Raw genomic sequence first — 112,567 nt, 5'->3', positions numbered from 1 at the left:
GCCACCTGCGCCTGCAGTTCCGCAGCCCCGGCAGCCCGCCGCTGGAGGCCGTGGCCTGGGGCGCGATGGACGGCCCGCTTGGCCCCGGCCTGATCGGCGCCAAGGGTCGCCGCTTTCATCTGGCCGGCAAGCTGGAGCTGTCGACTTGGGGCGGGCGCGAACGCCTGCGCCTGCGCCTGGACGATGCGGCGCCCGCAACCGGCAACCTTTGACGCCGCACGGGGTTCTGGTCACGACCGGACGCGGCCGCTAACCTTGCCGCGACAGCGAAGGAGACGCGCATGAAACTGACCTGGCTTGGCCATTCCGGCTTTCGTCTGGAGATCGAACAGGCGGTGATCCTGATCGACCCGTGGTTCACCGGGAACCCGGTCTTTCCGCAGGACGCGCGCGATAAGGCGACCCAAGGCGCGACCCATATCCTGATCACCCACGGCCACGGCGACCATACCGGCGACACGCTGGCCCTGGCCAAGGCGCTCAAGGTACCGGTCGTGGGCATCTATGACCTGATCAGCCATTGGGAAAAGACCGACCAGATCGAGGGCATCGGCTTCAACAAGGGCGGCACCGTCGATCTGGGCGGGGCGCGCGTGACGATGGTGAATGCCAGCCATTCGAGTTCGATCGCCGGGCCGGACGGGCCGATCTATGCGGGCCACGAATCGGGCTACATGATCGCCGGAGAGGGCCACGTGATCTATGTCTCGGGCGACACGGACATCATGGCCGACATGGAGTGGATGGGCGATCTGCACAAGCCCGACGTCGGCATCCTGTGCGCGGGCGGGCATTTCACCATGGACATGGAGCGGGCGGGCTATGCGGCGAAACGCTATTTCGACTTCAAGACCGTGATCCCCTGCCATTACAGGACCTTTCCCGCGCTGGAGCAGTCCGCCCAGGTGCTGATCGACGCGCTGCCCGATGTCCGGGTCATCGAACCCGAGGTCATGAAGGCGATCACGCTGTGAGTTTCCAGAGCTTTGACGACCCGGCGGGCGGCGGCGATCATGCCGCGCGCCTGTCCGACCTGCGCGGCCTTATGCGGGACCGCGATCTGACCGCCGTGATCGTGCCCCGCGCCGACGTCCATCAGGGCGAATACGTGGCCGACGCCGATGCGCGCCTGGCCTGGCTGACGGGGTTCACCGGCAGCGCGGGCTTTGCCATCGCGACTCTGGATCAGGCGGGCGTCTTTGTCGACGGGCGCTATCGGGTGCAGGTCCGCGACCAGCTGGACTTGGCGCATTTCACCCCGGTGAACTGGCCCGAGACGCGGCCGTCGGACTGGCTGCGCCAGGCCCTGCCGCAGGGCGGGCGTGTGGGCTTTGACCCATGGCTGCACACCCGCCGCGAGATCGAGGGCATGGAGGCCGCCCTGCAGGGCAGCGACATCGCCCTGATCGCACTGGACGCGAACCCCGTCGATGCCGTCTGGCCCGACCGACCCGCCGCACCCGTGGGCCGCGTGCGCATCCACCCCGACGCCCTGGCCGGAGAGACCGCGCCCCAGAAACGCCTGCGCCTGGCCGCCGAACTGCGCACCCAGGGTCAGGCGGCAGCCCTGCTGACCCTGCCCGATTCGATTTCGTGGCTGCTGAACATCCGGGGCAGCGACCTGCCCAAGAACCCGGTGGTTCAGGCCTTTGCCGTGCTGTCCGACAGCGGCGATCTGGCACTGTTCGCGGATGCCGCCAAGTTCGATGACGCGGTCCGGGCGCATCTGGGCGATCAGGTGACGATCCTGCCGCATGACGCGCTGTCCTCGGCGCTGACCGATCTGGAAGGCCCCGTCCGCATCGACCCCGCCACCGCCCCCGAGGCCGCGTTCCGTATCCTGGAGGGGGCCGGCACCGACATCGCCCGCGACCCCGACCCCGCGATCCTGCCCAAGGCCCGAAAGACCGCGGCGGAACTGGCCGGCATGCGCGCCGCCCATCACCGCGACGGGGTGGCGATGGTCCGGCTCCTGTCCTGGCTGGACCGGCAGCAGCCCGCGACCCTGACCGAGATCGACGTGGTCCGCCGCCTGGAGGATCTGCGCCGCGAGGCGGGCATCCTGGACATCAGCTTCGACACGATCATGGGGGCGGGTCCGAACGGCGCCATTGTCCATTACCGCGTGACCGAGGCGACCAACCGCCGCCTGGCGGCTGGCGACGTGCTGCTGATCGATTCGGGCGGCCAGTACGCCGATGGCACCACCGACATCACCCGGACCATCGCCCTGGGCGATCCGCTGGAGGAGGCCGTGGCCCCCTTCACCGCCGTGCTGCGCGGCATGATCGCGCTCAGCCGCGCGCGCTTTCCCAAGGGGGTATCGGGCGGGCATCTGGACGCGCTGGCGCGCCAGTTCCTGTGGTCACAGGGGCTGGACTATGACCACGGCACCGGCCACGGCGTGGGCGCCGCGCTCTGCGTGCACGAAGGGCCCGCGCGGATCAGCCGCGTCAGCGACATCGCGCTGGAACCCGGCATGATCCTCTCGAACGAACCGGGCTATTACCGCGAGGGCCGCTTCGGCATCCGGATCGAGAACCTGATCGCCGTCCACGAGGCCGAGGCCGAACCGGGCCGCACCATGCTGGGCTTCGACACTCTGACCCTGTGCCCCATCGACCGTCGGCTGATCGACCGCGGGGCGCTGTCCGGCGACGATGTCGGATGGCTGGACGCCTATCACGCCCGCGTCCGCGACGCGCTTTCGCCCGATCTGCAGGGCGACGATCTGGACTGGCTGCGGCGGGCCACCGAACCGCTCGGCCAGGGGTGACGCCCGGGGGGTGCGGGGGGCAGGCAGCCCCCCGTCCTGCCGCGGGACGCAATCGTTACAACAGCGCCAGGATGCGCGCCGCCTCGTCCTTGCAGGGCGTCAGGGCGGCCCGATCCTCGCCCGGATAGAACCGCGCGCGCACGGCGGTCGGCATGGGCGCGGGCGCGTCGATCAGCACGCGGGGGCCGGTCTGCACCGTCTCGGCCTGCCAGCTCTGCGCCAGCGCGATCTGCGCGGCCTTGGTCGCGCCATAGGCGCCAAAGAACTTCTGCCCGCCCCGCGCATCGTCAAGGAACAGCGCCGTTCCCTGGCGCTGGCGCAGCAGCGGCTCCAGCAGGGCGATCAGCCCGCGCGTCACCTCGAGATTGGTCAGCACGGACTTGGTCCAGTCGCGGCCCTCGATATGGGGCGCGGGCGCCATGGGTGCCGCATGGATCGCGCAATGCGCCCACAGGTCCAGCCCCCCCCAACGGCCCGTGATGGCCTGCACCATCTGCTTCATCGCCTCGGGCTCGGTCACGTCCATCGGCGCCAGCGTCGCCTGGCCGCCGGCCGCGCGGATGCGGTCGTCCAGCTCCTCCAGCGCGCCCACGGTCCGGGCGACCGCAAGCACGTGATATCCCCGCGCCGCCAGCCCCTCGGCCAGCGCCGCACCCAGGCCCCGAGAGGCCCCCGTCACCAGCGCCAGCCGGGCTGCGCCTGTCTGTTCGATCTCGCTCATGTCCGGTCCCTTGCCACTGCGCGTCCCCCCGCGCAACCATGAAAAAGGGGCCCCCGAAGGGACCCCGATGCCTGACCTGTCAGGACGCTCAGCGCGCCTTCAGGTCCACGTAATCGCGGCGGTCGCTGCCGACATACAGCTGGCGCGGACGGCCGATCTTGTTCTGCGGATCGCCGATCATCTCTTTCCACTGCGCGATCCAGCCCACCGTGCGCGACAGCGCAAAGATCGGCGTGAACATCGACGTGGGGAAACCCATCGCCTCCAGGATGATGCCCGAATAGAAATCGACGTTGGGATACAGCTTCTTCTCGATGAAGTACTCATCCTCCAGCGCGATCTTCTCCAGCTCCTTGGCGACCTGCAGGACCGGGTTGTCGCCGATGCCCAGCAGCTCCAGAACCTCGTCGGCCGATTCCTTCATGACCGTCGCGCGCGGGTCGAAATTCTTGTAGACCCGGTGGCCGAACCCCATCAGCTTGAACGGGTCGGACTTGTCCTTGGCCCGCGCGATGAATTCAGGAATGCGGTCCACGGTGCCGATCTCGCGCAGCATCTCCAGACAGGCCTGGTTCGCACCGCCATGGGCAGGGCCCCACAGGCAGGCGATGCCCGCCGCGATGCAGGCGAAGGGGTTCGCGCCCGACGATCCCGCCAGACGCACAGTCGACGTGGACGCGTTCTGCTCATGGTCGGCATGCAGGGTGAAGATGCGGTCCATGGCGCGCGCCAGGGCCGGGTTCACCTCATATTTCTCGGCCGGGACCGAGAAGCACATGTTCAGGAAGTTCGACGCGTAATCCAGGTCGTTCTGCGGATAGACGAAGGGCTGGCCGATCGAATATTTATAGGCCATCGCCGCGATCGTCGGCAGCTTGGCGATCAGGCGGATCGCCGCGACCTCGCGCTGCCACTCGTCGTTCACATCGGTCGAATCGTGGTAGAAGGCCGACATGGCCCCCACCACGCCGACCATCGTCGCCATCGGATGCGCATCGCGGCGGAACCCGCGGAAGAAGTTGTGCATCTGCTCATGCACCATCGTGTGGCGCGTGACGCGGGCACTGAAATCTTCCATCTGCGCGGGCGACGGCAACTCGCCGTAGAGCAGCAGATAGCAGACCTCCAGATAGCAGGATTTCTCGGCCAGCTGCTCGATCGGGTAACCGCGATACCACAGCTCTCCCTTGTCGCCGTCGATGAAGGTGATCGTCGAATCACAGCTGGCGGTCGAGGTAAAGCCCGGGTCATAGGTGAACACATCCGCCTGGCCATACAGCTTGCGAATGTCCAGGACATCCGGCCCCTTGGTCGGCGACAGGATCGGCAGGTCGTAATCCTGCCCGTTCAGATGCAGTTTAGCGGTCTTGTCGGCCATGCAAAGGCGTCCTTCCGGCTAAGGCCGGGCGGTCCGCCGCGTAAACCCGTCAGACAGCCCTGGCATGTGAGGGCAGGCTTCAGCCTGCCAAATCGGTCTGGTCCTGCAGCCGGGCCAGCGTTTCCTCGCGGCCAAGCGCAGTCATCATATCGAACACACTGGGGGTTGCGCTGGTCCCGGCCAGGGCGGCGCGCAACGGCCCCGCGATCTTACCCAGTCCGACGCCGTTCTGCTCTGCGACCGCCTTGGCCGCCCCCTCCAGATCGTCTCGGTTCCAGCTAGCATTCTGCACTGCGGCAGTCAATGATTTCAGCATACCACGGGATACCGTATCCAGCGCCTTGGCCGCCTTCTCCTCGATGGCGACGGGCCGCTCGATCATCGCGAACCGCGCCTGATCCAGCAACGCCGGCAGCGTTTTTGCCTTTTCCTTCAACGCCCCCATCGCGCCCAGGATGCGCTGACGTTGCGTCGCGGTCAGCGGGGGCGCACCGGTTTCGCGCAGATAATCCTCCAGCGCGGCCAGCACCTGATCGTCGGGCATTTGACCGATATGGTGCCCGCTGACATGTTCCAGCTTCTTGAAGTCCAGCCGCGCGGGCGCGCGCCCGATGCCGTCCAGCCCGAACCACGCGCGGGCCTGGGCATCGTCGAACAGCTCGTCGTCGCCATGGCTCCAGCCAAGCCGCGTCAGATAGTTGCGCATCGCCGCCGGCGGATAGCCAAGCGCCGCGAATTCGTGCAGGCCCACCGCGCCGTGACGCTTGGACAGCTTCTTGCCATCCTCGCCGTGGATCAGCGGGATATGGGCATAGGTCGGGCGGGGCCAGCCCATCGCGTCGATGATCTGGATCTGGCGCGCAGTGTTGGTCAGGTGGTCGTCGCCCCGGATCACATGGGTCACGCCCATGTCGTGATCGTCCACCACCACGGCCAGCATATAGGTGGGCGTGCCGTCGCTGCGCAGCAGCACCATGTCGTCCAGCTGGTCGTTGGCCACGCGCACCGCGCCCTGTACCTGATCGTCGATGACCGTCTCGCCCGTCCGCGGGGCCTTCAGGCGGATCGCATAGGGCGAGTCGGGCAGCTCGGTCGCATCGCGCCACGGGCTGAGGAAGGGCTGGCGGGGGTTTTCCTCGCGCCAGGCCGCGATCTCATCGGTGGTCGAGAAACACTTGTAGGCCGTGCCGCCCTCCAGCATCTGGCGGGCGACCTCGGCATGACGGTCCTTGCGGGCGAACTGGCTGACCGGTTCGCCGTCCCAATCCAGCCCCAGCCAGGTCAGCCCCTTGAGGATCGCCTCGGTCGCCTCGGGTGTGGACCGGGCGCGGTCGGTATCCTCGATCCTGAGCAGGAACTTGCCGCCCCGACCCCGCGCGAACAACCAGTTGAACAGCGCCGTCCGCGCGCCCCCGACATGCAGATAGCCGGTGGGCGACGGGGCAAAGCGGGTAACGATCTGGGTCATGGCGGCCTTTGGCAGGTTCGGGATGCGGCCCGGCGTTAACGCTTTGGTAAGCATCCCCGTGCCATCTTGCGGCCAAGTGATAGTCACCGGGTCGCGGAAGGACAAGGATGTTGCCCCAATCGGGCGCGGTCGCGGCCAGCCTGCCCCGCGCCGCCCCCCGCGTCCATGTGGCACCGCGCCCACCCGCAGCCCTGCGCGCGGGCCTGTTCCTGTGGGTGCCCGTCTGCCTGTCCGCGGGGATCGGGCTGTGGTTCCTGCGCCCCAGCCTGTTCTCGCCGGTCGAATGGGCGGCGCTGGCCTGCCTGCTGGTCTGCGCGGGGACGGTGGCACGTTTGGCCCCGCATTGGGCCGAACGGGGCCGCCTGACTTGGCCCCAGGCCGATGCGCTGCATCTGGGGGCGATGGCGCTGTGCTTCGTGGCCTTGGGCACCGGGCTGGTGGCGTTCCGAGCGGCCCATGTGGCGGCCCCGGTGCTAGAATGGCGCTATTACGGCCCGGTCGAGGGGCGGGTGATTCAGATCGACCGTTCCGGGCGCGACCGGATGCGGCTGACGCTGGACCAGGTGGTGCTGCACGACCTGTCGCCCGAACGCACCCCTGCCAAGGTCCGCGTGTCGCTGGTGGACGACCATGCCTTGCCGCCCCTGGGCCAGCGGGTGATGCTGACCGGGCATCTGGGTCCGCCATCGGCGCCGTCATCGCCGGGCAGCTTTGATTTCCGCATGTTCGCCTGGTTCGACAGCCTGGGCGCGGTCGGCTATACGCGCACGCCCATCCTGGCTGTCACCCAGCCCGAAGGTGGGCTGTGGTGGGCGCACCGGGCGCGCATGGCGATCAGCGCCGCGATCCAGGATCGCATCGGCGGGCAGGCAGGCGCGGTGGCCGCCGCGCTGATGACCGGCGACCGCTCGGGCATCGCCGAGGAGACGAACGAGGTGATGCGCGCCTCGAACCTCTACCACATCATCTCAATCTCGGGGCTGCATATGGGGATGCTGGCAGCCTTCGTCTATGGCGCCGCGCGGCTGGTGCTGGTGGGTGTGCAGGCGGCGGGCATCGGGCTGGCGCGACCCATGCACAAATGGGCCGCGGGCATCGCCCTGGCGGCGGCGGCGGCCTATCTGTGGCTGTCCGGCGGCGGCGTTGCGACCGAGCGGTCGTTCATCATGGTGGCCGTCATGCTGGGCGCGATCATCGCCGACCGGCGCGCCATCTCCCTGCGGACCGTGGCGCTGGCCGCGACCATCGTGCTGATCTATTCCCCCGAGGCGCTGGTCAGCGCTGGCTTCCAGATGAGCTTTGCCGCCACCATTGCGCTGATCCTGGTCTATGGCCCATGGGCCCGCATCGCGCCGCGCGTCCCCTGGTGGCTGCGCCCGGTGGCGATGCTGGTCGTCTCATCGATGGTGGCGGCGCTGGCGACATCGCCCATCGCGGCGGCGCATTTCAACCGGATGGCGCAATACGGGCTGCTGGCGAACCTGCTGGCGGTGCCAGTCATGGGCACGCTGGTGATGCCTGCGGGCGTGATCGGCGCCGTGCTGGCCCTGGTCGGGCTCGAGGCGCCGGCCCTCTGGGTCATGGGCATCGGCACCGAATGGATGCTGTGGGTCGCGCGCTTTGTCTCCAGCCTGGGCGGCGCCGTCACCGGTGTGGCCAAACCGCCCGCGCCGGTGGTTCCGCTGATGGGCTTCGGCGCGGTCCTGTGCATCCTGTGCTGGCGGCCACCGTCCCGACGCGGATGGCTGACACGGGCCGGGGTGGGCTTGGGCGCCTTGCTGCTGGCGGCCTCGGCGGTGCTGTGGATGACCGCGCGCCGTCCACTGCTGCTAATCGCGCCCGAGGGCGAGGCCGCAGGCCTGATGACCCCCGCGGGACGCGCGATCTCAAAACCCTCCGGCGGGGCCTTCGTCGTCTCGACCTGGCTGCAGGAGGATGGCGACATGGGCGACCAGGAACAGGCCGCCGCGCGCCCGGCTTGGACCGGCGATGCCCGCGACCGGCAGGCCCCCCTGCCCCATGGTTGGCAGGTCTGGCACCTGACCGGCAAGGGGTCGGGCGCCCGCGCCGCCACGGCCTGCCGCCCCGACCGGATCGTGGTGGCCTCCGAACCCGTCGACATCGACGGCGCCCCGCCCTGCCTGCTCCTGGACCCGAAACGCCTGCGACGCAGCGGCGCCGTCGCCATCCACATGACCGCCGACGGCCCCCGGATCACCCCTGGCGCGACGATGCGGTTGTCGCGATAGCACCGCCCCCGGCCCGAACCGGCCCCGCGGCACACGGTCCGCCGGACGGGTTTTTACGACCCGGCACCCCGACCGCCCCGCACGCGACCTGGGCCGGGGTCGTCGTCACCCCCGCGTCAGCCGCGCGACCAGACGCCGGGCCAGCGGCGCCACGACCAGCACCGCCGGAAAGGCCACTGCCCAGCTGGACAGCCAATTCCCCAGCCACAGCCCCGCCACCCCGTCAGCCATGCCGACCGCCCGCACCGTGGCGATCCCCGACACCAACGCGGACATCAGCCCCGACAGAAAGAACCCGAACAGGATCGGGGCATAGCGGGCGGGAATCATCGGCCATCCTTTTCGACAGGCAGCCCCCGGCACCATGCCGGAGGCCGCAAGCTACCCTCACGCAAGCTCGGCAAAGACCTTGCCCAGGGCCTTGTCCAGCTTTTCGAACATCTCGTCCATCTGCGCGGGCGTCATGATGAAGGGCGGGCACAGCACGATCGACTGCCCCAAGGGCCGACAGATCAGGCCCATGTCGGTGCAGGTGTTGGCGATGCGCTCGCTGACCGACAGATGCCCCTCGAAGGGCGTCTTGGTCGCCTTGTCGCGCACCGCCTCCAGCGCCCACATGAACCCCACGCCGCGATATTCGCCAATATTCGGGTTCTGCGCCAATTGCCGCAGCCCGTCCTCGAACCGGGGCGCCAGGTCGATGACGTTCTGCGCCAGCCCCTCGTTCATCACCACATCGATGGCCTTCAGCGCGATGGCGCAGCCGACCGGATGCCCCGACGCGGTGAAGCCGTGCGGAAACTCCTCGATCTTGTCGATGGCGGCCTGCAGGCGGTCGGTCAGCTCCGGCCCCAGGATCACCGCGCCCATCGGGAACAGCCCCGCCGTCAGGTTCTTGGAGCTGATGATCGCGTCCGGCACGAAATCATAGGTGACCGATCCCCAGGTGTTGCCCGTCCGCCCGAAGCCGGTGATGACCTCATCCGCGATCATCGGGATGCCGTGCTTTTTCAGCACCGGCAGGATCGCCTGGAAATACCCCTCGGACGGCGGAATGACCCCGCCCGCCCCCTGCACGGGCTCGGCAAAGAACCCCGCGATGGTGTCGGCCCCCTCGCGCTGGATCGTCTCGTCCAGCTCACGCGCCAGGCGGGCGGTGAACTGCTGCTCGGTCTCGCCCTCATGACCAAAGCGCCAGTAATGCGGGCAGGTCAGGTGGATAAAGCCCGGCAGCGGCAGGCCGAACACCTCGTTATAGGGCTTGCCCGTCATGCTGGCCGAGACCGCCGTCACCCCGTGATAGGCGTTCCAGCGCGTCAGGATCTTGCGCTTCTGCGGGTTCCCCTCGCTGGCGTGCATGAACCACAGCATCTTGACCATGGTGTCGTTCGCCTCGGAGCCCGAGTTGGTATAGAACACCTTGCCGCGCGAAAACGGCGACACCTCGACCAGCTTTTCCGACAGCATCACCGTCTGGTCGGACATCCGCCCGAAGAAGGCGTGATAGCCCGGAAACCGGTCGTACTGATCCTTGGCCGCTTGGGCCAGGCCCTTGTGGTCGAACCCCGCGACCATGTTCCACAGGCCCGAATTGGCATCCAGATAGCGGTTGCCGTTCACGTCGACGACATAGGGCCCCTCGCCATGGGTCAGGACGACGGCGCCGCGCTTGTGCACGCTTGGCAGGTCGGTAAAGCCATAAAGCGAATATTCGTCGGCGCGCGATTCCCAGCTTTGCGGGATGGTCATGGTCAGGCTCCTTACCGATTTGGGATCAGGCTATCCGCGCGGCGGGGCGCGTTCAATGGGGCGGCTTGTGCAGATCGTGCAACCGGGGCACAGTTCGCGCGAACCGCCGGAGGAGCCTTGATGAGACACCTGCTGTTGGCCGCCGCCACCACCCTGGCCTGCGCCGCGCCCGCCCTGTCCGAAAACCGCATCGACCTGATCCGCCCCGACGCGCCCGCGCTGGCCACGCGCGGCACGCACCCGGTCGGGGTGCGCGCGCAGGATTTCACCGATGCCGACCGCATCGACGTGATCGCGGCCGCCCAAGGCGGCACGCCCACCGCCGACCGCACCCTGCGGACCGAGATCTGGTATCCCGCCGCCGAAGGGACCGAGCCCGGCACCACCTATGACACCATCCTGCGCGACGGGGTGACGCCCACCACCCTGACCGGCAGCGCCGCCCGCGACGCGGCCCCCGCGCAGGGGTCGTTCCCGCTGGTGATCCTGTCGCACGGCTATCCCGGCAACCGCTATCTGATGAGCCACCTGGCCGAAAACCTGGCCTCCAAGGGCTATGTGGTGGTCGCCGCCGACCACCCCGAAAGCACCTATGACGACCAGCAGGCCTTTCCCTCGACGCTGGTGAACCGGGCGGTGGACCAGCGCTTCCTGCTGGACAGCATGGCCGCGCTGGAGGGCGACCTGGGCGCCGCGACCGATGCCGATCATGCGGCGGTCGTGGGTTATTCGATGGGCGGCTATGGCGCGCTGATCTTTGGCGGTGCGGGCCTGTCGCGCACTGCGCTGGAGCGGACCGAGCCTGCAGGTTTTGCCCCGCCCGCGGGCCTGCTGGACCGCCTGGCCGCGGGCGGCGAGGAACACACGGCCCTGGTCGATCCGCGCGTCAAGGCCGTCGTGGCCATCGCGCCCTGGGGGCGACAGCATGAATTCTGGGACGCGGGCGGGCTGAACGACCTGACCAAGCCGCTGCTGCTGGTCTCGGGCAGCGATGACGACGTGTCGGTCTATGACGCGATCCGGCAGATCTATGACCAGACGACGGCCACGACGCGGCATCTGCTGACCTTCGATCACGCCAACCACAATGCCGCAGCCCCCATCCCCGCGCCCGCCGAGGCCTGGGCCATGTCGGAATCCCTGGGCCGCGCGCCCTTTGACCATTATGCCGATCCGGTCTGGGACAGCGTGCGGATGAACAACATCCTGCAGCATTTCACGACCGCCTTTCTGGACATCCACCTGAAGGGCGACAGCGGCAAGGCGGACTATCTGAACCTGATCCCCGATGCGGGCGACGGGGTCTGGTCGCTGGACGATGACGGCACGCCGGACGCGGCCCACACCTATTGGCTGGGCTTTCCCGACCGCAGCGCCAAGGGCCTGATGTTCGAGACGAAGCCCTCCGGCCAATGACTTAGGGGCGGCGCAGGCCGATCTGGTCCAGCGCCGCCTCCAACGCGGTCAGCGGGCGGCGTGCGCCCACCAGTGCGTCGAACCGCGCCCGCAGCGCGGTCTTTTCCGCGCCCTTGCAATCGTTCCAAGGCCGCCCCTGCAGCGCCATGTGCAGAACGTAATAGCCGATGAAATGCGGCCGTTCCCCGGCATCCATCAGCGCGGCATAGGCCGCATCCGCCCCCATCGCGCGCAGGGCCGCCGCATCGGGCACGCCCGCCGCGATCAGCGCCCGCGCGGTGGCGGGGCCGATGTTGCGGATGGTGGTCAGGTCGCTCTCCATCCCGTGCCTTTCCAAAAGCCTGCATTTCCTGTATCGCTGCGCGACCTTCAGGAACAGGCATGACATGACCGCCCATAACCCGGCCGCGAAGAAACTGTTCATCAAGACCTATGGTTGCCAGATGAACGTCTATGACAGCCAGCGCATGGCCGAGGCGATGGGCGCCGAGGGCTATGTCCTGACCGAGGATCAGGCGGATGCCGACATGGTCCTGCTGAACACCTGCCACATCCGCGAGAAGGCGGCCGAAAAGCTGTATTCCGACCTGGGCCGCCTGAAGCCGCTGAAGGCCGCGCGCCCCGATCTGAAGATCGGCGTCGCGGGCTGCGTGGCCCAGGCCGAAGGGGCCGAGATCATCCGCCGGATGCCGCTGGTCGATCTGGTCGTGGGGCCGCAGACCTATCACCGTCTGCCCGCCATGGTGCGCGGCGAGGCGCCCGCCATCGACACCGATTTCCCCGAGGAAGACAAGTTCGACCACCTGCCCGCCCCCCGCGCCACCCGGCGCGCGCCCGCGGCCTTCCTGACCGTGCAGGAGGGCTGCGACAAGTTCTGCGCCTTTTGCGTGGTGCCCTATACCCGGGGCGCCGAGGTCAGCCGCCCCGCGGACCGTATCCTGGCCGAGGCCCGCGATCTGGTGGAGCGCGGCGTGCGCGAGATCACGCTCCTGGGCCAGAACGTCAACGGCTGGCACGGGGGCGAGGGCGGCTTTGGCGCCCTGATCCGGTCCTTGGGCGAGATCGCGGGGCTGGAGCGGATCCGCTACACGACCAGCCATCCCAACGACATGGCCGACGACCTGATCGAGGCGCATCGCGACGTGCCGCAGCTGATGCCCTATCTGCACCTGCCGGTGCAGTCGGGCAGCGACCGCATCCTCAAGGCGATGAACCGCAAGCACACGTCGGACCAGTATCTGCGCCTGATCGACCGCATCCGCGCGGCGCGTCCCGACATCCTGCTGACCAGCGATTTCATCGTGGGCTTTCCCGGAGAGACGGATGAGGATCACGCCGACACCCTGCGCCTGATCGAGCGGGTGGGATACGGCATGGCCTACAGTTTCAAGTATTCGCCGCGCCCCGGCACCCCGGCCTTTGACCGCCCCGAGGTGGACGCCGCCGTGGCCGATGCCCGCCTGCAGGAGCTGCAGGCCCTGCTGACCCGTCAGCAGCACGCCGTCCAGGAGGGCATGATCGGCCGCACCGTCACCGTGCTGTTCGAAAAGGCCGGGCGCGAGGCCGGGCAGATGATCGGCAAGTCCGACTACCTGCATTCGGTCTTTGTCGATACGGATCAGGTGCAGGTGGGCGATCTGCGCGCCGTGCGCATCATCGGCAGCCAGCGCAACTCGCTGCATGGCGAGCTGATCGCGGGATAAAAACCCGGCCCCCGACCGGAACGCACATTCTGTCGGGGGCCGGTCCTCCGTGCGGTCGCGCCGCCCTGGAAGATCGTGTCGCAGCCAGGCTGCGAATCAGCTGCCGGCCCCCCAGAAACGCGCGAACAGGACGGGGAGCCGGGCTTTTCCGCAGCGGGTAGGGCCGCTGCGGAAACCGGTCGGGCAGAGGCTATTCGCCGCCGCCCAGATTGTGGACATAGACGGCCAGGGACCGGATCTCGGCCTCGGACAGGCGGTCGGACCAGGCGGGCATGACGCCATAGGGCCCCTGGGCGATGATACGGGTCAGCGTCTCGGGCGAACTGCCGTACAGCCAGACCTGATCGTTCAGCGCGGGCGCGCCCTGGCCGCGGTCGCCGCTGCCGTCATCCATGTGGCAGGCCGCGCAATTGTCGGCATAGACCGCCGCCCCCAAGGCCGCGCGCCCCGCATCATGGGGCCGGCCCGACAGCGACAGGACATGGTCGGTGACCTCGACGATCTGCTCCTGCTCCAGCAGCCCGTCGGTGCCGAAACGCGGCATCTCGGAATAGCGGGTGTCGCCGTCCTTGGGGTCGCGGATGCCGTGGCGCAGGGTCAGGTGGATATCCTCCAGCGTGCCGCCCCACAGCCAGTCGTCGTCCAGCAGGTTGGGATAGCCCGGCCCCCCCGCCGCCCCAGCGCCGTGGCATTGCGCGCACCAGGTCCGGTACAGCGCGGCCCCCGCGTTCGTGGCATAGCCCACCAGCTGCGGATCGGCGGGAATGGCCTCGAGATCGGCCGCGACCAGGGCCTGCTGGACCGGCGCGTTCGCGGCGGCAAAGCGGTCGATCTCGGTCGCGACGGCGGTGCGGGTGTTGTACCCCAACAGCCCCTGCGTCGCCTGCGACACCAGCGGGATCGCCGGATAGGCGACCATATAGCCGAAGGCCCACACGATCGTCGCATAGAACGTCCACAGCCACCAGCGGGGCATGGGGTTGTCGTATTCGGTGATGCCGTCCCATTCATGCCCGGTCGACGGCGGCTCCTGCACCGCGGCACCGGGGCGGGTCCGACGGCGATAGGCGGGCGCGGCCGGGGCGTCGGGTTCAGCGCGCGGCGGGATGTCGCCCGCGATCTTGGCGGCATGTTCGGCATCGGCGGACTGGCGTTCCAGGGCGATGCGGTTGTCGGCCTCGTCCGCCGGCCGGTCGGTCTTGTCGGACATCAGCGGGTCTCCTTGTCGTCAGGGGCCTGGTCGGGGGCGTGGTCCGGGTCCGGATCGGCGGGCCGGGTCTCGTGGCGAAAGATGCTCTCGGCGGCGTCGCGATGGATGCGCCTGCCGCCGGGGCGAAAGACGAAGACGACCATCCCCACAAAGACCAGCGTCAGCGCCAGAAGGGCCCAGCTGTCGGCCAGCGTGCGAAGAAAGCTGTAGGTTTCCATGCCATGCCCCTCAGCGGTTCGGGTCGGGTTCGAAGGTCGAGAAATCGACCATCGTGCCCAGCACCTGCAGATAGGCGATCAGGGCGTCCATCTCGGTCAGCTGGGGCTGGCGGTCGAAATTGCGCATCTGCGCGCCGGGATAGCGGTCCTGCAGGGCGGCGTCGCCGAACGGGTCGGCCTGGGCGCGCAGATCGGCGGCGGCGTTCTGCACCATCGCGTCGTCATAGGGCACCCCCACGCGGCGGTCGGCCGCCAAGCGGTCGCGCACATGATCGGCGCGGATCACCCGGTCCAGCAGAAAGCCGTATTTCGGCATGATCGATTCGGGCACCACCGATTGCGGGTCGCGCAGGTGGTCGATGTGCCATTCGTCGGAATAGCGCCCGCCCACGCGCGCCAGATCCGGCCCGGTGCGCTTCGACCCCCATTGGAACGGGTGGTCGTACATCGATTCGGCCGCCAGGCTGTAATGGCCGTAGCGCTCGACCTCGTCGCGCATCGGGCGGATCATCTGGCTGTGGCAGACATAGCAGCCCTCGCGGACATAGACGTCGCGGCCCATCAGCTCCAGCGGCGTGTAGGGACGCACGCCCTCGACCTTTTCGATGGTGTTCTCCAGGTAGAACAGCGGCGTGATCTGCACGATGCCGCCGATGGTGACGACCAGAAAGGACAGGACCAGCAGCAGGGTCGCGTTCCGCTCGATGATCTTGTGACGGTCAAGAATGCCCATGATCTGAACCCCTTACTCGGCCGGAACGGCGATGGTGGAGGAAACGGCGCGGGGCTGGCGGGCGACGGTCGCCCACAGGTTCCAAGCCATGATGATCGCGCCGGCCAGATACAGCACGCCGCCCAGGCCGCGCACCACATACATCGGGAACTTGGCCGCGACGGTGTCGGCGAAGGCGTTGACCAGATAGCCGTTCTGGTCGACCTCGCGCCACATCAGGCCCTCCATGATGCCGGTGACCCACATCGCGCTGGCGTAGAGCACGATCCCGATCGTCGCCAACCAGAAGTGCCAGCTGACCAGCCCCAGGCTGTACAGGCGTTCGCGCCCCCACAGCCGCGGCGTCAGGTAATAGATGGCGCCAAAGGTGATCATCCCGTTCCAGCCCAGGGCACCGGAATGCACGTGGCCGATGGTCCAGTCGGTGTAATGCGACAGGCTGTTCACGGACTTGATCGACATCATCGGGCCCTCGAACGTGGCCATGCCGTAAAAGCCCACCGCGACGACCATCATCCGCAGGATCGGATCGGTGCGCAGCTTGTCCCAGGCCCCCGACAGGGTCATCAGCCCGTTGATCATGCCGCCCCAGCTGGGCATCCACAGCATGATCGAGAACACCATCCCCAGGGTCGCGGCCCATTCCGGCAGCGCGGTGTAGTGCAGGTGGTGCGGACCCGCCCAGATATAGAGGAAGATCAGCGCCCAGAAGTGGATGATCGACAGCTTGTAGCTGTAGACCGGACGCTCGGCCTGCTTGGGGATGAAATAGTACATCATCCCCAGGAACCCCGCCGTCAGGAAGAACCCGACCGCGTTATGGCCGTACCACCATTGCACCATCGCATCCTGCACGCCGCTGAACACCTGGACCGATTTCGACCCCCAGATGCTGACCGGCATCGACAGGTTGTTGACCACATGCAGCATCGCGATGGTCACGATGAAGGCCAGATAGAACCAGTTGGCGACATAGATATGCGGCTCGCGGCGCTTGATGATCGTGCCCAGGAACACCGCCAGATAGGTCAGCCAGACCACGGTCAGCCACAGATCGACATACCATTCCGGCTCGGCATATTCCTTGGACTGGGTGGCGCCCAGGATATAGCCGGTGGCCGCCAGGACGATGAACAGGTTGTATCCCCAGAACACGAACCAGGCCGCGTTCCCGCCCCACAGCCGCGCGGCCGATGTCCGCTGCACCACATAGAAACTGGTCGCGATCAGCGCGTTGCCGCCAAAGGCAAAGATCACCGCGCTGGTATGCAGCGGGCGCAGCTTGCCGAAATTCAGATAGCCCTGCGTCAGGTCGCTGAAGTTCAGCGCCGGAAAGGCCAGCTGAAAGGCGATGACCACGCCCACCAGGAACCCCACGATGCCCCACAGCACCGTCGCCACCACGCCATAGCGGACCACGTCGTCCATGTATTCGCGCGGATTGACGACCGGCAGCGGCTCATCCACGCGGCGCAGGGTCCACAGGAACAGCCCGCCCGCGACCAGCATCACGATCAGCGCGTTAGCCATATAGGCGGGGTCGCGCGCCAGGTTCGCGCCGATGGCCGCGAACAGCGTCACCGCCCCAAGTCCGATCAGTTTCACCAAGCTCGACATGCTGTCCCCGCACCCATCCGCATTCCCCTTCGCGGGCGGCCCGGCGGTGCGAATCACGCAGGCCGGACGCCCTTCATGGGACAGGGCTTAGGCGGGTGCGGGGTGGCGGACCTTGATCTGCGTCAATCGCGCGACTTGACCCTGATCAAGGCGCGGCGCGCGGCGCGGGCGCAGACTGACCACAGCGACAACAGGAGGCGACAATGGCCTACAAGACGATCCTGACGGTTCTCAGCGACCCCGCCCAGCTTCCGCAGCTGGACAATGCCGTGGCTCTGGCCGCGGCGCAGGACGCGCATCTGGACATCCTCTGCCTGGGCATCGACCACAGCCAGGCGGGGTATTTCTTTCCCGGCGGCACCGCCTATGGCTGGCAGGAGGCGATCGACAGCGCCCTGTCGGATGCCGAGGCCCTGGACCGCAGGGTCACCGCCCACATGGCCGCCTGCCACGACACACGCTGGTCGTCCGAAGCCGTGGTATCGCAATCCCTGGGGATCGCAGGCCTGGTCGGGATGCGGGCGCGCTTCTCCGACCTGACGGTGCTGGCCAGCCCCTATGCGCAGGGCCAGCCCGGCGATGCGGAACTGGTGACCGAGGCCGCCCTGTTCGAGGGTGCCTGCCCGGTGCTGGTCCTGCCCACGGCCCAGAACCCGGTCATCCCGCCGCGCCGGGTTCTGGTCGCCTGGAACCAGTCGGCCGAGGCGCTGGCCGCGATCCGCCGCGCCCTGCCGCTGCTGCGCGCCGCCCAGATGGTCGAGATCACCTGCATCGATCCGCGGCAGGGCGGTCCCGAACGGTCGGACCCCGGCGGGGCGCTGGCGCAGATGCTGACCCGCCACGGCGTGCGCGCCCAGATCGCGGTCCTGGCCCGCACCGCGCCGCGCATCAGCGACGAGATCAACCGCCGCGCGATCGAGATCGGCGCAGATCTGGTGGTCATGGGCGCCTATGGCCATTCGCGCCTGCGCCAGGCGATCCTGGGCGGGGCCACGCGCAACATGCTGGAACAGGCCAAGGTGCCGGTGTTCCTGGCACGCTGACCGCCTGTCGCGCAACCTGTCGATCAGGCGCGGCAGGGGGGTGCGGGGGGACGGCCAGTCCCCCCGCCGTCGCGGGACGCAATTCAGACGCCGCGCTTGTTGCCCCACAGCAAGACATGCAGCTGCGGCAGCAGCCTTGGCCGGAACCAGCCCTCTGCCATGACCTTGTCCACCAGCCACAGCAGCCGGTCCGCGACATCCTGCGCAGCCACCGGCAGGTCGGGATCGACCTCGGGGTTCCCCGGCTGCAGGACCAGGTCCAGGCCCGGGTACCGGTCCGCGACCGCGCGCGCCCAAGCATAGTCTACGTCGTCAAAGACCACGATCTTCAGCACCACGGCACCCGCCCCCTGCCCCGCCGCAAGGCAGGCGTCGAACGCCGCCCAATCGGGCCGCTCGCCGCTGGAGGGCGGCTTGGGGCTCAGCACCAGGACCGACAGCTGCGCGAACCAGTCCCGCGCGATCGAGCCCTGCGTCTCCAGCGCGAAGGCGTATCCCTCGGCCCGGCCCATCGCGATCAGCGGGCCGAAATCCTGGATCGCGGGGTTGCCGCCCGAGATCGACACGGTCAGCGGCCGGCCCCCCGACAGCTCGCGCACCCGCGCCCAGACCTGCGCCGCATCCATCGCGGCCCAGCTGTCGCGATAGGCGCTGTCCACCGCATGCATCGAATCGCACCACGAACAGCGATAATCGCAGCCGCCTGCCCGGACAAAGACCGTCGGCTGGCCGATCAGCGCGCCCTCGCCCTGGATGGTGGGGCCAAAGATCTCGGCGATGCGCAAGGGTCTTTCGGGCGGTTTCATGGCCGGTATTCCGCCCAGGTCTTGGGCGTCTCGCTGACCTTGACGGCGCTGGTCTCGGGCCAGCGGGCGCGGCACCAGTCGAACAGGTGGCGCGCCAGATTCTCGGCGGTCGAGGGCACGTCCAGCACGTCGTTCAGGTGCCGGTGATCAAAACTTTCGTCCAGATAGGCCTTCAGCGGCGCCAGCTCGTGATAATCGCGCACGAAGCCGTCCCTGTTCAGATCCGCTGCGGCCAGCTCGACCACGACGATGTAATTGTGCCCATGCAGCCGCGCGCATTGATGGTCGGGGGCCAGATGGTCCAGCCGATGCGAGGCGCTGAAGTGGAACTCCTTGCTGATCCGGAACATCACGCCCCCCCTGCGGCATGGGCCGCGACCGCCGCCTGCCAGAAATCGGCGTCGTCGTAATCGGTGGGGTCCGCGACGCCCGCCAGGTGGAATGCTTCGCGCCGCTCGACGCAGGTGCCGCAGCGCCCGCAATGGCGCGCGCCGCCCTTGTAGCAGGACCAGGTCTGCGCGAAGGGCGTCCCGGCGCCCGCCCCGGCCGCCACGATATCGGCCTTGGTCGCATGGACGAAAGGCACCTCCAACGCGACATCGGCATAGCCGTCCAGCGCCGCCCGCTGCATGGCGGCAAAGGCGTCGGTAAAGGCCGGGCGGCAGTCGGGATAGATGAAGTGATCGCCGCCATGGACCGCCGCCGCGACCGCCGTGTCGCCATTGGCCGCGGCGATGCCAAAGGCCACGGTCAGCATGATGGCATTGCGGTTGGGGACGACCGTGACGCGCATGGTCTCTTCGGCGTAATGGCCATCGGGCACGGCCAGATCATCGGTCAGCGCCGACCCCGACAGCGCCGCCCCCAGGCCGGACAGATCGACCAGGTGAAAGGGCACCCCAAGGCGCGTCGCGCAGGTGCGCGCGAAATCCAGCTCCTTGCGGTGGCGCTGGCCGTAATCAAAGCTGACGATCCGCGACAGGCGACCCTGTGCGGCCAGGACATGGGCAAGCGAGACGGAGTCCAGCCCGCCCGAGCAGACGAGAGTGGTGTGCATTCTGTGACCCTTGTTTTTGTGACCCGGGTAGGCTGCGACCGGGAAGGCGCCTGTTAGCAGAGCGGTGCCGGGATGAAAAGCCGGGGCGCTCGGCCCTCAGGACAGCGTGCCGCCGTCGCTGTCATCGCCCGATTCCTCGACCAGGCGGTCGTAATCGGGCAGGGTCACCTCACGCTTGCCGGCCATCTCGATGATGCCGTCGCGGCGCAGGGCGGTGATCTGGCGGCTGACGGTCTCGATGGTCAGGCCCAGATAATCGGCCATCGCCTCGCGGGTCAGGGGCAGGTCCAGCTGCATCCGCCCGCCGGGGCGGCTCTTGTGCAACGCGGCCTGACGGCGCGCGATGATGGCGATGAACGAGGCGATCTTCTCGCGCGCGGTCTTGCGACCCAAAAGCAGCATCCATTCGCGCGCCGCATCCAGCTCGTCCAGGGTCATCTCCAGCAGGCGATGCGCGATATGCGGGGTCTGGCGCATCATCTGGTCGAACGGCTTGCGCCGGAAACAGCACAGCACGACATCGGTGGTGGCGGTGGCGTTATAGGCCGCATGGTCGCGCCCCGGCCGGCCCAGGAAATCGCTTGGCAGCAGCAGGCCCACCATCTGGGTGCGCCCGTCCTCCAGCGTGTGGGTCAGCGTGGCGACACCGGTCACGACCGAGGCCACGAAATCCATCCGGTCGCCTTCCCAGATGATCGGCTGCCCGGCCTGATAGCTGCGATAGAACTTCATTTGCTCCAGCAGGGCCAACTCGTCGCCCTCGCATTGGGCGCAGACGGCGCGATAGCGGATGGGGCAGTCCTCGCAGCGCATGTCACCATGCCCTGCATCCGTCGTGTTGATCTGGGTCAAGGCAGGTGTGCGCATCCTGTCCCAGTGATAGCCGCATGGAACATCTTTCGCAACTGAGACGAACGGGCCTGTTTGAATCGCGGGCCCCCCGCTACACCAGCTATCCGCCCGCGACCCAGTTCCGCCCCACCGTGGACGGCACCGTGGTCGCCGGCTGGATGGAGGCGCTGGACCCCGGCACGCCCGTGTCGCTGTATGTGCACGTGCCGTTCTGCAGGCGGCTGTGCTGGTTCTGTGCCTGCCGCACGCAGGGCACCCAGAGCCTCAAGCCGGTCGCGGACTATGTCCAGGCGCTGCTGACCGAACTGCGCCAGCTGCGCGCCCGGCTGCCGCAGGGCATCACGCTGTCGCGGCTGCATTGGGGCGGGGGCACGCCCACGCTGCTGACGCCCGCGCTGATCGCCCTGCTGGCCGATGCTATCCACGAGGCGTTCCCGTTCCGCGAGGGGGCCGAATTCTCGGTCGAGATCGACCCGTCCGAGATCGACGCCCCCCGGATGGCGGCCCTGGTGCGGGCGGGGATGACGCGGGCCTCGGTCGGGGTGCAGGATTTCGACCCGCAGATCCAGGACAGCATCGGCCGCCCGCAAAGCTTTGCGATGACCGCCCGCGCGGTCGACCTGATTCGCGATCACGGCATTGCCGGGCTGAATGCCGACATCCTCTATGGCCTGCCGCATCAGACCGGCGCGCGCATGGCCGACACGGTGCAAAAGCTGCTGGCGCTGTCGCCCGACCGGGTCGCGCTGTACGGCTATGCGCATGTGCCGTGGATGTCGCGGCGGCAGGTGATGATCCCCGAGGCCGCGCTGCCCGACGGAGAGGCGCGGTTGGCGCTGTTCGACACGGCGCGGGCGCTGTTCCTGGATGACGGGTTCCGCCAGATCGGCATCGACCATTTCGCGCGACCGGCTGACGGTCTGGCGCGGGCTGCCGATCAGGGGCGGCTCAGGCGCAATTTCCAAGGCTATACCGATGACGGAGCCGAGGTTCTGCTGGGCCTGGGGGCCTCGTCCATCTCGCGCTATCCGCAGGGCTATGCGCAGAACGCGCCGGCGACGGGGGCCTGGCTGGCGGCGGTACGCGCGGGTCACGTGCCGGTGACACGCGGCCATGCCTTCGGCCCCGAGGACGGCTGGCGCGGCCGCATGATCGAGGCGCTGATGTGCGATTTCCGCATCGACCCCGCCGATATCCAGGCGCGATTCGGCCTGACCCCGGACCAGCAGGCCCGCATTCTGGCGCCGCTGCTGGACCGGTTCGGCCCGGCGGTCGCGCTGCGCGACGGCGCGCTGGTCATCCCGCCCGAGGCACGCCCCCTGACGCGGCTGATCGCGCAGGCGCTGGACGCCTATGCCGCCCCCGAAGGGGGGCATTCGGCCGCCGTCTGAGCCTGGGTCAGTGCGCCTCGGCCCAGGTGGCGCCCTGGCCCGCATCGACGACCAGCGGCACGGACAGCCGCACCGACGGCTCGGCCGCACCCTCCATCACGGCGCGGGCGCGGGCGATCAGATCGTCCGCGGCATCCTCGCGGACCTCGAAGACCAGTTCGTCATGCACCTGCAGCAGCATCCGCGCAGGCAGATCGGCAATGGCATCCGGCATACGGATCATCGCGCGGCGGATGATGTCGGCCGCCGCCCCCTGGATCGGCGCGTTGATCGCCGCGCGCCGCGCGCCCCCTGCGGCGGGGCCGGACTGGTTGATGCCCGGGGTGTTGATGCGCCGCCCGAACAGGGTGGTCACATATCCGTCCTGTTTCGCATCGGCGACGGTCTTGTCCATATAGGCGCGGATTTCGGGGAAACGCTGGAAATAGGTGTCGATGAAGCTTTGCGCCTCGGCCCGCGGGATGCGCAGGTTGCGCGACAGCCCAAAGCCCGAAATGCCATAAATCACCCCGAAATTGATCGCCTTGGCCTGGCGCCGGATCATGGGGTCCATCCCCTCGACGGGGACGCCGAACATCTGGCTGGCGGTCATGGCGTGGATGTCGATGCCGTCGCGGAACGCCTGCTTGAGCGCCGGGATATCGGCCACATGCGCCAGGATGCGCAGCTCGATCTGGCTATAGTCCAGCGCGACCAGCTTGTAGCCGTCCGGCGCGATGAAGGCCTGGCGGATGCGGCGCCCCTCCTCGGTGCGGATCGGGATGTTCTGCAGGTTCGGCTCGGTCGAGGACAGCCGCCCCGTCTGCGCCCCGGTGATCGAATAGCTGGTGTGCACCCGCCCCGTTTCCGCATTCACATAGGTGGGCAGAGCATCGGTATAGGTCGATTTCAGCTTGCTGATCTGGCGCCAGTCCAGCACCCGCGCGGGCAGGTCATGCCCTTCGGCGGCCAGATCCTCCAGCACGTCGGCGCTGGTGGAGAACGCCCCGGTCTTGCCCTGCTTGCCGCCCGCCAGACCCATCTTGTCGAACAGGATCTCTCCCAGCTGCTTGGGGCTGCCGATGTTGAAGCTCTGGCCCGCCAGGCCGTGGATCTCATCTTCCAGCTGGGCCATCTTCTGCGCGAAGACGTTCGACATGCGTTTTAGCACATCCGTGTCGATGCGGATGCCCGCCATTTCCATTTCCGCCAGTACCGGGATCATCGGGCGCTCCAGCGTGTGATAGACGGTCGAGACCTTCTCCACCGGCAGCATCGGCGCGAAATGCTGATACAGGCGCAGGGTGACATCCGCATCCTCCGCCGCATAGGGCGCGGCCTTGTCGATAGCGACTTGGCCGAAGTGGATCTGGCTTTTGCCAGACCCGATCAACTCCTTGATGGGGATGCATTTGTGGCCCAGATAGCGTTCGGCCAGCTCGTCCATGCCGTGATTATGCGTGCCCGCATTCAGGGCATAGGACATCAGCATCGTGTCGGCGACCGGGGCCATCCGAACCCCATGGCGGGCCAGCATCTTCCAGTCGTATTTCAGGTTCTGCCCGATCTTGAGGACCGAGACATCCTCCAGCACCGGCTTCAGCGCAGCCAGGACGGTCGCTGGGTCCAGCTGCCCCTCGACCCGCGCGGATTGGCCGAACAGGTCGTCCCCTCCCGCCACATGGCCCAGAGGGATATAGCAGGCCCGCCCCGGCGCGACCGCCAGGCTGATGCCGACCAGATCGGCCTGCATCTCATCCAGACCCGTGGTCTCAGTGTCGATGGCCACCTGCCCCGCCTCGCGGATCGCGGCGATCCAGCCGTCCAAGGCCTCGGGCGTGGTCACGGTCTCATAGCTCGCGACGTCGATCGCAGGCTGGTCGGGGGCGGCGGGCGCATCGCTGACCGGCGCGGCCTGAATCGCCGGAGCCTCGGCCCCCAGGCTCTCAGCCACGCGGTTGGTCAGGGTGCGGAACTCCATCTCGGACAGGAAGGCCAGCAGGCGGTCCGCATCGGGCGCCTTCACCTCAAGGGCCTCCAGCGTCACGTCCAGAGGCGTGTCGCAATCCAGTTGCACCAACCGCTTGCTGATGCGGATCTGCTCGGCATGCTCGATCAGCGTCTGGCGGCGCTTGGGCTGTTTGATCTCCTCGGCGCGCGACAGCAGCGTCTCCAGATCGCCGTATTCCTGGATCAGCAGTGCCGCGGTCTTGATGCCGATGCCCGGCGCGCCCGGCACGTTATCGACCGCGTCACCGGCCAGCGCCTGCACGTCGACGACGCGGTCGGGACCGACGCCGAACTTCTCAAACACCTCGTCCGGGCCGATCAGCTTGTTCTTGATGGGGTCCAGCATGTCGACGCCATCGCCGATCAGCTGCATCAGGTCCTTGTCGCTGCTGATGATCGTGGCGGTGCCCCCGGCATTCCGCGCGGCGCAGGCCATGGCCGCGATGATGTCGTCGGCCTCATACCCCTGCGTCTCGATGCAGGCGATGTTGAAGGCGCGGGTCGCGTCGCGGGTCAGCGGGAATTGCGGGCGCAGATCCTCGGGCGGCTCGGGGCGCTGCGCCTTGTAGGCGGGATAGATCTCGTTGCGGAAGGTCTTGGAGGAATGGTCAAAGATCACCGCCGCATGGGTCGGCGCGGTGTGCCCGTCATCGGTCTGCACATAGCGCCACAGCATGTTGCAGAACCCCGCAACCGCACCCACCGGCAGCCCGTCCGATTTCCGCGTCAGCGGCGGCAGCGCGTGATAGGCGCGAAAGATGAAGGCCGATCCGTCGATCAGATGCAGATGACAGCCCTTGCCGAAACGCTCGCCCATGATCACCTATCCTTGCTGGTCAGGGCCGCCTTGTGCCACGACCGGGACCGATCTTCCAGCAGGATGCCCCAGAACCGCCATGCCAAAGATGCGCCGCAAATCCGACCTGCCCACGAAAATCTGCGCCGCATGCGGGCTGCCGTTCGCGTGGCGCAAGAAATGGGAACGCGATTGGGACAATGTCCGCTACTGCTCGGACCGCTGCAGGGGCAAGGGCAAGGCCCGCGGCGATGCGCCGGGCGGCCGCGCCGCCCCGGTTTGACGGCCCCCTCGATGGGGGGCGGCAAACCGACGCGGGTCGGGACGATCTCGTCGTCAGTGATCGTCGCCGGCGTGATCGCGGTCGATCACGAACCGCTTGTCGCAATAGCCGCAATCGACGAACCCCAGATCGGGGCTGATCGCCAGCCAGACGCGCGGATGGCCCAGTCCCGCGCCGTCATCGCCGTCGCAGCTGACGCGCCAGCGGGTCACGACCTCGGTCACCGGGGCCGGGCGGCTCAGCGCCTCGGGTCCGGTTTCGGTCGACAGCGGGGTCTCGGGCGTCACGTGCTGCGTCATGGCTGGCCTTCTTGTGGCGGCGTGCTTCATCTGGTCTAACCCCATTAGCGCAGCGCCGCCTGCCTTCGCAAGCTCTGCTAAGGAACGCCCCATGCCCGATGCCATCCAAATCCAGGGTCTCCGTAAGACCTATGCCGCCCAGGGCAACGCCCCCGCCAAGGAGGCGCTGAAGGGTGTCGACCTGACCATCCCCGCAGGCAGCATCTTTGGCCTGCTGGGCCCGAACGGCGCGGGCAAGTCCACCCTGATCAACATCCTTGCGGGCCTGGTGAACAAGACCGCAGGGCGGGTGTCCATCTGGGGGTTCGACCAGGACGTGAACCCGCGCCAGTCGCGCGCCGCTATCGGGGTCATGCCGCAGGAGCTGAACATGGACCCGTTCTTCTCGCCCCGCGCCAGCCTGGAGGTCCAGGCGGGCCTATACGGCGTGCCGAAATCCGAACGATGGACCGATGAGCTGCTGGCGCTGGTGGGCCTGACCGATCAGGCCAATGCCTATGCCCGTTCCCTGTCGGGCGGGATGAAGCGGCGGCTGCTCCTGGCCAAGGCGCTGGTGCATCGCCCGCATATCCTGGTGCTGGACGAACCCACCGCCGGCGTCGACATCACCCTGCGCGAAATGCTGTGGAAAAACGTCCGCCGCCTGAACGAACAGGGCATGACGATCATCCTGACCACCCACTACCTGGAGGAGGCCGAACAGATGTGCGATCAGATCGCCATCATCAACCACGGCCAGGTGGTGGTGCGCCAGACGACCCAGGACCTGCTGTCGCGCACCGATGGCAAGACGCTGGTGCTGGACACGGGCGGCGCCGTCCCCGTCCCGCCCCTGCCCCAGGGCTGCCGCTCCGAGATCCGCCCCGACGGGCGGCTGGCCGTCACCTATCCCCCGTCCCGCCTGCGCGCCGACCAGATTCTGGACGCGCTGCGCGCTGCGGGCGTGCCGATCTTGGACGTGGCGACCGAACAGCCCGACCTGGAGGATGTCTTTGTCGAGCTGACCCGGAACTGACTGCCGTCCGGCTTCAGTCGCGCGCGCCGATCATGGGCCCCATCACCGCACCGCCCAGGATGTGCAGGTGGAAATGCGGCACCTCCTGCACGCCATCGCGGCCCGCATTGGTGATGGCGCGGAACCCCTGCCCGCGGTCCAGAGAGACCCCCTCCATTGCGCAGACCTGCGCGCACAGCCGCATGAAGCCCGCGATCTCGGCCTCGGACGCATTGGCCGCGAAATCGTCAAAGGCCACATAGGGGCCTTTGGGAATCACCAGGACATGGCTGGGCGCCTTGGGCGCAATGTCGCGAAAGGCCAGCGCGTGATCGTTTTCCGCGACGGTGTCGTTCGGGATCTCTCCGCGCAGGATGCGGGCGAAGATGTTGGTGTCGTCATAGGCCATGGGGCGTCCTTTCAGTCGGCAAACAGATGCGGCGTCTCGGCCAGGTGGCGGGCCTGTTCCGGGCTCACCCCCAGAAACGCCGCCAGCGCCGCCGCGTTGCGGTCGGTCCCGGCGGTTTCCGAGATGGTGACCAGATGGCGGAACCCGGCCTCCTTGAGGCGGTCGGCCTCGTGCTCCAGGTCCGAACGCACGACGGGCAGCAGCCGGTCCACGATATCGGCCGGCGCGCCGGGGCTGATCAGCCCGACCCGGCCCATATGGCCGCGCACGTAATCGTCGTCAAATCGGGTGTCGACGAACAGGATGCGCGTCTCGGCGCGGTCGGCGTTGAAATCGGTGATCAGGCTCAGCGCCGAGGGGTCCACGCAGAACACCAGCCGGTCCGAGGAGAACTGCTCGAACATCAGCTTGACCAGCGCGCGGCGATGCCGCTCGCGCTTGCCGACCGATGTGGCGACGCCGCCCATGTCGGGCAGGTTGGCGTCCTGTTCGTTGAACACGTAATCGACGGCGGGCACCTCGGTCGCGGCCCGGATGGCGGCGGTCAGGCGCTTGGCGATGTGCCATTTCTTGGCCACCACGATCTGGACGACGCGCTCGGCGCCCAGGCTGCTGTCGGTCTCCCAGAACCGGGGCGCGAAGCGGCGGCCAATGCGCCCCCGCCCGGTCAGAAAGCTGAACAGCCGACGCCCCTCGGCCGCGATGCTGAAGGCGTGCCCCTCGGCCTGCCACAACGCCCCCAGACGGGCGCGCAGGTCCAGCGCCTCGGGGCTGATCTTGCGGGCGAACAGGTAGTCCTGGCGCAGCAGCAGATCATAGTGGTCGTTGTAGAACGTCACCGGCATCCCGTAATCGCTGAAGATCAGAAAGGTCAGCGTGCGGGTGCGGATCTGCTTTCTGGGCACCACATGGGACACCAGCGTCTGAAAGAAGGTCTCGTCCGGGATCCAGGTCGTCGCGAAAAAGCGCGGGATCTCGGGGCGCTGGCTGATCAGTTCCAGCACGGCCTCGACGGTCTGGCGGCGCAGGCACCACCATTGCGACCCGATCATCACCTGCAGATCGCGCGGCACGGGGCGCGCCAGGCCGAACTTCTGCTGCATTTCCAGGCTGGTATAGAACAGCCACTTGTGCGTGCGCTCGTTGAACCAGTGGCGATAGATCAGGCGCTCTTTCTTGATGCCGGTCTTGATCCAGTCGCTCTCGAAGAAATCGAAGCTTTCGATATAGTCGCAATCCTCGGCGTCCAGAAAACCATGGGCGAATTCCGCCGACTTGATGGGCATGCAATCGCCCGACAGCATGTAGAAATGCGTGGCCTGCGGAAAGGCCGCCTCGGCGGCGCGCAGCGCCTCCAGGGTGGCGGCCACCAGCGACCATTCCCCCCATCCGCATTTCACCCGCCGCGCCGCGAAGGTCACGCCCGGATGGTCGCCAAGCGCGTCCCGGATTTGCTGGAACAATGCCTTGGGCGCGCGCTTGTCGAAATGGATGGACACGAAATCGCCGGTCGCGGTCAGGCGGCGCGCCTGGTCGATGACCCCCTGCGGGTCCTTGTGCGTCAACAGGATGAAGGCGATGCGTGCCATGGTCTTCGTGGTCCCCGGTGACTGTTTACGCGCAATTGGTCGTAAGGCGTTGAAAATGTCTGTCGGTTTTGCTTTGTGTGTGTAACCAATTTTTGTGGTGGGACAAGCAGGTCTGCCAGCCGACGCTGCCTTTCAGTGCCGCTGCGCGCGAACGGAGTGAGTATCAGAATGGGGTTTCCCGGCGTTTGGATGACGGAAAGCGAAAGCATGATCTATCGGGTCGTGCCGAAATGCGCATGTTCCACGATCGGCCAGATCATGTTCTACTCCGACCACGGTCGGTTCTTCGACGGCGATATCCATGATTCGACCGACGGCATGCACAAATGGGCCCAGGACCACAGCCACGACCCGATCGAGCGTGCGGTGCGTGCCCATGCCGGGGTGACCTTCACCTGCGTCCGCAACCCCTATGCGCGCATCCTGTCGTCGTTCTTCGACAAGATCGCCGGCATCCAGCGCAACGGCCGCCGCTATCGCGGCAACCTGGTCCCGCAGCTGATCCAACGCTATGGCATCGATGTCGGCACGGCCGAGAACGGGTTCGATTTCGACCAGATCGCCAGCTTTCGCCGGTTCCTGCTGTTCGCGCGCGACACCGTCCGCTTTCGCAAGCCGATGGAGCCGGACATCCACTGGTCGGCCATGTCGGGCCATATCTCGACCTTCATCGTGAATGGCGGCCGATACGATCAGATCTTCTTCACCGAGGCGTTCAACGAGGGCATGGACAAGGTCCTGGCCCAGGCTGAGACACCCGTCCCGGTCGATCTGACGCAAGTCCCCCGCTTCAACGAATCCGAAGGGCACGGCCCCAAGCGCGCGCACAAGGTCAGCGACTATTTCGACGACCTGTCGCGCCACCTGATCTGGGAGATCTACAAGGACGACTTCCAGCTGTTCAAATACGATTTCGACAACCCGGACAACAAGATGCCCCTGGCCGAGGTCGACCTGAACGAGGTGCACGCCAAGCTGGGCCGCTAGGCGTCACCCGTTTCCGCCATCCTATTCCAGATGGCTCTCCAGGAACCACAGATCCTTGTCCGCCGTCCGCGAGGCGGCGGTAAAGATATCGGCCGTGTTGGCATCGCCCGCCTCGTCGGTGACATCGATGGCGGCGCGCAGCTTTTCGCCGTGATCGCGCATCCGGGCGCAGATTTCCCGGATGTGGTCGGCCGACTTCACCAGATCGGTGGGATATTCCTTCAGCGTGGACGCCTTGGCGACGGCCTCGGCGGTGCCGATCGCCACCCCGTCCAGCACCTGCACCCGCTCGGCAAAGACGTCCAGATGCGCCTCCAGATTGGCGTGGACGGTGTCGAACAGCTCGTGCACGGCGATGAAATTGATGCCCTTCACGTTCCAATGCGCCTGCTTGATGGCCATGGACAGGGCCAGTCCATCGGCCAGGCGGGCGTTCAGTTCGGAAACAGCGGTCTTGCGGGCGTTGTCGGTCAGCCCCTTCACGTTCACGGCCATCGTGCGATTCCCTTTCCTTTGGGTTCGCGCTGACAACACGGATCGCGGCGGCGGGGTTCCTGCGACATGAAAAACGGCGCCTCCCTTGCGGGGGCGCCGTCATGTCCACCACGCAGGCTGCGCGGTCGGTCGGGTCGGATCAGACCGCGCCCTTGATAAAGGTCACCGCGTCGCCGACGGTCTGGATGGTCTCGGCGGCGTCATCGGGGATCTCGATCCCGAACTCTTCCTCGAACGCCATGACCAGCTCGACGGTGTCGAGGCTGTCGGCACCCAGATCGTCGATGAACGAAGCGGTCTCGACCACCTTGTCCTCGTCGACACCCAGGTGCTCGACCACGATCTTCTTCACGCGATCAGCGATATCGCTCATGTCATATCCTCATTCTCGCGGGCATCCGCCCAGTTTTTCGCGGACACGACGGTCCGGTTCAGCCCAGGGCGGTTCCCCTGCTGCTAAAGGCGGGGATATAGCACCCATGAACCCTCATGCAACCGCTTTCGCATGGGTTAATGCCCCGCGTGGCGGCGCTGCACAGAGGTCAGACCATCGCCATGCCGCCATTCACATGCAGCGTGGCCCCGGTGACATAGCCCGCCTCGGGGCTGGCCAGATACAGGACCGCCGCGGCGATCTCCTCAGGACCGCCCATGCGCCCCGCCGGGATCTGGGTCAGGATCTTGCCCTTCTGATCCTCGGTCAGCTTGTCGGTCATCGCGGTGGCGATGAACCCGGGCGCCACGCAGTTCACGGTGATGCCGCGGCTGGCAACCTCATAGGCAAGCGACTTGGACATGCCGACCACACCGGCCTTGGCGGCGGCATAGTTGCCCTGCCCCGGATTGCCCGTGGCCCCCACGACCGAGGTGATGTTGACGATCCGCCCCCAGCGCGCCTTCATCATGCCGCGCAGGACCGCCCGCGACAGCTTGAAGGTGCTGGTCAGGTTCACGTCCAGAACCTGCGCCCATTCGTCATCCGACATGCGCATGAACAGGTTGTCGCGCGTGATCCCGGCATTGTTGACCAGGATGTCGACAGACCCCATCGCCTCGGCCGCAGCCTTGGGCAGGGCCAGGACCGATTCCGCATCGCCCAGGTTCGCGGTCACCACATGCGCCCGCGCGCCCAGCCTCTCGGCCAGATCGCGCAGTGGCTCCTCGCGCGTGCCCGACAGCGCCACCGTCGCGCCCGCGGCATGCAGCGCCTCGGCGATCGCGCCGCCGATCCCGCCCGAAGCGCCCGTCACCAGCGCGGTCTTTCCCGTCAGATCGAACATAGCCGCCCTTTCTTCTTCATGAAAATATCCCGGGGTCCGGGGCAGCGCCCCGGTCCGCCCTCACCCCTTCAGCACCGCCAGATCGCCCGGCGCACCGACATTGCGCACCGCCGCGTCCTTGGCGATCCGCTTGATCATCCCGGACAGCGCCTTGCCCGCGCCGATCTCCCAGAACTCTGTGACGCCGGCATCGGCCATGTTCGCGACCGACTCGCGCCAGCGTACGGTGCCGGTCACCTGCTCGACCAGCAGGCGGCGGATGGCGCCGGGCTCGGTCACGGCCTCGGCGCGCACATTGGCGATCAGCGGCACGGCGGGGGCCTGGATGTCCACGCCCGCCAGCGCATCGGCCATGACCGCGGCGGCGGGCTGCATCAGCACCGAATGGAACGGCGCCGACACCGGCAGCATCAGCGCCCGCTTGGCGCCCGCGGCCTTCATCGCCTCGGCCGCGGCCTCGACCGCCCCCTTGTGCCCCGAGATGACCACCTGCGCGGGGTCGTTGTCATTGGCGGCCTGCACGACCTCCTCGCCGCCGATCTCGCGGCAGATGCGGTCCACGGTCTCGAAATCCAGGCCCAGGATCGCGGCCATCGCGCCGATGCCGACCGGGACGGCCTCCTGCATGGCCTGTCCGCGCAGGCGCAGCAGATGCGCGGTATCCGACAGGGTCAGCGCCCCTGCCGCGCACAGCGCCGAATACTCGCCCAGGGAATGGCCCGCGACAAAGCTCGCATCAGTGATGCCGAACCCCTCGGCCTCCAGCGCGCGGAACGCCGCGATCGAGGTCGCCATCAGCGCGGGCTGGGCGTTCTGCGTCAGGGTCAGCGTGTCGGCATCCCCCTCCCAGATCAGCGCCGACAGACGCTCGCCAAGCGCCTCGTCGACCTCGTCAAACACCGCGCGCGCGGCCGGATAGGCCTGCGCCAGCTCGCGCCCCATGCCGATGGTCTGCGCGCCCTGCCCCGGAAACACGAATGCCCGCATGGCACCCCCCTGAAATCGTTGCGTTGCCGCCCGGCATAGCCCGTGCCGCCCCCTGCCGCAACCGACAGCCCATGCCGCATCCGCAAAGAAAAGGGGCCCGCAGGGGCCCCTTTGCAGACGATCAGTCGGACCGGATGGGCCTCAGCCGACCAGTTCCAGACCCGAAAAGAAGAACGCGATCTCTTCCTTGGCGGTGTCGGCGGCGTCCGAACCGTGGACCGAGTTCTCGCCCATGGACAGCGCGAATTCCTTGCGGATGGTGCCCTCATCGGCATTGGCCGGGTTGGTGGCGCCCATCACTTCGCGGTTCTTGGCGATGGCGTTCTCGCCCTCCAGGACCTGCACGACGACCGGCTCGGAGGCCATGAACTCGACCAGCTCGCCATAGAAGGGGCGGTCCTTGTGGACTTCATAGAACTTGCCGGCCTGGGCGGGCGACAGGTGGATGCGCTTGGACGCGACGATGCGCAGGCCGGCATCCTCGAACTTGGCGGCGATCTTGCCGGTCAGGTTGCGGCGGGTCGCGTCGGGCTTGATGATGGAAAGGGTGCGTTCGATCGCCATGATGGTCACCTTGTCTGTTGGCGGGAAAACCCGCGCTGAATATGATCGGGGTCCGGTTAGCAGGCTTGCCCGCCTGCGGCAAGCCACGCGGCATCGGCGGAACCCCGCCCGCCCCAAGGGCCTTGTTCCCCCGAACCCAGCAGGAGCGACCATGACAGACCTTCATCCGGCCCCGACGCCGGCCGCCCCGTCCCCCCATGCCGCGCTGCCGCCCCGCACCGCGATCACCCCCGGCACGATCGTGACGGCGGTCACGATCCTGGTGATCCTGGCGGCGGCCTGGCTCTGGTCGGACCTGCTGCTGATGGCCTTTGGCGCGATCCTGATCGCCATCGCGCTCAGGGCCGGGGCGCGCGGGCTGAACCGGCTGCTGGGCCTGAACGTCAAGCTGGGGGTGCTGGTCGTGCTTCTGGGCGTGGTGGGGGCGGTGGTGCTGCTGGTGCGGCTGGCCGGTCCCGCCGTGGCCGAACAGTTCCGCGAGCTGATCTCTGCCCTGCCCCAATCCTGGGACGCAGTGCAGGACTGGCTGCAGTCGCTGCCCATGGCCGACACCGTGATCGAGCAGATCCAGGACGGAGAGGAGGCCTCCACCATGGGCGAGAACGCCGCCCAGTTGGCCGAGCGTCTGCCGGGCGTGTTCTCGATGGTGCTGGGCGGGCTGAATTCGGTGCTGGGCAGCCTGTCATCGGTCTTCGTGCTGCTGATCCTGTCGCTCTATGTCGCGATGGAGGCGGACCTGTACCGCGCCGGGGCGATCCGGCTGGTCCCGCTGCGCCGCCGTGGCCGCGCCGCGCAGATCCTGGACGAGCTGGGGACCAATCTGGGCCGCTGGATGGCGGGACAGGCGGTCGACATGCTGGTCGTGGCACTGCTGGCCGGGATCGGGCTGTGGCTTCTGGACGTGCCGCTGGCCTTCATCCTGGCGGTGATCGCGGGCCTGACCAACATCGTGCCGATCATCGGGCCGTTCTTCTCAGGGGCGATCGCGGTCGTCGTCTCGGCCCCGCAGGGGCTGGACACGGCGATCTATGTGGCGATCCTGTTCACCATCATCCAGCTGTTCGAGGGCGAGGTGCTGATGCCCCTGATCCAGCGCTATGCCGTGCAGTTGCCGCCCGCGCTGACCATTCTGGCCATCGTCGGCATCGGGTCGCTGTTCGGTCTGATCGCGGTGATCCTGGCCACGCCGCTGCTGATCGTGGCGATGCTGCTGATCCGCCGCATCTATGTCGAGGACGTGCTGGGCGACCGCCTGGACTGAGCGCTCTGCCCGGCGGCGCAGCAGCCGGGCATCTTTCCCGGCCCGACCCGCAAGGCTGTTCGTGATTTCGACACATGAACGGATTATGGTGGCGCGACACAGACCGGGGGTCGCGCGATGCAACCGTACTGCAAGGGCCGATACCGCGCCCGCCTGGCCGATACGCCCGATGACCTGCGCGCCTCTCAGCGGCTGCGCTGGCTGGCCTTCGTCGCCCGCACCGGCACCCCCGACGACGGTCACGCGCTGGAGCTGGACGAGCTGGACGCCGATTGCAGCCACATGCTGATCGAGGATGTCCAGACCGGCCAGCTGGTCTGCAGCTTTCGGTTCCTGCCGCTGGCGGATGGCAGCCAGATCGCGCGCAGCTATTCGGCCCGCTATTATGATCTGGCGGCGCTTGGCCGGTTCGACGGCCCCATGGTCGAGATGGGGCGGTTCTGCCTGCATCCCGACTGTCACGACCCCGACGTGATCCGGCTGGCCTGGGGGGCGCTGACGCGCTTTATCGACGAATCGGGGGCGCAGATGCTGTTCGGCTGCTCCAGCTTCACCGGTTGTGAGCCGGAGGCCCATGCCGAGGCCTTTGCCATGCTCAAGGACCGCCACCTGGCGCCGCGCGCTTGGTGGCCGCGCGTCAAGGCGCCGGACGTGTTCCGCTTTGCCCGTGCGTTGCGGTTGCGACAGCCCGACCCCCGGCAGGCCATGGCCGCGATGCCGCCTTTGCTGCGCAGCTATCTGGCGATGGGGGGCTGGGTCAGCGACCATGCGGTGGTCGACCACGCGCTCAAGACCATGCACGTTTTTACCGGGGTCGAGATCCGCGCCATTCCCCCCGCCCGCCGCCGCCTGCTGCACGCGCTGGCGGAGTAGCGCCACGCAGGGACCGCCGCAGCGACGGGCATCCTGCCTAATCCGCAGGCAGAACGCCGCATCCTGCCTGTCCGCATGGCAGGAATCCCCCCCGCGGCGATTGACCTTGCCCCCGGCGCGGCGCCCCTTGCCTGCATGTTCGACACCGGTGCCACAGCGATCCGCATGCAGCGCAGCCAAGGGGCGGCGCATGTGGTCATGGGACCGCGCGGCCTGATCGACCTGGCACAGCGCGGCTCGGCCAAGGCGATGCTGCCCCGCATGACCGCGGGCCTGCCCGAGATCGTGTTCCTGAACACCTCCGGGGGGTTGGCATCGGGCGACCGGCTGTCCTTTGCCGTCGATCTGCGGGCGGGCACGCGGGCGCTGGCCACCAGCCAGACCGCCGAACGCGCCTATCGCGCGACGGGCGCACCCGCGCGGGCGTCGGTCGCGCTGAGCGTGGGGGCGGGGGGCTGGCTGGACTGGCTGCCGCAGGAGACGATCCTCTACGACAATGCCCGGCTGGAGCGGGACACCGCCGTGGACCTGGCCCCCGGCGCGGGCTGCCTGCTGCTGGAGATGCTGGTCCTGGGCCGCCTGGCGATGGGCGAACGCCCGACCCGCCTGCACCTGCGCGACCGCCGCGTGGTGCGCCGCGCGGGTCGCGTGATCCATCACGACGCGCTGGCGCTGGACGATGACGCGCTGGCCCGTCTTGCAGGCCCCGCCCTGACCGGCGCTGCCCCCGCGCTGGCCACGCTGGCGATGATCGCGGATGACGCGCCCGACCGGCTGGCCGCCGCCCGCGCCGTTCTGGACGAACCCGGCGTGACCGCCGCCGCCAGCGCGCCCCCCGGACGCCTGGTCATCCGCCTGCTGGCCGCCGATGGCTGGCCGCTGCGGAGGCAAATCAACCGTTTGCTGCGCGTGCTGCGCCCCGATCCCCTTCCCCGCATCTGGCAGGTCTGACGATGAACCTTTCCCCCCGCGAACGCGAGAAACTGCTGGTCTCGGTGGCCGCCATGGTCGCCCGAGGGCGCCTGTCCCGCGGCGTCAAGCTGAACCACCCCGAGGCGATCGCCCTGATCACCGATTACGTGGTCGAGGGCGCGCGCGACGGCCGCAGCGTCGCCGACCTGATGCAGGCGGGCGCGCATGTGATCACCGCAGATCAGTGCATGCCCGGCATCCCCGCCATGATCGAATCCGTCCAGGTCGAGGCGACCTTTCCCGACGGGACCAAGCTGGTCACCGTCCACCACCCCATCCGCGAGGCCGCAGAATGAACGCCCTGATGAAACCCCTGACGCTTGCCGCCATCCTGCTGCCCTCGGCCGCGCTGGCCCATCCCGGCCATGTCCACGATGAGGCACAGTTCATGCACGGGCTGGCCCACCCGGTCGGGGGCGCCGATCACCTGCTGGCGATGGTGGCGCTTGGCCTGCTGGCGGCGCAGCTGGGCGGGCGCGCGGTCTGGGCGCTGCCGGTGACCTTCGTGGGCGCGATGCTTGCGGGCGGGGCTGTGGGCGCGGGCGGCATGGGCTTTCCGGCGGTCGAGCCGATGATCCTGGCCTCGGTCGTGATCCTGGGCGTGCTGGTCGCGATGGCCGCGCGCCTGCCGATGGCGGCGCTGCTGCCGATGGTCGCGGTCTTTGGCGCGGCGCATGGCTGGGCGCATGGGGCCGAGGGTCCGGCGACCGGCCTGCCACTCTATGCGGCGGGCTTTGCGCTGGCGACGATGGCGCTGCATCTGGCGGGCATCGCCTTTGGCCGCCTGCTGTCGCGCGGGCTGGAGCTGCGCGTGTTGGGCGGCGGCACCGCGCTGGCGGGCGTCGCGCTGGCGGTGGCGTGACATGATTCCCGGTGAGATTTTCCCCGCCGATGGCGAGATCGCGCTGAACGACGGGCGCGCGACGATCACGCTGATGATCGCCAATACCGGCGACCGGCCCATCCAAGTCGGCAGCCATTACCATTTCGCCGAAACCAACGCCGCGCTGGAGTTCGACCGCAGCGCCGCGCGCGGCATGCGCCTGGCCATTCCCGCAGGCACCGCCGTGCGGTTCGAGCCCGGCCAGTCGCGCGAGGTCACGCTGGTGGGCTATGCGGGCGACCGCATCGTGCATGGCTTTCGCGGCCAGATCGGGGGTGCGCTGTGACGACGCTGTCCCGCGCCGATTACGCGGCGCTTTACGGTCCCACCACCGGCGACCGCATCCGCCTAGCTGATACCGAGATCATCATCGAGGTCGAACGCGACCTGACCATCCCCGGAGAGGAGGTCAAGTTCGGCGGCGGCAAGGTCGTCCGCGACGGCATGGGCCAATCTCAGGTCACGCGCGCGGGCGGCGCGATGGACACTGTCATCACCGGCGTCGTGGTCTTTGACCACCAGGGCATCATCAAGGCCGATGTGGGGCTCAAGGACGGGCGCATCGCGGGCATCGGCAAGGCGGGCAACCCCGACACCCAACCTGGCGTGACACTGATCATCGGCCCCGGCACCGAGATCATCGCGGGCGAAGGCCGCATCCTGACGCCCGGCGGCTTCGACTGCCACATCCACTACATCTGCCCGCAGCAGGTGGACCACGCACTGCATTCGGGCGTCACGACCCTGCTTGGCGGCGGCACCGGCCCCGCGCATGGCACTCTGGCCACGACCTGCACACCGGGGCCGTGGCACATCGCCCGCATGCTGGAGGCCTGCGCCGACCTGCCGGTCAATATCGGCATCGCGGGCAAGGGCAATGCCAGCATCAAGGCGCCGCTGGAGGAACAGGTCCGCGCCGGCGCCTGCGCGCTGAAGCTGCACGAGGATTGGGGCACCACGCCCAAGGCCATCGACACCTGCTTGGGCGTCGCCGACGCAATGGACGTGCAGGTGATGATCCACACCGACACGCTGAACGAATCGGGGTTCGTGGAGGACACGATGGCCGCGATCGGCGGGCGCACCATCCACGCCTATCACACCGAAGGCGCGGGCGGCGGGCATGCCCCCGACATCATCCGCATGGTCGGTATGGCGAACGTGCTGCCCTCGTCCACGAACCCCACGCGCCCCTATACCGCCAACACGGTCGAGGAGCATCTGGACATGCTGATGGTCTGCCACCACCTGGACCGTCGCGTCCCCGAAGACGTGGCCTTTGCCGAATCCCGCATCCGCAAGGAGACCATCGCGGCCGAGGACATCCTACATGATCTGGGCGCGTTCAGCGTGATCTCGTCCGACAGCCAGGCGATGGGCCGGATCGGAGAGGTCATCATCCGCACCTGGCAGACCGCGTCCAAGATGCGCCAGCAGCGCGGTCGTCTGCCGGACGAACAGGGCCAGAACGACAACATCCGCGCCCGCCGCTACATCGCGAAATACACGATAAACCCGGCCATCGCGCATGGGGTCAGCGCCCATATCGGGTCGATCAGCCCTGGCAAGCGCGCTGATCTGGTCCTGTGGTCGCCCGCCTTCTTTGCGGCCAAGCCGGAAATGGTGCTGGTCGGCGGGCAGATCAGCGTGGCGCAGATGGGCGATCCAAATGGCTCGATCCCGGTGCAGCCGATCTTTTCGCGGCCCATGTGGGGGCACAACCGCCGCGCCTCGGCGCTGTTCGTGTCCCGCGCGGGGCTGGAGGCCGGGGCCGCAAGCGGTCTGTCGAAAACCCTGATCGCTGTCGAACATACCCGCGACATCGGCAAGCGCGACATGGCGATGAACGACGCCATGCCCGCGATCGAGGTCGATCCCGAGACCTACGAGGTCCGCGCCGATGGACAATTGTTAACCTGCGAGCCCGCGACGGAACTGCCGCTGGCACAGCGCTATTTCCTCTTCTGAGAGGGAGGACCCACCATGATCGCCACTGCACATTCCATCATCCGCAACGCCCCGGCACCCTTCGACGCCGAGGTCAGCCTGGATTACGAAGGCCGCCTGCTGCGCCGCAAGCGCCTGTCCTGCGAGGGGGGCGACTTCATGGTCGACCTGCCCGAGGTCACCAGCCTGGACGACGGCGACGCGTTCGAGCTGTCGGACGGCCGCCAGATCGTCGTGCGCGCGGCGCCTGAACCGGTGCTGGTCATCCGCGGCAACCTGCCCCGGCTGGCCTGGCACATCGGCAACCGCCACACCCCCTGCCGGATCGAGGCCGACCGCTTGATCATCCGCCAGGATCACGTGCTGGAGGCGATGCTGAAACAACTGGGCGCGGACCTGTGCCGCAAGGACATGCCGTTCCGCCCCGAAGGCGGCGCCTATGGCCACGGTCGCACCTTTGGCCATGACCACGGCCCCGCCACGCACCACCCCCATGGCGCGGGCGAACACACGCATGCCCATGCGGAAAGCCACAGTCACGCGCATGCGGGACACCACAGCCACGCGCATGACCACGCCTGAGGCCGCCCGCCTGCAGCTGTCGCAACTGCTGTCGCCCGCCTTTCCGGTGGGCGGCTTTGCCTGGTCGCAGGGGCTGGAATACGCGATGGATTCGGGCTGGGTGACGCAGGCAACGCTGGCGCAGTGGCTGGCCGATTGGCTGGATCACGGCGCGGGCTGGTCCGATGCCGTGCTGCTGTCGCTGTCTCTGCGCCGCCGCGCCGATCACGCGGAACTGGACGATCTGGCCCGCGCCGCCTGCATGACCAGCCAGCGCCTGCAGGAGACCATCGAACAGGGCGCGGCCTTTGCCGCCAACATGGCCGCGCTGACCGGGCAGCCGCAGGCGCCCGTGGCCCTGCCCGTCGCCATGGGCCGTGCCTGTGCCGCGATGCCCCTGCCCGCGCCCGAGATCATCGCGGCCTTTCTGCAGGCGCAGGCGGCGGCGTTGATCAGTGCGGCGGTGCGGTTCCTGCCGCTTGGGCCGATGCAGGGGCAGCAGATGCTGGCCGCCCTGCAGCCCCGCATCCTGCTGCGCGCGATGCGGGCGGCCGACGCGACCGAGGCCGACCTTGCCAGCGCCGCATGGGGGGCAGACATTGCCGCCATGCGCCACGAAACCATGACCACAAGGATCTTTCGTTCATGAGCCAGCATGGCCCTCTCCGCGTCGGCATCGGCGGTCCCGTCGGCGCCGGCAAGACGACGCTGACCGAACAGATCGCCCGCGCCCTGGCCCCCCGCCTGTCGATGGCGGTCATCACCAACGACATCTATACCCGCGAGGACGCGGAGGCGCTGATGCGCGCCCAGGTCCTGCCCGTGGACCGTATCAGGGGCGTCGAGACAGGCGGCTGCCCCCACACCGCCATCCGCGAGGATGCCAGCATCAACCTGGCCGCCATCGCCGATCTGAACGCGGCCTTTCCGGATCTGGAGCTGATCCTGATCGAATCGGGCGGCGACAACCTGGCCGCGACCTTCAGCCCGGAACTGGCCGACCTGACCATCTATGTGATCGACACGGCCGCCGGGCAGGACATCCCGCGCAAGCGCGGCCCGGGTCTGGCGCGCTCCGACCTGCTGGTGGTGAACAAGACCGATCTGGCCCCGCATGTCGGCGTCGATGCGGTTCTGCTGGAAAAGGATGCACATGAGGCGCGGGGCACGCGCCCCGTGGTCATGGCCCAGCTGCGCCACGGCCACGGCGTGCAGGCCATCGTCGATTTCCTGATCGAACAGGGCGGGCTTGCGCCCCGCGCGGCCTGACACTGCCCGGCGGGCGGGCATCTGCCCCGCCCGCTGCCCAAGGCCGCGCCACCGGCTGCGCGGGGCGGCCACGGACTGCTGAAATCCTGTCCAACTGCCCGATTTTCCCCTCTTTCTGCACATGCGAAGGCCGCGCGCCTTCCCAAGGACAACAGGGACACCGGCCAACGTGCCGGGGGGAAAAGGGTAACGATGACCAAGCTGACCAAGATCCTGATGATGACCAGCGCCCTGACGCTGGCCCACACCGCCCATGCCCAAGAAGGCGAGCCGATCAAGATCGGCGTGCTGCACTCGCTGTCGGGCACGATGGCGATTTCCGAGACCACGCTGAAGGACACCGTCCTGATGCTGGTCGAACAGCAGAACGCCAAGGGCGGTGTGCTGGGCCGCCCGCTGGAGGCGGTGGTCGTCGATCCGGCCTCCGACTGGCCGCTGTTCGCCGAAAAGGCGCGCGAGCTGCTGACCGTCAGTGAGGTCGATGCGATCTTCGGCTGCTGGACCAGCGTCAGCCGCAAGTCGGTCCTGCCCGTGATCGAGGAGCTGAACGGCCTGCTGTTCTATCCCATCCAGTACGAGGGCGAGGAATCGTCGAAAAACGTCATCTATACCGGCGCCGCGCCCAACCAGCAGGCGATCCCGGCCGTCGATTACATGATGGAGGAGCTGGGCGTCGAATCCTGGGCGCTGTTGGGCACGGACTATGTCTATCCGCGCACCACAAACAACATCCTGGACGCCTATCTGAAGGATAACGGCGTCGCGGCCGAGGATATCTTTGTCAACTACACCCCCTTCGGCCATTCGGACTGGTCGCGGATCGTGTCCGACGTCGTGGCGCTTGGCGCGGGCGGCAAGAAGGTCGGCGTCGTGTCGACCATCAACGGTGACGCGAACGTGGGCTTCTACAAGGAGCTGGCGGCGGCGGGCGTGTCGGCGGACGACATCCCGGTCATGGCGTTTTCCGTGGGCGAGGAGGAGCTGTCGGGCCTGGATACCGCCAACCTGGTCGGCCACCTGGCGGCCTGGAACTACTTCCAGACCGCCGAATCGGACGTAAACACCGCCTTCATCGAGGAATGGAAGGCCTTCACCGGCGACGAGAACCGCGTGACCAACGACCCGATGGAGGCCACCGTCATCGGCTTCAACGCATGGGTCGCGGCGGTCGAGGCCGCGGGCACCACCGATGTGGACCCGGTCCTTGAGGCCATCGTCGGCGTCGAGGTTCCGAACCTGACCGGCGGCACCGCGACCGTCCTGCCCAACCACCACATCACCAAGCCCGTCCTGATCGGAGAGATCCGCGAGGATGGCCAGTTCGACATCGTCAGCCAGACCGAACCGGTCGCGGGCGACGCCTGGACCGACTTCCTGCCCGAATCGGCGGTGCTGGATGCCGACTGGCCGGGCAAGGGCTGCGGCATGTGGAACACCGAGACCGAAAGCTGCGTGCAGGTTCAGTCGAACTACTGATCCCGACAGCCGGGCGGTGCGTGCCGCCCGGCCTCTTTCGCAAAGGACACCCCCCGCGTGACCCGTCTTCGCCTGATCGCCTGCGCGCTTGCGCTGCTGCTGCCGTCATCCCTGCTGGCCAATCCCGCGCTGGACGCGGTGATCGCGGGCAGTATCGACCAGATCGAACAGCCCTCGCGGCGCACGGTCGAACCGCTGGTGGCCCAGATCGCGGCCACCGGCCCCGAGGGGCTGGCCCTGCTGCAGGCCTGGGCCGACCGCAATCTGGGGCTGGCCGATGGCCGCGCGGTGATCGTCGATGGCGACCGCGTGACCGATGCTGTGACCGGGACGCCCGTGACGGCGACCCCGCAGATGCTGCGCCCCAATTCCGGCGTGCGCGGCGTGATCGAACAGGCGCTGGTCGCGGGCGCGCTGACCGACCCCGACCCGCGCCGTCGCAGCGCCGCGCTGGATTCGCTGGCACGCGGCGGTGATGCGGAACAGCTGACAGCCCTGCGCGCAGCGCTGGACGACCCCGACCCCGCCCTGGCCGCGCGCAAGGCCCGGATGGAGCGGCTGCTGACCATCCAGTTCGACCCCGACAGCGCCGCCCGCGTCGCGGCGATCGAGCAGATGGCCGGCGATGTCGGCTTGGATTTCCGCGGCGTCCTGAACCCGCTGCTGGCGACCCAGCCCCTGGCCGCCCCCGAACCGCCCGCAGGCGCGAATGTCGCGCGCGAGCTGACCCCCGGCAGCGACGCCCTGCCCCGCGAGGCCGCGCTGGCCCAGCTGGTCCGCCAGAGCCTGCTGCAGCCGCCCCTGTCACGGGCCGATCAGCGCGCCGCCCTGGCCGCCAACATCACCGACGGTGCGGTGGGGGGTGTGCCCGTCGCGACCCTGTCCGACCCCGCCGCCCGCGACCGCGCCTATGAGGCGCTGGAGGCCGCAGGCGCCGTCCCCCCCGCCGCGACCGAGACCGAGGCCCAGGCCGCGCTGGAGGCCAACCGTTTCTACGACATCCATGTCGAACCCGACGCGGCGGTGACGGAGGCCGCCAAGGCCGCCCAGATCCGCGCGCAGGTGCGCCTTGGGGCGATGCGCGGCATCGATCTGGGACTGGACGCGCTGTCGCTGGCCTCGATCTATTTCCTGGCGGCGATCGGGCTAGCCGTGACCTTTGGCGTCATGCGCGTCATCAACATGGCGCATGGCGAATTCATCATGATGGGCGCCTATACCGCCTATACGGTCCAGACGGTCATCGCGGACCGCACCCTGTCGCTGGTCGTGGCGCTGCCGCTGGCCTTTGCGGTGACGGCGCTGGCGGGGGTGGTGCTGTACCGGCTGGTGATCCGGCATCTGGCGCATCGCCCGCTGGAGACGCTGCTGGCGACATTCGGCGTGTCCATCGCCCTGCAGCAGCTGGCCAAGAACATCTTTGGCACGCAGGCCCGCCCCCTGACCGCGCCCGCCTGGCTGGAGGGGTCGATCACCATCAACGACGTGATCGGCATCAGCTCGATCCGGGTGGCGATCTTTGTGCTGGCGCTGCTGTTCCTGGCGCTGTTCCTGTTCATCATGAAGCGCACGCGCTTGGGGCTTGAGGTCCGCGCGGTCACCCAGAATCCCGGCATGGCGGCCAGCATGGGCATCAACCCCGACCGCATCGCCATGATGACCTTTGGCCTGGGGTCGGGCATCGCGGGCATCGCGGGCGTGGCCATCGGTCTCTTCGCGCAGGTCACGTCGGAAATCGGCCAGCAATACATCGTGCAAAGCTTCATGACCGTGGTCGTAGGGGGCGTGGGCAACATCTGGGGCACGCTGGCGGGGGCCACGCTGATCGGCGGGCTGTCCAAGGTCATCGAAAGCTTCAACCCCGGCAACACGCTCGCGGCGCAGACCTTCATGATCCTGTTCATCATCATCTTCATCCAGTTCCGGCCCCGTGGGATCATCCCGCAAAAGGGCCGCGCGGCCGAGGTCTGACACCATGACGCGAACGCCTTTCATCCTGCGCAACCCTTCGGTCCTGGTCGTGCTGGCCGGGCTGGCGGTGTTCACCGTCGCGGTCACCCTGCTCAGCCAGGCTTACGGCACGGGCGCTGTGCCCACGTCGATGATCAAGGTGCTGGGCAAGACGCTGTGCCTGGCGCTGGCCGCCGTCGCCATGGACCTGGTGTGGGGCTATCTGGGCATTCTGTCCCTCGGGCAGATGGCGTTCTTTGCGCTTGGCGGCTACATGATCGGGCAATGGCTGATGTATGCCCGGACCGAGGGCATCGTGGCCGCCCAGCTGGCCCAATCGCCCATCCCCGCCACCGCGCAGGAATTGCAGGACGCGGTCACCAACCAGATCTTTGGCGTGGTGGGCGCATCCGAACTGCCGCTGGTCTGGAGTTTTGCGCATTCGCTGACGCTGCAGCTGATCCTGGTGTTGGCGGTGCCGGGGCTTCTGGCACTGGTCTTTGGCTGGCTGGCCTTCCGCAGCCACGTGAACGGAGTCTATCTGTCGATCCTGACCCAGGCCATGACGCTGGCCCTGGCGCTGTGGCTGTTTCAGAACGACAGCGGGTTCCGGGGCAATAACGGCCTGTCGGGCCTGCAGAACCTGCCGGGGCTGGACCATGTCGATCAGGCGACGCTGTCGGTGTGGTTCCTGTGGGCCTCGGCCGCGGCGCTGGCGCTGTTCTACGTGCTGGCCGCGTGGCTGGTCAGCGGCAAGTTCGGCAGCGTGGTCCGCGCCATCCGCGATGACGAGACCCGCGTGAGGTTCCTGGGATACCCGGTCGAGGGGTTCAAGCTGGTCGTCTTCACCCTGGCCGCGATGACCACCGCCGTGGCGGGGGCGCTGTATTACCCCCAGGCCGGGATCATCAACCCGGCCGAGATGATGCCCATCGCCTCGATCTATTTGGCGGTCTGGGTGGCCATCGGCGGTCGAGGGCGGCTGTATGGTGCGGTGATCGGTGCGGTGGTCGTGTCGCTGCTGTCCAGCTGGTTCACGGGCGGGCGGGCGCCGTCGATCCACCTGCCGGGCTATGTGGTCAACTGGGTCGACTGGTGGCAGGTGGCGCTTGGCCTGTCCTTCGTGCTGGTCACGCTGTACGCGCCCAAGGGCATCGCCGGGGTGTTCGACCTGTTGGGCCGCAGGGGAGACCGGGCATGAGCGCGCTTCTGGAGGTCAGCGGGATCAGCAAGTCCTTTGACGGGTTCAAGGCCATCAACAACCTGTCGTTTTCCATCAACGCGGTCGAATTGCGCGCGGTGATCGGGCCGAACGGCGCGGGCAAGACGACCTTCATGGACATCGTCACCGGCAAGACCCGCCCCGATGCGGGTGAGGTTCTGTGGGGCGAGGGGTCGAAATCGCTGCTGAAGATGAACGAGGCGCAGATCGCCCGCGAGGGGATCGGCCGCAAGTTCCAGCGCCCCACCGTCTTCGAGGACCAGTCGGTCGCCGACAACCTGACCATGGCGCTGAGGGCCGATCGCAGCCCCTTTGCCGTGCTGGGCTGGCGGCCCACGGCGGAATCGGGCGCCCGCGTGGCCGAGCTGGCGGCCGAGGTCGGGCTGGCCGATCAGCTGCCCCGCCTGGCCGGAGAGCTGAGCCACGGCCAGAAGCAGTGGCTGGAGATCGGCATGCTGCTGGCGCAGGAGCCACGCCTGCTGCTGGTGGACGAACCCGCCGCCGGCATGACCCTGGCCGAGCGCGAGCAGACCACGACGCTGCTGTGCCGTCTGGCCGAGACGCGGGCGGTGGTGGTGGTCGAACACGACATGGATTTCGTGCGCCGCCTGAACTGCCGCGTGACGGTGCTGCATCAGGGCTCGGTCCTGGCCGAGGGCAGCCTGGACCACGTGACCCGCAATCCTGACGTCATCGACGTCTATCTGGGGCGATGAGATGTTGGATGCAAAGAACCTGACCCTGCATTACGGCGGCAGCCAGATCCTGCACGGGATCGACCTGGTCGCGCGGCCCGGAGAGGTCACCTGCGTGATGGGCAACAACGGGGTGGGCAAGACCAGCCTGATGAACTTGCTGGCCGGGCGGCATCCCCGGTCGGGCGGCGATATTTCCTTTGACGGCAAGCCTTTGAGGCGATTGTCGGCGCAGAGGATGGCGCGGATGGGCGTGGGCTATGTCCCGCAGGGCCGGGCGATCTTTCCGATGCTGACGGTGCGCGAGAACATGGAGACCGGGTTCGCCTGCCTGCCCCGCGCGGAGCGGCGCATCCCCGACGAGATCTTCGAGAGCTTTCCGGTCCTGGCCGAGATGGCGCATAGGCGCGGCGGCGATCTGTCCGGCGGGCAGCAGCAGCAGCTGGCGATCGCGCGCGCGCTGATCACCAAGCCGCGGGTCCTGCTGCTGGACGAGCCGACCGAGGGCATCCAGCCCAACATCATCGCGCAGATCGGGCGGGTCATCGCGGCCCTGCGCGACCGGGGCGACATGGCCATCGTGCTGGTCGAGCAGTTCTTTGATTTCGCGTGGGATCTGGGCGATCAGTTCCTGGTGATGGAGCGGGGGCGCGCGGTCCTGCAGGGGCCCAAGGCCGGGCTGGCGCGCGCCGATCTGCATGCGCGGCTGGCGGGGCATGCAGACGCCTGAGGGCGTTGCCGCGGGCGGTGGCCCGGGGGCTGCCAGCCCCCCGGACCCCCCGGAAGGCCGGTGCCCGGTGGTGGGGGTGGAGCCTAGCGTTTCCGCTCCCACCGGCCTGATTCCTCGGACCAATATTCGGCCTCGATGGCGGCGGCGGTCAGCTGGCGCCACTGGTCGCGGGCGCGGGCCACGGCATTCGGGTCGCCGCCGTCGAAGAGGATGCAGGTGCGGTCCAGCGCCTGCGCCTGATCGGCGGTGACGGGCACGCCGTCCACCGCCATCAGGCAGGCGGGCGCATTGGCGGCGGGCTGGTCCGGCAGGGTCAGCAGCACCGGCTGGCGCGCGTCATGCGGGCCGCCCGCAAGGCCGTGGGGCAGGAAGCCGTCGCCCTGCCACAGCTGCTGGTCCAGCATGTCCAGCCGGGCCGCGTCGGGGGCGCGCAGTTCCACCCGCCAGCCGGCGGAGAGGGCCTTGGTCAGGAGGACCGGCAGAAGCGCCTCGGCCGGAGAGCGGGTGAGGTGATAGAACAGCGCCTTGCCCATGTCAGCGCAACACCCCTGCAACGGCAGCGTGCGTTGCGCGGTGACCCGGGCGCGACCAGGGGCCGGACATCCCCAGCAATTGCTGGGGATGGGGGCGCACAGGGCGGGCACGGGCGGTGCACAGGGCGTGCACAGCGCGTACACCGCTTGCGGGCGTTGCGCGGGTGGGCCTGCGGGTCACGGGGCCTCGTAGGTGTCGCGGACTAGGCGGTCGAGGGTCATGACCCCCCAGCCCGACGCGCCCTTGGGGGCCAGGTCGGTCCCGCCCGGCGGCAGGGCCACGCCCGCGATGTCGATATGCGCCCAAGCCTGACCCTCGCGCACGAAGCGCTGCAGGAACTGCGCCGCGGTGATCGAGCCTGCCGCGCGGCCGCCGGTGTTCTTCATGTCGGCCAGGCGGCAGTCGATCAGGCTGTCATAGGACTTGCCCAGAGGCAGGCGCCAGGCGCCCTCTCCCTCGGCCTGAGCGGCGGAGAGGATCTGGTCCGCCAGCGCGTCGTCGTTCGAGAACACGCCCGCATTGTCGTGACCAAGCGCGATGATCACCGCGCCGGTCAGGGTCGCCAAGTCGATGATGGCGCGCGGCTGATAGGTTTCCTGCGTGTACCAGAGCACATCGGCCAGAACCAGGCGACCCTCGGCATCGGTGTTCACGACCTCGATCGTGTCGCCTTTCATCGATTTCAGGATGTCGCCGGGGCGATAGGCGCGACCGTCGGGCATGTTTTCCACAAGGCCGACCAGACCGACGACATTGGCCTTGGCGCGGCGCAGGGCCAGGGCGCGCATGGTGCCCGCGACGACGCCCGCGCCGCCCATGTCCATCGTCATCTCCTCCATGCCCGCGCCGGGCTTGATCGAGATGCCGCCGGTGTCGAAGACGACGCCCTTGCCGACCAGCGCCAAAGGCTGTTCGTCGCCGCCGCCGTTCCAGCGCATCACCACCACCTTGGAGGGCGATTCGCTGCCCTGGCCCACGGCCAGCAGGGCGCGCATGCCCAGCTTGGCCAGCTGATCCTCGTCCAGGACCTCGACCTCCAGGCCGATCTCCTGCATGGCCAGCAGGCGGTCGGCGAAATCAGAGGTGGTCAGGACGTTGGCGGGCTCGTTCACCAGATCGCGGGTGAAGAACACGCCCTCGGCCACGGCGGCCGCGTCCTGGGCGAGTTTGGCCAGACCCTCGGGGTCCTTGACCATCACGGTGACGCGGGCCTTGTCGCCGATGGGGGCGTCGGTGCCCTCAGCGGCATCAGCGGCCTGGGCATCGTCCAGCAGGGCATCGGTGGCGGCGCCCTCCGATTCGGGCATCATGCCGTCGCCCGCGCCGGGCCGGGCCGGGCCGCTGGCCGGTTTCGTCTTGTAGACCGAGAAATCATAGCCGCGCAGCGCCAGGCCAAAGGCCAGATCAGCCGCCAGCTTATGATTGCCCGCATGGATCAGCGTGTGGCTGCGGCCCAGTTTCGCGCCCAGGGCGGCACCGGCGCGGCGCGCCTCGGCCTGGGTGCTGGCCTGGGGCAGCATCACCAGGACCAGCGCATCGGCGGCCATCCCGGCGGGAAAGGCCAGCTCCAGCACCTGGCCGGGCTTGAGCGCCTGACCGGCCTTGGAGGCCAGCGCGCGGGCCGCGGCCTCGCGCGCGGGGCGGGGCAGGCGACCGGGCAGGCGGTCGGCCGCGGTCAGCACCAGCGCCACGCGGCCCTGGTGTTCGGCCAGCTTTTCAAGCGCGACCTCGGTGAAACTGATTTCGACAGGCTGGGTCATGGTGGTCCTCACGTCTGGTTGCGGGTGACCCTAGACCCCCGTCCGGCCCTTTTCCAGAGCCGCCCTTGCCGCTAAGCAGGACGGAACGTCACGCATGAAGGCCCCCCATGCCCCGGATCGACCGCTATATCCTTGCGCAGCTGCTGACGCTGTTCGGCTTTTTCGCGCTGGTGCTGGTGTCGGTCTATTGGATCAACCGGGCGGTCAGCCTGTTCGACGACCTGCTGAACGACGGCCAGACCGCGCTGGTGGTGCTGGAATTCACGGCGCTGACGCTGCCCCTGGTGATCTCGGTCGTGCTGCCGGTGGCGGCCTTCGCGGCGACGGCCTATGGCACGAACCGCCTGTCGGGGGAATCCGAGCTGGTGGCGATGCATGCGGCGGGGCTGGGGCCCTGGCGGCTGGCGCGGCCGGTGCTGATCTTTGGCGTCTTCGTGGGGGTGATGGTGGCGGTCTTGGTCCACGGGCTGGTGCCGATGGCACGGGCGCGGCTGGCTGACCGGTCCGCCGAGATCGCCGAGAACGTGACCGCGCAGTTCCTGCGCCCCGGCAGTTTCCAGTATCCCGGCCAGGGGGTGACGCTGTTCATCCGCGACGTGGCGGGGGACGGGCGGCTGCTGGATCTGTTCATCGAGGACGGGCGCGACCCGGCGCAGACCGTCACCTATACCGCCCGCGAGGCGCTGGTGGTGCGCAACGACACCGGCCCGGTGCTGATCCTGCTGGAGGGCATGGCCCAGACCCTGCGCCCCGGCACCGATGGCCCGGCGCTGGCGGTGACGCGCTTTGCCGAGTTCAGCTATGACATCGGGGCGATGTTCGCGGGCGGCGGTGACCGGCGGCGCGATCTGCGCGATTTCGGCACGACCACGCTGCTGGCCGCGCCGCCTGCCCTGCTGGAGGCCACGGGCGCCAGCGCGGGCGACGCCCGGCGCGAGGCGCATGAGCGGCTGGCCCAGCCCCTGCTGTCGCCCATTGCCGCGATGTTGGGTTTCGCCACGCTGATGATCGGCGGGTTTTCGCGGTTCGGGGTGTGGCGGCAGGTGGGCTGGGCGATCCTGGGGCTGATCGCGGTGCAGTTCCTGTCGAATGCCGCCGCCAATCAGGTCGGGCGCGACGCGGGGCTGTGGCCGCTGTTGTATCTGCCAGCGGGGTTCGGGGCGGCGCTGTGCGCGGCGCTGCTGTGGCTAGCCGCGCGACCGCGTGGGCCGCGCGGGTCTGGCGGAGGGGCGCGGGCATGATCCTGGCCAGCTATGTCGCACGGCGGTTCCTGCGCGGGTTCGTGATGATCGCGGGGGTGTTCCTGCTGATCCTGTTCCTGATCGACATGATCGAGATGATCCGCCGCTTTTCGGGCCGCGGCCTGGGTCTGGGCGGGGCTGCGGAGCTGGCCGGGCTGAACATCGCGGGCAGTTTCTATTCGATCCTGCCGCTGATGACGGTGCTGGCGGGGATCGCGCTGTTCCTGGGCCTGGCCCGCAGCAGCGAGATGGTGGCGATCCGCGCGTCGGGGCGGTCGGGGTTGCGGGTGATCCGGGCACCGGCGGCGGCGGCGGCGCTGGTCGGGGTGCTGGCGGTGGGATTGCTGAACCCGCTGGTGGCGGTGACGGGGTCGCTTTACGACGATGCGGTCGCGGGGATCGACCGGGGCGGCAGCCAGACCGTCAGCCTGGGCGACAGCGCCGTCTGGCTGCGCCAGGGGATGCAGCAGGACGGGCGCGAATCGGGGCAGATCGTGATCCGCGCCCGCCGCGCCAGCCCGGATGCCGTGACGCTGTATGACGCCAGCTTTCTGGTCTTCGACGCCGAGGCCGGGCCCGTCCGCCGCATCGAGGCGCGCGAGGCCCGCCTGACGCCCGGTGCCTGGGACCTGCGCGAGGTCAGCGATTTCCCGCTGGACCGCCCGAACCCGATGGCCGCCGTCACCCGGCATGCGGCGATGACGCTGGCCTCGGACCTGACGGCGCAGCGCATCCGCGACGGCTTTGGCCGGCCCGATTCGGTGCCGGTCTGGCAGCTGCCCGCCTTCATCGCCGGGCTGGAACGCGCGGGCTTTTCCGCCGCGCGCCACAAGGTCTGGTTCCAGATGGAGCTGGCCCGCCCCTTCCTGATGGCCGCGATGGTGATGATCGCCGCCGCCTTCACCATGCAGCACATGCGCGGGCGCAACAGCGGCACCGCCGTGCTGCTGGCCTTTGGCGCGGGGATCGCGCTGTTCTTTCTGCGCAACCTGGCGCAGGTTCTGGGCGATAACGGGCAGATCCCCGCCGCGATGGCGGCCTGGACGCCGCCTCTGGTCGGCATGATGCTGGCCCTGGGACTGATCCTGAGACGGGAGGACGGATGAGCCTGCGCATCATCACCACGGCGCTGACATCCGGGGCCGCATTGCTGGCGCTGGCCGGGGCGCCCGCCGCCCAGACCGCCTGGGACCAGGGCAGCATGGGCGCGATCAGCGGCATGCCCGGCGCCACCAGCCGGGCAGAGACCGGCGTGACCGCGCTGGCCCCCGAATCCGACAGCCTGGGCAGCAACCCGGTGGGCGACCGCACCCCCACGCCGCAGAACCCCGCCACGGCCAGCCCGGCCACCACGCTGACCCTGCCGGGTGACCGGCCCACCGACCCGCAATCGGGCGCGGCGACGGTGCTGGCCGATGCGGTGCAGGTTCAGGCGGGCGGCACGCTGATCGCGTCGGGCGGGGTGGTGGCCTGGTATCAGGGCGCGCGCCTGGTCGCGCCGCGCATCACCGTGGACGGTGACACCGGCGATCTGACCATCGAGGGGCCGATCCACCTGTCGCGCCCCGGCAGCACCGACCCCGAACGCGACGCGGTGCTGGTGGCGGACAGCGCCCAGCTGGACCGTGCGTTGCAGGACGGCATCGTGCTGGGCGCGCGGCTGGTGCTGGCGCGCGAGCTGCAGCTGGCCTCGACCCGGCTGGAACGGCGCGAGGCGGGCCGCATCACCGAGATGACCAATGTGGTCGCCTCGTCCTGCCGCATCTGCGCCGAGGACCCCCGCCCCCTGTGGGAGATTCGCGCCCGGACCATCACCCACGACGCCGAAACGCGCGAGATCACCTTTGACCGCCCGCAATTCCGCGCCCTGGGCGTGCCGCTGGCCTATGCGCCGTTTCGCGTGACGGCCCCCGACCCCACGGTCGACCGCCGATCGGGCCTGCTGCGCCCCGAAATCCGCACCACGTCGGGCCTGGGGTTCGGGGTCAAGCTGCCCTATTTCCAGACGCTTGGCGATCAGGCCGACCTGACGCTGACGCCCTATCTGGCCGCCAACCGCACCACCACGCTGGAGGCGCGCTATCGCCAGGCCTTTGCCAATGGCGCGGTCGAGGTGAACGGCGCGGTCAGCCGCGACGACCTGCGCCCCGGAGAGACGCGCGGCTATGTCTTTGGCACGGCCCAGTTCCTGCTGCCGCGCGACTATCGGCTGGGGCTGCAGGTGCAGCGCGCATCCGACCGGGCCTATCTGCTGGATTACGGGGTGACCGGCGCCGACCGCCTGTGGAGCGGCGTCTCGGTCGAACGCGTGCGCCGCGACAAGCTGTTCTGGGGCCGGGTCGGCAATTACGAATCGCTGCGCGAGGACGAAGATAACGCGACCTCTCCGGCACAGGTGGCCGATGCGATCTGGCAGCGGCGCACCACCCCCGCCCTGATCGGCGGCGAGGCGCTGCTGGAATGGTCGGTCCATGCGCATCGGCGCCCGTCGAATGCGGACAGGATCGGGCGCGACGTGGCGCGCGGGTCGGTGGGCATCGACTGGCGGCGCAGCCAGATCCTGCCCGGCGGCGTGGTCGCGGCGGCGCTGGCCGGGCTGGATGCGGACCTGTACCGCATCGCCCAGGACGACCGGTTCGAACAGCTGGTCACCCGCGTCGATCCGCAGGTGGGTGTCGAGCTGCGCTGGCCGCTGGCGGGCGGGGCGGGCGGGGCCACCCATCTGGTGGAACCCGTGATCCAGGTCCTGTATTCGCCCCGCGGCCGCGACGAGGACATCCCCAACGAGGACAGCCGCCTGATCGAGTTCGACGAGGGCAACCTGTTTTCCGACAACCGCTTTCCGGGCTGGGACGTGCGCGAGACCGGGCTGCGTGCCAATGTCGGCGCGACCTGGACGCGGATCGACCCGACCGGCTGGTCCCTGGGCGTGACCGGCGGCCGGGTGCTGCGCGCGCGGGCCGCCGACAATTTCGCCCCCGACAGCCCCCTGGGCGGGCGCAGTTCCGACTGGCTGCTGGCGGCGCATTACGACAACGGCGCGGGGCTGGCGGTGGCCAACCGGGCGCTGTTCGACGACGAATTCGCCATCTCGCGCAACGAGTTGCGGGTGGGCTGGCTGCGCACCGACCTGCAGCTGTCGGCGGGATACATCTGGATCGACCGCGACGAGGACGAGGGCCGCGACGTCGATGCCAGCGAGCTGGCCGCCAATATCGGCTGGCAGATCGCGCCGGGCTGGTGGGGCGAGGCCCAGACGCGCTATGACTTTTCCGCCGACCGGGCGCAGCGGGCGGGGCTGCAGGTCAGCTATCGCAACGAATGCATCACGGTGGAAACCGGCCTGTCGCGGCGCTTCAGCAGTTCGGACCTGCTGCGCGCCGAGACCAGCCTGGACCTGTCGGTCCGCCTTGGCGGTTTCGGCACGCAAGAACAGGCGCGGGGCACGGTGGCGCGCCGCAGCTGCATGCGCTAACCTGCAGATCGCAACGAACGAGGGCTATGATGCGGCATTTCCTTTCGGGTATCGCCTTGGCGGCGGTGATCGCCACGGGTGCAGGCGCGCCCGCGCTGGCGCAGAACCTGTTCGCGCCGGTGGTCTATGTGAATGACAGCGCCGTCACCCGCTATGAGGTGGATCAGCGGATGCGGTTCATGCGCGTGATCGGCGCCCCCGATGCCAGCGCCGCAGCCGCCGAACAGGCGCTGATCGACGACCGCCTGCGCGTTCAGGCCGCCCGCCAGATCGGGGTCGAGATTACCCCCGAGGGGCTGCAGGCGGGGCTGGAGGAATTCGCGGGCCGCGCCGGGCTGGACGCCGCGGGCTTCATCGCGCAGCTGGAGCGGGCGGGCGTCGAGGACGGCGTGTTCCGCGATTTCGTCGAGGCCGGCACCGTCTGGCGCGAGGTCGTGCGCGCCCGCCTGCTGGCCCGCGTGAACGTCACCGATGCCGAGATCGACCAGGAGCTGCAGCGCGTGATCGAGACCCCGATCATCGACCGCGTCCTGTTGTCCGAGCTGATCATCCCCGCGCCCCCGGGCCAGGAGGCGCAGGCCCTGCAGCTGGCCGAGCGGATCTCGGCCTCGCGCCCGACCGAGGCGCAATTCGCCGAAGCGGCGCGGCAATATTCGGCCGTGCCCTCGGCCGAGGCGGGCGGGCGCCTTGAGATGCTGGCCCTGGACAACCTGCCGCCCAGCCTGCGTCCGATCATCACCGCGCTGCAGCCCGGCCAGACCACGCAGGCCCTGCCCGTCGAGGGCGCGGTGGTGCTGTTCCATCTGCGCGACGCGCAGGGCACGCTGCGCCCCGGCGCGCGCGAGCAGGTGCTGGACTACATGACGCTGCGCCTGGCATCGGCCGGTGACGCGGCGGCGCTGGCCGCGCGGGTGCGCAATTGCGACGACCTCTATGTGCAGGCGGGCGACGCCGCCCCACAGGTCCAGCGCCAGACCGTGTCGCAGGGCGCGATCCCGCAGGGCATCGCCGCGCGGCTGGCCTCGCTGGACGCGGACGAGGCCGGGGTGATCCCCGCAGGCGCGGGGGCCGATCTGGTGATGCTGTGCTCCCGCCAGCCCGCCCTGGCCGCCCAGCCTCAGGTCGCCACCACCGCCCTGCCCGATGACGGGGTCGAGGCCGCCATCCCGCAATCCGCGACCCCCGGCATCCCGACCCGCGATCAGGTCCGCGACCGGCTGTTCAACACCCGTATCAACACCGCCGCCGAAGGCCTGCTGGCCGATCTGCGCGCCGACGCGATCATCCGGCGGCCCTGATGGCGCGCATCCTGCTGACCTGCGGCGAACCGGCGGGCGTCGGGCCGGAACTGGCGCCCCTGGCCCTGGCCGCGGGCGCCGATATCGTCTGGCTGGGCGATCCGCGCCACCTGCCGGCCACCGCCGCCTGGACCGAGGTGACTGACCCCGGCGACGCGGTCCCCCCCGGCCACCTGCCCGTCCTGCGCCATGATTTCGCGGGCCCCGCCACGCCCGGCCACCCCGACCCCGCCCATGCGGCCGACGTCATCGCGGTGATCGCGCGCGCGGTCGATCTGGCCATGGCGGGCCGCGTCGCCGCGATCTGCACCGCCCCCATCAGCAAGGAGGCCCTGATCCGCGGCGCAGGCTTCGCCTTTCCGGGCCATACGGAGTTCCTCGCGCATCTGGCGGGCGACGTGCCGGTGGCGATGATGCTGGCCTCGACCACGGTGACGCCGCCCTGCCGGGTGGTGCCCGCGACGATCCACATCCCGCTGGCCGACGTGCCCACAGCCCTGACCGAACAGGCGCTGGACCAGGCGATCCGCCTGACCCATGCCGCGCTGATCCGCGATTTCGGCCTGACTGCGCCGCGCATCGCGGTCGCGGGCCTGAACCCCCACGCGGGCGAAGGCGGGATGATGGGCACCCAGGACCGCGACCTGATCGCCCCCCTGATCGCCCGCCTGCGCGCCGAAGGCCTGCACGTCACCGGCCCCCACCCCGCCGACACGATGTTCCACGCGCCCGCCCGCGCCCGCTATGACGCGGCCATCGCCTGCTATCACGACCAGGGCCTGATCCCCATCAAAACGCTGGATTTCGACGGCGGCGTGAACGTGACGCTTGGCCTGCCCTTCATCCGCACCTCGCCCGACCACGGCACCGCCTTCGACATCGCGGGCAAGGACCTGGCTGACCCCTCCTCCACCATCGCCGCCCTGCGCCTGGCCGCCGACATGGCCACCGCCCGCGCCGCCCCTCTTCTTCATGAAAATATCCTCAGGGGGTCTGGGGGCAGAATGCCCCCAGCCTTCGGCAAGGCACCATGATCGACGACCTCCCCCCCCTGCGCGAGGTGATCGCGACCCATGACCTGCGCGCCAAAAAGCAGCTGGGCCAGAACTTCCTGTTGGACCTGAACCTGACGCACAAGATCGCGCGGCAGGCGGGCGACCTGACCGGCTGCGACGTGCTGGAGGTCGGGCCCGGCCCCGGCGGGCTGACCCGCGGCCTTCTGGCCTGCGGCGCGCGCCATGTGCTGGCCATCGAAAAAGACCCGCGTGCCCTGCCCGCGCTGGAACAGATCGCGGAGGCCTATCCGGGCCGCCTGACGGTCATCACCGGCGACGCGCTGCAGATCGACCCGCTGGCGCATCTGACGCCGCCGATCCGGGTGGCCGCGAACCTGCCCTACAATGTCGGCACCGAACTCCTGATCCGTTGGCTGACGCCCAAGGAGTGGCCCCCTTTCTGGCAGTCGCTGACGCTGATGTTCCAGCGCGAGGTGGCCGAACGCATCGTCGCCCGCCCCGGCTCCAAGGCCTATGGCCGGCTGGCACTTTTGGCGCAGTGGCGGGCGGATGCGCAGATCGTGATGTCCCTCCCGCCCGAGGCCTTCGTGCCCGCGCCCAAGGTCCATTCCGCCGTGGTCCACCTGACCGCCCTGCCCGAGCCGCGCTTTCCGGCCGATGCGGCGGTGCTGTCGCAGATCACCGGGGCGGGGTTCAACCAGCGCCGCAAGATGCTGCGCGCCAGCCTCAAGAGCCTGCATCCGCAGATCGAGGCGCTGCTGGACAGCGTCGGCATCCCCCCCACAGCCCGCGCCGAGGAGATCGAGCTGGAACGCTTCTGCGCCCTGGCCCGCGCCTTGAAGGCAGCCCGCTGAACGCCGGCTGATCCACGGCATCCCGCGGCGCGGTGGTTACGGTGGCGATAACACGGCGCGGTCCGCTCCTTTGCGCTGGACAGTGTGTCATCAGGTGACAAATGGGGCCGGATTTCCGTTCGCAGGACGAATCCTGGACAGTTCATAGCACCGCCCCCGCGCTGAGTTCCTCAATCTCCGGCGGCGGAAGGCGGATCGGAACAGGTCGGCCCATGCCGAGGACAATCGGACCAGGATTGACCGGAAAACCCTCCCAAGCCGCCGACCCGTCGCGGAAATTCCCGTAAGAGGCAGCCTTTCGAACGCATCTAGCAATGACCGGTCGGGCCCCCGCGATGACATGATCCACTTTGGCGAAGCCGTGACCCGAGAGGGGGTGGGCTATCGAACTGGGGCCGGTGGCACGGCGGAGGGGCAGCGGCGGAGGCTTCCGCGCAGCGGGATATGTCCCGACGCAGGTTGGCCGGCCAGGGCGCGGATCATCATGAAACGACCATGAGAGGCCCGCGACCATGACGAAAACAGCGCGGCCTGCCCGGCATCCAAATGCCACGCGGTTGGTTTCAGGGGAGCGTTTGCCGTGCCGACAGCGCGGGGGACTCATGCAGCGGGGTCAGGCCAGGCGGAACGGGTCCCCGGTGCCACCCGGCACCGGAGACCCAAAATGGAAAAGGGCGCGCCATTGGCGCGCCCTCTCCGGTTTCGGTGTCTGCAGGATCAGTCCTGCTCGCCCTCGCGCGGGGCGGCGGGGGCCGGCTTGCGGCGGCTGCGGACCGGGGCTGCGGGCGCGTCGGTTGCGGCCTCGCCTTCGGCGGGCGCGGGCCGGGGCGCGCGGCTGCGCGGGGTGCGGCTGCGCGCGGGCTTGGGGGCGGCCTCGGCCTCGGGGGTGCTGATCGGCGCGCCCTGATCCTCGGCGGTCGAGACGATCACCTCGGGCAGGCTGGGCTGGATCTCGTCGCGCGGCGCCTCGACGCGGTCCTGACGCGGTTCGCGGGGCTGCTGCTCACGCGGCTGCTGGTCGCGCTGGCCGTCGCGGCTCTGCTGGTCGCGGCGCTGGTTGCCGTCGCCCTGGCCTTGGCCATCGCGGTTGCCGTCGCGGCGCTGGTTACCGCCTTGGTTATCGCGGTTCTGCTGGTCACGGCGCTGACCGTCACCCTGGTTGTCGCGGTTGCCATCGCGGCGCTGGTTGTCGCCCTGGCCATGCTGGCCCTGGTCGGCATGGCGCTGGCCGTCGCCCTGATGGTCGCGGTTGCCGTTCTGGCCCCCGTTACCGCCCTGGTGATAGCCGTGGCCGCCCATGCTGCTTTGATAGTCGTCGTCGCTGCGGCCCTGGCCCTGGCGTTCGGCCATCTCACGGTTCGCCTCGCCCAGCATGCGGGTGTAATGCTCCGCATGCTGGAGAAAGCTCTGTTCCGCCACGCGGTCATGGGACAGCTGGGCGTCACGCGCCAGCGTCAGGTATTTCTCGATGATCTGCTGGGGGGTGCCACGCACCTTGCCCTCGGGCCCCGAGCTATCGAAGACGCGATTGGTGATATTCCCCAGCGTGCGCTGGCGGTTCGATTTGCTACGCGAGCGGGATTTTGATGATCTCATCAGTCTTGTCTGTACTGTTTCCGGGCGTCGGGATGCCAGCGTAAGCTGGACGGCGGTGTCGGACGGATACGGGGGCTGTAACCACTCCGTTCAGCCTTGCCTTGCCCAGCCACGGCGCAGCGGTTGCGCCCTTTCGGTATCGGCAGTTGTCAGGCTGACCCATGCGACGGCAAAGGCCTGTCGCACGCCGCTGACTAACCATGCCGCGCCGCGCGAGACAAGGGAAAACTGCCGAAAATCCCCCGCAACCGGCGTCAAACCGCCGCGATGGGCGCGAAATCGGCCAGCACCACGCGGTCGCGTCCGTCCAGGTCGGGCAGGATGCGCACCTGCGAGCCCGCCGCCGCGAAAAGCGCCGCCACCGCAGCACCCTGGGTCGGGCCGATCTCGACCAGGACGGCGCCGCCGGGGGCCAGCCGCGCCCGCGCGCCCGCCGCGATGACGCGATAGGCGGTCAGCCCGTCCGCCCCATCGGTCAGCGCGCCATGCGGCTCCCAGTCGCGGACATCGGGGTCCAGCAGGGCCATCTCGATCGCCGCGATATAGGGGGGGTTGGACACGATCAGGTCGAACGGCCCCTCGACGCCCGCCAGCCAGTCGGCCTGCCGGAACCGGGCATTGACGCCGATGCGCCGGGCATTGCCGCGCGCGACCTGCAGCGCCGCCTCGGAGATGTCGGTGCCCAGCCCCGTGGACCCCGGCCGCGCCGCCAGAAGCGAGATCAGGATCGCGCCCGTCCCCGTCCCCAGATCCAGCACGCGCGTCCAGGGGCGGGCCAGGGCGGCCTCGACCAAGGCCTCGGTCTCGGGGCGGGGGTCCAGCGTGTCCGCGGTCACGGTAAAGCGATGCGCCCAAAAATCGCGAAAGCCCACGATCTGGGCCACCGGCTGGTGCATCGCCCGCGCCGCGATCCCGTGGTTGAAGCGCGCGGCCTGATCGGCGGTCAGCGCGCGGTCGTCGGTGATGCGCAGCTGGCCCGGCTCCATCTCCAGCACCGCGGCCAGGATGCGGTCGGCGTCGCGCGCAGCCCCCCCGATGCCCGCCGCCCGCAACAGCGCCGCGCCCTGGGCCTGGGCGTCCGACAGCTTCATTCGGCCTGGGCCAGGCGCGCGGCCTGGTCATGCGCGGTCAGCGCGTCGATGGTTTCCGTCAGGTCACCCGCGATGATGCGGTCCAGCGCATAAAGCGTCAGGTTGATGCGGTGATCGGTCATGCGGCCCTGCGGAAAGTTGTAGGTGCGGATGCGTTCGGAACGGTCGCCGCTGCCCACCTGGGCGCGGCGGTCGGCGGCGCGTTCGGCATCGGCCGCCGCACGCTGCATGTCGTACAGACGCGCGCGCAGCACCGCCATCGCGTTGGCGCGGTTCTGGTGCTGGGACTTTTCGCTGCTGGTGACGACGATGCCGGTGGGCAGGTGGGTGATGCGGACCGCCGAATCGGTGGTGTTGACGTGCTGGCCGCCCGCGCCCGAGGCGCGCATCGTGTCGATGCGAATGTCGGATGCGGGGATGTCGATGTCCACGTCCTCGGCCGCCTCGGGCAGGACGGCGACGGTGGCCGCGCTGGTATGGATGCGCCCGCCCGATTCGGTGGTGGGCACGCGCTGGACCCGGTGCACGCCCGATTCGTATTTTAGGCGGGCAAAGACCCCCTCGCCCTCGATCCGGGCGATGGCCTCCTTGACGCCGCCCAGCTCGGACCGGGTCAGCTCCAGCATCTGGAACTGCCAGCCTTGGGCCTCGGCATGGCGGCGATACATCTCCAGCAGGTCGCCCGCGAACAGCGCGGCCTCGTCGCCCCCCGTGCCGGGTCGGATCTCCAGGATGGCGGGTCGCGCATCGGCCGCGTCGCGCGGCAACAGCGCGATGCGCAGATCCTGCTCCAGCGCGGGCAGCTCCGCCTCAAGGCGGCGCAGCTCGTCCTGGGCCAGCTCGCGCATCTCGGGGTCGGACAGCATGGCGCGCGCCTCCTCCAGCCCCGCGGTCGAGGTGCGCCAGCGGTCGATCTGGGCCACGACGGGCTTCAGCTCGGCATATTCGCGGCTGATGGCGGCGATGCGCTCGGGCGCGGCCCCGGCATTCAGCTGCGCCTCGAGAAACTCGAAACGCTGCAGGATCTGGATCAGGCGATCTTCGGGCAACATGGCTGGGCCTTACCCCCCCGTCCGCATCAGGACAAGCCGCGACCAAGGGCGCGCCGCCGGGGGGGTCCGGGGGGCGCGCAGCCCCCCGGCGCGTCGCGGGACGCACTTCATCGCCGGTTCCAGCCCAAGAGCGCGATCAGCTCCATCGCGACATGGGCCCCCGCGATGGCCGTGGCCCCGGTCGTGTCATAGGGCGGAGAGACCTCGACCACATCGCCCCCGATCAGATCCAGCCCCGCCAGCCCGCGCAGCAGCGCCGCCGCCTGCCAGCTGGCCAGACCGCCCCAGACCGGCGTGCCCGTCCCCGGCGCGAAGGCCGGGTCCAGCGCGTCGATGTCGAAGGTCAGATAGCAGGGCCGGTCCCCCACGGTGTCGCGGATGCGCGCCAGCGTGGTCTCCACCCCGTCCCGATGCACCGATGGCGCGTCCAGGATCGTGACCCCCATCGTATCCGGGTTGTCGGTGCGGATGCCCACCGCGACGCTGGCCGCCGGGTCCACCAGCCCCTCGCGGATCGCCTTGTAGAGGAAGGTGCCGTGATCGATCCGGTCGGGGTCGTCATCGACCCAGGTGTCGGAATGCGCGTCGAACTGGATCAGCGCCACAGGCCCCCGCCGCGCCGCCACCGCCCGCAGGATCGGCAGCGTGACGAAATGATCGCCCCCCAGGGTCACGGGTGCGGCCCCCGCGTCCAGGATGGTGCCCAGATGCGCCTCGGTCCGGGCGGGCACATCGCGCACCGCCGCGTAATCGAACGCCATGTCGCCGTAATCGACTACATCCATCATCGACAGCGGGTCAAAGCCCCAGCCATAGGGCGGATCAAAGGCCTGCAGGGTCGAGGCCTCCCGGATCGCCCGCGGCCCGAAGCGCGCGCCGGGCCGGTGCGTCACCGCCTGATCAAAGGGGATGCCCGTCACCGCCACGTCGACGCCAGTCAGGTCCTTGGTATAGCGGCGGCGCAGAAAGCTGGTCGCACCGCCAAAGGCGTTCTCGAAGGACAGGCCCCGCAGGCTGTCGCGGGTAAAGGCCTGATCGACCTGGGTCTTTGCGTCTTCCAGCGCCATCGTGTCCTCCGGGGGGTTGCGCGGGCCAGATTGGCCGCGCCCCCGCGCCTTCGCAAGGGGCGATCAGCGCACCAGTTTCGGCGCGCCCGTGGCCGGATCGGTGCCGCGATAGGGCTTGCCGGCCTCTTTCCAGGCGCCAAAGCCCCCTTCCAGATGGGCGATGCGGTCCACCACGCCCGATTCCAGGATCTGCCGGGCCACCGCCTCGGACCGCCGCGATCCGCCGCAATAGAGCACCACCGGCCGGTCGCCCCCCAAAGGCAGCCGTTCGGGGACGATATAGGCCATGGGCGCCAGCAGCGCGCCCTCGATCTGTTCCTGCATATATTCGGCCGGGGTGCGCACGTCGATCATGGCGATCTTGCCGTCGGCCAGGGCGCGGGCGACCTCGTCCGGGGTCCAGGTCTCCAGGGTGCCGTGGCCAGTCTGTTCGGTCTTCATGCGGTCGAGTCCTTGAACTTGTCGGTAAAGACGTTGGTGGGGATCTTCAGATAGACGTTTCCGTCGGCCTCGGGTTCCGGCATCCGGCCCGCCCGCAGGTTCACCTGCAGCGCATGCAGGATCCGTTCCGGCAAAGGCAGCGTCGCGTCGCGTACATCGCGCAGCGCCTGAAAATCGGCCCGGCTGATGCCGCCGTCCACATGGGCATTGGCCGCGCGCTGCTGGGCCACGGTCGATTCCCATTCCGGGTCGTCGCGGTCCGTGGTGCCGTAATCGTGACCGACAAAGACGCGCGTCTCGTCCGGCAGGGACAGGATCGACATCAGGCTGTCATACAGTTCGCTGGAATTGCCGCCCGGGAAATCGGCGCGGCTGGTGCCCACATCCGGCTGCATAAAGGTGTCATGCACAAAGGCCGCATCGCCCACCACATAGGTCACAGACCCCAGGGTATGCCCCGAATGCAGCATCACCCGCACCGGCAGATCGCCCAAGGCGAATGTCTGGCCATCGGCGAACAGGTGGTCGAAATCGGCCGCCGGATCAAAGGCGCCGGGCAGGTGATACAGCCCCTCCCACAGGCGGGCGATGTCGGTGACCTTCTCGCCGATGCCGTTGGGCACGCCGGTCTGCGCCCTGAGCCAGGCCGAGGCCATCAGGTGGTCCGCATGCGGATGCGTGTCCAGGATCCAGGCCAGCGTCAGGCCGCGCGCCTTGATCTGCTCCAGCGCCCAGGCCGCGGCGTCGTGACGGCTGACGGCGGCGCGGGGGTCGAATTCCTGCACCACGTCGATCAGGGCCGCCTGTTTCGTGGCCTCGTCCCAGACCAGATACTGGCAGCTGCCGGTGGGCTTGTCCCAGAACCCCAGCACATGCGGCGAGCCCGCGCCGCGCGAGGGGCTTTCCCGAGTGAACATCGCCTGCTCCTTCCCAAATACATTCATTTACTGGAATATAATCACGCCGGGCGGAATGTGAACCCCCACCCGCTGCGGCAGGCCGGGATGGGGCGAAATCCCTTGCATCCGCGCGATCTGCTGCTATGACACGCCATCCTTCCGTCTTGGCTTATCTGTAACGGCGCAGCCTCTCGTGACGGGTGCGGAAGGGACGGCCCGTCGATGAAATGCGCAAGAAACCCGAAAGGATCGCCATGCCTCTGTACGAGCATGTGCTGATCGCCCGCCAGGACCTGTCGAACACGCAGGCCGAAGGGCTGATCGAACACTTCTCGACCGTACTCGCCGATAACGGCGGCAAGGTCGTTGAGCATGAATACTGGGGTGTGCGCACCCTGGCCTACAAGATCAACAAGAACCGCAAGGGCCACTATGCCTTCCTGCGCACCGACGCCCCCTCGGGTGCCGTGCTGGAAATGGAACGCCTGGCACGCCTGCATGATGACGTGATGCGCGTGATGACCATCCGCGTGGACGAGCATCAGGAAGGCCCCTCGGTCCAGATGCAGAAGCGCGAAGAGCGTGGCGAGCGTGGCGACCGTCCCCGTGGCGACCGTCCCGACCGGGGCGACCGTGATCGCGGCGACCGGGGCGATCGTGGCGGCGACCGCGGCGAACGCCGCGAGCGGAACTGAGAGGATCTGACGAATGGCCAACAAACCCTTCTTCCGTCGTCGCAAGGTCTGCCCGTTCTCGGGCGATAACGCACCTGCGATCGACTACAAGGACACCCGCCTGCTGCAGCGCTATATCAGCGAACGCGGCAAGATCGTGCCCTCGCGCATCACCGCCGTCTCGGCCAAGAAACAACGCGAGCTGGCCCGTGCCATCAAGCGCGCGCGTTTCCTGGCCCTGCTGCCCTATGTCGTCAAGTAAGGAGACCTGAACGATGCAAGTCATCCTGCTGGAACGTGTGGCCAAGCTGGGCCAGATGGGCGAAGTCGTGAACGTCAAGCAAGGCTTTGCACGCAACTATCTCCTGCCCCAGGGCAAGGCGATGCGCGCGTCGGAAGCCAACATCAAGGCGTTCGAAGGTCAGAAGGCGCAGCTGGAGACCCGCAACGCGGAGTCCAAGGCCGAAGCCCAGAAGATCGCCGAGAAACTGGACGGCCAGACCTTCGTGGTCATCCGTTCGGCATCCGATTCGGGCGCGCTGTACGGGTCGGTCACCACGCGTGACGCCGCAGAGGCCGCGACCGAGGCCGGCTTTACCGTCGACCGCAAGTCGGTCGTGCTGCGCGAGCCGATCAAGGATCTGGGCCTGCATGACGTCACCGTCGTGCTGCACCCCGAGGTCGAGGCGACGATCACCATGAACGTCGCGCGTTCGAACGAGGAAGCCGAGCTGCAGGCCCAGGGCAAGTCCATCCAGGACATCGCCGCTGAAGCCGATGCCGAGGCCGAATTCGAGATCGCCGAGCTGTTCGACGACATCGGCGGTGCCGATGATGGCGAAAGCGACGACCGCAACTGATCCTGTCCGGATCAAGTGCAGACAAATTTTGCCGCGCCGGGAAACCGGCGCGGTTTTTCATTCGTTCATGTCAAAATCCTTCCTGATGTGGCACATCCCGACATGGACCTGATGACTGGACCCGACATTGCCCCGGCGCCCCGGCGCATGGCCAAGGATGTGGTGATGACCGACGCGCTGTCCCGGATGCTGCAGACCCGCCCGCATGTGCTGGCCGACGGGGCCACGGGCACCGCGCTGTTCAACATGGGCCTGGACGCGGCCACCCCGCCCGAGATCTGGAACGCGACCCATCCCGACCGCATCGCCGCCCTGCACCGCGCCGCGATCGAGGCCGGGTCGGATCTGTTCCTGACCAACAGCTTTGCCGCCAATGCCAGCCGCCTGGCCCTGCATGGCGCCGCCGCCCGCGTGACCGAGCTGAACCGCCTGGCCGCAGGCATCGCCCGCGATCAGGCCGACCGCGCCGGTCGCACGGTGATCGTGGCAGGCTCGATCGGCCCGATCGGAGAGTTCATGGCCCCGATGGGCAGCCTGACCCATGCCCGCGCCGTCCAGATGTTCCACGAACAGGCCCAGGCCCTGCAGGACGGCGGCGCCGACATCCTGTGGTTCGAGACGCTGGCCTCGCTGGAGGAGTTGCGCGCCGCCGCCGAGGCCGCGCGCCTGACCGGCATGGCCTGGTGCGCCAGCCTCAGCTTTGACACGGCGGGGCGCACGATCATGGGCGTGACGCCCGGCCAGCTGGCGGCGGCGGTCGAACGGCTGCCCAACCCGCCCGTGGCCTATGGCGCGAATTGCGGCGTGGGGGCGTCGGACCTGCTGCGGTCGGTCACCGGGTTTGCCGCCTCGGGGAACGAGCGTCCGGTGATCGCCAAGGGCAATGCCGGCGTCCCGCATCTGCATGACGGTCACATCCATTACGACGGCACGCCCGCGCTGATGGCCGATTACGCCTGTCTGGCGCGCGACCTGGGCGTGCGGATCATCGGCGGCTGCTGCGGCACCATGCCCGCGCATCTGCGCGCCATGGCCGAGGCGCTCCAGACCCGCCCGCGCGGCCCCCGCCCCACGCTGGAGCGGATCGCCGAACAGCTGGGCGCCTTCAGCAGCCCCGACGACCGCCGCCACTAGAACAGCGACAGCTGGTCCCCCGCCCGCGGCGGCGGGCCAAAGCGCGAACAGTCCAGCGCCGGGCCGCCGCTGCGATAGTCCAGCCGCTTGCGCGCCAGCCGGAACCGCTGTTGCGCCAGTTGGGCATGCAGCCCCTCGCCCCGGAAACGGTGACCGAATCGCGGGTCGTTGTCGCGCCCGCCGCGCATGTCCTGCACGCGGTTCATCACATGCGCGGCCATGCCGGGGCGGTGCCGCTCCAGCCAGTCGCGGAACAACGGCGCCACCTCATGCGGCAGGCGCAGGGGGATCATCGTGGCGGTGGTCGCGCCGGCCTCGCGCGCGGCGGTCAGGATCGATTCGATCTCGGGCTCGGTCAGGACGGGGATGACGGGGGCGACCATCACGAGAACCGGGACGCCCGCCCGCGACAGATCGCGGATCATCCGCAAGCGGGTCGCGGGTGTCGGCGCGCGGGGTTCCAGCGCGCGGGCCAGATCCGCGTCCAGCGTGGTGATGCTGATGCCCACCGCGGCCTGATCGCGCGCCGCCAGTTCGGCCCACAGGTCCAGATCGCGCAGGACGGTCTGCCCGCGCGTCACCAGCGTCACCGGATGGTTCCAGTCGCGCAGCACCCGCAGGATGCCCGGCATGATCGCCAGCCGCTTTTCGACCGGCTGATAGGGGTCGGTGTTGGTGCCAAGCGCGATCGGCGCGGGGCGATAGCTGGGCCGGGCCAGCTCGCGCGCCAGCAGGACTGCGGCATCGGGTTTGGCGGTGATCTTGGTCTCGAAATCCAGCCCCGGCGACAGGCCCAAATAGGCATGGCTGGGCCGGGCATAGCAATAGATGCAGCCATGCTCGCACCCCCGATAGGGATTGATCGAGCGGTCAAAGCTGATGTCCGGAGAGGTGTTGCGGGTGATGATGCTGCGCGGGCGTTCGACCGTCACCTCGGTCCGCAGCAGGGCCTGATCCTCGGGGATGTCCCAATCGTCGGATTCGCGGATGCGGCTCTCACGCTCGAACCGGCCGGCGGGGCGGGTGTCGGCGCCACGGGCCTTCAGGCGCTGGTCGGGATCGCGGGGCGGCAGCATGGGGTGATTATAGAACATATCAGGAACATTGCAAGGGTGCGGTTGATGTTCCCCCGCCCCGCCCACATCTTTGGCCCGACGCAATCACAGGATATCCCGATGAGCGACGACTATACCCCGCCCAAGGTCTGGACCCCCGGCAAGGAGAATGGCGGCCAGTTCGCCAGCATCAACAAGCCCACCGCCGGCGCGCAGTTCGACCGCGACCTGCCCGTGGGCCGGCATCCGCTGCAGCTGTATTCGCTGGCGACGCCCAACGGGCAGAAGGTCACGATCCTGTTGGAGGAGTTGTTGGAGGCGGGCCATGCCGCCGAATACGACGCCTGGCTGATCAAGATCGGCGATGGCGACCAGTTCGGCAGCGGCTTCGTCGCAGCCAACCCCAACAGCAAGATCCCGGCGCTGATGGACCATTCCGTCACCCCGCCGCAGCGGGTCTTTGAATCGGGGTCGATCCTGCTGTACCTGGCCGAGAAATACGGCGCCTTTCTGCCCACCGACCCCGCGGCGCGGACCGAGACGCTGAACTGGCTGTTCTGGCAGATGGGCGCGGGCCCCTATCTGGGCGGCGGCTTCGGCCATTTCTACGCCTATGCGCCGGTCAAGATTGAATATGCGATCGACCGATTCACGATGGAGGTCAAGCGCCAGCTGGACCTTCTGGACAAGGGTCTGGCCGACAAGCGGTTCATCGCGGGCGCCGACTATACCATCGCCGACATGGCGATTTGGCCCTGGTACGGGCGGCTGATCACCGGCGGCGCCTATGGCGATGCGGCGACCTTCCTGGACGCGGAGAGCTATCGCAACCTGCACCGCTGGCAGGCCGAGATCGCGGCACGCCCGGCCGTGCAGCGCGGGATCATGGTGAACAACGTCTCGGGCGATCCCTCCAAGCAGCTGCATGAGCGCCACGACGCGTCGGATTTCAAGACGCGGTCGGAGGACAAGCGGCAGGCATGAGAAAGGGGGGCGTTGCCCCCCGTCCTTCGGACTCCCCCCAGGATATTTGAGTGAAGAAGAAAGACTGCTTCTTCTTCAAAGAAATATCCCACGGGGGTGAGCCGCGTCCGGAAAAGGTCCGGGGGACCTTTTCCAAGGCGAACGCCCGGTGCGTTTGCACCGGGCATCGGGTGTGAAACCCCCGGTCGCGGTCGATCAGTTGCGCGCGCGGTCGACCATCTTGCCCTTGGAGATCCAGGGCATCATCTCGCGCAGCTTGGCGCCGACCTGTTCGATCTGGTGCTCGTCATTGGCGCGGCGCGAGGCCTTCAGCGTTGGCTGGCCGACCGCGTTCTCCAGCATGAAGTCGCGGACGAACTTGCCCTGCTGGATGTCGGTCAGCACGGCCTTCATGCGGGCCTTGGTCTCCTCATAGGGCAGGATGCGCGGGCCGGTGACATACTGGCCGTATTCCGCCGTGTTCGAGATCGAGTAGTCCATGTTGGCGATGCCGCCCTCATAGATCAGGTCGACGATCAGCTTCACCTCGTGCAGGCATTCGAAATAGGCCATCTCGGGGGCATAGCCCGCCTCGACCAGCGTCTCGAAGCCGCAGCGGATGAGCTCGACCAGGCCGCCGCACAGGACCGCCTGCTCACCGAACAGGTCGGTCTCGCATTCCTCGCGGAAGTTCGTCTCGATGATGCCCGACCGGCCGCCGCCGATGGCCGAGCAATAGGACAGGCCGATATCCATCGCCTTGCCCGAGGCGTCCTGATGCACCGCGACCAGGCAGGGCACGCCGCCGCCCTTGGTGTATTCGCCGCGGACCGTGTGGCCGGGGCCCTTGGGCGCCATCATGATGACATCGACGCCGGGCTTGGGCTGGATCAGGCCGAAATGCACGTTCAGGCCGTGCGCAAAGGCGATCGCCGCGCCGTCGCGCAGATTGTCATGGACGTATTTCTTGTAGGTCTCGGCCTGCAGCTCGTCGGGCATGGTGAACATGATGACGTCGCACCAGGCGGCGGCTTCGGCGATGCCCATGACCTTGAGGCCCTCGGCCTCGGCCTTCTGCGCCGAGGGGCTGCCGTCGCGCAGGGCGACGACGACGTTCTTGGCGCCGCTGTCGCGCAGGTTCAGGGCATGGGCATGGCCCTGGCTGCCATAGCCCAGGATCGCGACCTTGGCATCCTTGATCAGGTTCACGTCGCATTCGCGGTCATAGTAAACGCGCATGGGAAAGTCCTTTCGATATGCTGCCCCGGTTCTAGCGCGCTTTCCGTGCAGCCATCGTTCGATCTGACCGAAAAGATGCGGTCTTGTGAAAAGATCATGCTTTGATAAACGACATTCATGAAATTCATGCTTGATACGACGGATCGGCGCATTCTTCGCCAGCTTCTGGCCGATCCCTCCGCCCCCAATGCGGCCTTGGCGGAGCGGGCGGGCGTGACCCCCGCCAGCCTGTGGCGGCGGCTGGAGAGGATGCGCGAGGCGGGCGTCCTGCGGGGCATCCAGGCCCGCATCGACTGGCGCGCCATGGGCTGGGAGGTCGAGGTGTCCTTGCGCTTCACGCTGGACAAGACCGACCCGCGCGCCTTTGACCAGTTTCTGGCGGCCCTGCGGGAGGTGCCCGAGGTGATCGAGATCCAGTCCTTTCTGGGCAGCGTCGACTGGCGGGCATCGGTGATCGCGCGCGACATGGCGCATTGGCAGCAGGTCTATCGCGACCGCATCCTGACCTTGCCCCATATCGCGGAACTGGATGCACTGATGCTGGTCGCGACCATCAAGGACAGCGGAGAGTTGGCGTTGTGAGCGGGCTGGACACGACCGATCTGGCGATTCTGCGGGTGCTGGCCCATGACGCCACGACCAGCGCCGCCGATGTGGGACGCTCCGTTGGCATCGGCCAGCCCGCCGCCTGGCGGCGCATCCGGCGGCTGACCGAGCAGGGGGTGATCGCCGGTCGGCGGGTGGTGCTGGACCCGGCGGCCTTGGGCTTTGGCGTGACGGTCTTTCTGGGGATCAAGCTGGCCGCCAAGGGCCGCACCGGCCTGGAGGATTTCGAGCGCGCCGTCACCGCCATCCCCGAGGTCCAGCTGGTCCAGCATGTCCTGGGCCAGTTCGATTACCGCCTGCGGATCACCGCCCGCGACATCAGCGATTTCGAGCGTATCCTGCGGCGTCGCATCATGACCCTGCCCGGCGTCGGCCAGGTCGAGGCGAACGTGATGTTGTCGGAGGAGCGGCGGCCGGGGCCCTTGGGATAACCCCCGGCCCCGGCGCGTGGATCACTCCGGGACGACCCGGACCGCACCCTTGGCGGCGCTGGTGGTCATCGCGGCATAGGCGCGCAGCGCCGTGGTGATCTTGCGCTTGCGCGGCTTGGCGGGCTTCCAGCCTTCGGCCTCGCGCGCGGCGCGGCGGGCGGCCAGGGTCGCTTCATCGACCACCAGCTCGATCCGCCGGTTGGGGATGTCGATGCGGATCAGGTCGCCCTGTTCGACCAGGCCGATCGTGCCGCCCTCGGCCGCCTCGGGCGAGACATGGCCGATCGACAGCCCCGACGATCCGCCCGAAAAGCGGCCATCGGTGACCAGCGCGCATTCCTTGCCCAGGCCCTTGGATTTCAGATAGCTGGTCGGATACAGCATCTCCTGCATGCCGGGACCGCCGCGCGGGCCTTCATAGCGGATCAGAACGACCTCTCCGGCCTTGACCTTGCCGGTCAGGATCGCGCTGACGCTGTCATCCTGGCTTTCGAAGATATGGGCCGGCCCCTCGAAGGTCAGGTTCGAATCGTCCACGCCCGCCGTCTTCACGATGCAGCCATCCTCGGCCAGGTTGCCATACAGCACCGCCAGCCCGCCATCGCGCGAAAAGGCATGCTCTGCCGACCGGATCACGCCCTTTTCGCGGTCCAGATCGACATCGTCATAGCGGTTCGCCTGCGAGAACGCGGTCTGCGTGGCCACCCCGCCCGGCGCCGCGCGGAAGAAGTCGTGGACCGAGGCCGCCTCCGTGCGCGACACGTCCCACCGGTCCAGCGCCTGCGCCAGCGTGCCGGAATGGACGCTGCCCACGGACGTGTCCAGCAGACCCGCCCGGTCCAGCTGACCCAGGATCGCCATGATGCCGCCGGCGCGGTGGACGTCCTCCATGTGCACATCGTCCTTGGCGGGCGCGACCTTGCACAGGACCGGCACCTTGCGCGACAGGCGGTCGATGTCGGACATGGTGAAGTCGATGCCCGCCTCATGCGCCGCCGCCAGCAGGTGCAGGACGGTGTTGGTCGACCCGCCCATGGCGATGTCCAGCGTCATCGCGTTTTCAAAGGCGGCAAAGCTGGCCACGTTGCGGGGCAGCACGCTGTAATCGTCGCCGTCATAATGGCGCTTGGCCAGATCGACGATCAGGTGGCCCGCCTCGACGAACAAACGCTTGCGGTCGGCATGGGTCGCCAAGGTCGATCCGTTGCCGGGCAGGGACAGGCCCAAGGCCTCGGTCAGGCAGTTCATCGAATTCGCCGTGAACATCCCCGAACAGGACCCGCAGGTCGGGCAGGCCGCCTGTTCGATCGCGGCCAAGTCGCTGTCGGACACCGAATCATCGGCCGCCGCGACCATCGCGTCGACCAAGTCCAGCGCCTTGACGCGCCCGTCCTGCAACACGACCTTGCCGGCCTCCATCGGGCCGCCCGACACGAAGACGGTGGGGATGTTCAGGCGCAGCGACGCCATCAGCATGCCCGGCGTGATCTTGTCACAATTGCTGATGCAGACCATCGCGTCGGCGCAATGGGCGTTGACCATGTATTCGACCGAATCGGCGATGATCTCGCGCGAGGGCAGCGAATACAGCATGCCGTCATGGCCCATCGCGATGCCGTCATCGACGGCGATGGTGTTGAATTCCTTGGCGATGCCGCCCGCTGCCTCGACCTCGCGGGCGACCAGCTGGCCCAGATCCTTCAGATGGACATGGCCCGGCACGAACTGGGTAAAGCTGTTGACGATGGCGATGATCGGCTTGCCGAAATCGCCCTCCTTCACGCCCGTCGCGCGCCACAGGCCACGCGCGCCTGCCATGTTGCGGCCATGAGTGGTGGTGCGGGAACGATAGGCGGGCATGGGCTGATCTCCTTTGGCTGCGATTGCGTCTATCACCCCGCGCGGCGGAAGGAAATTACCCCCGCACGCCGCCGGGCGCGCTTTTCTGTCCGCACCCCCTCACAAAGTCGCGCGGGGCGGGGGGTCCGGGGGGCGCGAGCGCCCCCGGCCGTCGCGGGACGCAACCCGCGCCCAGCCCCCGCGCCCTTACGACGCCAGCTTCATGGTCACGATGCCCGCGACGATCAGACCCGCCGCCGCCATGCGCATCGCCGTCACCGGCTCCGCCAGAAAGACCACGCCCACGACAAAGCTGCCCACCGCACCGATCCCGGTCCAGATCATATAGGCCGTCCCCAGGGGCAGCGACCGCATGGCCGTTGCCAGCAGCCAGAAGGACGCGACCATCCCCACGACCATCACCGCCGTCGGCAGCGGGCGGGTGAAGCCCTGGGAATATTTCATGGCGGTCGCCCAGATGATTTCCAGCAGACCGGCGGCGAACAGAAGGATCCAGGGCATGGGGTACCTCACGCGGGTCCGGGCCGTCCCGAAGATGACACCCGATGCGGGGAGGTCGTCCTCGGCCGCTGATCTAGGGTCGCCCCGACCGGGGGTCAAGACATGCGCCCGGATTGCGTCAAATCCGCGCGAATCCGCCGGACGGACCCGCAAAACGCCGTGCATTTGATCGGATGGCCTTTTCAACCCGCGCCGCCCGGCCCATATTCCCCAAAGGAGAAGGAGTGACCCATGCCGCTGACCCATTTCCTCGTGATGATCGCCGCCGTGGTCCTGGCCGCTGGCGCGACGATCTGGGCAGGCCTGTCCGCGGGCGTGCCGCCGGTGGCATTCCTGCTGATCGCGCTCAGCGGCGCGCTGCTGGTGCATCTGAACCAGCGCGGGCGGCACGATCACGACGGCTGAGGCTCAGCTGTCCAGTTCCGCGTCCCAGTACAGGAAATCCATCCAGCTGTCATGCAGGTGGTTGGGCGGAAAGCGCCGTCCCACGGCATGCATCTCGTCCGCCGAAGGCTGGCGCGGCGGGCGGCGCAGGTGCATCCCGGAGTGGCGCAGGCTGCGATTGGCCTTTTTCAGGTTGCAGGGCGAACAGGCCGCGACCACGTTCTCCCAGCTGGTGATCCCGCCGCGCGACCGCGGCACGACATGGTCAAAGGTCAGATCGCCCTTGGCCCCGCAATACTGACAGCAGAATTCGTCCCTCAGAAAAAGATTGAAGCGCGTGAATGCCACGCGCTTCTGGGGTCGAACGAAATCCTTGAGCACCACCACAGAGGGGATGCGGAACGCCTGTCGCTGGCTTCGCACCTCGTGGTCGTATTCGGCGATGATGGTCACCCTGTCCAGGAACACCGCCTTGATCGCCTCCTGCCAGGGCCACAGCGACAGTGGATAATAGCTCAGAGGGCGATAGTCGGCATTCAGCACAAGCGCCGGATAATGGCGCAGGTTCGCCGGTTCACGCACGAATTGCGTTCGAAAGTCGGGGTGATGATGGTCGTCCAGCATAGCGCCTTCCCGTCTGCCCCGTGGGGTTGACCGGGGCGCCCGTCAGATCCGTTGACCCGACTATATCTGGCGGCGACCATCTGGCAAGCCCCCGCATCTATAACCGATACGGGGACTTGTATCCGCCCGAAATGACGGCAGCGTGACAGCTCAGTCGCGCAGGTGTTCCTTGAGGAAGGCCAGCGCCACCGACAGCCCGTCCGGAGAGATGCCGTGGCCGGTCCCCTCCATCACATGGCCATAGACGGTGAACCCCGCCCCCTGCAGCGCCTGGCCCGCCACCGCCATGTCGTCAAAGGGCACGACCTCGTCCTGGTCGCCATGGATCAGCAGGACCGGCGGGTGGACGCGGGCCTCGGTCGCCAGGGTTTCGGGGGACAACAGCCGCCCCGAAAACCCGACCACGCCCGCCACCGCATCGTCGCGGCGGGGCGCGACCTGCAGGGCCATCAATGTGCCCTGCGAAAAGCCCACCAGCACCATCCGGTCAGCGGTCAGTTCCTCGGCGGCCAGCACGGTGTCCAGAAACTCGTTCAGCGCCGAGACCGACTGGCTCATGCTGATGCGCGCGTCGACCTCGGACGAACCGTCCAGCCAGGGGATCGGAAACCACTGATACCCCATCGGGTTGTTCCGGCAGGGCTCGGGCGCATCGGGCGCATAGAAGGCGGTCGTGGGCAGGTGCTGGGCCAGCGGCTCGGACAGGCCCAGCAGGTCGGTGCCGTCGGCCCCGTAGCCGTGCAGGAACACGACGACCGATCCGGCCTTTTCGGGGCCCCGGCGGGCGGATTGCAGCGGTTCGATCATGATATTCCCTCGCGTCCTTTGGCCCAGCGGTAATAGGCCCACAGCCCCCGCGCCGCAACCGCGCGCCACGGCTGCCACGGCTCGGCCATCGCGCGCAGCGCCGCAGGCCCGGGCCGGTCGGCCAGCCCATACATGCCGCGCGCGGCCTCCTGCAGGGCCAGATCGCCCGCCGCGAAAACATCGGCCCGGCCCAGCGCGAATTTCAGATAGATCTCGGCGGTCCAGACCCCGATGCCCGGCAGGGCCACCAGTTCCGCGATGGCCTTGTCGTCGGGCAGGGCACGCAGGCCTTCCCAGTCCAGCCCCGCCGCGGCGATGCTGCGCAGATAGCGCACCTTGGGCCGCGACAGGCCCGCCGCGCGCAGCGTGTCGTCATCGGCGTCGCGCAGAGTCTGCTGCCGGTCCAGCCCCGCGGCATGCAGCCGTCCCCAGATCGCCGCCGCCGCCGCGACCGAGACCTGCTGGCCCACGATCGCCTGCGCCATCGCCGCGAACCCGTCCGGCTGGCGGCGCAGCGGCAGCGGGCCCAGCTCGGGCAGCACCCGCGCCCAGACCGGACAGACGGCCGCAAGATGCGCGCAGCCCTCGTCGATATCGTCCTGCGTCAGGATCAGGCGCGGCTCAGCCACCCGCCTGCGCCTCCAGCTTCAGCCGCGTCTCCCACGCCATCGAGATGTGCTGGCGCAGCGCGCGGTCCGCCGCCGCGCCGTCCCCCGCCGCGATCGCATCCACGATGCGGGCATGTTCCGCCAGCGCGGTCTCTCCCCGCCCCTCGGCGGCCAGCGAGGTCCGCGCCATCAGCGCCATCGTCCGGTGCACCAGGTCCAGCTGCTGGACCAGATAGCGGTTGTGGGAGGCCAGGTGGATCTGGCGGTGGAACCGCTTGTTGGCACGCGCCAGCGCCTCGGGGTCGCCCTTGGCGCGGCGGTCCTCCTCGACCATCTGGGCCAGCACGCGCACCTCCTCGGGCGTCGCGTGGCGCGCGGCCAGGCGGGCGGCCAGTGCCTCCAGTTCCGCCCGCACGGTGTACAGCTCGGCCAGCTGGTTGTGGTCCAGCGATGCCACGATCAGGCTGCGCCCGTCGCGCACCAGCATGGCCTGCGTCTCCAGCCGCTGCAGGGCCTCGCGCACGGGCGTGCGGCTGACGCCAAAGCGCTCGGCCAGCTCGGATTCGACCAGCCGGTCGCCGGGGCGATAGGTGCCGCCCTCGATGGCGGTCAGGATCAGGGAATAGGCATCTTTCATCCGCGAACGATTGGCGCTACGGGCGCGAATTGCAAGCCGGCGCGCGCCAAGCTATGCCCTCGACATGGATTTTTCGCATGTCACCGCCTGGATCTTCGATCTGGACAACACCCTCTACCCGCCCGAGGCGCAATTGTTCGCGCAGATCGAGGTGCGGATGACCGCCTGGATGATGCGCGCGCTGGACGTGCCGCAGGATCACGCGAACCGCCTGCGCGCCGAATACTGGCGGCTGCACGGCACCACGCTGGCCGGGCTGATGGCCGAACATCAGGTCGATCCGGTGCCCTATCTGGCCGATGTGCATGACATCGACTTTTCCGTGCTGGAGCCTGACCCGGACCTGGCCGCGGCCATCGCGGCCCTGCCGGGGCGGCGGATCATCCACACCAACGGCGATGCGGGTTACGCCCGCCGCGTGCTGGCCGCCCGCGCCCTGCCCGACGATCTGTTCGACGCCGTCTATGGCATCGAGGAATCGGGCTTTCACCCCAAGCCCGACCCCCGCGCCTATGCGCCGATCCTGGCCGCATCCGGCATCGACCCTGCACGGGCCGCGTTCTTCGAGGATGACCCGCGCAACCTGATCGTGCCGCATGACCTGGGCATGCGCACCGTGCTGGTGGGCGACGGCCGCCACGGCCCCGACGCGCTGACAGGCGGGGTCGGCCCCCATGTCCAGTACCGCACCCATGACCTGACCGGTTTTCTGCGCGCACTGGTCTGACTGCGACAGCGCCGCCCCTTTCCCCGGCCCGCGCGGCGGGGCAGTCTGACCCGGAACCGAAAGGGCCTGCCATGACCGACACGCGCATCGACGACATCGACATCCTGATCTCGGGCGGCGGGCTGGCCGGGCTGATCGCCGCCTGCGCCTTCGGGGCCGAGGGGTTCTCGGTCCTCTGCGTCGACCCCGCCCCGCCCGTGACGGAGGAGGACGCGGCGGGCGCCGACCTGCGCTCCACCGCCTTCCTGATGCCATCCGTTGCGCTTTTCGAACGCATCGGGCTGTGGGAAAGCCTGGCCCCCCATGCCACCGCGCTGCAGGTCATGCGTATCGTCGATGCGGGCGGGGCCACGGCAACGCCCCGCCTGACCCGCGACTTCGACGCGGCCGAGATTGGCGACCAGCCCTTCGGCTGGAACCTGCCCAACTGGCTGATGCGGCGCGAGTTGATGGCGCGCATCGACGCCCTGCCCTCGGTCCGGGTGATCCACGGCACCGGCACGGCGACGGTCCTGCCCCGCTCCGAAGGTGCGGTCGTGACCCTCACCGATGGCCGCCGCCTACGCGCGCGCCTGCTGATCGGCGCGGACGGGCGCGATTCGACCGTCCGCCGTGCCCTTGGCATCGGCACGCGCACCTGGCGCTATGGGCAAAAGGCGCTGGCCTTTGCCGTTACGCATGTCCAACCCCATCACAATGTCTCGACCGAGGTGCACCGCTCGGGCGGGCCCTTCACGCTGGTCCCCCTGCCCGATCGCGACGGACAGCCCGGATCGGCGGTGGTGTGGATGGACGACGCCGCCGCCATCGACGCGCTGGCGGCCTTGCCCGCGCCCGCATTCGACGCCGCGCTGAACGACCGCTCTGCCGGGGTGCTGGGTCCCCTGCGCCCGGCCACGGCCCTGACCACCTGGCCGATCATCAGCCAGATCGCGGACCGCTTCGCAGGCCCCCGCACGGCGCTCATCGCCGAGGCCGCCCATGTCCTGCCCCCCATCGGCGCGCAGGGCCTGAACATGAGCTTGGCCGACCTCTCGGCCCTGCTGGACCTCAGCCGCGCGGAACCGGGCAGCACGGACAGCCTTGCGCGCTACAACCGCACGCGCCGCCCCGATGCCTATGCGCGCATCCTGGCCATTGACGCGCTGAACCGCGCCAGCCAGGCGCAGATGCGCCCGCTGCGCGACCTGCGCGCCGCGGCTTTGGGCGGGCTGTACGGGATCGCACCCGTGCGGCGCATGATGATGCGGGCCGGTCTGGGTCTCAGCTAAGGCCCCGGCACCGCGCGACACCGGGGGGTGCGGGGGGCTGGCCCCCCGCCGTCGCGGGACGCAATTCAGGTCAGGCCTGCATGCTCCAGCGCCGCGTCGATCAGACGGCGGGTCGGCTCGGTCAGCGGCGTCAGCGGCAGGCGCACGCGCTCGTCGCACAGGCCCAGGCGCGACAGCGCGTATTTCGCCCCGACCAGCCCCGGCTCGACAAAGATCGCCAGGTGCAGCGGCATCAGCCGGTCCTGGATCTCCAGCGCCGCCGCGTAATCGCCGCGCAGCGTCGCCTCCTGAAACTGCGCGCATAGGCGCGGCGCCACATTCGCGGTCACGCTGATGCAGCCCACCCCGCCATGCGCGTTAAAGCCCAGGGCCGTCGCATCCTCTCCGGACAGCTGGATGAAATCGGCCCCGCAGGTCATGCGCTGACAGCTGACCCGCTCCAGCTTGCCGGTCGCGTCCTTGACGCCGATGATCGACGGGATGCGCGCCAGCACGCCCATCGTCTCGGGCATCATGTCGACGACCGACCGCCCCGGAATGTTGTAGATGATGATCGGCAGGTCACAGGCATCCGTCAGCGCGGTGTAATGCGCGATCAGCCCCGCCTGCGTCGGCTTGTTGTAATAGGGCGTGACGACCAGACCCGCATCCGCGCCCACGCTGGCCGCATGCTGCAGCAGGCCGATGCCCTCGCGCGTCGAATTCGACCCCGCGCCGGCGATCACCGGAACGCGACCATTCACCGCAAGCACGACCTCCTCAATGACCAGCCGGTGCTCGTCATGGGTCAGGGTCGGGCTTTCGCCGGTGGTGCCGACGGGCACGATGCCGTGGCTGCCCTCGGCGATGTGCCACTCGACCAGCTTTTGCAGCGTGTCCAGATCCAGGTCGCCGTCCGGGGTGAACGGCGTGACCAGGGCTGGCATCGACCCTTTGAACATGACACGCTCCATGATGATCCTTGGTGAATGCAGGCAAATCCGCGGTCCTCCCTATCCAAGGGCCGCGATCTTGCCAAGGTTGTGAATTGCGTCGGAGGGCCATGACGGTGACACAGGGTGGTGATGCGACTTCTGCGTGACATGTTGATTGCGGGCCTGCTGGCCCTTCCCCTTGCCGCCCCCGCGCAGGCCGAGGAGCCGGGCGCCATGGCCCTGGCCCTGGCCGCGACCGAGGCGCGCGATTGGGTGACCGCCCGCGACGCCGCCCGCCTGGCCGGTCCCCTGGCCGAGGCGCTGGTCGGCTGGCACGCGCTTCGCGCCGGATATGGCGAGTTTTCCGACTATGCCGCGTTCCTGCGCAACCATCCCGACTGGCCCGGCTTGGACCTGCTGATCCAGCGCGGCGAGGCCAAGCTGCGCCCCGGCGCCGACCCCGACGACATCCGCCTGTGGTTCGACACCCGCAGCCCCACCACGCGGGCCGGGCTGAACGCGCTGACCGCCATCCTGCCCGAGGCCGAGGCCGCTGATGCCCGCGCCGCGTTCTTTGTCCGCCAGCCCCTGCCCGAGGCCGACGAGACCGCCCTGCTGGCCGCCTATCCCGCGCTGGAGGCGTTGGTCCCCGCCCGCGTCACCGCGATGCTGGATGCGCGTGAATGGGCGCAGGCCGAACGTCTGCTGCCCCGCCTGGCCGAGCCCGACCGCGCCCTGCCCCGCGCCCGCATCGCCCTGCAGGCGGGCCGCGAGGGCGTGGACGACCTGATCCTGGCCCTGCCAGAGGATCAGCGCGCCGATCCGGGCCTGACGCTGGACCGGTTCGACTGGCGCGTGGGCGCGCGGGCCCATGATGGCGCGCAGGCGCTGCTGCTGGAGGCCTCGACCAGCGCCGAAGGCTTGCGCGACCCGGGCCGTTGGGCCTCGATGCGGGTCGATTACGCGCGGCTGGCGATGCGGAACGGCGATTGGGACCGCGCGCTGCGCCTGGCCTCGCCGCATTTCCTGACGCCCGACAACCGCCATTACGCCGATCTGGAATGGCTGGCGGGCTATGCCGCGCTGAAGACCGGTGATCCGGCCCGCGCGCTGACCCATTTCGACCATCTGGAAACCGTGGTCGGCGCGGCCATCAGCACCTCGCGCGCGCTCTATTGGCAGGGGCGGGCGCATGACGCGCTTGGCGATACGGATGCGGCGCAGGCGGCATGGCAGGCCGCCGCCGACCTGCCGGGCACCTATTACGGCCAGCTAGCGATGGAAAAGGTGGGCCGCCCCCTGCCCGACGATTACGCCGTGGCCGACCGGGCCATCGACACCCTGCCCGACTGGCGCGGCAGCGCGCTGCGCGAGGAGGGGCTGTTCCGCGCCGCCCTGTGGATGGTGGCCAGCGGGCGGCGCGACGATGCCCAGCGGTTCCTGCTGCATCTGGCGCAGCGATCCACACCCGAGGATATCGCCCGCATGTCGCGCCTGATGTACGAGGCCGGGACCCCCTGGCACGGCCTGCGCCTGGCCAAGCAATCGGCCAATCAGGGCGTCATCTGGCCCGTCGCGCATTTCCCCCTGACGGGGCTGGAGCGCGAGGATCTGGGCCCGCCCCCGGAACTGGTCATGGCCATCGCGCGCCAGGAATCGGAATTCAACCACCTGGCCTCCAGCCCGGTGGGCGCGCAGGGGCTGATGCAGGTGATGCCCGGCACCGCCGAACAGGTCACGCGCCAGATCGGCCTGCCCTATGACCTGGGCCGCCTGTCCAGCGATGCGGCCTATAACGCGCGGATCGGGTCGCAATACCTGATCGATCTGGCCGACCGGTTCGGCCCGTCGGTGGCGCTGATCGCGGCGGGATACAATGCCGGGCCGGGGCGGTCGGCGCGCTGGCTGGGCGATTTCGGCGACCTGCGCCGCGACGCCGACCCCGTGGACTGGGTCGAGCTGATCCCCTTTGACGAGACGCGCAACTATGTGATGCGCGTGGCCGAGGCGCTGCCCGTCTATCGCGCCCGCATCCACGGCAAGCCCGCGCCGGTCGTCACCCGGTGGGATCTGGCGGGCGGGGGCCAGGTGCCGCCGCCACCCCAGCGGCTGACGCTGGCGCTGTCGGCGCGGCCGGTGGGCAAGCCCTTCATCGGCCCGCGCCTGCCCGACAGCTGGTTCACGCAGACCGCCGCCGCTGTCGCCACAGAGTGAAGATGCCCGCCGCGACCACGATCGCCCCGCCGACCACCACGTTGGGGCGCAGCGTCTCTCCGAACAGCCAGACGCCGATGATGCTGACCCAGACCAGCTGGGTATAGCCGAAGGGCTGCAGGGCCGAGGCCTCGGCCATCTCATAACTGCGGATCATCAGGTAATGCGAGGTCATGCCGCAGACGCACAGGCAGCCCATCCAGACCCAGTCCATCGGCGCCAACCACTGCCAGTCCCAGATGCCGATCAGCGTCATGGCGACCGCCCCCGACACCCCCGTCCAGAAAAAGCTGACCATCGCCGGATCGTCGCGCGAGACATGCCGCGTCAGCAGACCGTACAGCGCGAACATCAGCGCCGCCGCAAAGGGTAAGAGCGCGGTCACGCTGATGACGCCGCCGCCGGGGTTCAGGATCACCAGGATGCCCAGGAACCCGATGGCGATGGCGGTCCAGCGGCGCCAACCCACGGTTTCGCGCAGGACCGGGCCGGACAGGGCCGCGACCAGCAGCGGATAGACCGAGAACACGGCATGCGTCTCGATCAGGCCCAGGCGGACGAAGGCCTCGACCATCAGCACCACCTCCAGCGCCAGGATGACGCCGCGGGCGATCTGGGTCAGCGGGCGTTTGGTGCGGATGGCGCGGCGCAGCCCGCCTGGCTGGCGCGCGACCAGCGCGATGACAAAGGCCGCAAACACCCAGTATCGGATCATCACGATCAGCACCGGCGGATAGTCCCCTCCCAGGATGCGCGAGAACACGTCCTGAAACGCAAAGATCAGGCTGACCAGGCACATCAGCGCGATGGCCAGCCGGGTCCGGTCGCGCACGGGCGGCGGCGTCTGCGGCGGGATGGGGGGCGGGGCCGCGACGGCGGCCGATGCGGCATAGGGAGGGTGGGATCGGTCGTCGGACATGGGCGCGCCTTCAGGGATGCCCCCGTGTTGCGCCCGCCCCGACCCAAGGTCAAGCGGCGGTCAGGGTTGCACGGCGTGCAAGCCCCGACCTGTGGCGGTTCAGTCGCGGGCGCGGATGATCTTGGCGAAGGGCTCCAGCAGGGCCGGGTTCGCGGCGATCAGGCGGCCCGATTCCAGCGGGTCGTCGCCTTCGCGGATGCCGTGGACGAAACCGCCGGCCTCGCGCACCAGCAGGATGCCCGCGGCCACGTCCCAGGGCTTCGTGCCACGTTCCCAATAGCCGTCAAACCGTCCACCCGCGACATAGGCCAAGTTCAGCGCGGCCGAGCCAAAGCCCCGCACACCCGCCGCCACCGGCATCAGCTGTGCCAGATCCTGGATCATCGCGGGCATGGGCCCGGTCCCGGCATGGGGGATACCGGTCGAAAAGACCGATTCGGACATCCGCGTGCGCCCCGAGACGCGCAGGCGCTGGTCGTTCATATAGGCGCCGGTGCCCTTTTCGGCGATGAACATCTCGTCCTTGGCGGCGTCGAAGACGACGGCGGCGACGATCTCTTTCTTGTGCTCCAGCGCGATCGAGACGGCCCAATGCGGCAGGCCGTGCAGAAAGTTCGTGGTCCCGTCCAGCGGATCGACGATCCAGCGGCGGGTCGGGTCGTCGCCCTCATCCGTGCCGGTCTCCTCTCCGACCCAGCCATAGCTGGGGCGGGCGGTCATCAACTCTTCCTTGATCAGGCGTTCGGCCTCGCGGTCGGCGCGGGTGACGAAATCGCCGGCGCCCTTGACGCTGACCTGCAGGTTCTCGACCTCGCGGAAATCCTTGACGAGGGCGCGCCCGGCCTTGCGGGCGGCCTTGATCATGACGTTCAGATTGGCGCTTGCCATCGGGTGCTCCGGGAATTGGGGTTGGGCGCGTCATAGGCCAGACGCGCCGGAAAGCCAAGCGTCACCCGGTCCGCCTCAGTTCGGGGCCCCGCGCAGCATCCGCAGGGGTTCGGTGCGCGACAGCCGCAGCACATGCGCCAGATAGGGCTGGGACAGATCATCCGTGCGCACCGCCGCGTACAGCCTGCGCCGGATGCCCTGCGGCCCCAGCGGCAGCAGGGCCAGTTCGGGGTTCGCCGCCTCGCGCCGCAGCACCCAGTCGGGCATGACCGCGACCCCGCGCCCCGAGGCCACCAGCATGACCGCCACGGCGGTCAGCTCGACCATGCGCTGGCGGGCCGGTTCGACATTGGCGGGGGTCAGGAACTGGCTGAAGACATCCAGCCGCGCGCGGTCCATCGGATAGGTGATCAGGGTTTCGCCCGCCAGATCGGCAGGGTCGGCATAGCCCTTGGCCACCAGCGGATGCCCGGCGGGCACGGCCAAGGTCGGGGCATAGTCGAACAGCGGCTGAAAGGTGACGCCCGCCAGATCCTCAGGGTCGGACGAGATCACCAGGTCCACCTCCTCGCGCACCAGCGCGGGCAGCGCGCCAAAGGCCAGACGCTGGCGGATGTCCACATCGACATCGGGCCAGGCGCGGCGAAAGATGTCCAGCACCGGCAGCAGCCAGTCAAAGCAGGCGTGGCATTCCATCGCGATGTGCAGACGGCCGATGCGACCGGCCTCGACGCCCTTGAACTCGGCCTCGGTGGCGGCGACCAGAGGCAGGACCTGTTCGGCCAGGCGCAGCAGGCGCATGCCCGCCGCCGACAGGCGCATGGGCTTGGCGCGGCGGACGAACAGCTCGACCCCGGATTGCGCCTCCAGCGCCTTGACCTGATGGGACAGCGCCGATTGCGTGATGTTCAGCACCTGGGCCGCGCGGGCGAGGCCGCCCTGTTCGTGGATGGCATGGACCGTTCGCAGATGGCGCAGTTCCAGATGCATGATGAATGAAGCTCAGGTTGATCTTGAGGATTATGAATTTGTCTCACAGCGCGCCGCATGGCACAAGATGCGCCAACAGAAAGGATTCGCCATGAGCACCCCCAAGATCAGCTTTGAGTTCTTTCCGCCCAAGACGCTGGAGGCCTCGTTCAAGCTGTGGGAGGCGGCGCGGGCGCTGGCGCCTCTGGCGCCCGATTTCGTGTCGGTCACCTATGGCGCGGGCGGCACCACCCGCCAGCTGACCCATGAGGCCGTCACCACCATCAACCGCCAGTTCGGGCTGACCGTCGCCGCCCACCTGACCTGCGTCGAGGCGACCCGCGCCGAGACGATGGAGATCGTGCAGTCCTATGCCGATGCCGGCATCACCGAGATCGTGGCCCTGCGCGGCGATGCCCCCAAGGGCGCCGACCGCTTCACCCCGCATCCCGACGGCTTTGCCAATTCGGTCGAACTGATCGAGGCGATCGCCGCGCGCGGCGACATGACCATCCGCGTCGGCGCCTATCCCGAACCGCATCCCGACAGCCGCGACGGCGATGCCGACGTCACCTGGCTCAAGCGCAAGCTGGATGCCGGGGCGACCAGCGCGATCACGCAGTTCTTTTTCGAGGCGGACACGTTCTTCCGGTTCCGCGACAAATGCGCGGCGGCGGGCATCGACGCGCCGATCATTCCGGGGCTGCTGCCGGTGCAGAGCTGGGCGGGGACCAAGCGCTTTGCGGCAACCTGCAACACGACCGTGCCCGATTGGGCCGAGGAGGCGTTCCAACTGGCCGCGCTGGACGGACCCGAGGCCACGCGCCAGCTGGCCACCGGCCTGTGCGTCGACCTGTGCGAGCAGCTGATCGCGGGCGGGGTGGACCGGCTGCATTTCTATACGCTGAACCGGCCCGAGCTGACCCGCGATGTTTGTGCGGCCCTGGGCGTGCGCCCGCAACCAGGCCTGGAAGCCGTCGCCTGACGGCCCGCCTGCGGGCGGGCGGTGGCCGGGGGCGCTTCGCCCCGGCGCCGGGCGGTCCTTGGACCGATGGCGCACCGCCCGGCGCCCCCCCAGAGGATATTTTTATGAAGAAGAAGCCCGCGCTGTAGGGCTTGCGGGTTCGCGCGGGTCTTCCTGCGTTGCGTGGCGTCGGGTGAAGCGGCGGCGCGCAGGGCGGGCGGCCGCGGCCAGGTCGCCGGTCAGCAGGGCGGGGCCGGGATAGGGCTGCGGGACGGTCGGATGCAGGGCCTCGGTTCCCGTGCGCCCGGCCAGGCGGGGGGCGCGGGCCAGAAAGGCCTTGCCCCAGTTCCGCCAGCTGCCGATCGACGGGGCGGTCGGGTCGCAGGGGAACAGGTCGCGCCAGTCGGGCGGCAGCGGCAGGGCCACCGATTCGGCGCGGTCCAGCATCCAGACCAGCGGGATGTTCGCCAAAGGCCGCGCGAATTCGAACCCTGACAGCTGTCCGCCGATGTCAGGATGGGCCCCGCGGAACCACATCTGTTCCACCCGCCCGGCCGCATGGTCGTCATCCCACAGCAGCGGCGCGAAGGCGGCGCGCGTCTCGTCCAAGGCCAGAGCCTGAAAGCCATGCTCGATCCCCTGCCCCAGATGCGCGTCGTGAAAGCGAAAGCGCGGCTCGGTCAGCATCCACAGAAGCGGCAGGCGCAGGCCCAGGGCCATCACCGTGTCGAAGCAGCCGACCATGCGGATCGGGGCCTGCGCATGGCAGCGCCTGCGCCGAAAGGCCGCCAGCGCCTGCGGCGTGCCGCCGTGGTGGTAATAGCGCCAGGCAAGCCGGATGTGACGTTCTGTGGCCGCGTCTGCGCGCAACAGACCGATGCGGCTGATCATCCCCGCCAGGCTGCGCACCGCAAAGGCCCCGCGGGAATAGCCCAGCATGAAGATCCGGTCGCCCGGATGATAGCTGCTGGCCAGCCAGCCATAGGCCTCGGTGATGCGGGTTTCCAGGATGCGGCCCATGGCCAGGTCCGGCAGGGTGCGCCAGCGCGCCCATTGCTGGCCCATGCCGTAATGCAGGCGCAGGCGGCCCGGCGGCATCGGACCCAGCTGGCCCGACAGAAGGCGATAGATGCGCCCGATGGAACTGCGCCGCCCGTCCGCCAGCGAGGCGAAGGTGCCATCCATCAGAACGACATGGGTGATGGGCGGTCGAATGGTGCTCATGCCCGCGATGCTAGCATGCGGGCATGAGCAAACCGTTACGACAGGTGCATCACCGTCGCGTGGGTCATGGCGCCAAAGCCGTTGAACCGCGTGTTGGTGACGGTCGAATAGGCACCGGCGCCGTGGAAGATGACGTAATCGCCCTCGACCACGTCGCCCGGCAGGGACAGCTCGCCCGGCAGGCGGTCGACCGAATCGCAGGTCGGGCCAAAGATCACGCGGCCACCCGCATCGCCGGTGCGGGGGCGGCCCTGGGGGTCCAGAACCTCGATGCGGTCGATGTTGCCGATGATCGGCAGTTCGGCCAGACCACCATAGACGCCGTCGTTCAGGAACACATGGCCACCGTCGCGCACGCCCTTGACGCGGGTGATCAGCGCATAGGCATCGGCCACGATGCCGCGACCGGGTTCGCAGACCAGGGCGGGGGCGTCGGTGCCGAACATCTCGGTCACGGTGTCTGCGATCTCCTGGAAGATCGAGGTCAGGTCGGGCTCGACCCCGATGACCCGGTGCGAGGGGAAGCCCCCGCCCACGTTCAGCCGCACCGCGCGCACGCCCGCCATGTCGCAGATGTCCTTGGACACGCGGATATAGCTTTCCCACGCGATGGGGTCGGTGCATTGCGTGCCCGGGTGGAAGGTCAGCGACGGGACATAGCCGCGCCGCGCGACCTCGGCCAGCAGTTCGGCCGCCAGCTCGGGAGAAGCACCGAATTTCGACCCGAAATCATAGGCCGCCCCCAGCACCGGCAGCTTGAACCGGGGAGAGATCTCGACCCCCTGCCCGTCCACCGTCACCGGCACCTGGTCGAACAGCTTGTCCAGTTCCGACCGGCTGTCCACCGACCAGGCGCGGATGTTCTGCGCCACGCCATGCGCGATTTCCGACCGGGCGCGGACGGGGTTGTGGTAGTGGCGCGCCGCATGCGGGGCCATGCGGCCGATCAGGTCGATCTCGAAGGGCGAGGCCACGTCGAAGCCCTGGATGCCGGCGGCGACCAGGTTCTGGATGACGACCTCCTCGGGGTTGGACTTGACCGCATAGGTCACCAGCCCCGGGAAGCCGTCGATGAATTGCCGCGCACGGTCCTGCAGCACCGTCGGCGCGAAGACCATGACCGGATGTTCCGGGGCCAGATGTCGGATGACCTCGGCCGGATTATCCCAGACGGTCTTCTGTTGTCCCATTGCGGTTCCTTTCGCAGGAGGCTGGTGGTGATGGGGCTAAGGTTTCTCAACCCAGAATGGCGCTTTTGGGTTCCGATTTCACCGATGAAAAGGGTAGAATCGCGCCCTGTCCCGGTTATTATGACGCAGTTCATGTCATTTTGACGAAACAGGCGGATGGACGGGGCATTGGACGATCTGGATCGCAGCATTCTGGCGCAGCTGTCGGGCGATGCGCGCATGTCGGTGGCCGTGCTGGCCCGCCGCCTGCGCGTCGCGCGATCGACCGTGCAGGCCCGGCTGGAGCGGTTGGAGGCGTCGGGCGCCATCGCCGGCTATACCCTGCGTCTGGGTGAGGCGGCGCGTGCCGCACGCATCCGCGCCACCGTGCTGCTGGGGATCGAGCCGCGCGCCCAACCTGCCGTGCTGTCGCGCCTGAAGGTCATTCCCCAGGTCGAGCGTGTCAACACCACCAGCGGGCGGGTCGACCTGCTGATCCAGCTAGCGGCGGCCTCGACCAGCGATCTGGACGATACGCTGGACCGCATCGGGGGCATCGAGGGCGTGCGGTCGTCGGAAAGCCTGATCCATCTGTCCACGAAACTAGACCGGGCGGTCTGATCGGGCTTGATCCGAATCTGCGACGGGCGGACAGTCTGTCGCAGAGGAGGACCGTCATGACCTATTATTCCGGCTTTGTCGCCGCCGTGCCCACTGAGCGGCGCGACGATTACATCACCCATGCCAAGGCGTCCTGGCCGATGTTCAAGCGCCACGGCGCGCTGCGCATGGTCGAATGCTGGGGCGAGGACGTTCCCCATGGCAAGCAGACCGATTTCTATCGCGCAACCCAGGCGCAGGAGGGCGAGGTTCCGGTGTTTTCCTGGATCGAATGGCCCGACCGTGCGACCGCCGATGCGGCATGGGCCGCGATGATGTCCGAGGATCACCCCGAGATGGGCGAGATGCCCTTTGACGGCGCGCGCATGTTCTGGGGCGGCTTTGCCCCCATCCTGGATCTGAGCTGACAGACCGGGTCGCCGACGGGCTTGGCCTTTGGCCCTGCATTCGCTAATCCCGCTGCAACAGATGGGGTGATGCGATGACGATGGAAAAAAGCTTTGACGCGGCGGATGCCGAGGCCCGGATCGCCGCCGGGTGGGAGGCCACGAACGCCTTTGCCGCCGGGGCCAATGCGCGGCGGGCGGAAACCTTCACCGTGATGATCCCGCCGCCCAACGTCACCGGCAGCCTGCATATCGGTCACGCGCTGAACAACACGCTGCAGGACATCCTGGTCCGCTGGCACCGGATGCGCGGCTTCGACACGCTGTGGCAGCCGGGTCAGGACCATGCGGGCATCGCCACGCAGATGGTCGTCGAACGCCGCATGGCCGAACGGGGCGAACCCGGCCGCCGCGAGATCGGGCGCGATGCCTTCACCGCCAAGATCTGGGACTGGAAGCGGGAATCCGGCGACACGATCATCAATCAGCTGAAGCGCCTTGGCGCCAGTGCCGACTGGTCGCGCAACGCCTTCACCATGTCCGGCGCCCCCGGCGCGCCTGCGGGCGAGGAGGGCAATTTCCACGACGCGGTGATCCGGGTCTTTGTGGACCTGTACAACAAGGGCATCATCTATCGCGGCAAGCGGCTGGTGAACTGGGACCCGCATTTCGAGACCGCGATCAGCGACCTGGAGGTCGAGAACCGCGAGGTTCCGGGCCATATGTGGCACTTCAAGTACCCGCTGGCCGGGGGCGCGACCTATGAATACGTCGAACGCGACGAGGACGGCCGCGTGACCCTGCGCGAGACGCGTAACTATATCTCCATCGCGACCACCCGCCCCGAGACGATGCTGGGCGACGGCGCGGTGGCAGTGCACCCCTCTGATGCCCGCTATGCCCCCATCGTGGGCCAGATGGTCGAGATCCCGGTCGGTCCCAAGGAACACCGCCGCCTGATCCCGATCATCACCGACGAATACCCCGACCCGGCCTTTGGCAGTGGCGCGGTCAAGATCACGGGCGCGCATGATTTCAACGATTACGGCGTGGCGATGCGCAACAGCATCCCGCTCTACGCGCTGCTGGACACCAAGGGCGCGATGCGCGCCGACGGGCTGTCCTATGCCGAAAGCGCGGCCATCGCGTCCCGCGCCGCCGCGGGCGAGGATGTGGGCGACGTCACGGCCGTGAACCTGGTCCCGGACGAGCTGCGCGGCCTGGACCGGTTCGAGGCCCGTAAGCGCGTGATCGACGCGATCACCGCCGAGGGTCTGGCCGTCACCTATCTGCACCGTGAGATCGAACCCGAGACCGGCGCCGAGCATCTGGAACGCCGCCCCGTGATCGACGCCAAACCGATCATGCAGCCCTTTGGCGACCGCTCCGGCGTGGTGATCGAGCCGATGCTGACCGACCAGTGGTTCGTGGACACCAAGCGCATCGTCGAACCCGCGCTGGAGGCCGTCCGGTCGGGCCGGACCGAGATCCTGCCCGAGCAGCACAAAAAGGTATATTTCAACTGGCTCGAGAATATCGAGCCCTGGACCATCAGCCGCCAGCTGTGGTGGGGCCACCAGATCCCGGTGTGGTATGGTCCCAACATCGTTGATGGAATTTGGTATCAAGGTGACACCGTTGCTTTCGCGGCGTCTACAGAGGACGAAGCGCTGAGGCAGGCCCGCGAACATTATGGGTCGAACTACAAGGTTGAACTTGGTGCGTATGATCATTCCAAAGATCGCAGGGCCAACGCGATTGATCATGGCTTTCGGATCATGTCGCGTCGACCGCTCCCGGAAGAACTTGGTGGCATAGTGATCGACGGCTTCAAGGAACAAGGCACCTTCGAGCCAACATCGACAATTGCACTATTTCAAGACCCCGACGTACTGGACACATGGTTCTCCTCCGGCCTGTGGCCCATTGGGACGCTTGGCTGGCCCGAGCCGACGGAGGAGCTGAAGAAGTATTTCCCGACCGACGTGTTGGTCACGGGCTTTGACATCATCTTCTTCTGGGTCGCCCGGATGATGATGATGCAGCTAGAGGTCGTGGGCGATGTGCCGTTCAAGACCGTTTATGTCCACGGGCTGGTGCGCGACGAAAAGGGCGCCAAGATGTCCAAGTCCAAGGGCAACGTGATCGACCCGCTGACGCTGGTGGATGCCTATGGCGCGGATGCGCTGCGCTTCACGCTGACCAGCATGGCGGCGATGGGGCGCGACCCCAAGCTGGGGCCCAAGCATGTCGAGGTGAACCGCAACTTCGTCACCAAGATCTGGAACGCCACCCGCTTTGCCGAGATGAACGGCGTGCGCGGCGGCGGGGCCCGGCCCCAGCCCAGCCATACCGTGAACCGATGGATCATCGGGGAAACCGCGCGGATCCTGATGGCCACGGACGAGGCGCTGTCCGGCTATCGCTTCAACGACGCGGCGACGGGGCTTTACGCCTTTGTCTGGGGCAAGGTCTGCGACTGGTACGTGGAATTCGCCAAGCCGCTGTTCGATGGCGAGCATGCGGATGAGACGCGGGCCACGATGGGCTGGGTGCTGGACCAGTGCTTTGCCATGCTGCACCCGATCATGCCATTCGTGACCGAGGAGTTGTGGGCGCTGACCGGGGACCGCGACCGCATGCTGGTCCATGGGGTCTGGCCGGAACTGGGCGCCGACCTGATCGACGCGGATGCGGACCGGCAGATGAACTGGGTCATCGCGCTGATCGAGGGCGTGCGGTCCGCGCGCGCGCAGATGGGTGTGCCGGCGGGGGCCAAGCTGGACCTGGTCGTAACCGAGGCGGACCCTGCGGCGCGTGCGGCCCTGGCCGACAACGGCCCGCTGATCGAGCGGCTGGCGCGGGTGAATGCTCCGGCGGACGGGATCGCGGGAAAGGGGATGATTTCGGTGTCAGTGCAGGGGGCCTCCTTTGCGCTGCCGATCGGTGACGTGATCGACGTGGCAGCCGAGACGGCGCGCCTGCAAAAGGCCGAAGGCAAGACCCGCAAGGATGCCGAAGGTCTGCAGAAGCGCCTGTCGAACCCGAAATTCGTCGAGAATGCCGAAGCCGAAGTGATCGACGAAACCCGCGAGAAGCTGGCCGCGCTGGAGGATGACATCGCCCGGCTGCACGCAGCGCTGGCGCAGTTGGCGGCGATGTGAGCCTGCGCCGCCGGAGGTACCTGCCCGCGGGGGCGGGTGCCTCCGGCGGGGATATTTCAGTGAAGAAGAAGCTGGGCCGCGCGAGATTCACGATTCATCGAGTTGCCCGAACAGGACTGTCGTGGCGAGCAAGATCGCAGAGAAGGATGTTTCCGGGTATCGGTCGTATCGGGTCGCGACGCGCCGCCAATCCTTCAGACGCCCTAGCATGAGCTTGATGCGGTTGCGCCGCTTGTGGTATTTCAGCGCTGTCTTACGAGGCTTCCGTTCGGGGATACGGACCTTATCCCTTTGTCTTTCAAAGTCTCTCTGAACCAATCAACGTCATAGCCTCTGCCAGACCGCTTTCGGCAGGCTGCCCAGCAGAGCCGCGGCACCGGAGTAATCGCTGACCTTTCCGGCCGATATGTAGAACCTGATCGGCCGCCGTTTGGCATCGGCGACCGCATGCAGTTGGGTGTTCATGCCGCCCGCTGTCACGGAAACAGTCCCCAGGACTGTTTCCTCATCCTCAAACTGGGTCAGATCTGGCGCCCGCGCCATTCTTTTTTCCCGCAGGCCGCTTTCCCGCAGGCCGCGAGCCGTGCGATGCGCCTTCAGACAGGTCGCATCGAATATGGTCGTCTTGCGCTTGGTGCACTTGGTGACCAGGCCAACCATAATCCGGGCGAAGACCCCTCAGAACGCGACGATCATCGACGCGGGGCTTGCGATGCCTCTTGGCAAAGAACGGTTTTGGTCGCTCCATTGGAGCGCCGACAGGCAGCAAAGATTGCTCATCGATCAGGTCTCCGCGCGACGCCTGAATCACGCCGTAAGACCGAAATCAAACGGTCTGGAGCCTAGCGTGTGGCGAGGTCGGACAGGGCGCGGGGCAGCACGTCCTCGAACACGTCGAGTTCGTGGAGGGGCGCGCAGCTGATGCGGATGCAGCGGTCGAGCGGTGCCACGCCGGGCATGCGGGCAAACACGCCATGCTGTGCCAGCGCGGCGATCAGGGCGCGGGCAAAGGCGCCGCCGCGATGGGTGTCCAGCGCCACGAAATTGGTGGCCGAGGGCAGCGCGCTCAGGCCGTTCGCGGCACCGATGGCGGCAATGCGGTCGCGGGCGGCGGCGACCTCGGCCACGACATGGGCCAGCCAGCCCTGATCGGCCAGCGCGGCCAGGGCGCCCGCCTGCGCCAGGCGGTTCACGCCGAAATGGTTGCGGATGCGGTCGAAGCCCGCGATCAGTTCCGGCGCGCCCAGGGCGCAGCCGATTCGCGCGCCCGCCAGACCGTAGGCCTTGGAGAAGGTCCGCATGCGGATCACCCGCGGGTCGTCCGCCGCGATGTCGGGAATGGCCGAGGCGGGGGCGAATTCCGCATAGGCCTGATCCAGCACCAACAGGCAGTCGTCGGGCAGGCGGTCCAGCATCGCCGTGATGACCGCGCCGTCGTGCCAGCTGCCCATCGGGTTGTCGGGATTGGCCAGATAGATCAGCCGCGCGCCGGTCGCGTGGGCGCGGTCCAGCAGCGCCTCGGGGTCTTCGGCATCGTTGCGATAGGGCACCTTGTGCAGCACGCCGCCGAAGCCTGCGACGTGATAGTTGAAGGTCGGATAGGCCCCGTCCGACGTCACCACCGCATCGCCCGGCGCGATCATCAGGCGGACCAACGTGCCCAGCAGGCCGTCGATGCCTTCGCCGACCATGATGTTGGCGGCGGACATGCAGTGATGGTCGGCCAGGGCGTGGGTCAGATCAAAGCTGGGCGCATCGCCGTATTTCCAGACCTGGCCCACGGCCTCGCGCATGGCGCGGGCGGCCAGGGGGCTGGGGCCGAAGGCGCTCTCGTTTGCGCCCAGACGGGCGGCGAAGGGCGCGCCGCGCTGGCGTTCCAGCGTTTCGGGGCCGACAAAGGGGACGGACGCGGGCAGGCCCGCCGGCAAGGGTGCAAACCGCATCAGAAGGCGCGGAAGGTCATCGTGGTCAGCGTGCGGCTGATATGGGGGATGTCGAACAGGCGGTCCGACAGAAAACGGCCCACGTCCTGATCCTCGGGGATGTAGACCTTGGCGATCAGGTCGTAATCGCCCGAGGTGGAATACAGCTCGGACACGACCTCGCGGTCGTAGATGGCTTCGGCGACCTGATAGGTGGTGCCGGGATCGCAGCGGAACTGGACAAAGACGGCGCGCATGGGACCTCTCGTTTCGGGGGCAGGTTAGACCGGGGCGGTGGCGCGGGTCCAGTCCCCGCGCGCGTGGCCCCGCCAGAACCGGCGCATCAGCAGCACCGCCGCCAGCGTCAGCCCGACGCACAGGCCCAGCCACAGCCCCGCCGGGCCAAAGCCCAGGGGAAAGGCCAGCGCCCAGGCCACCGGCATGCCCACGACCCAATAGCTGAACCCCGCGATCCACATCGGCACCTGCGTGTCCTGCACCCCGCGGAGGAAGCCAAGCGCAATCACCTGGAACGCGTCGGTCAGCTGGAACAGCGCCGCATACATCAACAGCATCGCCCCAAGCGCCACGATCTGCGGCGCCTGCGGGTCGGCAGGGTCCAGATAGAGCCGCACCAGCTGTTCCGAGAACAGCAGATAGAGGGCGATGGCCACCGCGGCAAAGGCCAGCGACATCCAGATCACCGTCAGCGCCGCATCGCGCATCCAGGCGCGGTCGCCGCGGCCCTTGGCCTGGCCCACGCGGACCGTCGCGGCATTGGACAGCCCCAAATGCGCCATGAAGGTGATCGAGGTGATCTGCAGCGCGATGCCATGCGCGGCCAGCTGCGCCGTGCCGATCCAGCCCATCATAATGTTCGAGGCGACGAACAGCCCGCCCTCGGCCACCATGGTCAGGCCGATGGGCCAGCCGATGCGGGCGATCTGCCACATCGCCTGCCAGTCCGGGCGCCAGAACCGCTGGAACAGGTTGTATTTGCGCGCGACGGGCACCCAGGCCGCATAGGCGATCAGGGCGGCCAGCTGGACGACCTGGACGATGACGCTGGCGATGGCCGCGCCGCGCACGCCCAGCTCGGGCGCGCCCAGGTTGCCAAAGATCAGCACCCAGTTCAGCGCCAGGTTCAGCGGCAGACCGGCCAGCGTCACCCACATCACCACCTGCGTCCGCTCCAACGCGGCCAGATAGGAGGACAGCGTCAGCTGGCCCAGCACCACCGCCAGCCCCCAGCCCGCGATGCGCAGGTAATCCTGCGCCAGCGCCGACACGGTGGGCGTCTGGCCCAGGGCCAGCAGGATCGGTTCGGACCACCACATCAGCGGCATGACCGCCAGCGCGAATCCCGCCGACAGCCACAGCGCCATGCGGGCACCGCGGCGGACCTCGGTCTCTCGGCCGGCGGCGACATGGGTGGCGATCAGGCCCAAGACGCCGATGCCGAATCCCATGCCCAGAAAGAACAGGATGTGGAAGAAGCTGGTGGCGATGACCAGGGCGGCCAGCGGCTCGACCCCGTACCAGCCGATCATCACCGTGTCGCCCACGCCGATGGCCATGCGCGCCAGATGGCTGCCGATCAGCGGCAGGCCCAACGACAGGGTCGCAAGAACATGGGGGCGGTACTTCGCGTGCATGCCCCTGCCATATCCGCGCGCGCGAAACGCGGCAAGGGGCCGCATTGCACGTCATGCAGAAACCCGGACGCTTGCCGCCCCCCGGTCCATCTGCGATAGATCGCGCGACCCCCTGACCCCGAGGCCAGACATGAGCTTTCGCGCCCGCCACCTTCTGGGCATCGACCATCTCAAGCCCGACGAGATCGTGTCGCTGCTGGACCTGGCCGAGGAATACGCGGCCCTGAACCGCCGCACGGTGAAACATTCCGACGCGCTGGCGGGCATGACCCAGATCAACATGTTCTTCGAGAACTCGACCCGCACCCAGGCCAGCTTTGAGCTGGCTGGCAAGCGATTGGGGGCCGACGTGATGAACATGGCCGTCGCGCAGTCGTCGGTGAAAAAGGGCGAGACGCTGATCGACACCGCGCTGACGCTGAACGCGATGCAGCCCGACCTGCTGGTCGTGCGGCACCCCCATTCCGGCGCGGTGAACCTGCTGGCGGAAAAGGTGAACTGCGCGGTGATCAACGCGGGCGACGGGCGCCATGAGCATCCAACCCAGGCCCTGCTGGACGCGCTGACGATCCGCCGCGCGAAAGGCCGCCTGCAGCGCCTGACCATCGCCATCTGCGGCGACATCGCGCATTCCCGCGTGGCCCGGTCGAACCTGATCCTGCTGGGCAAGATGGAGAACCGCATCCGCCTGATCGGCCCCGCGACGCTGATGCCCGCCGGCGTCTCCGAGATGGGGGTCGAGCTGTATGAGGACATGCGCGAGGGACTGCGGGGTGCCGATGTCGTCATGATGCTGCGCCTGCAGAAAGAGCGGATGGATGGCGGCTTCATCCCGTCCGAACGCGAGTATTTCCACCGCTTTGGCCTGGACGCCGAAAAGCTGGCTTTGGCCGCGCCCGACGCGATCGTCATGCACCCGGGGCCGATGAATCGCGGGGTCGAGATCGACGGCACCCTGGCTGACGACATCAACCGCAGCGTCATCCAGGACCAGGTCGAGATGGGCGTCGCCGTCCGCATGGCCGCCCTGGACCTGCTGGCCCGCAACCTGCGCGCCAGCCGTGGCCGCACCGCCGTCGGAGAGCCGTGATGGACCTGATCTTTCACAACGCCCGCTTGATCGACCCCGAGGCCCAGACCGACGCCCTGGGCAGCCTGCGCGTCACCGATGGCCTGATCGCCGGACGCGGCGCGCCCGAGGAACCCGCCCCCGAAGGTGCCACCGTCATCGACTGTCGCGGCCGCGCCTTGGCGCCCGGCCTGATCGACTGGGGCGTCAAGATCGGCGAGCCGGGCGAACGCCACAAGGAAAGCTTTCGCAGCGCAGGCCGTGCGGCGGCGGCGGGCGGCGTTACCACGATCATCGCGCGCCCCGACACCACGCCCCCCATCGACACCCCCGAGGCGCTGGAATTTGTGGCCCGCCGCGCCAGCGACGCGCCCGTCAACATCCGCCACATGGCTGCCCTGACCAAATCCCGCGAGGGCCGCGAGATGACCGAGATCGGGTTCCTGACCGATCTGGGCGCGGTGGCCTTTACCGACGGCGTGCGCGTGGTGCGCGACACCAAGCTGCTGGGCCGCTGCATGACCTATGCGCGGGGTCTGGACGCGCTGATCATGGGGCATCCACAGGACCCGTCCCTGTCTGCGGGCGCCGTGGCGACCAGCGGCAAGTTCGCGTCCCTCTATGGCATCCCCGCCGTGTCCCCCATGGCCGAGGTGATGGGTCTGGATCGCGACCTGGCGCTGGTCGCGATGACGCGGGGGCGGTACCACGCCGACCAGATCACCGTGGCCGCCAGCCTGCCCGCGCTGATGCGGGCGCGCGATGCGGGGCTGGATGTGACGGCAGGGATCTCGATCCACCATCTGACGCTGAACGAATTCGACGTGGGCGATTACCGGACCTTCTTTCGGTTCACCCCGCCCCTGCGCGCCGAGGATGACCGCCTGTCGATGGTCGATGCCGTGGCCCAGGGCCTGATCGACACCATCGCCAGCTTCCACACGCCCCAGGACGAGGAATCAAAACGCCTGCCCTTCGAGGCCGCAGCCCCCGGCGCCGTCGGCCTGCAGACCCTGCTGCCTGCGGCCCTGCGCCTGTATCACCAGGGCGGCCTGACCCTGCCGCAGCTGTTCCGCGCCATGGCGCTGAACCCCGCCCGGCGCCTGCGCCTGCCCGCAGGGCGCCTGTCCGAGGGCGCCCCCGCCGATCTGGTGCTGTTCGACCCCGACGCGCCCTTTGTTCTGGACCGTTTTGCACTGCTGTCGAAATCCAAGAACACCCCCTTTGATGGCGCGCGGATGCAGGGGCGCGTGATCGGCACCTGGGTCGCAGGCACCCCCGTTTTCGGAGACCACGCATGATCTTCTGGGCGATCTTCGGCTATCTACTGGGGTCCGTCCCCTTCGGGCTGGTCATCACCCGCGCCCTGGGCCTGGGCGATCTGCGCCAGATCGGGTCCGGCAACATCGGCGCGACCAACGTGCTGCGGACGGGCAACAAGGGCGCGGCCCTGGCGACCCTGCTGCTGGACAGTGGCAAGGGCGCCATCGCCGTCCTGCTGGCCCGCCATTTCGGCGGAGAGACCGCCGCCGTCCTGGCCGGTGCCGCGGCCTTTCTGGGCCATTGCTTTCCGATCTGGCTGCGGTTCAAGGGCGGCAAAGGTGTCGCAACCTTCCTCGGCACGCTGATCTCGCTATGCTGGCCCGTGGGCCTGATCGCCTGCGCCACCTGGGCGGTGACGGCGGCGGTCACCCGCATCAGCAGCCTCAGCGCGCTGTTGGCGGCGGCACTGGCCCCGGCCTTTGCCTGGGGCCTGGGACGCCCCGACATCGCGGCGGCGGCGGCCTTTATGGCCGTGCTGATCGTCATCCGCCACCACGCCAACATCCGCCGTCTGCTGGCCGGGACGGAACCGCGGATCGGCCGGAAATAGCCCTCAGCGCTCGGCCACCAGCACCCGCCCGGGCCGAGGGGGGCGGGGCGGGGCGATGGCCTCGGCCAGCCCCGTGGGCGTGAACGGCGGCCCCTGCATCTCGGGTTCGGCCTCCTCCTCGGCGACGGCCGCAGGGGCCACACCGCCCATCCCGCGCAGCGCCTCAACCCCGCGCCGCGCCGATACCGCGATCGAGATCAGCGCCAGGCACGCCCCCGCCAGCAGGATCAGCAACGTCATCCCCAGCAGGCCTAGGAACACCGGCATCGGCGGCACGCCCTCGGCCTGCCGGATCAGCACGACGACCGCCCCGATCAGCGCCAGAACCCCCAGACCAAATACAACCGCGACCAGCCGCCCCATCCATTGCATCACATCACCACGCATCACATGCCCCCACCGGTTTTGCGACGGGGGTGCCACCGCAAGCGGGCCAGTTCAAGTCACCGCTGGTGGCCGCCCGCTCACACTCGCGTGCATCACGGTCGCGGACAGGTCGGCGGCAGGCGGTGGGCAGGGGGGTCCGGGGGGACGGCAGTCCCCCCGGCACGTCGCGGGACGCAACCCCGTGCTCAGTAGGAGTATTCGTCGTAGATCCGCGTCAGATCGCCGTCCCACGCGCCATGGTACTTCTCCAGCAGCTCGTCGGCGGGGACCTTGCCGCTGTCGACGCTCTCCTTCAGCGCGTTCAGGAAATGCGTCTCGTCGGGGACCAGCCCGTCATTGCCGGACCGGGCGCGGGCCTTCAGGCCGCCCTCGGCGATGGCCAGGACCTCGCGGGCCAGATCATGCATCTTCACGCCGCCCGCCTGCGCCTGCAGCCCGTCGCGGCCTGCGGCGACGCGCAGCGCCTCGCGCGTCTCGGCGTCCCAGCCCTTGATCAGGTCGGTCGCGGCATCCAGCGCCCCCTGGTCATAGGTCAACCCGACCCACAGCGCCGGCAGCGCGCACAGACGCCGCCACGGGCCGCCATCGGCGCCGCGCATCTCGATGTATTTCTTGACGCGGGCCTCGGGGAACACGGTGGTCATGTGGTCCGCCCAATCCGACAGGGTCGGCACCTCACCCGGCAGCGCCGGCAGGCGGCCCTCCAGGAAATCGCGAAAGCTCTGGCCTAGGGCGTCGATGTATTTTCCGTCGCGATAGACGAAATACATCGGCACGTCCAAAACATAGTCGACCCAAGCCTCATAGCCGAAGCCCTCCTCAAAGACGAAGGGCAGCATGCCGGTCCGCGCCGCATCCAGGTTCTGCCAGATATGCGCGCGCCAGGATTTCATGCCGTTGGGCTTGTTGTCCAGAAACGGCGAATTGGCGAACAGCGCGGTCGCCACCGGCTGCAGCGCCAGCGCGACGCGCATCTTCTGGACCATGTCGGCCTCGGACGCGAAATCCAGGTTCACCTGCACGGTGCAGGTCCGGTACATCATCTGCGTGCCAAGCGTGCCCACGCGGCCCATGTAGTCGGTCATCAGGCGGTACCGCCCCTTGGGCATCATCGGCATGTCCGACGCGGACCAGATCGGCGCGGCGCCCAGCCCGATGAACCCCGCGCCGATATCGGCGGCGACGGCCTCGACCTCGGCCAGGTGGCCGTTCACCTCGTCACAGGTCTGGTGGATCGTCTCCAAGGGCGCGCCGGACAGCTCCAGCTGGCCGCCGGGCTCCAGGCTGACATTCGCGCCGTCGCGCTCCAGCCCGATCAGCTTGCCCGCCTCCAGAACGGGGGTCCAGTTGAAGCGGTCGCGCAGGCCCTCCAGCATGGCCGTGATCGACACGGGGCCTTCGTAGGGCAGCGGCATCTTGCGCGCAACGTCATAGCCGAACTTCTCGTGCTCGACGCCGATGCGCCAGGCATCCTTGGGCTTTTCGCCGCTGGCGATATAGGCGGCCAGCTGGTCGCGATGTTCGATGGGGCCTCCGCCCTGCTGGGGAATGGACATGGACGATGAGGCCTTTCAAGGGTTTCCGGTCGGCCACAGGTGGCAACGCGGGCGGGCCAAGTCAAGCCGCCTCAGCCCGGCCTCCGCCAAACGGCGCGCATCGCATCGCCCTGCCGGGCGATCTGCGCCAGCGCCGCCGACACCGCGCCCATGTCCAGACCCGGCAGCGCGGTGAAGGCATCGGCCAGCGCCCCCGCCCCCGCCGCATCGGCGGGAACAAGCAGCGCCTCGCCGCCCAGGCTGCGCAGCCGCCAATGCGCGCGGCCATCCAGGCGCAGCAGCCGGATCTCGGCCAGATCGCGCAGGGGCATCTCTCCGCCCATCTCGGTCGCGCCGTAATAGCGGATCGCGCCCTCGACCACCTCGACCACGCCGGGGGCGGCGACGGGGCGGCGGAACGGCGTGCGACGGATCGCCCCAAGCGCCAGGCTGCCCGCGACCAGGGCCGCACCGCCGCCGATCACGGCCCAGAACCAGCCGCCTTTGAAGGCCACCCACAGTCCCGCCAGCGTCAGCCCGGCAAAGATCATCGTTTCCGCATGCCGCACCAGCAGGGCGCGCAGATCGGGCCGGATCACGGGGCGCAGCCGGACAAGGGGGCGGAACCCGCGCCTACCATCGCGACAGCGCGTCCTCATCCGCGGCACGGGCCGCGACCCAGGAGGCACTGCCGTCCCGCGCGATCTCTCGTTTCCAGAAGGGGGCGCGCGATTTCAGCCAATCCATCAGAAAATCCGCCCCGTCAAAGGCCGCGCGGCGGTGGCGGGCGGCGGTGGCGACCATCATGATCTGCCCGCCCACCGGGATGCGGCCATAGCGGTGGACGATCCGCCAGTCGCTCAGACCAAAGCGGGCGGCGGCGGTCAGACCGTGATCGCGCAGCGCCGCCTCGGTCATGCCGGGGTAATGCTCGATCTCCAGCGCGGCCAGATCGCCGCCATCGTCGCGCACCACGCCGGTAAAGGTCACGACCGCCCCCGCCCCCGCGCCAAAGCCCGCCATCTCGGCGGACAGGTCGAACGGTTCGGCCTGGACGCGCGCGACCATCAGCCGCCCGTCATCGGGGGAAAGAACGCGACCTCGCGCGGCTGGCCCAAGGGCGCGTCCAGATCGGTCAGCACCTGGTCGACCGCGCAGCGCACGACAGCGCCGTCGGCAAAGGCCGCCGCATGCCCCTCGGACAGGGCGGCCAGCTGGGCGATCAGGGCGCGCGGGGTGGCGGCGTCGGTCCGGACCGTCTCGCGCGGGTGCCCGACGCGTTCGCGCATCCAGGCGAAATACAGGACCTCAACCGTCACGGCCGGGCTCCTTCAGATAGGGCAGCGCCTTGACGAAGTAATCCCAGCCCGTCCAGGCCGTCAGCGCCGCAGCGATCCAGATCAGCGTCAGGCCGGTGTGGGTGGCCAGAGCCGCCCAGCTGACCGACCAGACCAGCCCCGTCTCGCCCACGCGGGGGGCCAGGCCGTGTTCGACATAGGTCAGCCCCGTGCCCAGGAACAGCACCGAGATGGCGACCATCTGCAGCGTCGTCTTCCATTTGGCCAGGTTGGTGACGGCCAGCATACGCGACTTGTCGCCCAGATATTCGCGCAGGCCGGACACGAAGACCTCGCGGAACAGGATGATCGTCACGGGCAGGATCAGCCAGGGGTTCATGCCCGAATAGCCGGTGATCACGACCAGCGCGATCACCACCATCGCCTTGTCGGCGATCGGGTCCATCGCGGCGCCGAACCGGCTCTCCTGCTTCCAGGCGCGGGCCAGATAGCCGTCGAACCAATCGGTGATCGCCGCCAGCAGGAACAGCGCCAGCGCCGCCCAATCGGCCCAGGGGCGGTGGAAATACAGAAACATCAGCGGGACCCCGGGGGCCGCCAGCAGACGCATCAGGGTCAGGATATTCGGAAGGGTCCAGCGCATGACCGCACGCTAGTCCCTGTCGCGGCGGTTGGAAAGGCCCAAGCATCACCCAGACGCAGCCGTGATCGCGGGTTTCCGCCGGCGCGCCCGGGTCCCCGCTCAGTCGCGGGTGTTGAAGTGGTCATGCACCTTCTGCGCCATCGCGGCCGAGATCCCGGGCGCGGCCTGCAGGTCCGTCAGACCGGCGCGGGCCACGGCCTTGGCGCTGCCGAAATGCTGCAGCAGGGCACGCTTGCGGGCGGCGCCGATGCCCGCGATCTCGTCCAGGGGGTTGGCCATCTGCGATTTCGCGCGCTTGGCGCGGTGGGTGCCGATGGCCCAACGGTGCGCCTCGTCGCGCAGGCGCTGGACGAAGTACAGGACCGGGTCGTTCATGCGCAGCGCAAAGGGGCGCTGGCCGGGGCGGTGGAACTCCTCCTTGCCGTGGTCGCGGTCCTGGCCCTTGGCGACGCCGATCATGGGGATGTCCTCGACCCCCATCTCGGCCATGATCTCGTGGACGACCGAGACCTGGCCTGCGCCGCCGTCGATCAGCAGCAGGTCCGGCCAGGCCTCGGTCTGGCGGTCGGGATCGTCTTTGAGCAGGCGGGCAAAGCGGCGGGTCAGCACCTCCTTCATCATGCCGAAATCGTCGCCGGGGGTGATCTCGGTGCCCTTGATGTTGAACTTGCGGTACTGGTTCTTGATCCAGCCCTCCGGCCCCGCCACGATCATGCCGCCGACCGCGTTGGTGCCCATGATGTGGCTGTTGTCATAGACCTCGATCCGGCGCGGGGGGGCGGGCAGCGCGAACGCGTCGGCCAGCCCCTCCAGCAGGCGCAGCTGGGTCGCGCTTTCGGACATGCGGCGCGCCAGGCTCTCGCGGGCGTTGCGCAGGGCGTTGGTGACCAGGTCGGATTTCTCGCCGCGCAGGGGGACGGCGACCTCGACCTTGCGGCGGGCGCGTTCGGACAGGACCTCGGCGGTCAGGTCCGGGTCCTCGGGCGGGTGGGACAGCAGGATCTGGCGCGGCGGCGGGGTGTTGTCATAGAACTGCATCAGGAACGCCTGCATCACCTCGTCCGGGCTCTCGGCCCCGCCAAGGCGCGGATAGAAATCGCGGTTCCCCCAGCTTTGATTGCCGCGAATGAAGAACACCTGAACGCAGGCCTGCCCGCTGTCCATGTGCAGCGCCACGATATCGGCCTCGGCCACGCCCTTGGGGTTGATGGCCTGCACCGACTGCACGGCGGTCAGCGCCTTGATGCGGTCACGCAGGGCTGCGGCGCGTTCGTATTCCATGGCCTCGGCCGCCTGCGCCATCTCGGCCGCCAGGTCTGACTGGATGGTCGTGGTCTTGCCCTGCAGGAAGCGTTCCGCGTCATTGACCAGCGCGGTATAGTCGGGCGCGCTGATCCGGCCGACGCAGGGGGCGCTGCACCGCTTGATCTGGAACAGCAGGCAGGGGCGGGTGCGGGACTCAAAGACGCTGTCGGTGCAGTTCCTCAGCAGGAACACCCGCTGCAGCTGGGTCAGGGTGCGGTTCACCGCCCCTGCGCTGGCAAAGGGGCCGTAGTAATCGCCCTTTTCCGTCTTGGCGCCGCGATGCTTCTTGATCTGGGGATAATCGTGGGACTTGGCCACCAGGATGTTCGGAAACGATTTGTCGTCGCGCAGCAGCACGTTGTAGCGCGGCTTCAGCTGCTTGATCAGGTTCTGCTCCAGCAGCAGCGCCTCGGTCTCGGTATTGGTGGTCAGGAACATCATCGACGCCGTCTCGCGGATCATCCGCGCGATGCGCCCCGAATGGCCCGAGGACCGGGCATAGTTCGACACCCGCGCCCGCAGGTCGCGCGCCTTGCCGACATAAAGCACCGCCTGCTGCGCATCCAGCATGCGATAGACGCCGGGGCTGCTGTCCAGCGTGCGAAGGTAATCCTGAATCAGGGCGTGGCCGGTTTTCTGGGTCATGACGTCAACTTGGTGATTCTGGGCCCCGCTGCAAGTTCCGGAACCCAAGTGCAACCGTTAAGCTTTCCACGGAATCTGTGGATAATCCTGTGGGCGGCCTGTGAGGATGACCCTGCGGGGCCAGCAATCGTTACAGTTTAGTGAACCTGCCCGGATTTTAGGCAGAACGGAAGGGCGTTGTTTTCGTTGGAAAAATTTTATCCGCGCAAGATTCAGACAGAAAAACCATGCGGAATCTGCAGGTTGGAACTTTGGCACGGGGTCAAGTGGACAAAATCGGCGAACAGGCCCGATCCGGGCCTATTCCGGGCCCAGCACGTCGGGCGTGCGCCATCCCAGATGCTGTCCGCCATCGACGCAGATCAGCTGCCCGGTGACGCCCCGCGCCTCCAGAAGATAGCCCAGGGCGTCGGTGATGCCGCGCGGATCGGCGCCGCGACCCAGCACGGTGGCGGCACGTTGGGCGGCGAAATGCGCGGCGCTTTGGCGGGCGCCCTGCAGGGTCGGGCCGGGGCCGATGGCGTTCACGCGGATGTCGGGGGCAAGGGCCTGCGCCGCGGTGCGGGTCAGCGACCACAGCGCCGCCTTGGCCAAGGAATAGGTCATGAATTCGGGCGTGGGCTTCAGCACCCGCTGATCCACCATGTTCACGACCAGGCAGCGGGCCTGCGGCTCGCCGTTCTCGTCCGGCGCAGCCTTGGCGGCCTGGGCGGCGAAGGCCTGGATCAGCTGGAACGGTGCGCGCAGGTTCGACCCCAGATGCCGGTCCCAGCCCTCCATCGTGGCGCTGCGGATCGTGTCATAGTCGAAGATCGAGGCGTTGTTCACCAGAACCGTCAGCGGCCCCATCGCCGCCGCCACCTGCGGGATCAGTGCGGCGGTCGCATCCGGGTCCAGCAGGTCGGCCTGAAAGGTCTGCGCCGCGACGCCCAGGGCGCGGGCATCAGCGGCGGTCTGTTCGGCCTCATCGGCGGAACCGGCGTAATGGATGGCCACGTCATGGCCGCGCCGCGCCAGTTCCAGCGCCATGGCGCGGCCAAGGCGGCGGGCCGCGCCGGTGACCAGGGCCACACCCCTCACAGCAGCACCCAGGCATAGGCGCCATACATCACCACGAAGGCCGCGCCGACGGGTCGCGACAGGCTGAACCCGCGCAGCAGGAACGGCGCCAGCAGCAGCGACGCCCCCAGCATGACCCACAGGTCCAGGCGCAGCATCTCGGGCGGGACGGGCAGCGGAGAGACGACGGCCGTGATGCCCAGGATCGCCAGGATGTTGAAGATGTTCGAGCCGACGACATTGCCTAGGGCCATGTCCGCCCGCCCCTTGAGCGCCGAGGCGACCGAGGCCGCAAGCTCCGGCAGCGAGGTTCCGACGGCCACCAGCGTCAGGCCGATCACCGTCTCGCTGATGCCAAAGGCAAGGGCGATGTCGGTGGCGCCGCTGACCAGCAGGTTCGCCCCCACCGGCAGCAGAACCAGCCCCGCCCCCATCCACAGCGCGATGCGGCCCCAGCCCGCGCCCAGGGTGGTGCCGTCCACATCGGCCGCATCGGCGCGCCCGGTGGTCAGCTGGCGCCACAGCACCAGCGCCAGGGCTGCCAGCAGGATCATCCCCTCGATCCGGCCGATCTCTCCGGTGAAGGCCAGCGCGATCATCAGCACCGAGGCGCCGATCATCATCGCCCAGCTTTCGCGCAGGTCATGCCCCTTGGTCACGATCACCGACACCAGCGCGGTCACCCCCAGGATCACCAGTACGTTGGCGATGTTGGAGCCCACGACATTGCCCATGGCGATGCCGCTGGACCCCTTCAGCGCCGCCGAAAGCGACACGAGCAGTTCGGGCGCCGAGGTGCCAAAGGCCACCACCGTCAGGCCTACGACAAGGGGTGTCATGCCCAGCTTCAGCGACAGGCCCACGGCCCCCTTGACCAGCAGGTCACCGCCCAGGACCAGCAGGACCAGCCCGCCCAGGACCAGCAGAATTTCAACGACCACGACGATTGATCCCCAGAAGTTTCTTGATGAAGCGACGGAATCCCGGCCCGCTGACCAGCGCCATGACCACCATCACCAGCAGGAACAGCAGCACCGCGCGCAGCATCATCCGCGCGTGCCGAATTGCTGGAACGCGGCGCGATCCTCGGCCGCGTCCAGCAGCAGGTCGGCGGACAGGCCAAGGCGGCGCAGCAGCGGCCGGCGCATGCCATGGACCTCAAAGCGGATCTTGTCGCCATAGAGCGCCTTGAGCCGCGGGACGGGATGGCCGATGCCGTCGGCCAGACCAAGGCGCACGGCCTCGCGGCCCGCCCAGAACTCTCCGGTGAACAGGTCGCGGTCGGCGGCCAGCCGGGTGCCGCGACGGGCGCGGACATGGTCCTTGAAGGCCTGGTGGATGGGCTCCAGGATGGTGTGCAGGCGGGCCACGTCATCGGGGTTCTGCGGCCGGAACGGGTCCAGCGTCGATTTCGACGTGCCCGCGGTATGGACGCGCCGCTCAATCCCCCACCGCTCGATCAGCTGGTGAAAGCCGAAGCCCGCCGAGATCACCCCGATCGACCCGACGATCGAGCTTTCGTCGGCCCAGATGTCATCGGCCGCACAGGCCAGCCAATAGCCGCCCGAGGCGGCCACATCCTCGACAAAGGCGTGGACGGGAATGTCCGTCTCATCCGCCAGACGACGGATGCGCGCCGCGATCAGCGACGACTGCACGGGCGATCCGCCCGGAGAGTTGATGACCAGCGCCACGGCCAGGGGCTTGCCGCGCCGGAACGCGCGTTCGATCAGCGGCGCCAGGGCCGCGTCGTTCAGGCCGCCCCCCCGGCCCGCGCCACCGATGGTGCCGGACAGGCGGATGACCGCGACGCGGGGCCTGCGGGCCAGGAAACGAGACAGAAGGGGAATACGCATGCGACACAGATAGGCGGGCGCAGGCCCGCCCACAAGGCGCGACGTCAGTCCGCGATGGCGCGGATCGTATCGCCCGGCAGGAAGGTCGGGGTCAGCGCGATGATGCGGTCGTCGGGCGCGCGATCCTTGCCAGACACCAGCCGCGCGGCGCGCCGTCCGACATCGACGCGGCGCGCATCCGTGGTGGCCAGCCGCATCGGCAGCCCGTCCAGCAGATCGACCCCGTTGAACCCCGCCAGACCTAGCTGACCCGGAATGTCATAGCCCCGGTCGATGCAGTGCAGCAGCCCCCCCGCCCCGATCATGTCGTTCGAGAAATACAGGAAATCCAGGTCCGGGGCGCGGGTCAGGATACGCTCGGTCAGTTCGCGGCCCTTCAGCAGGGACGATCCGCCCTGATAGTATTCGCGCGCCTCCAGCTGGATGCCGGCGGCCGCCAGCCCCTCCTCAAAGCCCAGCAGGCGTTTGCGGGCGCGGTGATCCTCGGGCATGTGGGTGCCGACAAAGCCGATGCGCCGATAGCCCGCCGCCAGGATGCGGTCGGCCATCTCGCGCCCCGCGCGGATGTGCGAGATGCCCACCAACGTGTCGATGCCCTCGCCGTCGACATCCATGATCTCGACCACCGGAATGCCCGAATTCTGCAACATGGCCCGCGCCGCCCGGCTGTGCTCCAGCCCCGCCAGGATCACGCCCGACGGCCGCCAGGACAGCATGTCGTACAGCACCATCTCCTCACGCGCGGGGGAATAGTTGGTGACCCCGATCACCGGCTGCAGCCCGGTATCGTCCAGTTCCGCAGATATCCCGCCCAGCACGTCGGGAAAGACCAGGTTCGACAGGGACGGAATGACCACCGCGACCAGGTTCACCCGCTGGCTGGCCAGCCCTCCCGCGATCTTGTTGGGAACATAGCCCAGGGCCTTGGCCGCCGTCAGCACCTTCTCGCGCGTCGCGGCCGAGACGTCGCCCCGGTTGCGCAGCACCCGGCTGACGGTCATCTCGGACACGCCCGACGCCTCTGAGACGTCGCGAAGGGTCAGCGGGCGGCGCGGTCTGATGGGCAGCATGGGGCATCCGATCTGTAAGACCCCGATGTTAGCGAAGGACAGCACCCCCCACAACCGCGACCTGCGCCTTGCCAAACGACCTTGGGGGCGGCTATTGGTCGGGTGGTCGGCCCCGTGGCTCAACTGGATAGAGCAGCCCCCTCCTAAGGGGCAGGTTACAGGTTCGAATCCTGTCGGGGTCACCAGAAAACCCAATTGTTGACGATGAAGCATAAGAGTGCACGTTTTGCAGTTCCTGTGCACACCTTGCGTCAAGTAGTTTCTGCAGCACTGCAGTGGAATCGACACAAGATACTGATATGGAATGCTTTATTGCTGTGGAGAATCCGGCGCTAGTTTGGCTGCCTGAACTTGCACCTCTGTCTTGCGTGCCGCCTCGTCTGCACTTTCCCAACAGCATGACCAGTCGCGGAGGCTACTCGATTGCACCGAAGTCGCTCCGGCAGACCTTGAAGCCGTGATAGGACCTGTTGCCTGCCGGGGCATGGACCCGGATCTGCCGCGCCCGGATGGCGGTGATGATGCGCCCCACCGTGACCTTGCTGTTGGCCTGCGCCCTCTGGATGGTTTCCCATTTGGCGGACCCCGGGTTCGCGTCTGCCAGCGCGTTCAGCTCGTCGACAAGCGCTTTGCCATCCGCCTCCAGCCAGCGAAGCCGCGCGCCGGGAAGGCGCGTCCGGGGCTGCAGGACGCCGTCCTGCTCCAGGGCGCGCAGCTCGGCCTCGGTCATGCCGACAGCGCACCGCATCTCCTGGTCCGTGACCAGCGACCCGATCGCGCAGAGCGTTCCGCCATGCGCCTGCGCGTCAAAAACGGCGCGGCTGTCCGGCCGCGGATCGTCAACCGCGATAACTCCAGCCTCGACCAGCAATGGACGCAACCGCCCCTCAGCGACGCGCAGTGCAAACGCCGCGGTGCCGACCGAGTGAAGCTTTCGCTGCGACACCGTCTGTCCCAGCAGAACGGTCCCTTCCGCAATGGGCCAGGTGCCCAGAACCACACCTCGAATGATGTCCGCAAATGGCTCGAACGCTTCATTATCCTGATGGTAGTCCCGCATATCCCTCCAGAGTGATCCGAACGCCTTCTGTGGCTCATCCAGAGAGCCGTTCGCCCCAGCGGCCAGATCGTGCAATGCGTGCCGAATGGCATCGGGACCACGACGCACCACATCGAACCCCGCTGCCAATGAGGCATGCCGGACAGCCTGCGGATCAGCGTCATCCTGGCCGTCGTTGCGCAGCAGTTCCCCGCCGAGCAAGCGACAGAAGGTCGTCGCGGCATAGAGGCTTTGGCCCGAGAGCCAGGATGTATCCTCGTCCTTGTCCAGCCGGTGTTCCAGCCACCGATCGTATCCGGTTGGAGTGGCCATCGGACCGTCGAGGCTGCCCGAGAGAATGGTCGGCAGGATCTCGGTCAGCCGGGCCGTCAGATCGTTCCGGGCGGTCGGATGCGGTGCCGTCCAAAGAGGCACCAGCAGCGCGCCGTGCGTGGCGCAGGTCACCATCTCGCGCATCTGCCAGTGCCCGCGCATCGCCATCGCGGCCAATGGATCTTCCGGAGCTGACATGGCATCGTCCCTCAGACACCGGGGGCATCCTTGCACGACCGGGTTCCGCAGCGCCCGCGAGACGAAGATTTCGTTCCGAAAGCGCATCCGGACATCACCGATCGGCTCGCCCGTCCAGGACAGGAGCTCTTCCAGCTCCGCATCGTCAAGCCCGGCCCAAGCCATCAGGTTCTCGAACAGCTCGCGATCCTGGCTGACCAACCGCTTCATCGAGCCACCCAGATCGAGCACCAGCTGATGCAGCGATACGCCCTTCGACGCGGCAAGCCTGGCGACGAGCGACGGCACGGTTTCACGGGCGACAGGCGAAATTCCGTGCAGCAAGGCCAATGCGGACACTCCCTTCGATAGAAGGCGGATCTATGCCTGCAGGCTTATCGAAGAATCAAGGGGGCCTTGGCGTCGACCTTCCTCCAAAGATCTAATCGAAGTTGGGGAGGCGACCTTTGAACAGTGCCGCTAAGCGTTTTTCCTATATCGCGGAAGCGATCAATCGGCCTCGTTTCTGGCAAGCGTAACGCGACGCGAAGGGCGGAAAGCTGCCTTACGGCAATGCGGCGAGGCAGATGCAGCAATATCGGAAAAGCAGCCGCTCGTGCGGACTGCGTGAGCCTACCGCCCTCAAATCCGATGAGGTGTGTTAGCAGTCCGTCACAACCACGCGCAGTTTCTGCGACCACTCTGCATAATCCGCGCGTGTGGCGGAGCGATGACTGCCAACGTTGAGGCGATGGTTGGGTTTGTAAATTTGTTTAAATATTCAGTAATTTCCAGAGCAGTGTGCAGAGCGGTCGTGCAGATGGTCCTTCTCGTGGCTTCTCTATCCCATCCAGAATTCTGGGTTATGGGAGGATCAGATATGTGGTGACGTGAGGCATTGTAGTGCCTCACGTCACATAGGATCAGTCTCCGGGCGTCAGTGCTATGACGTGATGTGCTGCGCGCTCGACAGCTTCTCTGGAGTATACCAAGGGAGCATAGTCGCCAGCAGCCCACAAGGGAGCGAGATCGCGGTAGTGGGCGCTCATCGCGTCGCCGGACTGGCCAGGCGTGTTGATGAACCTGCTCTCGTCCCAATTGCCGACGTCCAGAACCATTCGGAACGACGCCCCTGAGGTGACTTCGAAAGCATCATTGTAGCTTGCGGCACGGGGGCTGAAGGCAGACCCACCCATAGACAGCGGTCCGACATTGAGCTGGCTTCTCAAGCCCTGCGGCGCAAGCGCAGCGACCGAACTGGTGAAGACGCCCTTGTGTAGATCACCCCAACGCCATTCTGCGACGTTCTGCCCAAGATGCTCGGATGTCTCCGCAACGGCGTCACTCAGTGCCTGAGACAGGATCTCATCGCGTGCTGCGTCAGGTTCCGTGCCCAGGCGAGCGTCGGGCTGTTCCAGCAGATCGACCACCGACGTGATGGCACCGCGACCCAGAAGCGTCGACAGGTCGTCCCCCAGGAGGCGTTGACCCGCGACTTTGACAAGATGCTTGCTAAGCATCACTTCGGCTACCGCGGCCGCCGCACTGTCGGCGGAGGTGACCCCATCCCAATCCTGGATAAGGTCCAGTGCCTCGTTGTCTAAAGCCGATGCGGTGTCAGGCAGGTCCAGCCCATGCATCAGAGCCACCACCCTGCGCTGCATCATGCTGTGATCGTCGTTCTGAAGCGCCATGGAGCCGGCCAGCGTCATCTGATCGTCTTCCGACAGAACCTCGGCAATGCGGTTATACCGGGAAGGATCAGACCACTCGAACCCGACCTTGTAATCCTCATAGGGATAATCCTCTGGCAGATTCATCTCGTTTGCCGTCGCGAACCAGCCTTTTTCAGGATTGTAGGAGGAAGGCAGCTTGTCGCGCTCGAGAAAGTCCCATTCGTATCGCCCGTCGCCAGGAACCGGGAGAAGGCCGTCCCAATTCTCGCGAAGTGGTGAGATCGCACCGACGATCCACCCGATATTGCCGTCCGTGTCGGCATAGACCTGGTTTTCGGATGGTGTCGAGAACCGTTCCATTGCGCTGGAAAACTCGTCCCAGTTCTGCGCACCCATGTAGTCGACCGATCCAAAATAGGCTGAGGTGCCGGGCTCGAACCAGACGCTGCGGAAGGCATATGCGCGGTTGTTATCTGCATCGACCTTGAGGATCGGACCGTGACGGGTGAACCGCATTTCGATATCCACGGGCTCGCCATCGCGGACATTCACTGTGTCGGACATGACATCCATGTCGACCCACTCGTCCTGGTAGCGATACTGGTCCGGATTGTCCGGATTAAGCTCGTAGACATAGATGTCTTCCTGATCGACGGCAAAGATTGTCAGGCCAAAACCGATCTTGCCATTGTGACCGATCGAAACGCCAGGAAGTGCCGGCTCGCCCGCGCCGATGACCGACATGCCGGGCGAATTCAAATGCACGACATACCGCAGCGAAGGCACTCCATGGGCGCGGTGTGGATCATTGGCGAGGATCGGCCGTCCGGTCGCCGTTCGGGACGGAGCAACCGTCCAGTTGTTCGAGCCGATTTCTTGAACATTAGCTGCCGTGGTCCTGAGGAAAGTCGCCGGATCCAGCCGGGTTTCTTGATCGCCCGAGCTTTGGTTGTTTTCGTGGGTCTCCGGCGCAGCAGGATCAGCAGATTCCAGTTCGTCTGGTGCGGGCCCAGCGTCCACGTCGGTTTCAGTGCCCGAGGCGGGAACCGGTTCAGTTTGCGAGGCCACATCCGGCGCCTCGAACGTCACATTCTGAGTGGCGAGCGTATAATCTGCCAGCACGTCTTCCGGGATCGTGCAGGGATCAAGGCCCTCGGGAATGGACGGGGTCCATTCGGGCTCCAGCTTCTGGCGCAGCCGGTCAGCTTCGATACCTTCTTCGCAGGCTATCCGCGCCCGAGATACTTCGGAACTGGCGTTGCGGGTCAGACCGTGACTGCGGATCCGAACCACATCCTCAGGAGACCAAAGCGCCGGCTGCGAGCCTGTCAGGGCGAACTCGACCGGCGTGGGCAGATCGCCATCCAACACCTGTTGGACATATGAATTGACCCCCTCCGAAAAAGCCTCTGCACTCGACCGGCCGTTGGGGCCGTAGGCGGCCCACTCCTCCTCCATATCGCCACGATACAAGAAGAGGCGGGCCGCTCTGTCCTGATCGACGAAGCTTTCGCCGAAACTTTCGGAGAGCTGCCCCAATCCTCGCTTTCGCCAAAGGTCGATCTGCCACAGCCGATCACGCGCGGCATTGTAGCCTTGCAGGAAGATCGCATCGCGGTCTGTGCCGGCATAGATGTGAGGCACCCCCCATTGATCGATAATGATCTCTGCAGGCTGCTCTAGTCCCGCCACGCTGCGCGTCTCCTGCGTGACAGCCGACGCGAACTCGGCATGAGCAGGCACCATGCTCAGTGCTGAAACAGTGGCTGACAAAACGAAAAGAGCATTTCTCTTCGACATCTTCGTTCCTCCCTTTTCCCAATACGATCCTGCCCCAGTTCGCTGCACACGCGAAGCGATTATTTGCACAATCTGCAAATCGGCAGTTCGGCGCCTAGAGCATTTCGCTTTTAACCTGACACATAGCCTGCAGCGTGGAAGTAGTTCCAGCATTCTTCGGGTGAGAACATGCTGCAGATGTCACCAAGGG

111 protein-coding genes, 1 tRNA gene and 1 pseudogene (1 of these 113 cut by a window edge) are annotated in these 112,567 nt (G+C 68.1%); 51 read left to right on the top strand and 62 right to left on the bottom strand.

The annotated features are described in order from the left end of the window. From recJ to ABS73_RS00555, 3 genes are all read left to right on the top strand, one after another. Positions 1–212, top strand: the final stretch of a protein-coding gene (gene recJ, locus ABS73_RS00565) for a single-stranded-DNA-specific exonuclease RecJ (protein WP_277020935.1). 1,540 nt of this gene lie to the left of the window's left edge; only the last 212 of its 1,752 coding nucleotides appear in the window; its start codon lies beyond the left edge, outside the window; it ends in the stop codon at positions 210–212. Between the two features lie 69 nt (positions 213–281). Then, positions 282–974 (top strand): metal-dependent hydrolase, encoded by a 693-nt coding sequence (locus tag ABS73_RS00560; protein ID WP_277020938.1) that lies wholly within the window; start codon positions 282–284, stop codon positions 972–974. Next, complete coding sequence (locus ABS73_RS00555; protein ID WP_277020940.1) at positions 971–2,776, top strand: aminopeptidase P family protein; 1,806 nt, start codon at positions 971–973, stop codon at positions 2,774–2,776. Before ABS73_RS00560 ends, ABS73_RS00555 begins: the two co-directional genes overlap by 4 nt. A gap of 55 nt (positions 2,777–2,831) precedes the next feature. Here ABS73_RS00555 and ABS73_RS00550 read toward each other — a convergent pair whose 3' ends face one another. From ABS73_RS00550 to gltX, 3 genes are all read right to left on the bottom strand, one after another. After that, entirely contained in the window at positions 2,832–3,497 is a 666-nt protein-coding gene (locus tag ABS73_RS00550) for an SDR family NAD(P)-dependent oxidoreductase (RefSeq protein ID WP_136856328.1), read from the bottom strand. 88 nt (positions 3,498–3,585) lie between these two features. Next, on the bottom strand, positions 3,586–4,875 hold the full coding sequence (locus ABS73_RS00545; protein WP_136856327.1) for a citrate synthase: 1,290 nt from the start codon (positions 4,873–4,875) through the stop codon (positions 3,586–3,588). Positions 4,876–4,954: 79 nt separating this feature from the next. Beyond that, positions 4,955–6,343: a glutamate--tRNA ligase gene (gene gltX, locus ABS73_RS00540; RefSeq protein ID WP_277020943.1), complete on the bottom strand. Its 1,389-nt coding sequence runs from the start codon at positions 6,341–6,343 to the stop codon at positions 4,955–4,957. Positions 6,344–6,450: 107 nt separating this feature from the next. Here gltX and ABS73_RS00535 point away from each other — a divergent pair, with 107 nt between their 5' ends. Continuing rightward, positions 6,451–8,592 (top strand): ComEC/Rec2 family competence protein, encoded by a 2,142-nt coding sequence (locus ABS73_RS00535; RefSeq protein WP_277020945.1) that lies wholly within the window; start codon positions 6,451–6,453, stop codon positions 8,590–8,592. Positions 8,593–8,697: 105 nt separating this feature from the next. On the opposite strand, the gene ABS73_RS00530 is transcribed toward ABS73_RS00535, so the two are convergent. Next, a complete protein-coding gene (locus ABS73_RS00530; RefSeq protein WP_277020948.1) occupies positions 8,698–8,922 on the bottom strand; it encodes a DUF2798 domain-containing protein in 225 nt (74 codons plus the stop codon). A 57-nt stretch (positions 8,923–8,979) separates the two neighbouring features. After that, positions 8,980–10,341, bottom strand: a complete 1,362-nt coding sequence (locus ABS73_RS00525; RefSeq protein ID WP_277020951.1) for an aminotransferase — start codon at positions 10,339–10,341, stop codon at positions 8,980–8,982. 120 nt (positions 10,342–10,461) lie between these two features. On the opposite strand from ABS73_RS00525, the gene ABS73_RS00520 reads away from it, so the two are divergent. Then, on the top strand, positions 10,462–11,757 hold the full coding sequence (locus tag ABS73_RS00520; protein ID WP_277020953.1) for an alpha/beta hydrolase family protein: 1,296 nt from the start codon (positions 10,462–10,464) through the stop codon (positions 11,755–11,757). Between the two features lies 1 nt (position 11,758). Here the strand turns inward: ABS73_RS00520 and ABS73_RS00515 are convergent, their stop codons facing one another. Further along, a complete protein-coding gene (locus ABS73_RS00515; RefSeq protein ID WP_277020955.1) occupies positions 11,759–12,079 on the bottom strand; it encodes a TfoX/Sxy family DNA transformation protein in 321 nt (106 codons plus the stop codon). Positions 12,080–12,143: 64 nt separating this feature from the next. On the opposite strand from ABS73_RS00515, the gene miaB reads away from it, so the two are divergent. Continuing rightward, positions 12,144–13,460: a tRNA (N6-isopentenyl adenosine(37)-C2)-methylthiotransferase MiaB gene (miaB, locus tag ABS73_RS00510; protein ID WP_277020957.1), complete on the top strand. Its 1,317-nt coding sequence runs from the start codon at positions 12,144–12,146 to the stop codon at positions 13,458–13,460. 190 nt (positions 13,461–13,650) lie between these two features. Here the strand turns inward: miaB and ccoP are convergent, their stop codons facing one another. Genes ccoP through ccoN form a run of 4 tightly spaced genes read right to left on the bottom strand, consistent with a single transcriptional unit; the run spans position 13,651 to position 17,238 of the window. Next, on the bottom strand, positions 13,651–14,670 hold the full coding sequence (ccoP, locus tag ABS73_RS00505; protein WP_277020959.1) for a cytochrome-c oxidase, cbb3-type subunit III: 1,020 nt from the start codon (positions 14,668–14,670) through the stop codon (positions 13,651–13,653). Next, positions 14,670–14,888: a cbb3-type cytochrome c oxidase subunit 3 gene (locus ABS73_RS00500; RefSeq protein WP_277020961.1), complete on the bottom strand. Its 219-nt coding sequence runs from the start codon at positions 14,886–14,888 to the stop codon at positions 14,670–14,672. Before ABS73_RS00500 ends, ccoP begins: the two co-directional genes overlap by 1 nt. Before the next feature lie 10 nt (positions 14,889–14,898). Continuing rightward, positions 14,899–15,621, bottom strand: a complete 723-nt coding sequence (ccoO, locus tag ABS73_RS00495) for a cytochrome-c oxidase, cbb3-type subunit II (protein ID WP_277020963.1) — start codon at positions 15,619–15,621, stop codon at positions 14,899–14,901. A gap of 12 nt (positions 15,622–15,633) precedes the next feature. Next, complete coding sequence (ccoN, locus tag ABS73_RS00490; protein ID WP_286693373.1) at positions 15,634–17,238, bottom strand: cytochrome-c oxidase, cbb3-type subunit I; 1,605 nt, start codon at positions 17,236–17,238, stop codon at positions 15,634–15,636. A 203-nt stretch (positions 17,239–17,441) separates the two neighbouring features. On the opposite strand from ccoN, the gene ABS73_RS00485 reads away from it, so the two are divergent. Next, entirely contained in the window at positions 17,442–18,281 is an 840-nt protein-coding gene (locus ABS73_RS00485; protein ID WP_277022812.1) for a universal stress protein, read from the top strand. 83 nt (positions 18,282–18,364) lie between these two features. On the opposite strand, the gene queE is transcribed toward ABS73_RS00485, so the two are convergent. From queE to fnrL, 4 genes are all read right to left on the bottom strand, one after another. Beyond that, positions 18,365–19,087 (bottom strand): 7-carboxy-7-deazaguanine synthase QueE, encoded by a 723-nt coding sequence (gene queE, locus ABS73_RS00480; protein WP_277022814.1) that lies wholly within the window; start codon positions 19,085–19,087, stop codon positions 18,365–18,367. Further along, positions 19,084–19,437 carry a 6-carboxytetrahydropterin synthase QueD gene (queD, locus tag ABS73_RS00475; protein WP_136856313.1) on the bottom strand — a complete coding sequence of 118 codons (354 nt, stop codon included), beginning with the start codon at positions 19,435–19,437 and terminating at the stop codon, positions 19,084–19,086. Before queD ends, queE begins: the two co-directional genes overlap by 4 nt. Beyond that, a complete protein-coding gene (gene queC / locus ABS73_RS00470; protein ID WP_277022817.1) occupies positions 19,437–20,144 on the bottom strand; it encodes a 7-cyano-7-deazaguanine synthase QueC in 708 nt (235 codons plus the stop codon). Before queC ends, queD begins: the two co-directional genes overlap by 1 nt. A 96-nt stretch (positions 20,145–20,240) precedes the next feature. Continuing rightward, the gene (gene fnrL / locus ABS73_RS00465) at positions 20,241–20,957 is read right to left on the bottom strand and encodes a transcriptional regulator FnrL (RefSeq protein WP_277022925.1); all 717 of its coding nucleotides are present in this window, start codon (positions 20,955–20,957) and stop codon (positions 20,241–20,243) included. Between the two features lie 74 nt (positions 20,958–21,031). Here fnrL and hemN point away from each other — a divergent pair, with 74 nt between their 5' ends. Then, the gene (hemN, locus tag ABS73_RS00460; RefSeq protein ID WP_277022819.1) at positions 21,032–22,387 is read left to right on the top strand and encodes an oxygen-independent coproporphyrinogen III oxidase; all 1,356 of its coding nucleotides are present in this window, start codon (positions 21,032–21,034) and stop codon (positions 22,385–22,387) included. A 7-nt stretch (positions 22,388–22,394) separates the two neighbouring features. Here hemN and polA read toward each other — a convergent pair whose 3' ends face one another. Next, on the bottom strand, positions 22,395–25,193 hold the full coding sequence (gene polA, locus ABS73_RS00455) for a DNA polymerase I (RefSeq protein ID WP_277022821.1): 2,799 nt from the start codon (positions 25,191–25,193) through the stop codon (positions 22,395–22,397). Positions 25,194–25,272: 79 nt separating this feature from the next. Between polA and ABS73_RS00450 the strand changes: the two genes are divergently transcribed. Continuing rightward, positions 25,273–25,455, top strand: coding sequence for a DUF2256 domain-containing protein (locus tag ABS73_RS00450; protein ID WP_277022825.1), 183 nt, complete (start codon positions 25,273–25,275; stop codon positions 25,453–25,455). Positions 25,456–25,508: 53 nt separating this feature from the next. Here the strand turns inward: ABS73_RS00450 and ABS73_RS00445 are convergent, their stop codons facing one another. Beyond that, positions 25,509–25,697, bottom strand: a complete 189-nt coding sequence (locus tag ABS73_RS00445; RefSeq protein WP_136856373.1) for a zinc-finger domain-containing protein — start codon at positions 25,695–25,697, stop codon at positions 25,509–25,511. A 148-nt stretch (positions 25,698–25,845) separates the two neighbouring features. Between ABS73_RS00445 and ABS73_RS00440 the strand changes: the two genes are divergently transcribed. Continuing rightward, positions 25,846–26,769, top strand: coding sequence for an ABC transporter ATP-binding protein (locus ABS73_RS00440; protein ID WP_277022828.1), 924 nt, complete (start codon positions 25,846–25,848; stop codon positions 26,767–26,769). Positions 26,770–26,782: 13 nt separating this feature from the next. Here the strand turns inward: ABS73_RS00440 and ABS73_RS00435 are convergent, their stop codons facing one another. After that, positions 26,783–27,157 carry an HIT domain-containing protein gene (locus ABS73_RS00435; protein ID WP_277022831.1) on the bottom strand — a complete coding sequence of 125 codons (375 nt, stop codon included), beginning with the start codon at positions 27,155–27,157 and terminating at the stop codon, positions 26,783–26,785. Positions 27,158–27,168: 11 nt separating this feature from the next. Further along, positions 27,169–28,746 (bottom strand): DUF5928 domain-containing protein, encoded by a 1,578-nt coding sequence (locus ABS73_RS00430; protein ID WP_277022833.1) that lies wholly within the window; start codon positions 28,744–28,746, stop codon positions 27,169–27,171. A gap of 168 nt (positions 28,747–28,914) precedes the next feature. Here ABS73_RS00430 and ABS73_RS00425 point away from each other — a divergent pair, with 168 nt between their 5' ends. Next, on the top strand, positions 28,915–29,733 hold the full coding sequence (locus tag ABS73_RS00425) for a sulfotransferase family protein (protein WP_136856304.1): 819 nt from the start codon (positions 28,915–28,917) through the stop codon (positions 29,731–29,733). 21 nt (positions 29,734–29,754) lie between these two features. On the opposite strand, the gene dps is transcribed toward ABS73_RS00425, so the two are convergent. From dps to ndk, 5 genes are all read right to left on the bottom strand, one after another. After that, positions 29,755–30,228, bottom strand: a complete 474-nt coding sequence (dps, locus tag ABS73_RS00420; protein WP_277022836.1) for a DNA starvation/stationary phase protection protein Dps — start codon at positions 30,226–30,228, stop codon at positions 29,755–29,757. 139 nt (positions 30,229–30,367) lie between these two features. After that, entirely contained in the window at positions 30,368–30,601 is a 234-nt protein-coding gene (locus ABS73_RS00415) for an acyl carrier protein (protein ID WP_136856302.1), read from the bottom strand. Positions 30,602–30,770: 169 nt separating this feature from the next. Further along, positions 30,771–31,508, bottom strand: coding sequence for a 3-oxoacyl-ACP reductase FabG (gene fabG, locus ABS73_RS00410; RefSeq protein WP_277022844.1), 738 nt, complete (start codon positions 31,506–31,508; stop codon positions 30,771–30,773). Positions 31,509–31,568: 60 nt separating this feature from the next. After that, complete coding sequence (gene fabD / locus ABS73_RS00405; RefSeq protein ID WP_277022847.1) at positions 31,569–32,495, bottom strand: ACP S-malonyltransferase; 927 nt, start codon at positions 32,493–32,495, stop codon at positions 31,569–31,571. A 141-nt stretch (positions 32,496–32,636) separates the two neighbouring features. Continuing rightward, a complete protein-coding gene (gene ndk, locus ABS73_RS00400; protein WP_136856299.1) occupies positions 32,637–33,059 on the bottom strand; it encodes a nucleoside-diphosphate kinase in 423 nt (140 codons plus the stop codon). Between the two features lie 151 nt (positions 33,060–33,210). On the opposite strand from ndk, the gene ABS73_RS00395 reads away from it, so the two are divergent. The 15 genes from ABS73_RS00395 to urtE all read left to right on the top strand — a co-directional run bounded on the left by ABS73_RS00395 (position 33,211) and on the right by urtE (position 46,898). Next, a complete protein-coding gene (locus tag ABS73_RS00395) occupies positions 33,211–34,320 on the top strand; it encodes an AI-2E family transporter (RefSeq protein WP_277022851.1) in 1,110 nt (369 codons plus the stop codon). Positions 34,321–34,437: 117 nt separating this feature from the next. After that, a complete protein-coding gene (locus ABS73_RS00390) occupies positions 34,438–35,193 on the top strand; it encodes a GNAT family N-acetyltransferase (protein ID WP_277022854.1) in 756 nt (251 codons plus the stop codon). 135 nt (positions 35,194–35,328) lie between these two features. Then, complete coding sequence (locus tag ABS73_RS00385) at positions 35,329–36,144, top strand: urease accessory protein UreD (RefSeq protein ID WP_277022856.1); 816 nt, start codon at positions 35,329–35,331, stop codon at positions 36,142–36,144. A 2-nt stretch (positions 36,145–36,146) separates the two neighbouring features. Continuing rightward, on the top strand, positions 36,147–36,461 hold the full coding sequence (locus ABS73_RS00380; protein ID WP_046000035.1) for an urease subunit gamma: 315 nt from the start codon (positions 36,147–36,149) through the stop codon (positions 36,459–36,461). 8 nt (positions 36,462–36,469) lie between these two features. Then, a complete protein-coding gene (locus ABS73_RS00375) occupies positions 36,470–37,027 on the top strand; it encodes a HupE/UreJ family protein (RefSeq protein WP_277022861.1) in 558 nt (185 codons plus the stop codon). A gap of 1 nt (position 37,028) precedes the next feature. Further along, positions 37,029–37,334: an urease subunit beta gene (locus ABS73_RS00370; protein WP_277022865.1), complete on the top strand. Its 306-nt coding sequence runs from the start codon at positions 37,029–37,031 to the stop codon at positions 37,332–37,334. Continuing rightward, positions 37,331–39,016, top strand: a complete 1,686-nt coding sequence (ureC, locus tag ABS73_RS00365; RefSeq protein WP_277022868.1) for an urease subunit alpha — start codon at positions 37,331–37,333, stop codon at positions 39,014–39,016. Before ABS73_RS00370 ends, ureC begins: the two co-directional genes overlap by 4 nt. 15 nt (positions 39,017–39,031) lie before the next feature. Beyond that, complete coding sequence (locus ABS73_RS00360; RefSeq protein WP_277022870.1) at positions 39,032–39,577, top strand: urease accessory protein UreE; 546 nt, start codon at positions 39,032–39,034, stop codon at positions 39,575–39,577. Continuing rightward, positions 39,540–40,205, top strand: coding sequence for an urease accessory protein UreF (locus tag ABS73_RS00355; RefSeq protein WP_277022872.1), 666 nt, complete (start codon positions 39,540–39,542; stop codon positions 40,203–40,205). Before ABS73_RS00360 ends, ABS73_RS00355 begins: the two co-directional genes overlap by 38 nt. Beyond that, entirely contained in the window at positions 40,202–40,825 is a 624-nt protein-coding gene (gene ureG, locus ABS73_RS00350; RefSeq protein WP_277022873.1) for an urease accessory protein UreG, read from the top strand. Before ABS73_RS00355 ends, ureG begins: the two co-directional genes overlap by 4 nt. Before the next feature lie 216 nt (positions 40,826–41,041). Beyond that, positions 41,042–42,301, top strand: a complete 1,260-nt coding sequence (urtA, locus tag ABS73_RS00345) for an urea ABC transporter substrate-binding protein (RefSeq protein ID WP_277022928.1) — start codon at positions 41,042–41,044, stop codon at positions 42,299–42,301. A gap of 57 nt (positions 42,302–42,358) precedes the next feature. Continuing rightward, positions 42,359–44,272 carry an urea ABC transporter permease subunit UrtB gene (gene urtB / locus ABS73_RS00340; protein WP_423805184.1) on the top strand — a complete coding sequence of 638 codons (1,914 nt, stop codon included), beginning with the start codon at positions 42,359–42,361 and terminating at the stop codon, positions 44,270–44,272. 4 nt (positions 44,273–44,276) lie between these two features. Beyond that, complete coding sequence (gene urtC / locus ABS73_RS00335; RefSeq protein WP_277022875.1) at positions 44,277–45,452, top strand: urea ABC transporter permease subunit UrtC; 1,176 nt, start codon at positions 44,277–44,279, stop codon at positions 45,450–45,452. Further along, the gene (gene urtD / locus ABS73_RS00330; RefSeq protein ID WP_277022877.1) at positions 45,449–46,189 is read left to right on the top strand and encodes an urea ABC transporter ATP-binding protein UrtD; all 741 of its coding nucleotides are present in this window, start codon (positions 45,449–45,451) and stop codon (positions 46,187–46,189) included. Before urtC ends, urtD begins: the two co-directional genes overlap by 4 nt. 1 nt (position 46,190) lies before the next feature. Further along, a complete protein-coding gene (gene urtE, locus ABS73_RS00325; protein WP_277022879.1) occupies positions 46,191–46,898 on the top strand; it encodes an urea ABC transporter ATP-binding subunit UrtE in 708 nt (235 codons plus the stop codon). Positions 46,899–46,981: 83 nt separating this feature from the next. Here urtE and ABS73_RS00320 read toward each other — a convergent pair whose 3' ends face one another. Both ABS73_RS00320 and ABS73_RS00315 read right to left on the bottom strand, forming a co-directional pair. Further along, on the bottom strand, positions 46,982–47,431 hold the full coding sequence (locus ABS73_RS00320; RefSeq protein ID WP_277022881.1) for a DNA polymerase III subunit chi: 450 nt from the start codon (positions 47,429–47,431) through the stop codon (positions 46,982–46,984). 177 nt (positions 47,432–47,608) lie between these two features. Continuing rightward, positions 47,609–49,192, bottom strand: coding sequence for a leucyl aminopeptidase (locus tag ABS73_RS00315; RefSeq protein ID WP_277022882.1), 1,584 nt, complete (start codon positions 49,190–49,192; stop codon positions 47,609–47,611). 107 nt (positions 49,193–49,299) lie between these two features. On the opposite strand from ABS73_RS00315, the gene lptF reads away from it, so the two are divergent. The 6 genes from lptF to rsmA are packed head-to-tail and all read left to right on the top strand — an operon-like array spanning position 49,300 to position 57,076. Next, a complete protein-coding gene (lptF, locus tag ABS73_RS00310; RefSeq protein WP_277022884.1) occupies positions 49,300–50,433 on the top strand; it encodes an LPS export ABC transporter permease LptF in 1,134 nt (377 codons plus the stop codon). Further along, on the top strand, positions 50,430–51,539 hold the full coding sequence (lptG, locus tag ABS73_RS00305) for an LPS export ABC transporter permease LptG (protein ID WP_277022886.1): 1,110 nt from the start codon (positions 50,430–50,432) through the stop codon (positions 51,537–51,539). The genes lptF and lptG overlap by 4 nt, the downstream gene beginning before the upstream one ends. Further along, positions 51,536–53,908, top strand: coding sequence for an LPS-assembly protein LptD (locus ABS73_RS00300; RefSeq protein ID WP_277022889.1), 2,373 nt, complete (start codon positions 51,536–51,538; stop codon positions 53,906–53,908). The genes lptG and ABS73_RS00300 overlap by 4 nt, the downstream gene beginning before the upstream one ends. Positions 53,909–53,937: 29 nt before the next feature. Continuing rightward, positions 53,938–55,206, top strand: coding sequence for a peptidylprolyl isomerase (locus ABS73_RS00295; RefSeq protein WP_277022891.1), 1,269 nt, complete (start codon positions 53,938–53,940; stop codon positions 55,204–55,206). Next, positions 55,203–56,240, top strand: a complete 1,038-nt coding sequence (gene pdxA / locus ABS73_RS00290; protein ID WP_277022934.1) for a 4-hydroxythreonine-4-phosphate dehydrogenase PdxA — start codon at positions 55,203–55,205, stop codon at positions 56,238–56,240. Before ABS73_RS00295 ends, pdxA begins: the two co-directional genes overlap by 4 nt. Continuing rightward, positions 56,237–57,076, top strand: a complete 840-nt coding sequence (gene rsmA, locus ABS73_RS00285) for a 16S rRNA (adenine(1518)-N(6)/adenine(1519)-N(6))-dimethyltransferase RsmA (protein WP_277022895.1) — start codon at positions 56,237–56,239, stop codon at positions 57,074–57,076. Before pdxA ends, rsmA begins: the two co-directional genes overlap by 4 nt. Positions 57,077–57,793: 717 nt before the next feature. Here rsmA and ABS73_RS00280 read toward each other — a convergent pair. From ABS73_RS00280 to ABS73_RS00255, 6 genes are all read right to left on the bottom strand, one after another. Next, positions 57,794–58,672, bottom strand: a complete 879-nt coding sequence (locus ABS73_RS00280) for a DUF4167 domain-containing protein (RefSeq protein WP_277022897.1) — start codon at positions 58,670–58,672, stop codon at positions 57,794–57,796. A 254-nt stretch (positions 58,673–58,926) separates the two neighbouring features. After that, positions 58,927–59,763 carry a peptide chain release factor N(5)-glutamine methyltransferase gene (gene prmC / locus ABS73_RS00275; RefSeq protein ID WP_277022900.1) on the bottom strand — a complete coding sequence of 279 codons (837 nt, stop codon included), beginning with the start codon at positions 59,761–59,763 and terminating at the stop codon, positions 58,927–58,929. After that, positions 59,760–60,815, bottom strand: coding sequence for a peptide chain release factor 1 (gene prfA / locus ABS73_RS00270; protein WP_277022903.1), 1,056 nt, complete (start codon positions 60,813–60,815; stop codon positions 59,760–59,762). The genes prmC and prfA overlap by 4 nt, the downstream gene beginning before the upstream one ends. 107 nt (positions 60,816–60,922) lie before the next feature. Continuing rightward, positions 60,923–61,882 carry an agmatinase gene (gene speB / locus ABS73_RS00265; protein ID WP_277022906.1) on the bottom strand — a complete coding sequence of 320 codons (960 nt, stop codon included), beginning with the start codon at positions 61,880–61,882 and terminating at the stop codon, positions 60,923–60,925. A 63-nt stretch (positions 61,883–61,945) separates the two neighbouring features. Then, positions 61,946–62,323 carry a rhodanese-like domain-containing protein gene (locus tag ABS73_RS00260; protein ID WP_277022908.1) on the bottom strand — a complete coding sequence of 126 codons (378 nt, stop codon included), beginning with the start codon at positions 62,321–62,323 and terminating at the stop codon, positions 61,946–61,948. Beyond that, positions 62,320–63,240 (bottom strand): MBL fold metallo-hydrolase, encoded by a 921-nt coding sequence (locus tag ABS73_RS00255; RefSeq protein WP_286693371.1) that lies wholly within the window; start codon positions 63,238–63,240, stop codon positions 62,320–62,322. The genes ABS73_RS00260 and ABS73_RS00255 overlap by 4 nt, the downstream gene beginning before the upstream one ends. Before the next feature lie 236 nt (positions 63,241–63,476). On the opposite strand from ABS73_RS00255, the gene rpsF reads away from it, so the two are divergent. From rpsF to bmt, 4 genes are all read left to right on the top strand, one after another. Further along, positions 63,477–63,917 carry a 30S ribosomal protein S6 gene (gene rpsF / locus ABS73_RS00250; protein ID WP_136856273.1) on the top strand — a complete coding sequence of 147 codons (441 nt, stop codon included), beginning with the start codon at positions 63,477–63,479 and terminating at the stop codon, positions 63,915–63,917. 13 nt (positions 63,918–63,930) lie between these two features. Further along, complete coding sequence (gene rpsR / locus ABS73_RS00245; RefSeq protein WP_042247758.1) at positions 63,931–64,158, top strand: 30S ribosomal protein S18; 228 nt, start codon at positions 63,931–63,933, stop codon at positions 64,156–64,158. Between the two features lie 13 nt (positions 64,159–64,171). After that, positions 64,172–64,756: a 50S ribosomal protein L9 gene (gene rplI / locus ABS73_RS00240; RefSeq protein ID WP_136856272.1), complete on the top strand. Its 585-nt coding sequence runs from the start codon at positions 64,172–64,174 to the stop codon at positions 64,754–64,756. Positions 64,757–64,921: 165 nt separating this feature from the next. Continuing rightward, the gene (gene bmt, locus ABS73_RS00235; protein WP_277022937.1) at positions 64,922–65,890 is read left to right on the top strand and encodes a betaine--homocysteine S-methyltransferase; all 969 of its coding nucleotides are present in this window, start codon (positions 64,922–64,924) and stop codon (positions 65,888–65,890) included. Here the strand turns inward: bmt and ABS73_RS00230 are convergent. Next, complete coding sequence (locus ABS73_RS00230) at positions 65,887–66,966, bottom strand: PA0069 family radical SAM protein (RefSeq protein WP_277022922.1); 1,080 nt, start codon at positions 66,964–66,966, stop codon at positions 65,887–65,889. The genes bmt and ABS73_RS00230 overlap by 4 nt on opposite strands. A gap of 99 nt (positions 66,967–67,065) precedes the next feature. Between ABS73_RS00230 and yghU the strand changes: the two genes are divergently transcribed. Next, entirely contained in the window at positions 67,066–67,929 is an 864-nt protein-coding gene (yghU, locus tag ABS73_RS00225; protein WP_277022940.1) for a glutathione-dependent disulfide-bond oxidoreductase, read from the top strand. A gap of 195 nt (positions 67,930–68,124) precedes the next feature. Here yghU and ilvC read toward each other — a convergent pair whose 3' ends face one another. Beyond that, positions 68,125–69,147, bottom strand: a complete 1,023-nt coding sequence (ilvC, locus tag ABS73_RS00220) for a ketol-acid reductoisomerase (RefSeq protein WP_286693370.1) — start codon at positions 69,145–69,147, stop codon at positions 68,125–68,127. 126 nt (positions 69,148–69,273) lie between these two features. On the opposite strand from ilvC, the gene ABS73_RS00215 reads away from it, so the two are divergent. Next, entirely contained in the window at positions 69,274–69,729 is a 456-nt protein-coding gene (locus ABS73_RS00215; protein WP_277018291.1) for an Lrp/AsnC family transcriptional regulator, read from the top strand. Next, a complete protein-coding gene (locus ABS73_RS00210; protein ID WP_277018246.1) occupies positions 69,726–70,184 on the top strand; it encodes an Lrp/AsnC family transcriptional regulator in 459 nt (152 codons plus the stop codon). Before ABS73_RS00215 ends, ABS73_RS00210 begins: the two co-directional genes overlap by 4 nt. Before the next feature lie 21 nt (positions 70,185–70,205). On the opposite strand, the gene ilvD is transcribed toward ABS73_RS00210, so the two are convergent. Next, positions 70,206–72,044: a dihydroxy-acid dehydratase gene (gene ilvD / locus ABS73_RS00205; RefSeq protein ID WP_277018248.1), complete on the bottom strand. Its 1,839-nt coding sequence runs from the start codon at positions 72,042–72,044 to the stop codon at positions 70,206–70,208. Positions 72,045–72,230: 186 nt separating this feature from the next. After that, positions 72,231–72,545 carry a DMT family transporter gene (locus ABS73_RS00200; RefSeq protein WP_277018249.1) on the bottom strand — a complete coding sequence of 105 codons (315 nt, stop codon included), beginning with the start codon at positions 72,543–72,545 and terminating at the stop codon, positions 72,231–72,233. Between the two features lie 231 nt (positions 72,546–72,776). Here ABS73_RS00200 and ABS73_RS00195 point away from each other — a divergent pair, with 231 nt between their 5' ends. Further along, entirely contained in the window at positions 72,777–72,950 is a 174-nt protein-coding gene (locus ABS73_RS00195) for a hypothetical protein (protein ID WP_169306255.1), read from the top strand. A gap of 3 nt (positions 72,951–72,953) precedes the next feature. On the opposite strand, the gene ABS73_RS00190 is transcribed toward ABS73_RS00195, so the two are convergent. From ABS73_RS00190 to ABS73_RS00175, 4 genes are all read right to left on the bottom strand, one after another. Beyond that, positions 72,954–73,553 (bottom strand): HNH endonuclease, encoded by a 600-nt coding sequence (locus ABS73_RS00190; RefSeq protein WP_136856266.1) that lies wholly within the window; start codon positions 73,551–73,553, stop codon positions 72,954–72,956. Between the two features lie 150 nt (positions 73,554–73,703). After that, positions 73,704–74,360 carry an alpha/beta hydrolase gene (locus ABS73_RS00185; RefSeq protein WP_277018252.1) on the bottom strand — a complete coding sequence of 219 codons (657 nt, stop codon included), beginning with the start codon at positions 74,358–74,360 and terminating at the stop codon, positions 73,704–73,706. Continuing rightward, entirely contained in the window at positions 74,357–74,989 is a 633-nt protein-coding gene (locus ABS73_RS00180; RefSeq protein WP_277018253.1) for a DNA-3-methyladenine glycosylase family protein, read from the bottom strand. Before ABS73_RS00180 ends, ABS73_RS00185 begins: the two co-directional genes overlap by 4 nt. Then, positions 74,982–75,605, bottom strand: coding sequence for a GntR family transcriptional regulator (locus tag ABS73_RS00175; protein ID WP_119884870.1), 624 nt, complete (start codon positions 75,603–75,605; stop codon positions 74,982–74,984). The genes ABS73_RS00180 and ABS73_RS00175 overlap by 8 nt, the downstream gene beginning before the upstream one ends. A 64-nt stretch (positions 75,606–75,669) precedes the next feature. On the opposite strand from ABS73_RS00175, the gene ABS73_RS00170 reads away from it, so the two are divergent. Both ABS73_RS00170 and ABS73_RS00165 read left to right on the top strand, forming a co-directional pair. Further along, complete coding sequence (locus ABS73_RS00170) at positions 75,670–76,332, top strand: pyrimidine 5'-nucleotidase (protein WP_277018256.1); 663 nt, start codon at positions 75,670–75,672, stop codon at positions 76,330–76,332. Positions 76,333–76,403: 71 nt separating this feature from the next. Continuing rightward, the gene (locus ABS73_RS00165; protein ID WP_277018257.1) at positions 76,404–77,603 is read left to right on the top strand and encodes a UbiH/UbiF family hydroxylase; all 1,200 of its coding nucleotides are present in this window, start codon (positions 76,404–76,406) and stop codon (positions 77,601–77,603) included. A gap of 65 nt (positions 77,604–77,668) precedes the next feature. Here ABS73_RS00165 and dapA read toward each other — a convergent pair whose 3' ends face one another. Beyond that, positions 77,669–78,544: a 4-hydroxy-tetrahydrodipicolinate synthase gene (dapA, locus tag ABS73_RS00160; protein ID WP_277018258.1), complete on the bottom strand. Its 876-nt coding sequence runs from the start codon at positions 78,542–78,544 to the stop codon at positions 77,669–77,671. Between the two features lie 123 nt (positions 78,545–78,667). Between dapA and ABS73_RS00155 the strand changes: the two genes are divergently transcribed. After that, a complete protein-coding gene (locus tag ABS73_RS00155) occupies positions 78,668–80,731 on the top strand; it encodes a lytic transglycosylase domain-containing protein (protein WP_277018260.1) in 2,064 nt (687 codons plus the stop codon). Here the strand turns inward: ABS73_RS00155 and ABS73_RS00150 are convergent. From ABS73_RS00150 to ABS73_RS00140, 3 genes are all read right to left on the bottom strand, one after another. Beyond that, entirely contained in the window at positions 80,697–81,650 is a 954-nt protein-coding gene (locus ABS73_RS00150) for a DMT family transporter (RefSeq protein ID WP_136856259.1), read from the bottom strand. The genes ABS73_RS00155 and ABS73_RS00150 overlap by 35 nt on opposite strands. A gap of 99 nt (positions 81,651–81,749) precedes the next feature. Then, positions 81,750–82,538 carry an inositol monophosphatase family protein gene (locus ABS73_RS00145; RefSeq protein ID WP_136856258.1) on the bottom strand — a complete coding sequence of 263 codons (789 nt, stop codon included), beginning with the start codon at positions 82,536–82,538 and terminating at the stop codon, positions 81,750–81,752. A gap of 75 nt (positions 82,539–82,613) precedes the next feature. Further along, positions 82,614–83,528 carry a LysR family transcriptional regulator gene (locus ABS73_RS00140; protein WP_136856257.1) on the bottom strand — a complete coding sequence of 305 codons (915 nt, stop codon included), beginning with the start codon at positions 83,526–83,528 and terminating at the stop codon, positions 82,614–82,616. Positions 83,529–83,619: 91 nt separating this feature from the next. Here ABS73_RS00140 and metF point away from each other — a divergent pair, with 91 nt between their 5' ends. Beyond that, positions 83,620–84,492 carry a methylenetetrahydrofolate reductase [NAD(P)H] gene (gene metF, locus ABS73_RS00135; RefSeq protein WP_136856256.1) on the top strand — a complete coding sequence of 291 codons (873 nt, stop codon included), beginning with the start codon at positions 83,620–83,622 and terminating at the stop codon, positions 84,490–84,492. Positions 84,493–84,594: 102 nt separating this feature from the next. Here metF and ABS73_RS00130 read toward each other — a convergent pair whose 3' ends face one another. After that, positions 84,595–85,695 carry a T6SS phospholipase effector Tle1-like catalytic domain-containing protein gene (locus ABS73_RS00130; protein WP_277018263.1) on the bottom strand — a complete coding sequence of 367 codons (1,101 nt, stop codon included), beginning with the start codon at positions 85,693–85,695 and terminating at the stop codon, positions 84,595–84,597. A 35-nt stretch (positions 85,696–85,730) separates the two neighbouring features. Then, positions 85,731–86,885, bottom strand: coding sequence for a type III PLP-dependent enzyme (locus tag ABS73_RS00125; RefSeq protein ID WP_277018264.1), 1,155 nt, complete (start codon positions 86,883–86,885; stop codon positions 85,731–85,733). A 168-nt stretch (positions 86,886–87,053) separates the two neighbouring features. Here ABS73_RS00125 and ABS73_RS00120 point away from each other — a divergent pair, with 168 nt between their 5' ends. The 3 genes from ABS73_RS00120 to ABS73_RS00110 all read left to right on the top strand — a co-directional run bounded on the left by ABS73_RS00120 (position 87,054) and on the right by ABS73_RS00110 (position 91,035). Continuing rightward, a complete protein-coding gene (locus ABS73_RS00120; RefSeq protein ID WP_277018292.1) occupies positions 87,054–87,485 on the top strand; it encodes an Lrp/AsnC family transcriptional regulator in 432 nt (143 codons plus the stop codon). 56 nt (positions 87,486–87,541) lie between these two features. Beyond that, positions 87,542–87,892 (top strand): DUF1428 domain-containing protein, encoded by a 351-nt coding sequence (locus ABS73_RS00115; RefSeq protein ID WP_277018265.1) that lies wholly within the window; start codon positions 87,542–87,544, stop codon positions 87,890–87,892. Positions 87,893–87,966: 74 nt separating this feature from the next. Continuing rightward, the gene (locus ABS73_RS00110) at positions 87,967–91,035 is read left to right on the top strand and encodes a valine--tRNA ligase (RefSeq protein WP_277018267.1); all 3,069 of its coding nucleotides are present in this window, start codon (positions 87,967–87,969) and stop codon (positions 91,033–91,035) included. Positions 91,036–91,122: 87 nt separating this feature from the next. On the opposite strand, the pseudogene ABS73_RS00105 reads toward ABS73_RS00110, so the two are convergent. The 4 genes and pseudogenes from ABS73_RS00105 to ABS73_RS00090 all read right to left on the bottom strand — a co-directional run bounded on the left by ABS73_RS00105 (position 91,123) and on the right by ABS73_RS00090 (position 94,612). Continuing rightward, a pseudogene (locus ABS73_RS00105) lies at positions 91,123–91,815 on the bottom strand (transposase). 62 nt (positions 91,816–91,877) lie between these two features. Continuing rightward, entirely contained in the window at positions 91,878–92,978 is a 1,101-nt protein-coding gene (locus tag ABS73_RS00100) for a pyridoxal phosphate-dependent aminotransferase (RefSeq protein WP_277018269.1), read from the bottom strand. Next, positions 92,978–93,214 carry an Lrp/AsnC family transcriptional regulator gene (locus ABS73_RS00095; RefSeq protein WP_277018270.1) on the bottom strand — a complete coding sequence of 79 codons (237 nt, stop codon included), beginning with the start codon at positions 93,212–93,214 and terminating at the stop codon, positions 92,978–92,980. Before ABS73_RS00095 ends, ABS73_RS00100 begins: the two co-directional genes overlap by 1 nt. A gap of 24 nt (positions 93,215–93,238) precedes the next feature. Further along, positions 93,239–94,612, bottom strand: coding sequence for an MATE family efflux transporter (locus ABS73_RS00090; protein WP_277018272.1), 1,374 nt, complete (start codon positions 94,610–94,612; stop codon positions 93,239–93,241). A gap of 130 nt (positions 94,613–94,742) precedes the next feature. Here ABS73_RS00090 and ABS73_RS00085 point away from each other — a divergent pair, with 130 nt between their 5' ends. The 3 genes from ABS73_RS00085 to plsY are packed head-to-tail and all read left to right on the top strand — an operon-like array spanning position 94,743 to position 97,554. Beyond that, positions 94,743–95,702, top strand: coding sequence for an aspartate carbamoyltransferase catalytic subunit (locus ABS73_RS00085; protein ID WP_277018273.1), 960 nt, complete (start codon positions 94,743–94,745; stop codon positions 95,700–95,702). After that, positions 95,702–96,982, top strand: coding sequence for a dihydroorotase (gene pyrC, locus ABS73_RS00080; RefSeq protein ID WP_277018274.1), 1,281 nt, complete (start codon positions 95,702–95,704; stop codon positions 96,980–96,982). The genes ABS73_RS00085 and pyrC overlap by 1 nt, the downstream gene beginning before the upstream one ends. After that, on the top strand, positions 96,979–97,554 hold the full coding sequence (plsY, locus tag ABS73_RS00075; RefSeq protein WP_277018275.1) for a glycerol-3-phosphate 1-O-acyltransferase PlsY: 576 nt from the start codon (positions 96,979–96,981) through the stop codon (positions 97,552–97,554). Before pyrC ends, plsY begins: the two co-directional genes overlap by 4 nt. A gap of 3 nt (positions 97,555–97,557) precedes the next feature. Here the strand turns inward: plsY and ABS73_RS00070 are convergent, their stop codons facing one another. The 11 genes from ABS73_RS00070 to ABS73_RS00020 all read right to left on the bottom strand — a co-directional run bounded on the left by ABS73_RS00070 (position 97,558) and on the right by ABS73_RS00020 (position 107,352). After that, on the bottom strand, positions 97,558–97,941 hold the full coding sequence (locus tag ABS73_RS00070; protein ID WP_277018276.1) for a hypothetical protein: 384 nt from the start codon (positions 97,939–97,941) through the stop codon (positions 97,558–97,560). 185 nt (positions 97,942–98,126) lie between these two features. After that, on the bottom strand, positions 98,127–99,497 hold the full coding sequence (locus ABS73_RS00065) for a glutamate--cysteine ligase (protein WP_277018277.1): 1,371 nt from the start codon (positions 99,495–99,497) through the stop codon (positions 98,127–98,129). 71 nt (positions 99,498–99,568) lie between these two features. Next, on the bottom strand, positions 99,569–100,075 hold the full coding sequence (locus ABS73_RS00060; protein WP_277018279.1) for a hypothetical protein: 507 nt from the start codon (positions 100,073–100,075) through the stop codon (positions 99,569–99,571). A gap of 34 nt (positions 100,076–100,109) precedes the next feature. Next, positions 100,110–100,544 (bottom strand): molybdenum cofactor biosynthesis protein MoaE, encoded by a 435-nt coding sequence (locus ABS73_RS00055; RefSeq protein WP_277018281.1) that lies wholly within the window; start codon positions 100,542–100,544, stop codon positions 100,110–100,112. Then, positions 100,544–100,795, bottom strand: coding sequence for a MoaD/ThiS family protein (locus tag ABS73_RS00050; RefSeq protein ID WP_277018282.1), 252 nt, complete (start codon positions 100,793–100,795; stop codon positions 100,544–100,546). The genes ABS73_RS00055 and ABS73_RS00050 overlap by 1 nt, the downstream gene beginning before the upstream one ends. Continuing rightward, entirely contained in the window at positions 100,785–101,417 is a 633-nt protein-coding gene (gene pgsA / locus ABS73_RS00045) for a CDP-diacylglycerol--glycerol-3-phosphate 3-phosphatidyltransferase (RefSeq protein ID WP_136856241.1), read from the bottom strand. Before pgsA ends, ABS73_RS00050 begins: the two co-directional genes overlap by 11 nt. A 99-nt stretch (positions 101,418–101,516) precedes the next feature. Beyond that, positions 101,517–103,367, bottom strand: a complete 1,851-nt coding sequence (gene uvrC / locus ABS73_RS00040; protein WP_277018283.1) for an excinuclease ABC subunit UvrC — start codon at positions 103,365–103,367, stop codon at positions 101,517–101,519. A 300-nt stretch (positions 103,368–103,667) separates the two neighbouring features. After that, complete coding sequence (locus ABS73_RS00035) at positions 103,668–104,447, bottom strand: SDR family oxidoreductase (RefSeq protein ID WP_277018284.1); 780 nt, start codon at positions 104,445–104,447, stop codon at positions 103,668–103,670. Further along, on the bottom strand, positions 104,444–105,367 hold the full coding sequence (locus ABS73_RS00030) for a calcium/sodium antiporter (protein ID WP_277018285.1): 924 nt from the start codon (positions 105,365–105,367) through the stop codon (positions 104,444–104,446). The genes ABS73_RS00035 and ABS73_RS00030 overlap by 4 nt, the downstream gene beginning before the upstream one ends. A gap of 105 nt (positions 105,368–105,472) precedes the next feature. Continuing rightward, positions 105,473–106,282 carry a S49 family peptidase gene (locus ABS73_RS00025; RefSeq protein ID WP_277018286.1) on the bottom strand — a complete coding sequence of 270 codons (810 nt, stop codon included), beginning with the start codon at positions 106,280–106,282 and terminating at the stop codon, positions 105,473–105,475. A 44-nt stretch (positions 106,283–106,326) separates the two neighbouring features. Then, entirely contained in the window at positions 106,327–107,352 is a 1,026-nt protein-coding gene (locus tag ABS73_RS00020) for a LacI family DNA-binding transcriptional regulator (RefSeq protein WP_136856237.1), read from the bottom strand. A 108-nt stretch (positions 107,353–107,460) separates the two neighbouring features. On the opposite strand from ABS73_RS00020, the gene ABS73_RS00015 reads away from it, so the two are divergent. Further along, positions 107,461–107,537 (top strand) — tRNA-Arg (locus ABS73_RS00015). Positions 107,538–107,767: 230 nt separating this feature from the next. Here ABS73_RS00015 and ABS73_RS00010 read toward each other — a convergent pair. Next, complete coding sequence (locus ABS73_RS00010; protein WP_277018288.1) at positions 107,768–109,261, bottom strand: TniQ family protein; 1,494 nt, start codon at positions 109,259–109,261, stop codon at positions 107,768–107,770. A 563-nt stretch (positions 109,262–109,824) separates the two neighbouring features. Then, the gene (locus ABS73_RS00005) at positions 109,825–112,377 is read right to left on the bottom strand and encodes a penicillin acylase family protein (protein ID WP_277018289.1); all 2,553 of its coding nucleotides are present in this window, start codon (positions 112,375–112,377) and stop codon (positions 109,825–109,827) included. Positions 112,378–112,567: the final 190 nt, after the last annotated feature.

The organism is Paracoccus sp. SCN 68-21, assembly GCF_001724535.1.
Lineage (GTDB): Bacteria > Pseudomonadota > Alphaproteobacteria > Rhodobacterales > Rhodobacteraceae > Paracoccus > Paracoccus hibiscisoli.
The sequence above is the reverse complement of the archived record's forward strand: the minus strand, read 5'-3'. Positions and strand labels throughout refer to the sequence as shown.

Coding starts and splice junctions, on each gene's coding strand:
- ABS73_RS00055 (WP_277018281.1), bottom strand. CDS start 100,544: ATGGTCGCGCGCGTCCAGGCCGAACCGTTCGACCTGTCCGCCGAGATG.
- ABS73_RS00500 (WP_277020961.1), bottom strand. CDS start 14,888: ATGGAAACCTACAGCTTTCTTCGCACGCTGGCCGACAGCTGGGCCCTT.
- ABS73_RS00085 (WP_277018273.1), top strand. CDS start 94,743: ATGAGCTTTCGCGCCCGCCACCTTCTGGGCATCGACCATCTCAAGCCC.
- fnrL (WP_277022925.1), bottom strand. CDS start 20,957: ATGCGCTGCGAGGACTGCCCCATCCGCTATCGCGCCGTCTGCGCCCAA.
- lptF (WP_277022884.1), top strand. CDS start 49,300: ATGCCCCGGATCGACCGCTATATCCTTGCGCAGCTGCTGACGCTGTTC.
- queE (WP_277022814.1), bottom strand. CDS start 19,087: ATGAAACCGCCCGAAAGACCCTTGCGCATCGCCGAGATCTTTGGCCCC.
- ABS73_RS00560 (WP_277020938.1), top strand. CDS start 282: ATGAAACTGACCTGGCTTGGCCATTCCGGCTTTCGTCTGGAGATCGAA.
- ABS73_RS00295 (WP_277022891.1), top strand. CDS start 53,938: ATGCGGCATTTCCTTTCGGGTATCGCCTTGGCGGCGGTGATCGCCACG.
- ABS73_RS00140 (WP_136856257.1), bottom strand. CDS start 83,528: ATGCATCTGGAACTGCGCCATCTGCGAACGGTCCATGCCATCCACGAA.
- urtE (WP_277022879.1), top strand. CDS start 46,191: ATGTTGGATGCAAAGAACCTGACCCTGCATTACGGCGGCAGCCAGATC.
- ndk (WP_136856299.1), bottom strand. CDS start 33,059: ATGGCGATCGAACGCACCCTTTCCATCATCAAGCCCGACGCGACCCGC.
- ABS73_RS00020 (WP_136856237.1), bottom strand. CDS start 107,352: ATGCTGCCCATCAGACCGCGCCGCCCGCTGACCCTTCGCGACGTCTCA.
- ABS73_RS00190 (WP_136856266.1), bottom strand. CDS start 73,553: ATGCTGGACGACCATCATCACCCCGACTTTCGAACGCAATTCGTGCGT.
- rsmA (WP_277022895.1), top strand. CDS start 56,237: ATGATCGACGACCTCCCCCCCCTGCGCGAGGTGATCGCGACCCATGAC.
- prfA (WP_277022903.1), bottom strand. CDS start 60,815: ATGTTGCCCGAAGATCGCCTGATCCAGATCCTGCAGCGTTTCGAGTTT.
- plsY (WP_277018275.1), top strand. CDS start 96,979: ATGATCTTCTGGGCGATCTTCGGCTATCTACTGGGGTCCGTCCCCTTC.
- ABS73_RS00065 (WP_277018277.1), bottom strand. CDS start 99,497: ATGTCCATTCCCCAGCAGGGCGGAGGCCCCATCGAACATCGCGACCAG.
- ABS73_RS00360 (WP_277022870.1), top strand. CDS start 39,032: ATGATCGCCACTGCACATTCCATCATCCGCAACGCCCCGGCACCCTTC.
- ABS73_RS00550 (WP_136856328.1), bottom strand. CDS start 3,497: ATGAGCGAGATCGAACAGACAGGCGCAGCCCGGCTGGCGCTGGTGACG.
- ABS73_RS00165 (WP_277018257.1), top strand. CDS start 76,404: ATGACCGACACGCGCATCGACGACATCGACATCCTGATCTCGGGCGGC.
- urtC (WP_277022875.1), top strand. CDS start 44,277: ATGACGCGAACGCCTTTCATCCTGCGCAACCCTTCGGTCCTGGTCGTG.
- queD (WP_136856313.1), bottom strand. CDS start 19,437: ATGTTCCGGATCAGCAAGGAGTTCCACTTCAGCGCCTCGCATCGGCTG.
- ABS73_RS00170 (WP_277018256.1), top strand. CDS start 75,670: ATGGATTTTTCGCATGTCACCGCCTGGATCTTCGATCTGGACAACACC.
- ABS73_RS00530 (WP_277020948.1), bottom strand. CDS start 8,922: ATGATTCCCGCCCGCTATGCCCCGATCCTGTTCGGGTTCTTTCTGTCG.
- ABS73_RS00280 (WP_277022897.1), bottom strand. CDS start 58,672: ATGAGATCATCAAAATCCCGCTCGCGTAGCAAATCGAACCGCCAGCGC.
- ABS73_RS00390 (WP_277022854.1), top strand. CDS start 34,438: ATGCAACCGTACTGCAAGGGCCGATACCGCGCCCGCCTGGCCGATACG.
- ABS73_RS00025 (WP_277018286.1), bottom strand. CDS start 106,282: ATGCGTATTCCCCTTCTGTCTCGTTTCCTGGCCCGCAGGCCCCGCGTC.
- ABS73_RS00430 (WP_277022833.1), bottom strand. CDS start 28,746: ATGGCACGCATCGCCTTCATCCTGTTGACGCACAAGGACCCGCAGGGG.
- ccoO (WP_277020963.1), bottom strand. CDS start 15,621: ATGGGCATTCTTGACCGTCACAAGATCATCGAGCGGAACGCGACCCTG.
- ABS73_RS00145 (WP_136856258.1), bottom strand. CDS start 82,538: ATGGCAAGCGCCAATCTGAACGTCATGATCAAGGCCGCCCGCAAGGCC.
- dapA (WP_277018258.1), bottom strand. CDS start 78,544: ATGTTCAAAGGGTCGATGCCAGCCCTGGTCACGCCGTTCACCCCGGAC.
- hemN (WP_277022819.1), top strand. CDS start 21,032: ATGGAACATCTTTCGCAACTGAGACGAACGGGCCTGTTTGAATCGCGG.
- rplI (WP_136856272.1), top strand. CDS start 64,172: ATGCAAGTCATCCTGCTGGAACGTGTGGCCAAGCTGGGCCAGATGGGC.
- ABS73_RS00110 (WP_277018267.1), top strand. CDS start 87,967: ATGACGATGGAAAAAAGCTTTGACGCGGCGGATGCCGAGGCCCGGATC.
- ccoP (WP_277020959.1), bottom strand. CDS start 14,670: ATGTCCGACAAGACCGACCGGCCGGCGGACGAGGCCGACAACCGCATC.
- ABS73_RS00095 (WP_277018270.1), bottom strand. CDS start 93,214: ATGCGCGCCGTCTTTGTCCAGTTCCGCTGCGATCCCGGCACCACCTAT.
- ABS73_RS00260 (WP_277022908.1), bottom strand. CDS start 62,323: ATGAAGACCGAACAGACTGGCCACGGCACCCTGGAGACCTGGACCCCG.
- dps (WP_277022836.1), bottom strand. CDS start 30,228: ATGGCCGTGAACGTGAAGGGGCTGACCGACAACGCCCGCAAGACCGCT.
- ABS73_RS00415 (WP_136856302.1), bottom strand. CDS start 30,601: ATGAGCGATATCGCTGATCGCGTGAAGAAGATCGTGGTCGAGCACCTG.
- ABS73_RS00150 (WP_136856259.1), bottom strand. CDS start 81,650: ATGTCCGACGACCGATCCCACCCTCCCTATGCCGCATCGGCCGCCGTC.
- ilvD (WP_277018248.1), bottom strand. CDS start 72,044: ATGCCCGCCTATCGTTCCCGCACCACCACTCATGGCCGCAACATGGCA.
- yghU (WP_277022940.1), top strand. CDS start 67,066: ATGAGCGACGACTATACCCCGCCCAAGGTCTGGACCCCCGGCAAGGAG.
- metF (WP_136856256.1), top strand. CDS start 83,620: ATGAGCACCCCCAAGATCAGCTTTGAGTTCTTTCCGCCCAAGACGCTG.
- ABS73_RS00370 (WP_277022865.1), top strand. CDS start 37,029: ATGATTCCCGGTGAGATTTTCCCCGCCGATGGCGAGATCGCGCTGAAC.
- ABS73_RS00485 (WP_277022812.1), top strand. CDS start 17,442: ATGGCCTACAAGACGATCCTGACGGTTCTCAGCGACCCCGCCCAGCTT.
- ABS73_RS00450 (WP_277022825.1), top strand. CDS start 25,273: ATGCCAAAGATGCGCCGCAAATCCGACCTGCCCACGAAAATCTGCGCC.
- ABS73_RS00090 (WP_277018272.1), bottom strand. CDS start 94,612: ATGCACGCGAAGTACCGCCCCCATGTTCTTGCGACCCTGTCGTTGGGC.
- ABS73_RS00515 (WP_277020955.1), bottom strand. CDS start 12,079: ATGGAGAGCGACCTGACCACCATCCGCAACATCGGCCCCGCCACCGCG.
- ABS73_RS00375 (WP_277022861.1), top strand. CDS start 36,470: ATGAAACCCCTGACGCTTGCCGCCATCCTGCTGCCCTCGGCCGCGCTG.
- ABS73_RS00230 (WP_277022922.1), bottom strand. CDS start 66,966: ATGCTGCCGCCCCGCGATCCCGACCAGCGCCTGAAGGCCCGTGGCGCC.
- ABS73_RS00115 (WP_277018265.1), top strand. CDS start 87,542: ATGACCTATTATTCCGGCTTTGTCGCCGCCGTGCCCACTGAGCGGCGC.
- ccoN (WP_286693373.1), bottom strand. CDS start 17,238: ATGTCGAGCTTGGTGAAACTGATCGGACTTGGGGCGGTGACGCTGTTC.
- queC (WP_277022817.1), bottom strand. CDS start 20,144: ATGCACACCACTCTCGTCTGCTCGGGCGGGCTGGACTCCGTCTCGCTT.
- lptG (WP_277022886.1), top strand. CDS start 50,430: ATGATCCTGGCCAGCTATGTCGCACGGCGGTTCCTGCGCGGGTTCGTG.
- ABS73_RS00175 (WP_119884870.1), bottom strand. CDS start 75,605: ATGAAAGATGCCTATTCCCTGATCCTGACCGCCATCGAGGGCGGCACC.
- speB (WP_277022906.1), bottom strand. CDS start 61,882: ATGGCGCTGGAAGACGCAAAGACCCAGGTCGATCAGGCCTTTACCCGC.
- ABS73_RS00395 (WP_277022851.1), top strand. CDS start 33,211: ATGACAGACCTTCATCCGGCCCCGACGCCGGCCGCCCCGTCCCCCCAT.
- fabG (WP_277022844.1), bottom strand. CDS start 31,508: ATGTTCGATCTGACGGGAAAGACCGCGCTGGTGACGGGCGCTTCGGGC.
- urtA (WP_277022928.1), top strand. CDS start 41,042: ATGATGACCAGCGCCCTGACGCTGGCCCACACCGCCCATGCCCAAGAA.
- ABS73_RS00195 (WP_169306255.1), top strand. CDS start 72,777: ATGCCGCTGACCCATTTCCTCGTGATGATCGCCGCCGTGGTCCTGGCC.
- ABS73_RS00300 (WP_277022889.1), top strand. CDS start 51,536: ATGAGCCTGCGCATCATCACCACGGCGCTGACATCCGGGGCCGCATTG.
- ABS73_RS00440 (WP_277022828.1), top strand. CDS start 25,846: ATGCCCGATGCCATCCAAATCCAGGGTCTCCGTAAGACCTATGCCGCC.
- ABS73_RS00125 (WP_277018264.1), bottom strand. CDS start 86,885: ATGGGACAACAGAAGACCGTCTGGGATAATCCGGCCGAGGTCATCCGA.
- ABS73_RS00255 (WP_286693371.1), bottom strand. CDS start 63,240: ATGTTCACTCGGGAAAGCCCCTCGCGCGGCGCGGGCTCGCCGCATGTG.
- ABS73_RS00520 (WP_277020953.1), top strand. CDS start 10,462: ATGAGACACCTGCTGTTGGCCGCCGCCACCACCCTGGCCTGCGCCGCG.
- rpsR (WP_042247758.1), top strand. CDS start 63,931: ATGGCCAACAAACCCTTCTTCCGTCGTCGCAAGGTCTGCCCGTTCTCG.
- ABS73_RS00130 (WP_277018263.1), bottom strand. CDS start 85,695: ATGAGCACCATTCGACCGCCCATCACCCATGTCGTTCTGATGGATGGC.
- ABS73_RS00185 (WP_277018252.1), bottom strand. CDS start 74,360: ATGATCGAACCGCTGCAATCCGCCCGCCGGGGCCCCGAAAAGGCCGGA.
- ABS73_RS00215 (WP_277018291.1), top strand. CDS start 69,274: ATGCTTGATACGACGGATCGGCGCATTCTTCGCCAGCTTCTGGCCGAT.
- ABS73_RS00320 (WP_277022881.1), bottom strand. CDS start 47,431: ATGGGCAAGGCGCTGTTCTATCACCTCACCCGCTCTCCGGCCGAGGCG.
- prmC (WP_277022900.1), bottom strand. CDS start 59,763: ATGAAGCTGTCGGACGCCCAGGCCCAGGGCGCGGCGCTGTTGCGGGCG.
- ABS73_RS00380 (WP_046000035.1), top strand. CDS start 36,147: ATGAACCTTTCCCCCCGCGAACGCGAGAAACTGCTGGTCTCGGTGGCC.
- bmt (WP_277022937.1), top strand. CDS start 64,922: ATGACCGACGCGCTGTCCCGGATGCTGCAGACCCGCCCGCATGTGCTG.
- miaB (WP_277020957.1), top strand. CDS start 12,144: ATGACCGCCCATAACCCGGCCGCGAAGAAACTGTTCATCAAGACCTAT.
- ABS73_RS00535 (WP_277020945.1), top strand. CDS start 6,451: ATGTTGCCCCAATCGGGCGCGGTCGCGGCCAGCCTGCCCCGCGCCGCC.
- ABS73_RS00155 (WP_277018260.1), top strand. CDS start 78,668: ATGCGACTTCTGCGTGACATGTTGATTGCGGGCCTGCTGGCCCTTCCC.
- ABS73_RS00100 (WP_277018269.1), bottom strand. CDS start 92,978: ATGCGGTTTGCACCCTTGCCGGCGGGCCTGCCCGCGTCCGTCCCCTTT.
- ABS73_RS00070 (WP_277018276.1), bottom strand. CDS start 97,941: ATGCGTGGTGATGTGATGCAATGGATGGGGCGGCTGGTCGCGGTTGTA.
- pgsA (WP_136856241.1), bottom strand. CDS start 101,417: ATGCGCTGGACCCTTCCGAATATCCTGACCCTGATGCGTCTGCTGGCG.
- ABS73_RS00425 (WP_136856304.1), top strand. CDS start 28,915: ATGGGGTTTCCCGGCGTTTGGATGACGGAAAGCGAAAGCATGATCTAT.
- ABS73_RS00200 (WP_277018249.1), bottom strand. CDS start 72,545: ATGCCCTGGATCCTTCTGTTCGCCGCCGGTCTGCTGGAAATCATCTGG.
- polA (WP_277022821.1), bottom strand. CDS start 25,193: ATGGGCGAGCGTTTCGGCAAGGGCTGTCATCTGCATCTGATCGACGGA.
- rpsF (WP_136856273.1), top strand. CDS start 63,477: ATGCCTCTGTACGAGCATGTGCTGATCGCCCGCCAGGACCTGTCGAAC.
- ilvC (WP_286693370.1), bottom strand. CDS start 69,147: ATGCGCGTTTACTATGACCGCGAATGCGACGTGAACCTGATCAAGGAT.
- pyrC (WP_277018274.1), top strand. CDS start 95,702: ATGGACCTGATCTTTCACAACGCCCGCTTGATCGACCCCGAGGCCCAG.
- uvrC (WP_277018283.1), bottom strand. CDS start 103,367: ATGACCCAGAAAACCGGCCACGCCCTGATTCAGGATTACCTTCGCACG.
- gltX (WP_277020943.1), bottom strand. CDS start 6,343: ATGACCCAGATCGTTACCCGCTTTGCCCCGTCGCCCACCGGCTATCTG.
- ABS73_RS00545 (WP_136856327.1), bottom strand. CDS start 4,875: ATGGCCGACAAGACCGCTAAACTGCATCTGAACGGGCAGGATTACGAC.
- ABS73_RS00355 (WP_277022872.1), top strand. CDS start 39,540: ATGCGGGACACCACAGCCACGCGCATGACCACGCCTGAGGCCGCCCGC.
- ABS73_RS00385 (WP_277022856.1), top strand. CDS start 35,329: ATGTTCGACACCGGTGCCACAGCGATCCGCATGCAGCGCAGCCAAGGG.
- ABS73_RS00005 (WP_277018289.1), bottom strand. CDS start 112,377: ATGTCGAAGAGAAATGCTCTTTTCGTTTTGTCAGCCACTGTTTCAGCA.
- ureG (WP_277022873.1), top strand. CDS start 40,202: ATGAGCCAGCATGGCCCTCTCCGCGTCGGCATCGGCGGTCCCGTCGGC.
- urtD (WP_277022877.1), top strand. CDS start 45,449: ATGAGCGCGCTTCTGGAGGTCAGCGGGATCAGCAAGTCCTTTGACGGG.
- ABS73_RS00525 (WP_277020951.1), bottom strand. CDS start 10,341: ATGACCATCCCGCAAAGCTGGGAATCGCGCGCCGACGAATATTCGCTT.
- ABS73_RS00435 (WP_277022831.1), bottom strand. CDS start 27,157: ATGGCCTATGACGACACCAACATCTTCGCCCGCATCCTGCGCGGAGAG.
- ABS73_RS00315 (WP_277022882.1), bottom strand. CDS start 49,192: ATGACCCAGCCTGTCGAAATCAGTTTCACCGAGGTCGCGCTTGAAAAG.
- fabD (WP_277022847.1), bottom strand. CDS start 32,495: ATGCGGGCATTCGTGTTTCCGGGGCAGGGCGCGCAGACCATCGGCATG.